Source organism: Viridibacillus sp. FSL R5-0888, from assembly GCF_038009105.1.
Taxonomy (GTDB): Bacteria; Bacillota; Bacilli; order Bacillales_A; family Planococcaceae; genus Viridibacillus; species Viridibacillus arenosi.
Genome location: NZ_JBBPAU010000001.1, coordinates 1,499,462 through 1,614,804, shown reverse-complemented (window position 1 = coordinate 1,614,804; position 115,343 = coordinate 1,499,462). Strand labels below are relative to the sequence as shown.

The window sequence follows — 115,343 nt, the reverse complement described above, 5'->3', positions numbered from 1 at the left end:
CTTATAAATAGAGTTTTTTCATATTAATATTTCTTAAAAGTGGTTTAAATAACCTGCAGACAAACGGAGCTAATTAAAATTTATATGTAAAATTAATAAGCTCCAGTTTTTGATAACCTTATTACCCAATTACCGAATTCTCAATAAAAAATAGGCGATTTCTCAGTTGTAACTAAACAAACTGGAAATTCACCTATTAATATTTATCTTTATTTAACTAATTGTAATTTCCACACTTTCTGTACCTGTGGATGTAGTTTTAAATTTGAAATGAATAATTTAAAATTAAAAATACATATTCTTTTTTACTAACCATCTTAATAATGTTAAATCTATAATTCCCCATTATTCCCCCTTGATTTTTAAATCTAAATCATCAATATTTGACACTGCAAATCAACTAATATAATATTAGTTAGAATTCTAATTAATTGGAGTGATTAATTATTAAAGACGTAACATTTCAACATCAATTCATTACAATTGGCCATAGAATGAAAACAATTGGGGATAAAAAACTAGAAACTTATAATTTAACGTTAGAGCAGGCTCGTTTCATCGGTTATCTATTCCAGCATGAAGATGAAGGTATCTCACAAAAGGATATGGAACGTGCTTTCCAACGAAAAGGATCAACCATTAGTAGTATTGTACACAATTTAGAAAAAAAGGGTTTTATCGAAAGAAAAGTAGATATGAAGGATGAACGTAGAAGAATCATTCATGTACTGCCTAAAGGTAAAAATCTGGTTGAAGATTTCAATGATTTTTTCAAAGAAATGGAAACTACTATGGTAAACGGTCTTGATGATAAGGAAAAAGATGCTTTATCCAACATGTTAGATAAAGTAATCAATAATCTTGATTATAAAAGCTGATTAATGTCAGTTTTTATAATTAATTAGTTAGATATCTAATTAATTAGAATTCAAACGATATACTAATTTAGAACGAGGTGATTATAGATGGACAACGAAAACATCTACTATTTTGAAAAGGCTTCGATCCATAAAGCAGTTGCTCACTTCTCCGTACCTATGATGCTGTGTATTCCATTCAAAACGCATATTTCATTGGCATGCTCAATAACTCATAAATGCTTGCAGCGATAACATTAACGTTACCTGTTTTCGCCATTCTTATGGCATTTGGTAGTCTAATTGGGGTTGGTGGAGCTACTTATATATCAAGACTTTTAGGGGAATAAGATTATAAGCAAATTAAACATGTATCTTCACTTTCTTTTTATGGTTGTTTATTATTAGGGGTATTTGTAATTATCTTGGGCTTCCCATTAGTTAACACAATCATTACTTGGCGCGGAGCAAGTAGTCTTTCATTTGACTATACGAAAGATTATGTCACGGTCACGCTTATTGGATCACCATTTATTATTTTGAATTTTGCTCTAGAACAATTAGTTAGAGCTGCAACCTATAAATATCTAGCAGTCTAAAGATAGGCATAATTTAACAATATGTATCAATGCCATTCATTCAAAGAAAAAACACTATTTTTCTCAAAATCACTAATGATTTCGGGTGCTAATAACAACCTCGCTTGCTCTTTTGTTGACCACTGATATGCAATATGTTCTTTGGACAAAACTATTTTTTTATCTATGGCTTTACATAAGTAAGCTAAAATAACGACTTGTCTTGTTGCAATGGTGTTAAAAGTAGTGGCATATAAAATATTCAAGACAGTGGCATTTATACCTACTTCTTCTTTAATTTCTCGTACTAATGCCGCTTCTAAATCTTCTTCGAACTCTACTTCTCCCCCAACGCATTCCCAAGTACCCCCACCAATTTCATCATTATGATCTCGTTGGACAATTAATAATTTTCCTTCATTTAAAATAATGCCTTTAACGGCTACAATAATTTCATTTTCGTTTATCATTTTTATCACCCTTCTTAACAAATAAATAAAAGGATTCCCTATTCGGAATATCCTTTTATATGCCCAGTATTATTTATAATGATAAAAAAACTTTGAACACAGTAGATTTATTAAACCACCGATTTCATAAAAGAAATAAGCTGATCTTCTTGAGTCGTATTTATTGCTACTTTATTTTTACCTACCTTGCCACATTGTAGACATTCATGAATCAGTTGGTACCCTTTCTTACTCGAGTATTCCATACCGATAGGGGCCATTAACCCCCTACATACACTTGCACGGTCACCTGGCTTTTCATCCATATGCTTTGAATATAAGCAGTAAGGACAATGATTGCGAAAGCTTCCATTTGTTAATGGTTCAATTTGCGCGCCACATTGCTCACATTGAAATGCTGTATTTTCTGTTTTTCTGCTCACGTGCCATTCCTCCAAGATGTTATTTTCATCTATGGAGAAAGGGTTCCGTTCGTTTTTACTACAAATTGTAGCTTCAGGCTTTTGAAAAAAATGGACCCATTCACCGCCTCGATTTACGAAGCGATTACTTCTAGTTCCTGCTTCACTTGAGCTTTTTTCATCTCAAGATCCGGACCTCGATTGACTTTATGTATTTGTATCAACCACTGTAGGACAGTCAACGCCACCCTCCACTAGTAGGTGTTCTTTTTCAATCACTGACAAAGGCATCGTCCCCTAGAACGCACGCTCACTTTTATACATGTATTTAATAAAACCACTCCAACTCTCACTATGTTCAAAGTATTCAATTTAATTATAACAGAACGATGTAAAATTTTTCCTAATATTTTCTTTAACCAACTAAAAAGGAACCTAATTTGTTTCCTTTGGTGCTCATATGTAAATTACATGATAATGAATCATCTATTATAATCTCTTGCTCATGAAAGGTCTATAAATTCTCTTCAATACATACAAAGTTATTGCTTCTCCAACCATTCACATATCCTTTTTTTCTGGAAAAAGATATGTCCATTCATTTCAATAAATGGTACCTCTGGATGCTCGTAAATAAAATTACTTGTCGCTTCTTTTGGTACATTTAAAAATACGTGTAATTCCTTTGCAGAGACTAATTCAATTTCTTCTTCATCATTCAGTATATCCAGTAAACTCTTTGCATTTGGATTGCCGAAGTTTTTCAAACCATTCCCTATTAAATAACTAGCTATTAAAATACAGAAGCCTAGCCAAATAAAGTCATAACTCAACTTAAAAACCCCTTTAAAACCGTTAGCAACTTCAGCTGCTAACGGTTTAATAGATTTATCTATTTTACTAATTTCATATCTTCAACCATTTTCAAGATTTCTTTCATTTTTAAATCCGGATTCGTTGGCATGATTGTGTAGTTAAAACCCTTTTCTGACCAAGAAACGCTTCGGAAAGTTTTCATTTCCATGATAGAACCTTTTTGTCCACGAACTTTCACTTGTTTTTCTCCAGGAATTGTTTCTGTTTTTTCTCCCATATCTTTTTGTGTTGGGAAAACTGAAAGCGAGAAGTAAACTACTCCATCCTTTTCATACTCAATAGCTAACTCCTTATGATCAACCACATCCATTACTTCAATTTTAGCTATCTTTAATTTACCTTTTTCCGGAAAATAGAGATATGCTTTTTTGAATACAGAAGGAAGTTCATCAGATGTTATTTGTTCTGATTTCATCGTACTATCAAGTTTTTGTATTTTTACATCCTTTGGCAATTCAAGTTTAAATTTACTGTCAGGTATTTTTGCATCAAAATCGATTTTTGTGTATTCCATTTGTGTATCTCCACCAACAGTTGAAATGTTGGTTTTTAACACCATCCAATTTTCTTTATCAACCCACATTTCTATATCACCGAAAAGCGTTTTTTCTCCTTTTCCTTTAGCAACTAAATGATATGTCTTGCGATCTAAGATTTTCTCTTCTCCTTTAAGTGCTATATCATGCGTATCCTTGACTGCTTTTAACAATAGTTCAGCTTGTTCCTTTGGTGAAGATTGAGAAATATCTTTTAATTCATCTGTTATCGACATTACAATAGCTGTATTTTGAGCTTGATCATAACTTGTCATGTTTTCACCGTCATTTACTGAAAGTGATTGTTGTTTACCTTTTTCATCACTAATTTCAATGCGTCGTTTGCTATCTTCGCCAATCCATTCTTTAACATGCATTTTTTCATTTGAAATTGTCATGTCATATTCTCCGTAGTAAGGACCTACTGGTTTGGAGTCCTTTAATGTGTTTTGAATTACTTGCTCCGGTGAATACTGACTTTCTTCTGTAGTGCAACCAACTAAACCAATTGTCATGACACCTATTAAACTAAACGTTTTTAATATCGTTTTCATTATTATCACCTTTTCCTTCTAATGTAGGGAACTTGCATATGACACAACTTCCTATTGTTTTATGGGACATCATTTGCACTCTGCCACCATGCTTTTCAATTATTTGTTTCGTGATACTAAGTCCAAGTCCTGTACCACTTACACCTTTTTTACTTCTCGCTACATCTGCTTGAAATAATGGTTCAAACACGTGATTAAGCGCTTCTTTGTCAATTCCTTCACCACTATTTTGAACGATTAGTAGTGGTCCATCTAACTTCAGCTCTTGTGTAACATAAGGGAAAACCCACTTAGGTAAGTTTTCTGAAGATACCGCTGCTAGCCAAATAGCTCCTTCTTTTGGTGTATGTTGAATCGCATTACTCATTAGATTATCTGTTACACGCATAAGCTGCTTTGGATTAACATTAAAAATGCCTTCTATTTCACTTTGCACTTCTAATGTAATGTTTTTGTCATAGCATAATGGTTCATAATCAGATAACAACATGTCAAAAAACTCACTGCCTTCTACTTGAACAAGATCCATTTCATATGTTGACGATTGTAATAAGGTATACATAAGTAAATCATCTAACATTTGCTGCATATAATTTGCTTTGTTTATGATGATTTCCCTGTATTCCTCACGCTCTTCATCTACTAAATTTCGTTCTGCTGACAATGATTCTGCATACGCTCGAATGGAAGTTAAAGGTGTTTTTAAATCGTGTGAAATAGTCGCAATCATATATTCTTTTTCCTGTTGCTCTTTAGCAATTCTCTCTCTCGCTTCTTCAATTTGCTTACGCATACTGTAAAAGCTCGACGTTAGCTCGCCTATTTCATCGTTTGTGGTTTGCATATCTTCAACCTTTTCACTACTAGCAAATGCCGTCATTTGTTTCATCAATAGCGTTAGTCTTTTGTTTAACTTGCGATTAACTAGGACTGAAACACTTATGAAAATGATAAAGAAAATACCGATAAAAATAGCAATGACAGTCCAAGTACGATTATTAACACCATCAATCCACTCATCTCTTGCTAAACTGACTTCAAAAAAACCGACTAATTCATTTCCTGAAAAAACAGGTTCCTTATACGAGTAATTACGATAATTATTTTCAAATTGAAATAAGTTTTTATACAGTGATTCTTTAGATTCTGACATGCTCACTGAGTTCACAAGAGGGTCTGAATTATACAATGGAAGTCCATCATTACGGTATAGAATAATAGCAGTTTGTGCATTCGCTATTTCCTCAACTTGTGGTCTTTCAATCCGTTGTTCATACAGTTTCGGATCTTTTAATACAGTCGATATTTGCTGAAGCTCTGTCCACTTTTCAAAATACTCTTCTACGTTGCGATCTTCATGATAAGCGTTAACCGATGCAAAAAGTGCGTAGGCTGCAGCTAAAGGGAGGATCATGACGATAAAATAAGACAGCAATAACCAAGTTTTCAGCTTCATAATGGTTCACCTATAAAACGATAGCCTTTCCCCCACACGGTTTGAATAAAATAGGGATTTTTGACAGGATCGTTTAACTTTTCACGCAAGCCTTTGACGTGAACGGTAACGGTTTGTAAACCGTCTGCATCTACTTGTTGCCATATATGCTGATACAACTCACTTTTCGAGAAAACTCGTTGTGGATTTTGTACCATTACAGTGAGTAACGCGAACTCTTTTTGTGTTAAATGGATTTCCTCGTTATGGCGGTAAATTTTCTCGTTTTTTAAATCGATTGTTAAACCATTCGAAAATGTTGTTATAACATTAGTTTCTGGAACTCCTTGATAGCGTCGCCAACGACGAAGTTGGGATTCAACTCTTGCCTTTAACTCTGCCAAACTAAAAGGTTTCGCTAAATAATCATCTGCTCCTAAATGTAGGCCCTCTACTTTATCCTCATCCTCTTTACGAGCGCTAATAATGATGATTGGAACATCGCTTTTCCAACGGATATTTTGACATAGTGTTAGTCCATCCATTTCTGGTAGCATTAGATCAACCAATACAAGGTCATACGTGTTGCTCTGAAAATCTTCCCAGCCTTCTAACCCCGTCGTTGCCCAAGCAATACCGTATCCTTCTCGCAAAAATGTATCACGTACAACACGTGCAATTTCAATGTCATCTTCCACAAGTAATAACTGCCATTTCATAATGATTCCTCCTGAAAACAATGTATCATAGCCAAATCTCTTTTTTTGAAACTTAATAAATTCTTTATAATTACAAAAACACAACTATTTCCATTTTAAAGTGAAACCTTCCATAATACAGTAGAAATCAAAAATTATTATATGAAAATTATATAACAAACAAAAAAATCCATTTTGACTATAACAACTGTCAACATGGATTTTTTACTTTTAACATTTTTTATGACTAATACCATAAGTTATTTAAACAGTTAAGTAATTCTCGTAAGCCAATTGTACGGAGGAGAGATATCCTTCTACAACATTTCAAGTTTGTACCATTGTTCTTGTAAAAAAACTAGTAGTCATCCCAACAACAAGTATCGTGATGATAGACAAGAAAAAAGTATCATAAGATAGTAAGAGGCCCCCCATTAAGATAACGAATGAATCAATGATGAATATTAGTATCCCAACATTGACTCCCGTTTTATCACTTAAAAACTGAGCTATTAAATCTGTACCACCTGTACTTGTCTTATACCTTAACATTAGACCAATACCAAGACCTATAAAAACTCCCCCTATTATCGAACTGTAAATGGGCTCAATATGTACAAGATAATCAAAGGGCTCTAAAATATCTATAAAAAAGGAGGAAACAAGCAGACCATGCAAACTATTATAAAAGTAATCTCTATAGTAAATCCATGCAATAATAAATATTGGAATACTTAAAAGTATTATGATGAATCCAGTTTGTAGTCCCCATAAATAATTAGATATTAAACCTATTCCAATAATTCCACCATCTAATACCTCATATGGAGCTAAGAATAGATTAATTCCTAAGGATACTAAAATACTCCCAACAACTATAACAATACTTTTTTTTATAAAATACATAGAATTCCCCCAAAAATTGAACATGTAAATACTTTATGCGAAAATCTAACTAAAAATGTAAATCTAGAGGAATAGATCATTTTTTGTAAATATGATTATGACAATGGTTAGGGCCCATTACACTACCAAAACTTTCAAAATTACAATAATATTACCTATACTTTTAACAGTGTTTTTTGCAGCAATTGATTATAAAATTTGGTTTTAAAACTTCATATTAAATAAAATGACTATCTTTAGATTTTTTTTCTTCTAATATTCGACTACAAATAAAAAGAATCCATTTTGGCATAAACTAGTGACCAAAATGGATTCTTTTTTCTTAATATTTGTATTTAGTTTTTCTAATGGTATTGATTGTTCTACTCTTCAATATAAAATTCTAAGAGCTAGTTTAACAACTACTGTTTATTATATTCATTAAGTAGTAACTTCACTTTGTAATTTTAAAGATACTTGCAATATCTGATGATTATCGCTTTTTGCGATTTTCCATTGCTGATTTTCTCGATGTATTGGTACTTGCTTACCGTCTGCTTGCAACATTTCTGCTTGTATCCATCCACCGATTGTATCAACATTAAACGTATTTTCAAATGTGATATTAAATCGATTCTCTAATTCATCCAACAGGACGCGGCCATTAATTAAATATTCATTTCTGCTATTTTCGATAATATCTGGAATTTCATCATCATCAAATTCATCGCGGATTTCACCAACGATTTCCTCTAGAATATCTTCCATTGAAATAATACCCGAAGTTCCGCCAAACTCATCAATAACTATTACTATATGAATTTGATCCTTCTTCATTTTCAATAGTACATCTTGTAATCGCGCGGTTTCAAGAATAAACGGTATTTTATGAATATGCTCTTGTAATGTTGTTTCCTTACCAAGTGCATATTTCGTTACCATTTCTTTTGTATTTACTACGCCAATAATTTTATCTTTATCCCCATTTTCTGTTATAGGGTATCTCGTAAAGTGATGCTCATCAATTATTTGTAGAATTTCTTCTTTTTCCATTACACTATCTAAAACAACCATCTGAGTACGAGGAATCATGATATCTTTTGCTACGCGCTCATCAAATGCAAAAATGTTCTGCAAGTATGTTAGTTCAGTTTGATTGATTTCTCCACTCTGGAAGCTCTGCGTCATAATAATCTGCAGTTCTTCTTCAGAATGGGCCTGTTCATGACTTGCAGGTTTAACACCGACTAAGCGAAGTAACGCACGAGATGTTCCATTCATGAACCAGATAAGTGGGAAGAATATTTTACCAAAAGCTACTAATGCTGGCGCTAGTAGTAACGTCAAACGTTCAGCATACTGAATCGCCAATGTTTTTGGAGCAAGCTCCCCTAATACAACATGAAGTAACGTCATAATCATTAGCGCAAGAGCGTAAGAAGCTACAGTTGACATAGCTGCTGGTATCCCGAAGTAATCAAAGACTGGATGCAGAAGTTTCTCTACTGTAGGCTCTCCGAGAGTACCTAACCCTAAAGCTGTTACAGTTATACCAAGCTGACAGGCCGATAAATAATAATCTAAATCTGAAACTATTTTTTTAGCAGCGATTGCTTTTTTATTTCCTTCTTCAATTAGCTGATCAATTCTTGACATTCGTACTTTAATAACAGCAAACTCTGAAGCTACAAAGAAAGCCGTTAGTATGATTAAGATGGTTATAAATATTAAATTCGTAATGATTGTTATGTCCAATTATTTCCCTTTAAAAAGGGATTCACCTCCGTGATGATATATGACTAAGATAATTTTGAACAATGGACACTAACTAATAGCCAATACTAAGTAAAACTACATTTCTGATTTTGAATTGTCGTTTCAAGTATTAAGGCTACTTTATGCTTTTTTTATATTACTTATTCTTTATATTATAGAGTATTGTTTTTTACCTAATAGTTTACATGTTTTTAAATGTATACTTAGAATATAGACAATATAAAGAAAGCGAGCGTTGTAATCCATCGTATTCAGGGACAGTTTTTTTAGTTTAGCAACGTGGATAATATTAAATATCGCCTTCCCAATAGTCTCACCTCTTTCAAAGTATGATTTATTCTATCACATTGGAGAATTGTCTAACTATTAATATGCCTTCAATTTTATAAAATACTATTTAATATTTTTCAAAATATTGTAACATTATCATGAACATTTTTAGTTTTGTATAAATCTACAGCATAAAAAAGATTGATTATTTTATATCTCCTTATTCCACTAATGCACCCCAAAATTATTAGCACAATAGACGTACAAATTACTATTGTTTAAATTTTATTTATAATAAACGTAACTCCTTACTATCCTGCTTCTTTAGTTGAAGAAGAAAAATGAGCCTTCTGAACAGCTTAACTATCTTCCAATTAAGCCCCCGCTAGTTGAAGAAGAAAAGAAAATCTTACTAAAGAATCGTATTTACTTATGATATAATTCTCCATCCTTGTTTTAAGTACATTTTTTTATAATTTGATCATAAGAATTATCTATATAGGGGCCCGTCAAAATGCAAAAATAAGATACCCCTCATTACGGTATAATTGTTAGAAGATTACATTTTATTATCTATATTCTATGTTAACGTGTTGGGTATGACAATTCATTCCCTTACTGACGACTGACGAAAACTATTTTTTGGGGGGAGGATGTTCTTATGAAAAAGATAATTGGATTAAGTTTTATTCTATTTGCTGGAATCATATTATCCGGATGTTCAGATATAATAGAAGATTCTTTAGATTCAAGTGATAGAGCCGCTATTGAAATTGCTACTAAACGAGAAACTGGAAACGGAAGTATTGAATTATTAACACCCACGATTACAACTAAAGATAATCAATTAGAATTTATGACTGAGGGAATTGATGAAAATAAAGTGACTTTTATTTTTGTTGCCAATAAAAAAGTATTTGAACAAAAAATAAAAAATGATGAATCCTACAAACTTGACATTAATGGTATCAAAGATGCTCATAGGACTGACTACAAGCCAAAAGTTCAACTTTTGCAAACTATAGATGATACTGAAGATGGGGACATAGTTACCTTTAAACAAGTTAGATATACAGTTAAAAAAGATTAGTTTTATAGTTATTTAATTCCCATCCTAATGAAAAATTATTGAAACATTATTTCTCCATTAGGATGGGAACACATTAATGGTCCTACTCCTTATTGTAGTAAAGCACCCGTTAGTTGAATAATAAAAAATTCCGTTTAATGCGTCAACAGTAGCATTAGCGGAATGTATTTAAGGAGTTGATACGTAAGATGATTTTTCAACACGTGATGTAACAAATTCCTTGTTCAACTAAACTGCCTCGTTAGTTTGAATAAAAAAAGAGCTGTCTAAATAGCTCCAAGATCTTCTACTAAAGCACCTGTTAGTTTTGAATTACTTATTTTTTTTAGGATAAATTTTATTGAGAATATGGTATATTATCCAAAATGGTAGAGGTAAAGATACTATGAAAACCCTTTGGTCAGCAGGTAATACATAAAGTAAAATAAACATTAAAATTATGAAAGGTATTAAGAGTGGCCAATAAATTTTTTTATTTACATTAAACAATTTTAATTCCACTTCCTTTATATACTATTAACTATTAATTATACGTGCTTTACCCATTCTAATTTTTTATTTGTTTGGCATTTATAAAAAAGGTTGTTCCCGTTAAAAATATGCCTAAACAAATGAACATAGCAATCCCTGAATATTCATCTTCAAATACTGTTGTGTTAACCAAAATAACTAACATCATTAGTACAAGTGATACATATAAGCCTTTAATGTATTTCATAAGTTATTCCTCCTCATTAAAACCTTAATAGCAGTCCTGTTCTTTGACTATTTGGATTATTGACGATACTTTACTTTAATATTAACACTAATTTACTTTGTTTGAAATTTAATACAAATAAACCAGAACTGAGCTTATTCAACTAAACTGCCCCGTTAGTTGAATAAAAAAAGAGCTGTCTGAACAGCTCCTGTAGCGAAGAAATAAAATTTGTTCAAAAATGTTCCTTGAATCCAATCCATTTTGATAAAAGATTGATCAAAATGGATTCTTCATTTGTAAATGCAGATTGTGTTTTTATAATAAGTTTGAGTAAAACTCATAGAAGTCCCTCAAAAAACGGTTTGAATAGTCGGCTGAATAAACATTCAACTTTTTTTTAAAACGGTATAATTGCTGTTTTGATAAAAAAGATTGGATGTTTTATTTGATTTCCTCAGCCAGCTCCAAAATAATTCCTTCTGGCCCACGAACGTAGCATAATTTATAAGCGTTTTCATAGTTTTGTATCTCACCAATAAGTTCTGCGCCTATCTTTGTCAATTTGGTAACAAGGGCTTCAATATCTTCAACAGCAAAGGCAATATGCCGGATACCCAGAGTATTTGCTAAAGGACGCTGTATGCCATTTTCATCTGATGGTGTGTGAAATTTTACTAGTTCTATATTTGCGTCACCTTCTGGCGTTCGCAACACTACTAGTTCTATATTTGCGTCACCTTCTGACGTTCGCAACGTTGTAACTTCCTCTTTAACGTCTTGAAGCCCTATTAATCGCTCCATCCGCTCCACCCACTCGCCTTCCACTTTTCCTTCACCCAGCATTTCAAGGCCAAAGTCAAGAAAAAACGCTTTCGCGGCAGGAAGATCATTGACGATTATACCTACATGATCTATTCTATGGATTTTCATATCTCATACCACCTTTTCCCTAATTTCATCACATATGTCTCCTAAAGATTTCTTCTCGATTGCTAAATAGCTTTTCCTCTTTATTCAACAAACTGTCCCTTTAACGGAACAATTTATTTTCAATTAACAATTCATTAATCCACCTTTTAATTCAGATGTTCTTTCCCTTCATTATAAAAATCCCCTTTAGATAACCATATCCAAAGGGGAAAAACATCGCAACTTTTTTACAAACGTCTCGACTTTATTTCAAACCTACAGCTCCAAGATATTCTACTAAAGCACCCATTAGTTGAAGTATATTTCTTCATAAATCTAGCATTAATACTTATTAATAACAATTGATAATTAAACCAGAAATCATCGTGGTAAATGCTGGAGATAATCAATTCTTTGAGGGCGGTTCTCTCATCATGGGGAAAGATGATGTCTATGAGGTAGTTAAGGTTGCTCCAGACGCAAAAATTATTGCTGTTCACATGGAAGCTGTAAACCATTGGGGATTATCCAGAGAAGAATTAAAAAGCTTTATTGAAGAAAAAGGAATCAGTTCTAATGTTTTAGTGCCAGATGACGGCGAATCTTACACATTTTAAAATAAAACAAACAACCAATGTAGTTATTAATAAATAAAAGGAGAAATAACCATGACAGTTGAAGCTCTTATTCAACTAATCTGCCCTGTTAGTTTAAGTACATCTTTTCACAATCTCTATAATAAAATTAACATAATTATCTAAATAAAATAATTCTACTTTATAATTCATTTTATTAAGAGGACTCAATTCCTATTTTTCTAGCTGTACAGTTATTTATAAGATAAAAGTAAAAGCCACTCCAAAAGTTTGGAATGGCTTATATATTTATTTATTTATTTATTTATTTATTTATTTCATGTTATCCTTTTGCCATGGTTTTTGAAAGCTTTGTCTTAATTCATCTGCAACACGAACTAATTTACCCCTCAATCCAACAAACCAAGATGGCGTTTCAGTTATTTCACCATAATCCAAAGACTTTAATATTTTGGAGAACTTATATAAGTTTGCATATCTTTGAAACTGCGGAAATTGAGCCACTGCATCATTTTCTAAATCCATTTTGGAACGATATCCGTTCAAAAAAGATTGAATCAGTAATTTTGAATGAGGATTGTCATCGTCAATAAAATCACCAAGTGCTGTTACAATATCAAGTGCATACCAGTGATATATTGTATCATCAAAGTCGATTATATTGAAACTATGGTCCTTATCCTCTTCAAAAAAGATATTATCCAATTGAAAATCATAGTGTATCAATCCGAACACATCTTTGTTAGTAGGTAACGATTTAAGCCAATTCGTCACCCTACTTAGCTCTTGAAGGGCTATTTGTTCTCCTGGATGCTTTTTAAATACACTTTCCATGAATTGTACTGTGTCCAGCCAACTCTTTCTTCTTTCAGACACTGGCTCAAAAGTTTTTGACAAAAAATGAAGTGAGGCAAGTGATCTACCCCATTCCTCCATCTGTTTTGCAGTAATTGTATCGGCATCCAAATTGATTCCGTTTGCTGCACTAAAGACAACGGCATTATACGTTCCTTCTGGTGTTTTTAGTGTTTCAATTAGTTCTCCACTTATTGATTGAATTGGTGTTACCGATGGAAATCCATTTAATTGTAAATAATGTATAAACTCTAACTCAGCTTTTATTTGTTCAATAGATTTATCCTGCTCAAAACTAAATCTCAAAAAATATTGAACTTGATTACGTTCAAAAGCATACACAAAGTTTGAACTTGCACGCCACAACTCCAAAGTTCCCTCGTCATATTCCCAGAATTGAACGAGACTCTGAGCGACTGCATCAGAAGCCACTCCTCTTACCATGTTTCCTAAATTCATCATCTTTTATTTTTCCTCCCATTACCTTTGAGAGGATTAAACCTTAGTTAAGAAGTAATCCCTCTCATTAGCATGCTATTTTGAAATTCTATCATTTTCAATATGTCACCCCTTCCTTAAGTTTCGGCTATAAAAACTAAATAGCCCTATATATATACTAATTATACATAAAATCGCAAATACCTCTTTTGTAATTTCTGCCCTGATAGGTCAATAAGACTTACTACAATAAGATAAAAAGCTTCCAAACCATGTTTGTTCAGCAACTCTTGCACCGGTTGTTTAAAAATTATTAAATATAAATCCTACATCGTTTCAATGTATATTTTATACGTCACAACTCTATTTTCTTATTCTACTAAAGGGGCAGGTTAGTCAAACAAAAGGGGTTATTTTTTATAAACTACGACTTATATATATTTTATATTAATTCATTATTAATATTATATTATCCATATTAAAATCTAGTCTTTATAATGAAGATATCACTTTTAAAGGAGGAACTAAAATGGAGTTTAATAAACTTGGCAATAGTGGATTAACAATAAGCAAGATTGCATACGGAAACTGGATAAATCATGGGGGTAAAGTAGATGAAGATACTGCAAATGAGTGTGTTAAAGCAGCACTAGATGTTGGTATAACAACATTCGATACTGCTGATGTTTATTCAGACACTATAGCTGAAGAAATACTCGGCCGGTCTTTACAAGGTATACGACGGGAGAGCATTGAACTATGTACAAAGGTGTGCCACCCGACTGGGAATGGGCAAAACGATAAAGGTTTATCACGAAAGCATATTCTAGAAAATTGTAATGCATCATTGCGTAGGTTACAGACCGACTATATTGATGTCTATTATGCACACAGGTTTGATCCAACTACTCCTCTTGAAGAGACGATGTTAGCTTTCGCAGATCTTGTAAGACAAGGTAAAGTGCTTTATATCGGTGTAAGTGAGTGGACAGCAGAACAAATCACCCGTGGTGCAGCACTTTCACGGGAATTGAATATTCCGCTCATCGCTAGCCAACCCCAGTATTCAATGTTGTGGAGAGTTATCGAAACCGATGTGATACCAACCTGTCAACGTGAGGGCCTCGGACAAGTAGTATGGTCGCCTGTAGCACAAGGTGTTCTCACTGGAAAATATCTACCCCAAAAACCCGTACCAACTCAATCTCGTGCTAATTCTCCTGCTGGCAAACCATTTTTTCATAAACTTGCACAACGTTGGATGAACGACAATGTTCTCACTGCTATACAGAAGCTAAAACCCCTCGCACAAGAGATTGATCTTACCCTCGCTCAACTCGCAGTAGCTTGGGTACTACAAAACCAGAATGTTTCCTCAGCAATTATCGGGGCCTCGAGCCCGGAACAGGTAAGAGAGAATGCGTTCGCTTCTGGTGTCAAAATAGAGCCTGAAATAATGCAGCAGATTGACAAAGTACTAGATGGTTTAGTTGAGTACGATCCGAGTAAAACAGGTTAAGTTTTTGCACGTGACTTAACCATAAATATATACAAAATCTTTGTAGTCTTACTTTAACGCTTAAGTTAATTAGAATTCTTCCTTTGTGATATTTTACTACCCATCCCATCAGGATGGGCTTTTATTCTTGATGATCAAGTTGTAAAATAGAATACACCTCTCTAACAACTGTTAAGAAATGATCTACTACTGAAGATTTTTCATCTTTCCTCCATCCAACATATAGATTTACTTTTGGTGTAGACTCTTGGATTTTTTTGTAGATAACTCCAGGACGTTTATACCTTTCCACCGACGATGGAACGACAGAAACTCCCATTCCTGCTGCAACTAAATTAACAATAGTATGCATTTGAATAGCTTCTTGAACAACATTTAAACTTACACCATGATCCCAAAAGTAGCTAATAATTAAATCATAAAAATTTGAACCCATATGACGCGGAAACAAAATAAATGGTTCATCAATTAACAATTGGAGTGGAATTTCGGACAATGAGGCGAAAGGGTGATCTTGATGTAAAACCAATCTTAAAGATTCTTCAGAACAAACTTCAGAAGATAGTATCTGGTTGTTCTGTTTAGAACGAATAAATCCAATATGAATTTGTTTCTCATAGAGTGCTTTTAGTTGCTGCTCCGTTGTCATTTCAAGTAATATAAGATGGATTTTAGGAAAGCGTTCTCGAAATTTATTAAGAACTTCTATAACGATTTCTGTGGAATCGACAAAACCGATTATTAAGTTCCCTATTTTGCCTTCAGCTGCAAGTTGTGTTTCTTTTATGGCTCTTTCTAATTGAAACAGTGTTTGTTGAGATCCTTCCAAAAATATCTTCCCAGCATCTGTAAGTTCAACCATTCTTTTTGTTCGATGAAAAAGTTGAACTCCCAATTCTTCTTCTAATTTACGAATTTCTTGGCTTAGAGGAGGTTGTGCCATCCTAAGACGTTCTGCTGCACGACTAAAATTCAATTCTTCTGCCACCATTATGAAATATCGAATTTTCCTAATATCTATTTTCATGCACCCCTTCTAAAAAACCAATAAGTAATTACACAAACTCGATTTAATATAAAATACCATTTTCCAAATCAAGAAAAAAGGTAGATTAATTGTCTTTCTTCTTAAACTAACCTGCCCCTTTAGTTCCCGTTAGTTCAAGAAGAACCATATCAATATAAATAGCTCATATTTTGGCAAAATTAAATTGATTCAAATGAAACCCACCTTTTAGTAATCTCAGAAAATTTCTTAGTCGCGGGTGAGGTTGGTTTTCTTATAGCTAATCCAATAGTTCGATAGCTATCACTTTCAAGTGGAATGGCTGTAAAAGAAATTTTTGATTTCGGTATAATCATTTCTGGCAATATACTAATTCCTAGATTATTCTCCACCATGGAGATCACCGAGTATTCATTCATATTTTCGAATCGAATATTGGGGCTAACTTTATTCTCCCTAAATATTTTTTGAATATCATCATAACACTGATATGTTGGCATAATAAAAGGTACATTTTCTATTTGTTGCATTGATACTTGGTTTTCCTTACATAATGGGGATTGGTTAGATACAACACACAAAAGTCGATCCCTCTTCAATCGTACAATTTCAAAGGATTTTTCAAATGATTCAAAGTAAGTATCATTATTAATAAACCCACAATCTAATCTCCCGTTTTGTAACCAATTCTCAACCTCAGCATAGTTTCCTTCCAGTAATTCGATTTCAATATTTGGAAACTTTTCCTCCATTTTTTTAAGAATACCAGGAATCCAGTTTTTAGAAATACTCGAAAAAACCCCCACTCTTACTATTCCTTTTTGGAACCCATTGATAGCCGCTACTTCCTGCTTCAGCATGTTGTTATAGTATAAAATTTTCCGAACGGTAATTAAAAGCTCCTCTGCATTTTTGGTCAATGTTAAAGTAGAGTGATTGCGAATAAATAAAGGAAAGGAAAACTCTTTTTCCAAACTGCTAATTGCATGACTTACAGCAGATTGGGTGAAACCTAACACTTCTGCAGCTTTTGTAAAACTATTGAGTTCTGCCACTTTGTTAAATATTTCATATTTTGTTAAAGTCACTATGGTCCTCCTTATGAATTTTATTCATGTTTCCATTATATTTCTTCGTTTTATTTAATGCCATAACCAACTTATAATAAGTCCATGCTCTATTATATGACCCTTGACAAAGGATGTATTTTTCATGGAAGGATGAAGTGAAATGCAAAAAATTTTAGTTACAGGTGCTGCAGGTAAGATTGGCCAAGATGTTACAAGGTTCCTAGATAAGCAAGGGAATTACCAGTTACGGCTAGCAGATATTAACTTATCTGCTTTAGAAACTTTTAAAGATACAAATCATGAAATCATATATTTAGATGTTTCTGATTTAGCTGCTTGTCAAGAATTTACGAAAGGTATAGATATAGTTATACACTTGGCAGGTAATCCTTCACCAAATGCTGATTTTTATGGCTCCTTATTAGAAAATCATATAAAGGGAACCTATAATATTTTTAGAGCTGCTAGTGATAATAATGTATCCAAAGTGATAGTTGCTTCAAGTGCTCAAACAATTGAAGGCTATCCTTTGGATTATCAACCACATGCTTATTCACCCACGAGACCCAAAAATATGTACGGGGTAAGTAAGTGTTTTGCAGAGGCTGTTGCTTCTTATTTTGCTTATGAAGAAGGGTTACAAAGTCTTGCTATTCGTATAGGTGCATATGATGATTATAATCCATATGGTAAACCACTAACAGCTAGAGATATGAGTGCATACTTAAGCCCAGAAGATTTTATGGACCTTCTCTTAAAGTCGATGACGGCAAAGAACTTACCTCCATTTTCAATTTTACATGGTGTATCTAACAACAGGTTTAAACGAATTGATATTGAAGGAACAAGAAAGTTAGTTGGTTATAGCCCAAGTTCTGATGCTTTTGTACTAAGTGGTATTAAGTTCTTTGATTCTTGAAAAAGGCATATCTAGAAAAGAGATTATATTATTGTTATTTAGCTTTTATTTGTTCCATTTTCAATAGCTACAGTTTCTATAATCAAAAAATATTCTGATTTTCCCAGATAAAGCACACTATTCATCTGTCTCATTTGTGGAACAACTCTATTGTCACCACTAGTTCCACAGATGTTCTTTTCCTTTTCAACATAATAAACACCCCTTTAGACAATCTTATCTAAAGGGTTAAAACCAAGCCCTGTTCTGCTAAAGCCCCCGTTAGATCAATAAGAGTAGGCTGCACGAATGACAGCCCTATCCTGCCCCATTAGTTCAATAAAAAAAGAGCTGTCTGAACAGCTCAACAATCTTCCACTAAATCACCCTTTTGCTTAATAAGATAACAGCTCTCTTGAAAGTGGCTTTCCGAATGAACCTCTTTCATAATTATCATCCTTTTAATTTCTTTTGATCTTCAATAAAATGGCCCGATATTGCAGATCAGGACGCTTCTTTCTTCCATTAAAGCTTCCTTTTACGGGAGATCCTTTATGTTGAACTATTGAAAATAACACTTCAGTAGTTGAAAAAAACAAGTTTCTATATAACTAGTTAGGATTAAAAACCAACGGTCTCTTTGATAGTTGACCATTGTATTTCGGGATTAGATTCATTGCTAGTCATCATCGTTCCAACAAATATATCATCGGTATTATTTATATTATTCAAATAGTGTTCAGTCCATATTTAGAGATAGCGTCTTTTATTAAAATGATGTATATAAAATTATTTTGAAACCATCTTGTCCAACACATTACCTTCTCTGAACATATCAATTGCAGGGGCTATAGACCTTCCTACAAGTGTTCTATGGCATTATTTCAATATTAAATTAACATTTTCAGTACATCATCTAGTTTTTTACTACTGGCTAGATGTCCATGGTTCATCCATGTCATAAAGTCGACTTCAAATGCACAGCAATTTCTAACAGCAGGGATTTCTTTCCAATACGGATGATTAATCTGAAGTCTTTCTGCCCCTATTTCTTCCTCATGCCATTTATCAAACACGAAGAAAATATAATCTGCATCTAGCGATTTTAACCATTCCCATGATACGCCTGCTCTACTCTCCTCAAGAGTTAGCTTCTGAGCCATCGGATGAAGAGTAATACCTAAATCCTCTGAAAGAAATGGCTTAGTATATTGTTGATCGATAACGATGCAATCGACCTTAAATCTTATGAAGGCATACGTTTGGTTTTTCTTTGAATGGATCAACAAATTCCTAGCACTGGTTAATTTATCTTCATATTGCTGAATGGCTTTCTCGGCCTGATCGACCCGTCCCAATCGCTCAGCTAGAGTTCGTAATGTTAAACGCCAGTCTGCGCCATCTTGTGTGATAATATCGGTATTTGCAAATTGCTTACATTGCTCATATTGGTTGGTACGGTACTCGTAATCACTTCCACGTGCAATAATTAAATCGGGCTCATATTTAGAAAGTGATTCGTAGCTTTCTTGCAAAACATTAAATGTCGGAACATGCATTAGTCCAAGATAATCTTGCTGCCCCCATGCTGGGTGAAACCACTGAACAACGGGCGTAATGCCTAATGTTACTAGTAAATCCTCCATAAATAAAGAAACAACACGAATCGTACTTCTGTTTTGTTTACGATACTGTCCCGGAGCTACACCTACCGCCTTACTAAAGCGCCTATTAAAATAAAACTCATTGTTGAAACCAACATGATGGGCTATCTCATGTATACGATCCTCTGTTTTTAGTAGTAAATGCTTCGCTTGATCGATTCTCAGATTATTTACAAAACTAAGTGGGATTTGTCCAGTAAGCTCTTTGAATATTTGCGAGTATTGCCATGGAAACATGTTCACTTCTTCTGCAAGCTTAGCCACTGTCACTTGCTCAGCAAAATTGTCTTTTAAATAATCAATCGAGCCTTTAACAGCACTCCGTAAATCTGGTGCGGGGGCAAAACTTACACTTTGCTGAAGCACTAAACTAAGTAATTCCTCGAATCGTACATGATTGTAAAATTGCATCAATTCGTCTTTCTCATGACTATGCCGTTCAATATCCGCTAACAAATCAATGCATTTTGAAAATGGAACACAATTCCACAGACCAGTGTCTGGGAAAATTGAAGATTTGCGCTTATGATTAGAAGTATTCGAATTTGGAATTAGAATCTCTTTGAATGTAATAACATAAAAAGAAATACTATTTTTAAAAGGATCGATGTGAACGGCTTGATTTGGTTTCACTATAGCTAGACTCCCTCTTCCAATTCTTTGAGCACCATATCCAATATCCATGTTTGCCTCGCCGTCCGTTATTGCAAATAGCATGTGTTCTTCAGCATCACTAAATTCTTCACTGCTCAACATATTCAAATTGATATACCTGATACCAACCATAATATAAAAGACTGACGGATAACAAGGAGGCACCACTCCACTATACATCATACATCGCCCTTTCGATTATGATAATCTTTATTATAATCTTAAAAAGAAAGCTCTTCAATGAAACCGAAAGAGCTTTCTCATTTGTTTCTCGATACCCTATTACTAAAGCTATTACTTCACTATCAAATTTAGCAAATCTTCCATTTTCATAGAATTCGCTGTAATCGCCCCTGATTGCCAATGAGATCGTTCCAGTTGATAAACATGTCCGTTTTTGACAGCGGGAATACCTTTCCATAACGGATCGTCAAGCAGGGCAACCGCCTTCTCATTGGACTCGGAGTCCCACGTACCATTAGATGGGAAGATGATAATATGATCGGCGCTAAACTCTGGGATTTTTTCTTGTGAGATAACATCATGTGCCTTAATGTTTTTCACCCACTTGAACGGCTCCAAACCAAGGTCTTTGTAAATCATGCCCGTATATGCATTATTCAGACCGAATAAACGCAACTCTGGCTTGTCCCCGACATCGAGACGTACGACAGCAACCGTCTCGCGGCCAATAACCTCTTCCAACTTCACTTTGGTGTCGGCAATCTTCTGTTTGTAATCTGTTAGTACACTAGTAGCCTTTTCTGGAATACCTAATAAATCAGCAACTATTTTGAGAGTTTCTTCTGCATCCCCAAGCACTTCATCAGGCACGCGATATGTAGGCGCGATTTTAGAATACAATTGATAAGATTCATCCATTGCCCCGGGCAATATTATTAAGTCAGGTTTTTTTTCTAGCATAGCTTCCAAACTTCCTGTTATATCGAATAATGGAACATCTGTCAGTCCTAAATACTCTTGTTTACCCCAGCTTGGATGATACCATTGCACAATCGGTTCCACTCCTAGCGCCAACATATAATCCTCTAAATAAATCCCTGCTACTCTCTTCGGCTTGACAGGAATTTCTACTTCGCCAAAAGCATCTTTAACCTTCCTTGTATCATTACCCTCTTCCTTAGTGCTTATTTGCTTATTGTCTTCATCATTCGTCAATGTTTCCTTTTCACCGTTACAGCCTGTTAAACTTACTATAATAACCAGTAGGACGATCAACCAACGAATGTTTCCTATTTTTCGCATCGCCATATTAAATGCTCACTCCTTTATTTAATATTAGTAGCCACTAAATGATAATCATTATCACTTTTCATTATATTCCTTACACAGAACCGCCTCAATGCACATATCTGAATCTATTTTGCACAAATACTAATCAAGAATATTTTCATACATTCTCCTCAATATAAGTTGTGAAGTGATATTTAATTATAAAATCTAAGTATTGTCTCTTATTAAACTAACCTGCCCCGTTAGTTCAATAAAGAAAAAAAGAGCTACATATGCAACTCAATGATCTTCAAGTAAAGCACCAAAAAGGCTCTACTCCTTATTGAAGTAAAGCACTCGTTAGTTTAAGTGTAACTCTTCACAATTACTTGATATTATATAGGTAAGTAGAAATATAAATATAAATTAGAATTTAGTTTATAGTTATAAAAATAAGTTTTTTATACTCTTATAATTCTTCAAAAAGGAGAGTTTATGAAAAAGACTATTGTTTTTGTATTAACGATACTTATATTATTCTCAGGATTCGCAACACAAAGTTATGCGTTGTCAGATTCGAAATCTGTGGCAATACAAGCGTTGCTAGATGATGCCTCTCGTACATCAGGTGTGCCTGGAATGTCAATCTCAATACTTGCTAATGATGAAGTGTTCTACTTTTCTTCTGGGTATGCAGATCTTGAAAAGGGGTTGTCTGCAAGTGAAAATACACTCTATGAGTTGGCCTCGGTGAGTAAAGCTTTTACTGGTATGGGGATTCTGCTATTGGAAGAGCAAGGGCTGCTATCAATGACTGACCCTATCCAAAAATATTTACCTTGGTTTACGTTAAAGTATCAAGGTAAACCTGTTGATATGCAAAGCCTTACACTAAATAACTTCCTTCACCATACCAGCGGCCTAACAAATATTAGACATACTCAAAATATTCCACAAGGCAATACGCCTGATATGTTGCAAAAGACTGTGGAAACGCTGGTAGATGCTGAATTGGCGTTCTCTCCCGGTGAACAATATAACTATGGAACCGTTAATTATGACGTATTGGGTTTGGTTATTGAGATTGTATCACGACAAAGCTATGAAGACTTTATGAGGGAACAGGTATTTCTACCCTTAGGTCTTCACCAGACGTATGTTTATAAAGAAGATGCTCAAGCCACTGGACAGTTCGCGCAGGGCTACCGTTCTTCCTTTTTCATAACAACTCCATTTAACGCTCCTGATTATGCTGGGAATAAACCTGCCGGCTATATCATTTCTAATACAAAAGATATGGCGCGTTGGATGGGCATACAGATGGGTATCGTGCAGGACATACCCGAAATATTTCACAGGGTTATCGAAAAATCACATAGGGGTGATATGTCTGTTTCGGCTGTCAACGATATGTATTATGCGGCAGGTTGGTCGGTAAACGCCGAACAAACGTTTATAGAACACACTGGGGGTAATCCGAATTTTAGAACCGAAGTAGCCATACTGCCAAATGAACGAACAGCCATCTGCTTACTGAGCAACGGCGCAAATACCAATATAAACCTGGTACTAAAAGTTAAAAATATATTAAACGGCAATCTAACTCAGTCATATGAGATAAGCAGCACACAGCTTTTGGACATCATTTTGTCGTCTACCACAATTATTCTTTGCCTATTGGCCGTTCTTTTACTTCTCTTAGGATTAAGAAAAAGGAAAACGAATGAGCAGCAGCCAATGACAAAAAAGAGAACAATCGTAACAATTATTTTCCTAATCGCTACGATTGCCCAGTGTATAATGTTTTTTGCCTTCGATTGGTCAACGATACTTATTTGGCAAACATATAGTGTTCTTACAGCTTTGATTTCGTCAACATTATTAACAGCAAGCATTACTTGGTATATACTCACCAATAAGATGCCTCGCTCCGAAAATAAGTATAATGTTAAGTAATTAAATTTCAATTTATCAATATTCTTAATTTAAAAAACAGAAGACACCTCGGTGTCTTCTTTAATGTCATCGACACTTCTCCTAGTTAAACCCACTTGCTATTTCTTCCATTAACCTGCCCGTTTAGTCGAACAAGAAAAAATGAGCTGTATGAACAGCTCAATAATCTTTTGCTAAAGCACCCCGTTAGTTGAATAAGAACAGAGATGCTTGTACAACAATCGCGCCCGATTGTTGAATAACGAATATTAAATCTTGGTACCATATAGACTCGACATTTAATTACATACAGTTCTCCATAACGAATATAAGCGCAGTTTTCATACTCAGTTTTATATTAAATTAATCTTCCCCTTTAATGAAAACAAGCGCTAATCCTAATTACAAAATATTACTAATAGGGGTAGCACCATGTGTATTTTTAGTCAATTCCAATTAAGTAATTCAACCTAAAATTCTATTCTATATTTTTTTTAGCTGCGTAATCACCATAAAAGTAAGTGTCCCAAAAATCACCATATTTAGGAGTGGCAATTATTGTATATACCCGATTTTCGTCAACTTCAAACAAAACTACACTATTATGTTCCCCTCCCACATAATGTTTTGAGTCATCTACGAGCATATAGATACTGTATATTCCCTTTGCTAATACTTCACTTTTTTGGAAGTCCTCAATTAATTCTTTGGCGTTTGGAATAGGGTGTTTATTTTCGTTTATGTCAAATTCAAAATAAAAATTCACCACTCCTAGTTCCGTTGCAAACCTGACATGCTCACCATCAGGAATATTATTTCTTGGGTCACTTGGTATCAGTGTAGGTAAAAGTTTAGCAGTATCTATCTTTTGTGTCGTTTTAAAATCGTCAAGTAGCTCTTGATAATTAGCTACACCTATCTCAATATTGTCGTAGGGAAATATTGAAACTGGGGCATTTCTTACTGGTGCATATTCATTAGGGTATTTCACTAAACCATATTTTGTTATTATCTGTTCAACTACTTGAACTACCTTTGGATGTTGCTCAATATATGCACCCTTGAATTGTGAAAGGTAAATATCGTCACGACTTTCTTTTTCTAAAATCTTCAAAGTATCTCTATTAATCATTAGGTACGGATAAGCACGATATGGCTTTTTCATTTCTATATAAGTTTGATGGTCAATCCCTTCAAACCAATTATTACTTGTCTGAATAACAGAAAACTCACCTTGTATTCCATAGTTTGTTTCTAAATATTCTTGTATTGGTTGATTCAGATCATCTTTAGAGAAACATCCACTAAGAATTAGGATTGATGTACTTGCTAAGATGACTTGAATCAATCTTTTAATACTCTTCATTTTCCAAACTCCATTTTTTGAATTTTAATAATATTATAACATTTTTCATTCAACTAAACTGCCACGTTGGCATAAGTACACTTCTTCACAATCTTAACGAAACAATTAATAAAGTCACTCCATAATCTGGCCCGATTGTTGAACAAAAGTTAAACAACGCTATTCAACTAATCTGCCCCGTTAGTTGAATAGCAACAATCTTTACGAAAACAGCCTTAAAAAAAGACGACTAATAGTTTTCGTCGTCTTAGCTATTACATCCCATTGATAAATTTTTCAACTTCGGAAACTTTTTCGCCGTTCAATAGATACGAAACACCATATATTTCGCCTTCTCCGTTATGGTTGACCGCAACGTCAATATCATTCACAATTTGCTTCATATATTCGAATGCTTGACGCATGTTTTCATCGGTCGGTTTCCATTTGTCAGCAAGTTCTGTTGATTCCTTGGCTTCACCATTAGGTCCAATATGTGCCGAGCGAACGAATTGAATATGTGAAATGTAACTTGATAGAAGGAACAAATTCGAATGTTCCTTTTCGATTTCATTGCCTTCTTTAATCAATTGTTTCGGAAATTTCCTAATGACTTCTTGTGCCTTCAAGTAATATTCGAATCCTTCATCGTTGTTGGCTTCCTTCAATTTTGGGTTGTCCATCGGTTCGGAAAGCATTGCGTTCATTTTCGAAGCCCATTCTCCAAATTCTGCGTCATAAAATTCGGGTTCGCTTGCTTCCCCAACGACTTCAGTAATGTTATCGTTTATTGATTTATCGCCGTAGCTTACATGTGTGAAATCAACGAATTCACGAACCCCGAAAATTGCAATGATAATAACAACAATTGTTGAGGCAAGTAAAAATTTCAATTTCATTTACATCCCTCCTTTTCCAATTAAAGTAAAGTATAAACAACAAATTGTAGACTTGCAAACAAAGAAAGTAGGTCGATTTCTTCGATACGGTGAAATCAAACAATTATTCGAGGGTGAACATTATGACGTATTTAAACGACTAACACCATTAAATTGCATTATGTATTATTTAAAGCGATTTATTTATAATTCTTTTGTAACTCTATATAACTTAAAGCTAAGCATTTCTATTAGAAACTGAGTTCACGTTCTCATTATTACGAATTCCGTATCTTCAACTAAACTGCCCCGTTAGTTTAAGTACATTTTTTCACAATCTTTATCGTGAATTACTTACATATCTAATTTTGCCAAGAGCAACCCCTGTAAATGTGATTGTAGTTTCGTTAATAACACGTTCAGTGTCATTACAAAAAAACAAAAAGCGTCTAAACCCTTGATATACATGAGTTTAAGCGCATTATCTTCAATTGAAAATATCAAGTTAATATTCTTCTTGTTGATCAACTCGGCCATAATGATATTAAAACAACTTCTCTTTATACCAACATGGCAAATACAGATAGTCAAAAAGTTTTGGACAAGATGGAACTAAAGCGTAAAAACATGCAATGATAATAGGAATGAAATCGTATATAAATAAGGTTTTCTCCATTCCTTAAGACAGATTTTTATATAAATAATCCATTCTTGTAAATAGATACCCAACTCCAGAAACGTTAGAAAAAGCTATAATTCCAGATTTTTCTGTAATTTTTTATTACATTTTAGAGATATATGTTAATTAATCACAAACAAAATAGTTTAATAGTTTACAATTTTCTATATATTGGATATAATAGTAATTGGTAATTATAACTATATTTAGCAATAATTGGATTACCAAAAACATTAGGGAGGTATATTTTATGAAAATGAAGAAACTATTAGTAAGTGCACTTGCAAGTACCTTTATATTAGGGGTTGGTTACACAAGTACTTCAGCTGAAACAGCTGAGAGCTCTGAAGGAATTACACCTTTTGCTGTTCCCGTTGATGCAAGCATTAGTCCGCTTCGCGACAATTTTAAAGGTGTTTCTTCTAAATCCGTTACTAAAAACCTATCTTGGGGGGGCGGAACTACTCCATATTATAACGCTTATTATGAAGACGGAATCACGTCACGTAGTTTCACTGCAAACTACTACAGTACTTCAGCAACAGCACAATATGATTTAGGACCTTACAGTACGTATACATGGAATAACTATCTAAGAGTTACCAATGGCTCTTCTGCTACGGCATCTGCTAGCGTCATTTTAACTAGATAATATAAATTAAGAATACACAATACCCAGTCTCTATTAATTATATAGACTGGGTATTGTTGTTTTTTTAGGTAATTTACAGTTATAGATAATAGAATAAGAAATGATGATTCTCCTTAGCCATCTTTAAAATTATGGGATATTTCTAACAAGATATTCAACAATATAAATACTGAGATCAAAAACTAATTAAAGCTAAATTAATAGGCCCGAGTATGGAAAAACGGACTCGGGCCCACAGCACTGTCTAAATATAATTTTAAATTTCCGCTTCAGTTGTCGATAATTGTAAAGAAAAAATATCTAATAATATACTTATTCAAGGTCAAAAAACTTAGGCAATCGTCAATATGTTAGACGTTAATATTTTTTTCACCCTTAGGAATAATAATGAAATTTTTAGAAATTAGAACAATGAAAATTACAAAAATCAATATTACTGAAGAGGATAATATCCCTACTACAATCCAGCCTATCGTAGCCTCAGTGTTAAATAAGATAATACAGCTAGTGATTAAGCCTAAACATATAGAGAAGCTCGTCCACACTAAGGTTTCTTTTGATAAATGAAGTAGTATTCTCCTCTCAGACCACCCAATAATATGATACATGTTAAATTCTGATTTTCGTGTATAAAATAAAGTATTTAAGCATTCACTTAATCCTAAAATAGATAGAATAAAGGCAGAAATTAAAACTAATAGTTGGAATCCAAAAATACCATCAACAGTAAATTGCCCTAATGTAGATTCTTGCGATTTATTTATTGTACTTCCAAAACTCGCTATTTGAACTACTATTAACATTGTAGAAATAAATAGAATTACCATAGTAGGCATAATAATATCCCTATAATAGAAAAGAGATGGTGAATGTTTATAAGCTTCCAAACGTTTCATTCTGTTTTTCTTAATTGTAAATATAATATTTATCAGCAGAAAAGCTATAATTAAGATACCTGAAGAAATGAAATATGCACTTACTTCTAACTTTATTATTGCCATAAATGAAACACTTAACATATATGCTATGAAAAGTAAAAAATATTGTTCAAGGTAATTTCTTCGGATAATTTTTTCACGTGGCCAACCTATTATAGTTAATAATTCATCTTCTTTTTCCAAAGAATTCTTTTCAAATAGAAGACGGGATACAAACCATACAAGAACAAAAGTAACAAATAATATTGTAGTTAATAGTATTAAACCATTCCAATTCTCTTCTAATTCTTGGGCAACTCCTAAAGTAGTCCACGGAGCTACTACCTTTCCTATTCCTTCAACATCTAATGTCGCATTTTTAAAAGAAGAGCCCGCAACAATATCTACTTCATAACCATCTTGGAGTAGTTCAGTTGCTATCTTTTCTATTTTTTGCTGTGCTTGTTTATTATATTTAGAAATACCTGCGACTCGTACTCTTATTGCGTCTATAGGCTTTGACCCTTTAAGAATCTCCGCCGATTTAAGCGTAATCAAACCACCAGCAGGTTGAGGAATGAAGCTTCCAGGTACAGTAGTAGGTTTTAGTACTTGTCCTTTCTCCGTCTTTATTTCAGAAGTTGCATAAATTCCCATAGGGCTTGATGAGAGTTTACTTTCTTTATCAACTTTTGGTGAAAATGTCCCTACTTGCTCAATAAGGAATTTAGGTTTCACCCCATTGTATAAACTTTCTCCTTTTTTCACTATCTTTTTATAGGATGGAGGTTGCCCATTTTCAATTATTTTTATGTTTAAAATATCATTTTCACTATTATAATCCAGTTTTTCAGCCGTATAATAAACAGTAGTTTCTCCTCTATCTGAAGCAAAGTCAGAAGCCAAATCTACTTTAAATTGATTATTTATTTTAACAGCAGTTCCATCAAATGGTTTTTGAAAAGAAGTAAGATCTATTTCATGTTCAGAAGTAGAGGCGGTTTTTTTCTTATTTAATTCTCCAATTACCTGTTTAATTTTATTTCTCTCAGCTGACATAAGCCAATCTTCTTCTGTTAATGAAAGCTTTTTACGGTAGTCAGAAATATCAAGCTCGATTGTATCTGCTTTTAATTTCATCTTAATTGGAATATTAATATCTTCCCTTTGAATGACTTTAATAACAGGAATATTTCCAAAGGTTTTAATTATTACATCAAGTGAAAATGAATCAAACTCATTTTTCAATTCTGAGTAGTCAACATTCGTTAGATTCTGCTCACTTTCAATATCTATGGCTGCTAATAAATGATAAGTTTGTGGAAGCATAACATCCAGCGTAGCGCCAGACGCAGTTTCATTATGAAGAACCTTTAAATACTGAGTATTCCCAGGTTCCGATTCTTTGAAGTATACTAAGCTTTGAGGTTCGCTAAGTGAATATTCTTTTTGTCCATCTGAAGTATAGAATTCCCATGTAAATCTAGTGGATTCATCTAATTGTGGTAGTTCGACTGATGTTTTTTTACCGCTAAAATATCCGATTGATGCGACAGGTGCTGCAACTTCAATGGCGGGGTTCTGTTTGATTTTTTCCCATTCCTGAATGGATATACCACCTTGGCTATCCCCTATGTAATTTTCTTCTACCATACCAACTTCTTTTTCTACTTTTGTTCTTGAATGATTTGGTCTTACTAAAATATCATAAGTGCCTCTACCTTGTTCTGCAATTGAATTATCAACAGCTAATTTTGTTTCATTAGTATTTTGAAAACCTATTGGTATCAGTAGAAAAATTCCAAAAAGAGCTAAAATGATTGTAAAGGAAACCAACTTTCTACTAATTATTCGATTCCAAACTAAACGCATCATTTTTTTTCATCCTCTCTTCCAATATCCCATTAGATAACTTGTAGATTATATCTCCTCGATTTGCCACCTCTTCATCATGCGTCACCATTATGATTGTCTTTCCAGAATTTTTAAATTCACTTAATAAGTCTAGAATTATATTACGATTATTAATATCTAAATTCCCTGTTGGTTCATCACAAATGAGCACTTTAGGATTGGCAATTAGCGCCCGTGCTATCGCAATTCTTTGCTTTTCACCTCCAGATAAGGCTTCGGGTAATCTATTAAACATTTGTTCTTTAATTCCTACCATTTCTAATTGACTCTTTGCTTTAGTGTATAGGGATTTTTTTGGCTCATCATAAATTAACGGTAATGCTACATTATCCAATACTGAGTAATGTGGTAATAGTTTAAAATCTTGAAATATAAACCCAATATTAAGTCTCCTATACTCACTTTTCACTTTATCCTTTAGACTATAAATATTTACTCCTTCGTAAATAATTTCACCTTCATCGGGTTGTAAGAGCCCCGCGACACAATTTAAAAATGTCGATTTTCCGGTGCCGGAAGGACCAATTATCGTATACCACTGACCTTTATCAATACTTAATGATATGTTATTAAGTATTTTCACTTTATCCGAAAGGTGGGTATATGTTTTGCTTAAGTCTCTGATTTCTATCATGGTAGTTCCCCTCCAATTTCTTTTTGTTTCTTAAATTATTAAATCCCAATCAGTATTTAATACATTTTTCTAATAGGTACCCTTAAATAAAATATTGTATAATTTTACAATATTTTCATATTGTTAATTATAAATGAATATTCAGTTTTTTGGTAGCCTCTATTATTCCAAAAACATATCTTGATACTTTAAAGAACAGACAATAATTTTAGAAGCAACACTATGAACAACTTTCCGTGCGGTAAACGTTTATGCACTATATAATAAAATAAACTCATATTAAATTGGATGTGATGAAATGGAAACAATTCATATTCCTATCGACGCTGAACGTATTATTAGTACTTCTAGTAAGGGCGATCGATCAATCGAAATGGCGTATCGGAAACAAGTGGGTCAAACAAAATGCGCGAGGTTATGAGGGACAAGCAGAAGTATTGACTTCACTCGTACTTGAATGCTCAACTCTTACCCCCTCTAAATTTGTCGTCTATTACCCATGTATCATTCAATTAGCTGACGGTGAACAATTTGACGGCTGCTATTCACTCGATTTTCGTGGTACAAAACAGGAAGTTACAATTGAGCGCTTATTTGAAGCAAATTTCAGCTCTACTGATTCTATTACAAGTAACAAAACATGCTTTCGATGCACTTATTCTAAATGAAGATCGGCACACGAATAACATTTTATTCTTATATGACCCAAAATAAAAAACATGGGAGCTGGCACCGATTTTTGATAACGGACTTAGCCTATTGATGATTTTAACAAACAATTTTCACCGAATATGGAAGGGCATATTAGCTTAGAAGAAATAGAACATTGGCTAAAATGGCGTACCTTCCCTCCTACTCGGGTCAACGCAAAAGAATTACTGGCTTCACTGGATATGCAATCTAATATTCGCTGGGGCATTGTACGAAAAACACATGGAGTCATGGCAGATGATGAAATTTGGATTCGTTTTAAAGGTGAAACACTCACCCATAGAGATGTCTGCTTACGCAAAGATTTATACTATCCTGAAGAACCGATTCGTTCTGAACTTCAATAAGTATAAACAGATTCAACTAAAGAAATAGGTTATTTAGTAAAACAAAAAGAAGAGGGGGATAAATTTTATAAAGACCTAATTTTTTAAAAAATAGAAAAATTAAAGGGTTCTACATATTAGATATGACTAATATGTAGAACCCTTTCTTCTTTTACTAAAGCACCCGTTAGTTTAAGTACATTTATTCACAAACTTTTAGTTTATATTTTATTTGTATTAACAGTTAGTTTTTTCTTGTAATTCCTTAACCAAACTATAACTGAAACTGTCATACTTATAATTCCACTTATTGCAGTCATCCAGAAAAAGATCCTTCCTCCAATCGTTGGCGAATTAAAAATTCTACCACTAAGTAATATACATATACAACCTGTTAATCCCCAAAAGCCTATAGCCCATTTAGAATGCTGTTTTATTAGATAATAGCCAATTACACTCAAAATATAGAGTAAACTAATTATCATAATAGCAGGAAATAATGGTTGAAATTTAGCTGCATAAACAAAATAATCGAGTTGGCTAATATCACGCCCATTCGTGATCTCAATGTTAAATAATTCGGTAAACGGTGATGAATACTTCCATTCCAACGAATTTTCTATAATCGTACTCCCCTCATACCAAGCTATAATTGTTGATACCGCTAAAATGAAAATTCCAATGATGAGTTGTAACATATACTTAAACAATTTTATCCTCCCAGTAATTTTATTAAGACGTCGTAAATTATTTTTCATTTCAATATAGCTTACGGTGTTTCTAATGAAATTAGTTAATGTGGCTATCTTTCATAAACCTAACCTACTACGCTAGCTCAATAATTTAATAAAAAGAACATCACTCATTCTTACCTACTAGTCATTAAGATGACTAGTAGGTAAGAATGTTACAACCTTTATTCGACTAAACTTAAAATTTCCACCTCTTGTTCTTTGCTCTTAATAAGGCATGATAACTCCTACGCTCACATAATTTACTGAATCTTGTTCAATTAGTGGTAATAAATCTTTTACCTTCCCTGTTATAATGATTCCGCTCACCTGAACGATACCATCTTGTTGGATTGTTTTTATAAGTGGCTCTACATAAGTATCTTTCTCTTCTTGTCGAGATAAATTTGATAATCCCGTTTCAAAATTTTTCACGTCTTTTGCTAAACTTACAGCACCTTCTTCAGGAGATGTAATTGTAAAACCATATGCATATTCTCCGATTACATATCCAGGAATGATTGATATATCTGCATCAGGGTTTTGCACCCAGGCCCATTGTGCAGTTGGAAAATGTTTTAGTATTTGATTTGCATTCATTTCTTCCTTAAATGAAATAGCTATTTCTACCATATTAGATGGAGTTAAGGATTGAAGTAACTTACTGTCATCTTCTACATTTTTTCCACCAGGAATATAAAAATTAACCACCCTTTGTCCATTTCGATAAAACTGCTGACTATCTGTAGATATTGAACGTGTGATCGAACTATCATAAATACTTGTGGGGGAATCATAAATTTTAAACCAAGTTTGTTCGTTGTACCATGTGTATGGAATTCCTCCAATATCTTTTACATATTGGTCCTGATTAATAGCGGAATCAATACTGTCACTTTTTGTAGATTTATCGTAATGGATATTCGCACCATAAACTTCGCTTTGTTCCATCTTCACTGAAAAATACTCTGACATTGAATGTTGCATTTGAAGATACATTATGATGAAAATAATTCCTAAAACTATTAGGGTACTTATCGTCACAATGGTGGATACAATAATTGTCTTCATTAATGATTTCTTTTTCGCTTTTTTAACAAGTGGTTGAAACCCATCCTTGGTATTAAAAATTGAATCTTTATCCAAACGGTTGTACCTCCTCAATTATCTTTTTCATTTTTTTCTTTGCTCTGGCTAACTGTGTTTTAATTGATTTATCGGTTGTACAATAAATAATAGCTATATCCTTTAAGGACAAATCTCCGCTATATTTGAGGAGCAGTAGTTCTGCATCTTTTTGTGGTATTTTAGTTAAACACTCTGACAGTAAAGTATGTAATTCATTTCCTATAATAATTTGCTCTGGGGTTATCCAATCCATTAAATCTTCGATATTAAACGTCTTTACATAATTGTTTTTATACTTAAGTTTTCTTAAACTATCATAATGTTTATTAATCGCAACTCTGTAAAGCCACGCATCGACATACTCTTCCTGAAGCGTATCTAAATGTTGCACAAATTGAAAAGCAGTTTCCTGGACGATGTCTTCCGCGTCTTCTTTGATTGCCCCCATTTTTAGCAAAAGAAAATACACAGCCTTCAATTTATTATTTAAGTACAATCCTAATTCTTCATCCATAATCACCCTCCTACACAAATAACGATTAAGTATTTAAAAAGTAAACAACAAATAATATTTTTCGCAAAAATAGATAGCCTTCTACAGAAGACTACCCGATGAAGCGAAATATATTTCATTAAAAAATATGTGAACTTGCCATATTATTTAAATAACTCTATATATCAACTAATTCGATGTTCTTTCAAATATATCTGCTTATTCCACTAAACTGCCTCGTTAGTTCAATAATGAAAAAAGAGCTGCATATGCAACTCAATGATCTTCAAGTAAAGCACCCGTTAGTTAAATTTCTTAAGGAGTTTATAAACACAAAAACAAAAAAATACAAGTCCTACTAAAAACATAATCCCACCTAATATGATGTTAGATAAAATATATCCTTCCGTAATAATTCGGAAATCGTCTGCATCCATACTTCCACCCATTGATATACGTAGATACTTGTTTGCCGAGTCTGTACCATTATCGACACTATTGATTAGTTTTGAAAATCCTATTACGGTAAGGACTATTGTAAACATGAAAAACCCGTACCTAATTATATTCTTCATAATTCCCCTCCTTTTATTTGCTTCTTAAACTATCCTGCCCCGTTAGTTCAATAAGAAAAAAGAGCTGCATATGCGACTCAATGATCTTCAAGTAAAGCCCTCCGTTAGTAAAAATATTACATACAAAATAATAATCTCTATTTCAAAAATTCCTCTAAAACTTCCAAGTCCTCGGGATATGCGTGTTGTATATTTCGTATATCTCTCAGTGACTTCCAATCAGCATCTACAATAATGTTATCGGGGTCGTTAATCCCTTCACTTTCTCCAGTATTTTTCACTTTGAAGTAATAAGTTTTTACTTTATAACCTTTAATTTCAGTTTCTTTAATAAACAGGCTATCCTCAATGACAATATCATATCCTGTTTCTTCTTTAACTTCTCTAATACAACATTCTTCTGGTGTTTCTCCTTGTTCAATACCACCCGAAGGAATAGCCCAAGAATCAGAGTTACTACCTTTTACCATCAAAACTTCTTTGTTCTCATTAATACAAATTGCTGCAGAACCAAACCATTCTTTCATACTATCCCCCCAACTTCTTTTTCAACTAAACTAGCCCGTTAGTAAAATATCAATATGTCTATATTTCAATAGAGTTGGCAATAATCCCTTTATTAATAACTTTTTAGGAGGTAGAAACAATGTTACTTTCAAAAGCATGGGAAGCATTTGAATCAGACAAACGAATTGAAGGTTTTTCCCCACAGACATTGAAAGCTTATCGACTCCAAGCATCATTACTAATTAAATATTTTAAGGATATAGAAATAACAAATATAGAAACAAATCTACTGAAAGAATATCTTTCGGTTTCAGGGAAGCATTTAAAACCATCTAGCCTTTCACATAGAATTCGCTTTATGAAGTCTTTGTTTCGTTGGTCTCATGAAGAAGGTTACCTACAGATGAATCCCGCCTCCAAAATTAAAGAACCTAAAGTGGGAAAACGAATACCAAAGTATTTATCTGAAAAGGAAATTGAACTTCTCCGTGAAGCTTGTCATACAGAAATGGAGAAAGCGATGTTTGAGTTTATGTTCTCTACAGGTTGCCGAATTGGAGAAATTGTTTCGTTGGAAAAGAACGACATTAATTGGTCCAATCGATCTGCGATAGTAAGAGGAAAAGGTGATAAGGAGAGGGAAGTTTATTTTAATATAAGGAGCGAAATATGGCTTAAACGCTATATTGATAATCGAACTGACACTGATCCAGCCATCTTCGTGACTGAAAGACATCCTCATAGAATGAGCGTCGCTCAAATGAGATATATCATCAAGCGAATCTCAAATCGTGCAAGAATTAATAAAGAGATACACCCACATCAACTCAGGCATAGTTACGCCACTCATTTATTAAACAATGGTGCACCTATTGAAGTTATTCAAAGTCTGATGGGACATGAGAAAAGCGAAACCACCCGGATTTATGCACAATTAAGTGGGAGACATAGAAAAGAGTTTTATCAAAGGTACTTTTAATTAATAAAGGGCAACGTATATATGACGTTGCCCTTTTTACTAATGCACCCGTTACTTAAAGTACAATACTTCACAAACTAATTACACACTTCATCAAAATCATTCCTTGTCATCCCAGTCCGTTTCGTTATCAATATAAATGTCGATTATAGCACCGATACTATGTGCAAAAGCGATTATGCTTGGATCTAAACGCATTCCCGGTGTTTGAGCGTTATAAAAATTATAATGGACGAAAAAAATACAAGTCAGTTGATATTTTTCTTTGTATTCATTAATTAATTTGATATGTGGTCTTAACGGAGCAATCAGAGATTCAAATTCACTATCCATATTTACTTCATAATGTAACTTCATTTCTCCAGATTCCAAGCTCCATACTGTTTCAAATCGCTTACTTTGTCTTGTCCCACGAATATAACTATCTCCAATTTTATAGGCTTCTGTTGGATTGATTCCAATTTCATTTGTAAATGCCTCAATTGGCCATACATCAGCTACTATACTGAATCTTATAAACACACAGTCCCTTTCCAAATATTTCACCTCCTTGTCAACATAAAAAACAATTCATCTACTGACGTAAATTCTTGAAAAACAAGTAATGCTTTTTCTTCCAAGTCATCATAGGCATCCAAGCCTTTATATTTGCCAAAGTATAGTGAGATATCGTAGGTAATAAAAGGGGTTGGTACTTTAAAAGATGGGAAATTGGCTATGCTTGGTTCAAACTTCAATTCGTCATATATTTTATTCCACACTTTTTCATCCTCTGCATTGGATAGTTCAAGCCAGTTTTTCATTTGAATGTCCACCTTCTTTAGTAGCGTCTATTATAACATTTCTTATTGAACTAACCTGCCCCGTTAGTTCAATAAAAAAAAGAGCTGCATATGCAACTCAATGATCTTCAAGTAAAGCACCCGTTAGCTGAAGAAGGAGTTTATCTCAATTTTTGCAATTCACATTTTTCTTCCCAGAATTCCATCAAGTTTTTGTGAAATTTTTTTGGCTTTTCTATTAGAAACCATTCAATTGAAGTGCAGGTGTTGGCATCTTTTTCTTCCTTCGGAAAATTGAAAAAATAGATAAATTTTTCAAAAAATAGTACGCTTACATATAATTAAATTTATTATATATAGAGGTGATACTATGAAGTCAGTAGATAAAAAGAAAATCCAAAACCTTTACCGAAAACAAATAACGGAAAAACGAGAAAAAGAAAAGAATTTCATTGAAACACTTTTAATTATAATTGTAGTTGGTGTACTTATCTCAATAGGCGCATTTATCGGAGATAGATAAAAGATTGATTATATTCTGCCTGCTCTTTAATTAGTGCTTCAATTTCTCTTTTTGAGATTGAGATACATTACCTGTTGAAACAGCTAAGAAATAAAAGAGCTGCCTGTGCAATTCAATGAACTTCAAGTAAAGCACCCGTTAGTCGAATAAGCGAAATTTTTAATTCGATTCAATAGTCAATAGAATTAGCTATCTGAACTAAAATTTCAGGAGTAATCTTATCGGATATTCTTTTATCTATACTAAACCTATATTGCAAATTATCTTTTTCAAAAACCAATAAGTTTGAACCTCTTACACTGTCTGGACCTCTTATACTCAAGAAGTATGCAGTGTTTCCATCCTTGAGCCTAAATTCCTTTATCAATTCTTTTTCCGTTATCTTGAATTTATCCTTTTCTCCTACAATCATCAGGAAACTGTTCTCTGATGATTGCTCATTGATGTACTCCATTTCAAAAAGGTCACTACCACTGTCTCCATTATAAGATCGTGCAAATACGTGAGTAAAGACAACAGGAGGGACTCTTAATGGTAGCTGTAAATCCTGTTTATAATGGTGTTCAAAATCTCTTAAAGCTGCATCGACAGATTTATATCCAATTTCAAGATAACTTTCTTCAATAGTTCGAGGTTGGCAGTTAGAGCTTGCATATACTTTTCCGTTAAATACTCCACAAATCACGGTATACATAAGTACAAGTAGAATAAACCTGTTCATTTAAATCTCCCTTAATTAATTTTTTGTATTATTTTACCCATGTCTATTCGTACTATCCTTATTCAAGTAAATTGCCCCTTCAATTGAATAAAAAAAGAGCTGTCTGAACAGCTCAACGACCTTCTATCAAAGCGACCGTTAGTTGATTTTACGATTCGGATTGCGATCAATAAAATCCTCCACTTCATCAGCTAACCTATAGACAATGTCGAAATAATGTTTTTCTAAAAGAACGCCTTTAGTTCTCCATTTTTGCAACTCTCTATAGTGAAGGCTTACAAAGTAGCCCTCTATATCCCTTCTTGAAATCCCCTGCGTCTTTCCCATATCTGCAATAGAAAGCCCTTCTTTCCAATGTTGTTCATATTCATCACGACTCATTCCCAAAAAATTAGATATTGCATCATAATCGTATTTTATATGGTAAACTACGGTTCCATTGTCTTTTTCCCCTTGTTCTTGTTTTTCCGCATTGACAACTATTGAACACGATAAAGCTATAGTAAAGAAAAGTAGTACTCCTTTAAAAACAGATTTCAACATATAAATAGAACCTCCTTTTTTCATTCTTTATTGTGTGAGTTTTTGGATATACTATGTCCAACATTTAAAAAGCTTCGATAGTACGGTTGCCGTTAGTACAATAAGTTCAACAAAAAAAGCGTTAATCCATCTTGGATCAACGCTCCCCGTTAGTTTAATAAGCTAATTCAAGGATATGTTTTCAAATGTTTAAAACTTATTAATTCACCATGTGTATTTATCACAACTTTATCTTCCCCATATCCATTATGAGCACCATAGTAAGGATACACTTTCAACGTTATCTCATATAATCCACCAATTCCATATACCTGCTTTACCTTTAGGATATTAGTTTGCCAAGAAGCCCAGGTAAGACCTTCTGGTGCATTTTTGTCATTCTTATAAATTTGAGAAATTGCTTTATCTACTGGTCCTCTATTGCTACTTATGAGTGCCATTTTAACCGTTTCGCATGATTCCGTATCAGCCTCATTTATAGTTTTTGCGTATAATACCTCATTACTGCTAAACAAAAATAGTAATAAAATTAACGGAAACACTTTTTTTTCAAACTAATCACCTCTTTATAAGTATTCCCAAAGAGCTTGTTTTATTCAATTAAACTGCCCCGATAGTTCAATAAGAAAAAGGCTCTACTCCTTAATGAAGTAAAGCACCCGTTAGTACAATAAGGATTTACTCTTTAAACATTCTTTCAATATCATTAAGTTCTATTTTTTCTTCTTCTTTTCGATAATCGCTATAATCACTTTTCTCAATTATCTTTATTAGTCCTTTTTGAAAAAAAGACAATAACCGCAAAGCTTCATTTATAATCTTAGGTTTAATACTATTTAGTATTTCTCTTTTACTATCAAATTCGCTTTTATCCCATTCATCTTTTTGTTGTAGTTTAGGAAGTGCATCAATTCCAGTAATATAGGTAAGCCCTAAATATCGTAGAAATGAGTATCCATTGCAATAATCGTCGTATAATTGTTCTAATATCTCTACTATGTCACCTTTTTCATACTTTATGTTTTCCAAAAGTGAAATAATTCGTGTCTGTTCAAATTCATTAAATGGTATTTTCGTCTCAATAAGTTTCTGTAATTCATTTTTTATATGTTTCTTTCTATAATCCAAATCAAGTAAGTTGAAGTAAAAATCATTGCCATAAACACTTTCAATTTCTTGTGTTTTATAAAGCCATTCTTCAAATTCTGAAATACTAATCTGTCCTTTATAAATGTTATAAAACTGTTTTTGAATGTTAGTTTTACTACTCATTCTCTAACTTCAACTCCCTTAATTTGCAATTACCTCATCTTCAACTAAACTGCCCCGTTAGTTTAAGTGCATTTTTTCACAATCTTTATCGTGATTTACTTACATATCCAAATAAAAAATCATCTCACTCCTAAGAAATATATATATGCTAGATGATTTTTATCAAACTTTATTACAAATTATTAATCAATATTACAATCGAAATAACTTTATAATAAATAATCTATCTTTTTTACAAATCTACAGCTGTACCACCACTAATTGTCCATGATGGTCCTGTCCCTCTTGCAGCTTCTTTTTTAGTCCATTATTTAAAGCATATAAGAGACATGGGGAAAAATATGCAATTAGATTTGCTTAACTCAAACGTAACATGAAATATTGATTCTTCATTTAATCCTGGCATCCATCTATTTTCGAACAATTAGTTTCTCAAAACTATCATATGATTAGTATTAATAAAGACAAAAATAGTCCTGGTTCTTATAATTTACATAAGACCAGGACTTATTTTGTTAGAACATAAAACTACATGTTATATTTTTAAATTACTCATGAAAACTTGTTATTCTATTTATTTAGAATGAAAAAAGCGGTTCATAAGGGAAAAAGAAGACATATAAGATGAATGTAGCAACACCACCGATAATTGTAGCTATTAATAATAGTACAGAAACAAATCTACTACTCTTCTTCTTCCCACCATATATTAAAAATACATTATATAACCCTATTAGTGATAGTGTTCCTAAAACAAGAAAAAGTATTCGTATTATCATTTTTTATTTATCCTCACCATAATTTCATATACTCGTAGAACGGCAAATGTATTGACCATAGCAGCTAAAATTGCATTACGAGCTTTCTTATCAACTCCCATACACTTGCACTGAATTTGGCGAACTATTAAAAATAAAAAATAAAGTATATTCCTAATATCAGTGAACCTAAGACTATTGCTACATATAATCCAAATGTTCCTAATAATAAATCTAAAAATATATATAATATAGATTTTAGAATGGACATATCTCTTTTCTGGGATTCTTTAGAAATATAAATAAATGCCCCAATCATATTAGCAATGAAAAATAATATAAGTATTAAACCAATTAATTTAATCATTTTGTGTTTCACCTCTTTATTTTCCGAATAGAAATACTCCTATTTGATATCTAGCATACGCTGGAAATGCCGATGTAATTGCACCCATATGAGCTCCAACAAGAAATCCTGAATATAAACCTATAGTTCCGTAGGCTTTAGCCTTTTTTACTCTACCAAACATAGAAATACTTACAATAACTTCACCTGTAAAACCACCAACAACCCCCCACTTCACAGCATTAAATGAGATATTTTGATATACAAAACCTGTTTTATTAGGGAAAGCTTTTTTTAGTGTATCTTTCACCCATTTTGGAGCTTTATTAATTTGGCTTCTCACTTTTTTCTTAAAGGATTTTTGTCCATTATAGTCAATAAAAATCACTGGATTATTATTCGCATACGTATACCCATTTTGCGTAAGGGGATCATTATCATCACCAGGATGTGGATCTAACGCCATGAAAGCACCATTTTCCGGATTATAATAACGTGCTTGTAAGTAATAGTGACTTGTTTCCTCATCGTAATAATATCCTGCATAACGAATTGGATTTTCTTTCGCGACCTTACTATTTACTTCAAGAATATTACCATAAGCATCATATTCGTATGAGCCAATTTCTTCCCCAACATCATTTCGAATCGAAAGGACATCACCTCGTTGATTTGTCCAATAATGATAAGTAATTTCTTTCCAATCTCCATTTGACTCTCTTGTGTTGATACTGCTACCTAACGGAGTAGTTCCATCCCATTGATAGTATCTGTATTCCGAGATTGTACCATTGTTTTTTACAACTTCCATTGCTAGATTTTCATTTTCATAATGGTATTCATATGTTTTAGAGCCTACTATCTTTTTCGTGCGAAGTCCATTTTCATCATAATTATACCTAGCAACCTCTTTATCAGCTAAGTCTGTCACAAGGACCTGTTGCCCCAATCCATTGTATTCATACTTAAAGTTTTCATCTTGTGTGAGATTTCCATCTGCATCATAAGAGTAGGCTTGTCCGTTTTTTGTTTTAACTTGATTGGCTTCGTTGTATTCGAAGCTATCCGTTTGTTTACCAGATTTCCGCTCTTTACGATTTCCAACTACATCATAGTCATATATATTCGTCGAACCGTCAGGTAAGGTTTCATTTGTTAATTGGTTATTAGCATCATATTCATATATAGATTTTCCTTGATTACTTTCTTCTTTTGTAATGTTGCCGGATTGATCATACATATAGTTAAATTGATTTGTAACTTGATCTCCTTGTTTATACTGAATCGTTGTTAAAAGATTCGCTTTGTTGAACTGGTTGATACGTTCAAATAAGTTTGTATTGACCATGATAGAGATTTTATTATCCGCAACATCTTCATCAAATTTGTAACTTTGTAATATTTTCTCACCACTAAGTACTTTTATTACATGAATTTTATCTTCATTAACTTTGTATTCGGTTGATTGAGAAATGTCCCATGTATTTTCATCTTGCTTAAACTCTGTTTTTATTTTATTAATACGTTCCTTCTCATCGTATCCATAACTCGAATCAAATGAACCTTCTGTATACTTTCTTAATTTCCCATTATCATCATATTTAAATTCTTTGTTGACAATATCTGTGTTGGTTTGTTCGTTAAAGAATTTACTTGATTTTATTAAACCATTTTCATATTCTGGATCCCAGTATAATAAGTTAGCACCATTATTTGATTTAACTGTTATCTTATCGACTTCATCGACTTCGTTATACTCATATTTTGTATTTATACCTGATGGTTTCTTTTCTGTATCGAGATTGCCATTCAAATTATATACATAATCGAAAATCATGTCTGGTAAACCTGAAAGACCTGGAAAAATGATTTTTTCTAATTGATCATTATCATTAAATTGATATTGTTTCACATGTTTGAAAGCATCCGTTAGTTTTTTTAAATTTCCATTGCCATCATACTCATAAGAGGTTTTATTCCCTTTTCCATCTATTACAGATGAGATTCTATTTAAATGTAAAGGGTGATACTCGTAAGATTTGCTTCTACCTGTGCCATCTGTTAATTTCTTCGTCTGTCCAAATTCATTGTATTGTGTAGTATTAACGTTGTTTTTCGCATCTGTTTTAGTTTCTGAATCATCCGTATCATTATAGGCGGTTTCTTCAAATGTTCCATTTGCGTATGTCGTTTTTACTATACGTCCATAATCATCGTAAAGATAACTAGTTAATTCTTCACCAACTTTTGACGCTTCTAGGTTTACTCCTTTGTACGTATTTGTCGTTTCTACACCTTTTGCATCTGCACTATGAATCAATTGGTTTTTGCTATTATATTCGTAAATGGATGTCCCTTCTGTGCTTGTTTCCTTAGTTAGTTTACCACTAGTTGGGTCGTATACTGCACTCGTCGTATTGCCATCCGCATCTGTTGACTTCTTTATGTTAAATTGATCATCATACTCTATAGTAGACGTCGTATCGTCACTATTCACTATTTTTGTAACTAAATATTTGTCCTTCGATGTACCGATACTATAAAACGTTTCGTTACCATCTGTGTCGGTAACCTTAAATACGTTATTATCGGCATCGTAATGATAAGTTGTAGATACAGAAATTTCAGCATCCGTATCTTGTTTATCAAACACTGTCAACTCTTGATCATCAAATAAAAACTTCGTTTCTGCTTTTTTGCCGTCAATATAGAGTTTCATTTGACCGTTTTTGTAATAGGCGAAACCTTCTATTATCTTTTCTTCTGTATCTTTACTTTTTATAGTAGTAGACTTTAAATAGCCATTCTCATCATAATGATACTCAGTCCAATGACTACTATATGAAATTTTCTCAATACGATTATCAGTATTATAGTCGATGTCAATCGTGTTACGTATTATTTCACCTTTTTGATTGACCTCAGCAATTTTTTTCAATTGGTTATCTATATAGGAGAATTGTATTTTATTATTATTACCATCTGTATAAGATAAGATGTGGTATCGATTATCATCTTTCGAATCTTTTTCGTAAATTTCTACAAAATCATCGGGATCTTTTATTTCAAATGTATCTGCGTCTTGTTGTTCTAACTTCAAGTATTTCCCTTTTGGAGATATATACGTTTGAGTATCTGTGTCATATTTGAACAAATGTAATGTACCATCTTCATCAAAATACTGAACATCCTTATTATCAGTTACTGTCAGGTATTGCCCACCTGTATAAGACCATCCTTTTCCAAGTGGGGAATCTTTTTGAGAGCGGGAGTTATAGGTACGTGTAAAGCCAAAACCTAATGTACCACGAGTAAATAATGATTCGTCATTAAATTGTAATGCCATATTCCCTGTTGTTACATTTACGGAAGCTTCTGCATTCCCAAAAGAGTGACTGCCGTAAGTAAAGTAATCTTCTATCCCATTTAGTTCTTCATGTAATGGAATATGACCATATGCACTAGCTGAAGGATCACTTAAGCCACGTAAGCCTAAATCTTCTCTATCTTCCTCTGTTGCAGGAGCTCCTTCGTCACCAAAGCGATAAGCACTAACTCGTACTTCGTAGGCATCTTTATTCTTTTCTAAAGGTGCACTTTTATAATAATTAGATGGATATGCAGGGAGATTTATTTCTTTGTCTTTTTCTTCTCCCTCTGTTGTTTCCATTTTGTCAAACAAAGTGATACCAGTCGTATCAAAATTTGTTTTTCCCTTAACTTGGTACTTTTCGAATTTACTACCATTATTTATTTCTACTTGATAATACTTAGCGCCTGTTACAGCGTCCCAGTTTATCTTTAGGTTTCCTTTATTATTAAAGGTATCTATTAAAGCACCTTCAACTTTAATATTTTTAGGAGCCATTAAAGGAATGTACCCATAATTTACATCAGAAGATGGTGAATTCCCTGTAGCTGATAGTGCTATTACTCGGATACTATATCTAGTAGACGAGTTTCCATAGGTATTACTTGGATCTATCGGTAATTCTGCTCCCTTGCCAACACTATTTGGAGAGCTCAAATCTGTTATGTGTAAATCTTTATTCCCAGCCTCTATTTCTTTATCAGTAGGCCAGATTTTTTTCCCTTTCGTACTTACAGAAGTAATTTTACCGACTTCAAAATCTTCGTATTTCGTACCGTTCCATATCCGTACTTTATAACCTGTTGCATTAGGAACTGCTTTCCAAGAAATATCTAGCCAACCTCTGTCTTTATTAGCTGTATCTGATTCTGGATAAGCATGAGCTGTAACCTTAGGCAAATCAGGAGTTCCAACTTGAATGGAAGGTATTGCTTTTGAGACAGTGTTCGAGACCGGACTATCTCCTTTAGGGAATTTTGTAAGTACCCGGAAACTATACTTTTTATCTGTAATAGTTGTCCCGCTTCGTTTACTATAGTACTCGCTTGGATCTATTGGTAACTCTACACCTTTACCTTCTTTATAAGTGTTACTAGCTGCATACGGTTTTTTAGGGAATAATTTTTTGCCTTTAGCTGTCCAGGTTGTAGCTGTTCCAGAATATACAGACTGAAAATCTTTTCCATCATACATTTGTAATTCGTATGAATCTGCCCCATATACACTTGGCCATTTCACATTTACATAACCAGCAGTTAAATCGTCTTCATAAGCAGTAGCTGTAATTGTTGGATTTGCCATCTTTTCATAATGATAGCTTATAACCATTTTAGCTTTATTCGTACTTTCCCCTGCGGTGATTTTTTTCCAGTAAGTTTTTCCATTACCATTTGTATGAAATTTAAATCCATAATTATTACGCGTTCCATTTGTCCACGCTTGCACAGTATCCGTAACATCGAAATATGCCCATTGATCTCTGGCAACCGTTGTACTTGTTATTTTCTTAGATGTTGGTTTGTTGTTCCATGTTAAATCATCTGCTAACCATTTACTTTTAACTTCATCAACCCAAAGGCCAGTTTTTTCAGTTGCATAATAAGAGTGTGTAACATACGCAGCTAATTGTGCAGAATCAATCACAGCACCTTTAAAATCACCTTGAATGCTGAACTTCATGAAAGGATAATTAGTGCCCGATGTACTGTCATAATATCCGGTTTGAAGGACGTATTCACCTTGACTCGGATCCCATTGCTTGTTGAAATTTGCATTTGGATAAGCACTTGCGACATAAGTATCACCAAGGACATTTATTGAAACTGATGGATCAATATAAATTGGGAACACTCGTTTTGATGAAGCTAACCATTCTTTATCTGCAGTTAACTTCAGTTCGTATAATCCCTTTTCAATTAATTTTAAGTCATAATGTATTTTTGTAGAACGAGTACCATCCCCTAAAGTTTCATTATAATTAGAATCAACCATCACAGGTTTCGGTAAGGAGAAGACTAGTGAAGACTTAGTTGTATCTTCATAGAAACCAACTGAGCCATCTGCTTTTACTTCACCATACAAGTCTGTCTTTATTGAATAATTAAATTCATTAATTCCTGTAAATTCATTTACGATCCAATCTTCTTTCACCTCATTATTTAATGCTATGTGACGCAAATCAATATTTGGATAAATTTCTTTGTAATATAAATTGTTATTTTCTTTTTCTAGATTTGGATTCTCTAATGGTTCAATGGAATTATCACCATCTGATGCATTAGTTATGTTAATTGCTAATTCATTATTACCAAATCGATAGATTAATGGTTCATCATCAGAAAGTTTATCTGGGAACATTGATTCCAAATTGGTTTCTTCAGGAGTCATATAACCATCTTGGCCATATACCAATTCCTCAGAAATTTCTTGGTATTGTCCATTTACTTTATTATGAACTTCTTCTGGGTACACTTCCTTAAGAAAGTCTCCTGTTCCGTTTGTAAACGTCTTTGAATTAGCTGAACGTTCCTTAATTACTTCATCAAATTCTTTTGTCACTTCTAATTGTTCTGATGATTGAGCTTCCTTTGAATTTTGTTGGTTTTCATTTAATGCAGCACCAACATATTCAGGAACCAAGCTAACAATCATAGAAAAAATAAGCAATTGTGCTATATACTTCTTAATATTCAAAAATACTCCTCCTTTTTTACAAAAAGAAGTATATAATATTACATTTTTATTACAAATAGAATATACGTATCATTATATTACCACAATACTCCATACAAAGTGTAATTTTTCCCATTTTTCATCAAAAAAGATGTTTTTTAAAACATTTCAATAATAGTGAATATATAGTTAATATGCAGAAAGTAATTGAAACGTAAAATTTTGATAGAGCAACACCTAGGGAAAATAAAAGAACACAAGTTATGAACGTCAGATGTTCAAAGCTTGTGTTCTTTTTTGTTCTTACTCATTAATTGTCTTTTCTAACAGAATAAGTGCTTCAGTAATTTTGTCTTTTCTTTTCACTTCTATAAAAGATAACGCCATAAGAAGAACAACTTTCCGTGCGGTAATCGATGCTGCACTATATAATAAACTAAACTCAAATAAAATTGGATGTGATGAAATAGAAACAATTCATATTCCTATCGACGCTGAACGTATTATTAGTACTTCTAGTAAGGGCAATCAATCGAAATGGTGTATCGGTAACAAGTGGGTCAAACAAAATGCGCGAGGTTATGAGGGACAAGCAGAAGTATTGGCTTCACTCGTTCTTGAATGCTCAACTCTTGACCGCTCTAAATATGTCGTCTATCAGCCATGTAACATTCAATTAACTGACGGTGAACAATTTGAAGGCTGCTATTCACTCGATTTTCGTGGTACAAAACAAGAAGTGACACTAGAACGCTTATTTGAAGCAAATTTCAGCTTTACTGATTCGATTACAAGTGACAAAACACTTTCTACCATAGAAAAGTTCGAGCTATTGATGAAGCAGGTGGAGCAGTATACAGGGCTCGTTTTAAATCATCAAATCGAACAGTTATACGCTTTCGATGCACTTATTCTAAATGAAGATCGGCACACGAATAACATTTTCTTCTTATATGACCCAAAAGAAAAAACATGGGAGCTGGCACCGGTTTTTGATAACGGACTTATCTTATTATCTGATGAAAAAGACTATCCAACTAGCAAACCATTAACGATTTTAAAGCGAAGAGTAAAGGCAAAACCACTGAATTCAACCTTCACAAAGCAACTTAGCCTTTACGAAGGACCAGCATTTATTGATAAAGAGAAATTAGAAACTGCAATCGAAAAATCTTAATACGATTTTGGACGTGCTAAGGACGTACTACTTTCACAATTGTGAGATCCAGCATTGAAACACTTATTCATTGAAGAGAGAAGGAAGTGAATCCATTGATTGATTACATGACTTTTGACGTAATGTGGATGGATGACATTATTGCCCATGTCGATTTAAAACCAGCTAATGGTGGCACCCCATATGTAATTAACAATATTGATGATTTTAACAAACAATTTTCACCGAATATGGAAGGGCATATTTGCTTAGATGAAATAGAACGTTGGCTAAAATGGCGTGCCTTCCCTCCTACTCGGGTCAACGCAAAAGAATTACTGGCTTCGCTGGGACATTGTACGAAAAACACATGGAGTCATGGCAGATGATGAGATTTGGATTCGTTTTAAAGGTGAAACACTTACACATCATGTCTGCCTACGTATAGATCTATACTATCCTGAGGAACCGATTCGTTCTAAACTTCAATGAAGTGATTTCCTTCTTTTTGTTGATTTAGAATAAAGTTTGATTATAAATCACTCTAACTCCTTGATTTTACTGTATATAAAAAAGCTTGATTATTTTAATCTCCTTATTCCACTAAAGCACTCGTTAGCTTAAAAAACTTTTTGATTTTAAATCTATAATATCTACTAACTCATCTATTGTTCCAAAGCACTTTTCGATTTTTGGTAAATGATAAAATGTACTGGTTGTTTCAATGTTATCTACTTCTTTGTTCGGTGAGTAAAGATAAATATTTTTGTCATTTCCCATAGCAATACCTAATTCAATATGGCTTCCTTTTCCTGCTGGTAATAAAACAACAACAAAATCCGATTCTATTACAGCATTTTTCTCCTTTTGACCTATTACCTTTAGTTCTTCCAATGTTGTTACGTTCTCATTTACAGTCCAGTCATATGTATGGATAAATCCTTTATTTTTTAACCTTTTACTAACATATCTAACCTGATCTATATTTTTTAAGCTTGATGCAATATAAAATTTCATAATTTCTCTCCTCTTTATTATCATATATGTTACTAACCCTTATTCAACTAAACTGCCCCGTTAGTTGAATAAAAAAAAAGCCGCATAAGCAGCTCAACGAACTTTCACTAAAGCACCCCGTTAGTTGAACACGTTTTTGTGGTTTCCGCCTAAAAATCCAATTATTTAGCGAAGTTCCTCTACCTTTACCTTTAGTTTTATATCCACAGGAAGCCCTTCTTCTTCTACTAGGTAAGATATGACATAAGCGCCTTCAGGGAATCCGTCAAATACCTTCTCATAACTTTCATTACTTTTTAAAACACCATTTGCTACAGTTGTTTCTTTATCTAGATTTTGAATTTTGTATAAAAAGCTTTCAGTACCAGTATTTAATAAGGTTATTTTAAATGGACTATCACCAGAATGAGTAAAATAAGATTTACTTTCACCTATAGGAGACGCTATCTCTTCATCAATCGCAAGAGGATAAAAACCTCTTATTGGTTCTTCTTTCTCCATATCCGTAACATCTAAAATAACAGGTTCCTTTTTTACAACTTTTGTTATTTCTTCTGACGCTACTTTTAAAGATGGTTCTTCTGTTTGAGAGGAAAATGCATTACACCCTGATAAAAGTATAATACAAGTACTTATACAAGCTATTTTATAATTTCTCATAACTTCTCCTATTCGAATGGTTAATTGTTATAATAATACCATAAATTACAGGTTGTTAAGTGTAAATTCGACATATCCCACTTAATTTGACTACGGATAATTATTGTTGTAAATTACATTTCCTTCTTCAACTATCCTGCTTCGTTAGTTGAAGAAGAAAAAAGAGCTTTCTGAACAGCTCATAGAGCTTCTACTAAAGCACCCGTTAGTACAATAAGAAATTTACTTTATTAGCCGTTTATTTGAATTCTTTATAATTATCTATATAGAACGCAACATAACCGCAATTCGGACAAACAGACGCTTTTGGTTTTTCAGACACTTTGTTGAACAGTCCTTTACCCTTTTTAAATATTTTTATTCCATACATAACACCTTCAACATTAACGCCACAATCTTTAACCATTTCACTTTGACATTGATTGCATTTCAACTTGAAAACCACCTTTAATTTTTTAAATGCTTATATATAGAGATATAGACAACATTATTAAACTCCCATAACATACTTGTTCAACTAACCTGCCCCGTTAGTTCAAGAAGAACTTTTGTTTCTAAATAAAGCGATATTTACGTGAAGATTGCGTGATAACCAAAAGAATCGTTAACCCAACAATGAGATACCAAATTATATTAGAAGGAAAAATGAACATTAATACACCAAATAAAATAGCTGTTAAAGAGCTAACTGTAATTGATTGTACACTCGTAATTTTATCTTGAATTAAATAATATAAAGTAAGTGGTAGTGCTAACGTAAATATAGGAATATAAATTGTTACTATAGATGTTTTAAATAAGCATATTGAAAGTACTGCTATTATAAAACCTATTGACGTAGAAAGTGTTCTTCCTACAAATGCTTTACCCGAAAAGTAGCCATATAGTAGTACAAACATAATTGATAAAATACCACAAATTCCCGTTATTGAAACAAATGAATATCCCATGATGAAAGCCGATATGGAAAGACAAACTAACGAAATACAAGGAAACAGCAATATTAAAGGATTTTGCTCTTTTCCCATATTCATTACATTTGTAAAACCTACAAGAAATAATAAGGAAAATGGGATAGTCAAATACCCTAATTCTATATAATTACCATAAATTAGATTAAAATAACTAATCTCAAGTTTACCGACTATTATTATTACAAGTGCCGCACCAATTTGACCAAGCAACATCCAAATGCTTGATAATTTTAATGCTTGAGTGAGCTTAGTTGTAATTACAATTAATACCAGACCCATAATTAAAGCTAAATATAACAAACTTTTCCCTCCTTAATATTTTTAAACTGCCCCAGAGTTGAAGATTCAGATAACGGCATTATCCAAATTGAATTATACAGTATATGGGAGAAGTAATGCAGATTCTATCGTTTTACTTGTTCAACTAACCTGCCCCTTTAGTTGAATAACTAAGTTTTATTTTACCATTATTATCCACCTAACAGTTTGGAAAATATGAATATTTTATCTGTGGTAAATGAAAATAACCCCGCTAAATGCGGAGCTATTTGAGTATTTGATTGCGTGATTCAAACGGAACAGCTTAACTGAAACGGTTTTTTCTTTTTGAAAATTTCACCTAAAGCTCCCTTTGCTTTAAGTGAACATACTAAAAACATTATAATTGTTTTTCAGCGCACTGTTTCAATGCCTTCATTTGTTTCTCTAAACCTTTTTTCATAAATACACGAAAAAGGATACTTAATATCTTTCCTGAAACAGTCTTAGCTGTTAATTCTTCTGAAATATAAAGAATACTGGAATTAGGACTAATTTTTTGAAGGTTATATGAAACATTGATTAAGAAAGTAGGATGATTCATTTGAATACTTATTCTATTATTTTTATTGTATTCAGTAACTTGTCCTTCATACTCTTGAATACGGTTTCCTTCTCTTAACTTTTGTTTAAACTTCACACCAACCGGATTACTAATATCAAACTTCGTTAAATACTCAGTTCCTTCTAATCCTGTCATCCATTCTTTTTGTTTATCATTATCTTCTAAGTAAGAGAATACTACCTCAATAGGGGCTTGAATCTCCGTTTGACTTTTTATTAACAATGTTTTGTACCTCCAATTATCAGCAGTGGTCATTATCGAATGCTACCATCTTCATGATTTGTAATAGTCCCTTCGACATCGAAAAAAACAATTTTACAACTTTTATAACCCCTAAAAATCTCCCTATAAAGTTCTATAATAGTAGTTGCTTATCTAATATTCGCTCTCCCTACAAAGAATCCTTCTTCAGCTAACCTGCCCCGTTAGTTGAATAAAAAAAGAGCTGTCTAAACAACTCAAAGATCTTCTACTAAAGTACCGTTTAGTACAATAAGAATAAATGGAACTATTTTATTAATTCTTCTCCTATCAAAATTCGAAATAGGTTAATCGAATCTATCTTTGTTAATTTCACAAATCTTGTTTCACTCAAAAGAAAACCCTCCCATACAATTGTTTACAGCAGAATAGCCTAATTCAGGGAGGGAAATCTATTCAATTTATTATTTTTGCACTTCTGGCTTTGGATAATCGAAGCCTTTCGTATCCACTTCAACCTTTTTCATTTTTTGTTCTTTCAATGGTTTATCGGATTCATTGCGCTCCGCATTAACGATTTCATCAACAACGTCCATACCTTCTGTTACCTTACCAAATGCCGCATACTCGCCATCCAATTGTTCAGAAGTATCTACCATGATGAAGAATTGTGAGCCTGCAGAGTTTGGATCCTGTGAACGTGCCATTGATACGACACCACGATCGTGCTTTAAATTATTTTCAAAGCCATTTGATAAGAATTCGCCTTTAATCGCATAATCAGGCCCTCCCGTACCATTTCCAGTTGGGTCGCCACCTTGCACCATAAATCCAGGGATAACTCGATGGAAAATCAAGCCATCATAGAAACCTTCTTTTACTAATGATACAAAATTCGCAACCGTATTTGGTGCTACTTCTGGATATAATTCCATGACGATTTTTTTATCATTTTCCATCGTAATTGTCACAATAGGTTTTTCCTTTACCTCAGAAGCATAGTTCGGTGTATCCTTCTTCTTTTCAACATCTTTTGATGCACCACAGCCTGTTAAAGCAACTACAGCTAATACGCTAAGCACTATATACGCTAATTTCGACTTTGCAACCATCTCTCTATATCCCCCAGTCACATGATTCTTTTCTTAAAAACTATATCATAGAAGACTAGAAAAAGAATACATGAACTAGAATTCATAAAGAACTGGGGTAAACGTAGCACATGAGAATTTATCGCATATCAATAAGCATCCGAAGTAAAAAAACCACACGTACTTATGATACAGTTCACCTAAACTAATATTAAACTGTAGTACTGCTTTTTCCTTGACCATCTATCTCTATTGTTAAATGATAGAACATACACTTTCTTCATATATCATGCCCCTTTAGTTGAAGAAGAAAAAGAGTTGCCTAAGCAACTCCTTTAGCTTTAACGTATATTCACTTAAATACTGGGCGCATAAAACTTCTCTCATAACTTAAAATACATTTAGTATCTTCTACAAATTTAAATGCTACTTGACATTCTTCATCCAATGCCATTTTCACCCGGTACTCTTCGTATGCTGTTAAACTTGGGAAAGTGAAGAAGGCATAAGCAATATTATTAGCACCCTCATGCGGAAGAAAATAGCCATGATGTGTACCACCTAATTTATTTACAAGTGGAATCCACATCTTACCGTATTCTTCAAATTCATTTACTTTATAAGGGTCAATAACATACTTCAAATAACATGTAACCATTTTTTCCCTCCTTAAATCTTTTTTTCATCATAACATATACTTCAACTAAACTGCCCCGTTAGTTCAATAAGAAAAAAGCTTCACTCCTTCTTGAAGTAAAGCCCCCGTTAGTTGAATAATCACCTTTTCTTTTATTGCAAATTTGGGTCGTAATATTCACCACTTATAAAAATTTCATCTTTACCACTAAAAGTCTACTTGCCGTTTTCATATGTTATCTATCCAATTTGTTACGCAAAATGTCCGAATTGACTATCAATTCCTATCCTCAATCGACTAGATATAGATTGCTTTTAATTTATCCTTACTAACCGTATAATTAAGAAACTATTTGAAAAGGAGGTTAAAAAAATGAAACATAATCCTTTGCATCAATGGCAAAAAGACCATAATAAACGGGTAATAGATTTCCATAAAAATCACGCGTTAGAATTAGAACATAGTGAAAATGGGAACGGGTTGTTAGCTAAATGGGAAAGATTTGTCTACAACAAAGGAAAAGCTCTTTTTAAAGCTGTCAAATAAACTTTTATAAATTAACTGTTCCTTTTTAGGACAGTTCTTTTTTGATTTTTGACGTATGAATTGATATGTGATTTGTTTCAATGCGCCATAAAAAGAATGGAGTTCTCATATCTTTTGTTCAACTAACCTACCCCGTTAGTTCAATAAAAAATCACTCAAAAAGGAAATAATACCCTATATAATTAAATACATTTCTGAATCCTATATTTTCTGCAACTGCAATAGACGGCTTATTCACTTCCATACAATCCCAATACGGAACCAGATTACTCTCCAAGCAATCTTTTACAACACTATGGGCTAATTTTTGAGCTAATTTTTTTCCTTGATGCTCCTCTAAGGTTTCAATACCTATACAGTGTACATTTCCAACAACAAAACCTGAAAAACAAACACTTACAATTTCATTTTTGTAAACAATACAATAACCAATACCATCACCAAAGAAACTCTCAGGTGAAGCCCAAAACTCTAAAATTTTGGAGTGTAAAAATTCAATGTTTATTATTGGACCATCATTATTATCAAAGAAAGTATCGGAGATTTTTACAACTTCATATCCTTGTTCAATAGCAGGTTCATTGCTAGCTTTATAATCAACTTTATGTACCTCATAAACCCTCTGATTCCAGCTTCCTAACTTACGATGTTCAAACACTTTTTCGATAGTCTTATTCCATTTTATGTGGTTACCAATTCCTTCAAAGCAATTTAATCGGACTTTCTTTGCTTCTGGTATGATTACTCTATCAATAAAATTGTTTAATTCATTATTAAACGCTTCATTTTCTGCATTTCCAATAAAGAGAAATCCATCATTATTCCCTAACCAAACGAATCCAGAGGTAGGGGAAACGCTATCATCTACAAATACACGACCAGGATTAACTCCTTCGATTACCGCTATTATTTCCAATTGCCCCTTCTCATTAACTATACCTCTACACTTATAAAAATCACTTTTATTTAATTCAGAAATCATACGATATTTCTCCTCCCTAAACATTTCTAATCTAACTCTACCATAATTAACAATATATTCCTTATTAAACTAAACTGCCCCGTTTGTTGAATAAAAAAAGAGTTCTCTGAACAGCTCAACTATATTGTACTAAAGCACTCGTTAGTTGATGTTAGGAAACGAATAGTACATTGCACAACTTCACTATAAGATATTACTCAACTAATTCAACAGTAAGAGTAGAAATACCAATTGGTGCTGTTTCTCGTATAGTACCATCGTAACCGACTTTCACCTTATCACCAACCTGAAATGTTTCGTCAGGATTCTTTGCAAAATTTACAGCAATTATTCCATAAACTGCATACTCTTCATCTTCAGATACATAGACTACGGCACTCTGTCCATTAATCTCTTCAATCACTCCTGTAAAAGTTGCTTTTATTTCACTCTCCGACCATACAAATAATAAACTGCCGCATAGTAGAAATGTAAAAATCAAAAGAAATTTCTTTTTCAAAATACAGTCATCCTTCAAAACAATATTTTTTTCATTCTTCACTGATTAAATCTACAAATAGAATAAAAAATCTTTCGTACATTGATATATATTCATTTTTATCTGTTTCATCACAATCTCCATAGTGATATTATCATAAATTCCCAACAAAAAACCCACCTCTAAAAATCTATAGAGGTGAGATGTTTATAATCAAACTTTATTACAAATTATCAAACTTTTTTACAAAGATACAGCTACCTCTCATTTTTTGTGGGAAATGAATATATCTACTTACAATAAACCCGCTTTTTTTAAAAATTCATGTGCTACTTCTGATGCCTTTCTACCTTCTACATTTACTTGATAATTCATTTGACGCATTTCATCCTCAGTTATTTGATCGGCCAGTTTATTTAATGCTCTTTCAATTTCAGGATGTTTTTTTATTGTTTCTTGTTTTAATAATGGTGCACCTTGATAAGGAGGAAACAAATGCTTGTCGTCTTCTAAAACAATTAAATTGTATTGTCTAATATCACTATCGGTTGAATAGGCATCTAGTAAATCTATATCTCCAGATTTTACAGCCTGATATCTCAGCTTTGGTTCCATTGTAGTAATATTGGAAAGAGAGAGATTATATAGCTTTTGAATACCTCGATAACCATCTTCCCGATCATTAAACTCCATTGTAAACCCTGCTTTTATATTTTCTTCAGCTACCTTTACATCTGAAATGTTCTTCAAATCGTATGTTTTTGCTGCCTCTTCCGAAACAGCCAATGCATAAGTATTGTTGTACTTCATAGGACTAAGCATTACCATGTCAAATTTTTTCAGCATACCTTCTTGTGCTTGCCTATAAACATCATCTTGGTTGTTATTTATCGCTTTCTCTTTCAAAAATTCTGAAATGGCTGTACCAGTAAATTCGGGATAAATGTCGACACTTCCCGATTTCAATGCATTAAACACAAATGAAGTCTTACCTAAACCAGGCTTTAATTGAACATTCAAATCGGTCTCGTCTTCAATAAGTAATTTATACATATTGATAAGAATTTCAGGCTCTGATCCAAGTTTACCCGCAATGACTATCTCTTCTTTTTCATTGATATTCATTAGAGGAAGGAAAATCATTAATAATGCCGTAATACTAATAGCGCTCAATGCTATTACTGTTTTTTTAAATGAAAGTGATTCAAGTTTTTTTAGTAAAAAGTCAAATGCTAACGCTAATAGTGCAGCTGGTGCAGCTCCTAAGACGATTAATGCTGTATTATTTCGGTCAATACCTAGTAAAATAATATCTCCTAGACCCCCTGCACCAATTAATGCCGCCAATGTAGCTGTCCCTACTATTAAGACCATGGCGGTCCTGATCCCTGCCATCATAACAGGCATGGCGAGAGGAAGTTCTACTTTCATTAACCTCTTTCGAGTGTTCATACCCATTGCCATTGCTGCTTCTTTTAGTGACGCATCTACCTCATTTATCCCTGTGTATGTATTACGTAGGATTGGTAAAAGTGCATAAACAACTAATGCTATTATTGCTGGTATCTTACCTATACCAAACAGCGGAATTAACAAGCCTAGCAATGCTAAGGAAGGGATTGTTTGCAGAACCGCACTTATGCCAATTATACTTTCTGCTATTTTTTTCTTATTTGTTAAGTAAATGCCTAAAGGTATCGCAATAACAACCGCAAAAAAGAGAGCAATAAAAGATATTTGAATATGTTCAAGTAAAGAGGCAAAGAGCTGTCCTTTACGTTCATTAAAAACATCTACTAAATTCGTCATATGCTTAACCTCTTCCTGAAGAATCTATAGCTAAATACCTTATAATCGATTCTCTCGTTATAATACCTATAATTTCACCGTTCTGATTTACCGATATTGCTTCATGATCTACCAAATTATTAAGTATTTCTTGTAGTGAATCATTTACGGAAACTTTGTGTAATACTTGCAAATAGACATTTTCTTTTGATATGGGTTGGATAATACTTTCTATATTGAATGTATCTTTAAAATCTTGATTAAGGCCAATAAATTCTCTAACAAAATCATTGGCCGGACTTTGCATAATTTCTTGGGGTGTACCGAGCTGTACAATTTCTCCATCCTTCATCACACATATTCTATCTCCTAGTTTTAGTGCTTCTTGCATATCGTGTGATACAAAGACAATTGTTTTTTTAATTGTTTGTTGTAGATCGAGCAAGTCATCTTGTAACTTAGTACGACTAATCGGATCCAATGCACTAAATGGTTCATCCATAAGAATGATTTCAGGATCTGCTGCTAATGCACGAACAACTCCCACTCTTTGTTGTTCTCCACCTGAAAGCTCTGCAGGTTTTCGCTGACTATATTTATCTGCTTCAAGACCGACCATATTTAATAACTCGTGAACTCGCTGCTGAATTTGTTCTCTACGCCATTTCTTCAGTTCTGGAACAATGGCAATATTCTCTTCTATCGTCATATGTGGAAAAAGTGCAATTTGTTGGAGAACATATCCGATATTCCAACGTAACTCATTTATGTTATAATCACTTATTCTTTTTCCTTCAATTTTAATAGTTCCTTCTGTCAAACGAATTAATCGATTGATCATTTTTAGTAATGTCGTTTTCCCACAGCCACTTGGACCTATAATGACAAAGAATTCACCTTTCTTTATTTCCAAATTGAGATAGTTAACTGCTGGTTGATTGTCATCATACCTTTTAGATACATTCTCAAATACAATCATTTCATTACCTCCTTCTAGTACCGTAGTGGTTTCTAACTCGGTCTCATCGATTCAAGTTGTTTTGCACATTCCTACCGACAATCCATATTATTCAGATTACTTGTATTTCACATTTTATATACTCGTATTGAATAAATAAAATACAAAAGGTGAATACGGAGTTATATGCATATATGAATACCTCGTTTATATCTTCTTTAAACCTATATTAAAACTTCTAAATAACCATTTCTATATCAAATATTGATAAGCTCTTATTTTATTTGATATTTTCCTTGCATTTCTGATTTAATAGCGTATAATATATATTTAGGTGCCAAACCTACGTAATGATTGTTTTCGAACTTTCGTTACAAACTAAGATTCCATAACGACTCGGATTGTCGGGAATCTTTTTCTTTTTTCTAGCAGGCAGATGAGCGCCTGCTTTTTTTATGCCGTTTTTCAAATGAATATCCACTTCTTATTCATATTACTAAGTAATGTACAGTAATAAAAACCCTTTAAAATACTAAAGTCCATACTACTTAATCGTAGTGTGGACTTTTTATGTTCTTTATATCCTCCTTAACCTCTCTACTCATCTACTCAATACTAGAATGTCTATTAAATAATTTATACTGTTCACAAGCAATCTGTATGAAATCTTCTAAATAAGAGAAGATATATTTATCCTTATGCCACGCAAGCTCAGTAAATACGGATTCCATTGTAATAGTTGTCTCTAGATTTTTTAGTACTCCATTTTCTAACTCTTTTTCAACTGTCATTTTCGGTAACAATGTCATTCCTAATCCAGCAATCACACACTTCTTGATTGCTTCAATACTAGAAAACTCTATTATTTGATCCGGATAAATACCTTTTAAATGACATTGATATTCGAATTGATTTCGATATGAGCAGCCTTCCTCCGTTAATAATATCGTTTCTTGGGCTACGTTCTGTATGGCTAAAATATTATTTTGAGTTATATGATGTGTTGGTGCTACTACAAATACCAAATCTTCCTCGATTAATTCCTTTTTACAAAGCATTGGTGTGTCTTTACGTGTATCCGTAATAAAAGCCAAATCGAGATTACCTGATTGCAATAAATCCTTGGCAACATCAATTGTATGGACTGGCTTAAAAACTATTTTCACTTTCGGATGTCGGCTTCTGAACAATTGCAAAATTTTAGGTAATCGATAAGTGCATTGACTTTCCTGTGCCCCAATTGTTAAAGTCACATTCGTTTCATCTTGATTAGTTATTGCTTCTCTCATGTTTTCATCTAGATCTACCATCTTTTGTGCATATTGTTTTAATTGGATACCAGCATCTGTTAAATAAATTCGTTTTCCTAGACGCTCAAATAAAGGAACCCCTAATTCACCTTCTAAAGACTTGATTTGAGCGGTAATACTAGATTGTGCATAATCCAATATTTCCGCTGTTTGTGTAAAATTCAATGTTTTAGCAGCAGTTAAAAATGTATGTAAGTGCTTAATATCCATATCTCACACTCCTAAATCGTTTTTACCGATTAATTTAATCGAATTATTCATCTTTATTAATAATGAATTTAAGTTTAAGCTTTTTATAGAAGAAAGTATAGAGAGGATTGACATATATGAAGATTACAACATTTATTGGTAGTTCTAGAGAAGAAAGTAACAGCGAGATACTGGCAGATTTGGTGACGAAGGATATAAATCATACTAAAATTGATTTGAAAAACTTATCTATACAACCTATTCATGATTTACGTCATGCGGATGGCGGTTTTCAATTAGTAGACGATGATTATGACACAATCATAAATGCTTTCTTAGAAAGTGATCTGATTATCTTTTCTACTCCAATTTATTGGTATACGATGTCGGGTATTATGAAAAACATGATTGACCGATTAAGCCACGCTATACGAGATGAACGATTCCCACAATTTAAAGAAAAAATAAAATCCGTAGATGCCATTGTAGTAGCTGTCGGTGGTGATGACCCGAAAATAAAAGGGCTGCCTCTTATTCAGCAATTTAAATACACTTTTGATTTCTTAAATATGCGGTTCTCATCTTATATTATAGGTGAAGGAAATAAACCAGGTGACATTTTACAAGATCAACAAGCTGTAGAGCAAGCTAACCTATTAAACAAACAGTTAAAAAAATTATAAAAACCATCAAGAAGATCGTTCATTTTTGAGCGGTCTTTTTTTATCTAATGACTCATTGTATGTGCTATTGTTATCCCTTCTTTCCTTTAAAAGACGTATTTAATGATTTAGTTATTCTTCTTCAAGTAATTCAATAAAGCATTCAAAATCACATATTTAACTAATAAATTATTTCCTGGAAAATAAAAACGTTTATTAGGATATCCTAATAAACGTTTTATCATTACATTTTATTTAGAGAATACTTCTTCAATTTGATCTAGCATTAAGTTAGCTGCTAATACGCCACCTGCAGTATTCCAAATGACATCATCTACTTTATGAACATTTCCTGCTTTAACTGCAGATAGTTTTTGCCATAGTGGATCTTCTGTCCACTCTTTTTCAGTTGCTAATGCAGAATCATCACCTGTTGGCATATATGTGAAGTAGAATAACACGTCTCCGTCCATTTCAGGAATGGCTTCTTTACCTACTTCAATTGCTAAGTTACCTAGTTTATTATCAGCTGTAAATAGTTTTTCTTGGGCTGATACACGTTTAAAACCTAATTCGTTAAAAATGACACCAGAAAATGAATCTGTATAGTAAATACGTGTTATACCAGTCATAAAGCGTACGAATGATACTTGTTGATCTGTTTTATCACCTAATGTTGTTTTTAATGCTGCTACTTTTTCGTCATATTGTTTTAAAATGTCTTTACCTTCAGCATCTTTATTCACTGCTTTTGCGTATAAAGCAAAGTTTTCTTTCCAATCCCCACGTAATGTTTCAGAGAAAACAGTTGGGGCAATTTTAGTTAACTTGTCATAGACTTTTTCTTGTCTTATCTTACTACCAATGATTAAATCTGGTTTAAGTGCAGCGATTTTCTCGATATTCACTTCATGTTCAACACCGACAACTTCTGCATCTCCCATATCGTCTTTAATATGATCATACCAAGGATTTCCTACCCATGATTGTACTGCGCCTACTGGTTGAATACCTAAAGCAAGTAATGCTTCTGTTCCTTCATTCGTTAATACAACAATACGTTTTGGTGTGCCTTTAATTTCAGTAGTACCCATTGCATGCTCAACAGAATATGTTGTTTCCTTTTCTTTTGATGCATCTTTTTGTTTATCATCTTCTTTTGTATTACCGCAAGCTGCTAATGCAAATACAGCGATAACTGCAAATAATGCGACGATTTTACGTAAAGTATTTTTCATCTCTTTAAATCCTCCTATGTATATGATAAAATATGAAAGCAATAATGATAATCATTTTCATTTAATGCAAGATTAATATTATTCCACGGTAAAAGAGAAGTCAATATATTTTTTAATTTACATTAAAAACGTAATTTTATTCTATTTTAGAAAAGAGTTTTGAATACCACATGTTATTTAATAATAATCTTACAAAAATTCTTGCACTAATAAGCAGTATCATTCTATTACTCGTATGTATGGTCATTAGTATCGTTTACGGTTATGCAGATACATCCTTTCAGACGGCTTATCAAGCATTTACACAGTTTAATGACTCGAATGAACATTTAATCATTCAAAACGTACGACTTCCTCGTGCATTAATCGCAGCAAGCGTCGGAGCTTCATTAGCAATTGCTGGCGTTTTAATGCAAACGTTAACAAAAAACCCATTAGCTTCACCAGGTATTTTAGGGATTAATGCTGGCGCTGGATTTGCGGTTGTGTTTGCCATGGTTTTCTTCCAATCTGCTAGCTTGCAATCATTCGCATGGATTGCATTTTTAGGTGCAACAGTTGCAACTGCGGCAGTTTATGGGATTAGTTCTACAGGTCGAGATGCTATGTCTCCTATTAAAATTACATTAGCTGGAGCAGCCATGAGCGCCCTCTTCTCTTCTTTTACTCAAGGATTATTGGCCACTAATGAGGCTGAATTAGATCAAGTGCTATTTTGGTTAGCAGGTTCTGTAGAAGGTCGTAAATTGGAATTATTAATTGCTGTTCTTCCTTATCTTATTATAGGTTGGATTGGCGCATTGCTAATTGCACCGAAGATGAATGTTCTAGCACTAGGTGATGATGTCGCAAAAGGGTTAGGTTTACCTGTCGGCTTGATTCAATTAGCTGTTGGATTTATCGTTATTATGTTAGCAGGTGGATCTGTAGCTGTGGCTGGTCCAATCGGTTTTATCGGTATAGTCATTCCCCATCTAGCTCGCAAATGTGTTGGGAATGACCATAGGTGGTTAATTCCTATGTCAGCATTACTAGGTGGTATTCTACTACTATTAGCAGACGTGAGTGCTCGTTATATTATCATGCCTCAGGAAGTTCCTGTTGGTGTCATGACAGCGTTTATCGGAACACCATTCTTTGTTTATATTGCTAGAAAGGGGTTCAGAAAAGCGTGAAGCAGTACAGAACTATTAGACTATTACAACAAAAAATTTCGTTTTTACTTGATATAAAAGCAACTAGGAAAATCTCATTCTTATTCTGCTTAGTAATGGCAACATTTATACTAAGTGCATCTGTAGGCGATTCTTTTATCAATCCGTTAAACGTTTTCCAAATTCTATTTGGTGGTGGTAATGATTTTGATCGCCTTGTAGTAGTTGATTTTAGATTACCTCGTATTCTAATCGCAGCATTTGCTGGTATGGCATTAGCGGTTGCTGGTGCTATTTTACAAGGGATGATTAAAAACCCCCTTGCTTCCCCTGATATTATAGGGATTTCGGCTGGTGGCGGTGCCGCAGTTGTAGCTTTCTTAGCCATCTTTAGTGATCAAAACCACTCCTTAACAGTTAGTATTCAGTGGCTTCCTATTGCTGGTTTTATTGGAGCTACGGTTATTGGATTTGTCGTATACTTTTTAGCTTGGAAAGATGGTATTACACCGATTCGCCTTGTCCTTATTGGGATTGGAGTTTCAGCATTTATGCAGGCAATGACAACGATGCTCATGTTACTAGGTCCGATATATAGAGCAAGTGAAGCGAATATTTGGATTACAGGTAGCGTTAGCGGTGCAAGTTGGGAACAAGTGAAAATGGTCGTACCTTGGACTATTCTTTTGCTTGTGATTTCCTTCTTCATCACACGACATTTAAATGTACAAGAATTAGGTGATGATACGGCTTCAAATTTAGGACAACCTGTTCAAAAGATGCGTTTTCTTTTATTATTGCTTAGTACGTGCCTAGTTGCTGGCGCTATTGCTTTTGCTGGTGCTATTGGTTTTGTCGGTTTAATGGCACCACATATCGCACGTCGCTTAGTTGGTTCGTCTTTTGGCGTGTTAATCCCAACTGCTGCAAGTATAGGCGCATTACTAGTTATGGCTGCTGACGTCATAGGTAGAACGGCATTTAGTCCACTAGAAGTACCTGCTGGTGTTTTTACAGCAGCAATTGGTGCCCCTTATTTTATTTATTTACTATTTAGAAATCCGAAGAACTAAAGGAGTCGAAACCTTTGACAGAAACGATTGAAACGAAATCACTTACTTTAGGTTATGGAGATTCCGTTATTATAAAAGATTTAAATATTACAATTCCAAAGGGTGAAATCACCGTGTTAATCGGTGGAAATGGTTGTGGTAAATCTACTCTTTTGCGCTCTATTGCAAGATTATTAAAACCAACGAATGGCACTGTATTATTAGAAGCAGAAGATGTCTTTAAACTATCAACTAAGCAAGTGGCTAAAAAGCTCTCTATTTTACCACAATCCCCTACCGCACCAGAGGGGTTAACTGTACTGCAACTTGTGAAGCAAGGACGTTATCCTTACCAAAGTTGGCGTAAGCAATGGACTAAAGAAGATGAAGAAATCGTCATGAATGCACTTAATGCTACAGGTGTTGCAGAATTGAAAGACAAACCTGTTGACGAACTATCAGGTGGGCAACGACAACGCGCCTGGATTGCTATGACATTGGCGCAAGATACAGATATAATTTTATTAGATGAACCGACTACTTATTTAGATTTAACGCATCAAATCGAAATTCTCGATTTACTATATGAGTTGAATATTCAAGAAAACCGGACAATCATCATGGTCTTACATGACATTAATTTAGCTTGCCGTTATGCTCATCATATTATTACAGTAGCTAACCAAACTGTTTATAAAAAAGGCAAGCCTGAGGACATCATAAACGAAACCCTTATTAAAGATGTCTTTGATCTCGATTGTGAAATTACAGCTGACCCGATTTTCGGTACACCAATGTGTATTCCTTTTGGGAAAGGGCGAAAAGTAAGTCAATTTTAAAATATAAAAAGGACGACAGCATACTTTCTGCTCCCGTCCTTTTTATTTGTTTTATCTCTAACGTGCTCTAAACTCCACTAACCAGCAATCTCTTAATTCACCTTCATGCATCTCTTGCTTTGGTAAATATCGTACTTTCTTAAAACCACATTTTTCATAGCAATGAATGGCTCTTTCATTCCAAGCTTGCGGATCCATAACAAGGATATCAGCCTTTTTCTCGTTGACTAAGTATTCCTTCATCGCTAAAATAAGCTTGGTGCCAATACCTTTATCCCAATAACTCGATTCACCGATAAATTGATCTAACCCATAAATAACTTCAGCGTCGTTATTGTATTCATAAGCGACCCTACTCTCATGCTCTATAGGATAAAACTGAATATAACCAATACTCGCGCCATCGTATTCAATAATACATCTAGTTTCTTCTTCGTTAACATCGTAAAATTTTTCATGTACTTTTTCAATGTCAAATGGATTATCTTTTCCTTCGTAATATGTTAAAATATTTGCGTCTGAAAGCCATTTCGCAAGATAAATATCATCTTTTCTTTCTAACTTCCGAACTACTAATTGTTCATTTTGTAATATCATATACATTCTCCATTCTTTGTTAAGGTAATTTGCACACGATTTTTAAAGAAAATAATAGAATAGGTTCACCCTCAACCCATATTCTTCATATGTATTTGTTATATTAGTATGAATTTGGTCAATATAGGCATAAAAATACCATTTCCACAACCAATTAAGTATCATTTAGGTTACAATTATATATAAGTTTCGTAACACTTGTAACAGTTTTATAACAAATTCATTGATTTGTCCCATTACCAATGATTTTCATGATTTAATTGATAGAGTTAATGTAATTTGACACGGGAAATGAGCACTAGTTTCCTATTCCTTACTCAGAATTGATTTAAAAAAGCTTAAACTGTACTAGCTTTGAAACTTAAAAAGGAGATTATCATGTTTATATCTACTCAAAATGAAAATAAGGATGCTATCACTCAAATTGCCGAAAACATTTTAGCGCAAAATGAAGCTGTCCCAAGCAAATCTATCTATATTGATTTTGCCAAACAACTGAAACGTGATAATAAGGTTGCCCAAGCGAAAAAGTTGTTAGAAGAAGGTTCAAAAATATATCCACTGAATCTATCTGTTCATACTGAATTGATGAAAATTTATGCTCGCCAAAAAAATTGGAGCGATGTGGCGAAGCATTTACCAAGAATTTTAGTTAATATTTCACGAAAAACAGACTCGACCCTAACTTATAAACTATATAAATATTTGATTAATAACAGACACTATTCAGAAGCAGGTGAAATACTTGAACTGCTTGTGAAAGAGAACCCTGCGGATGAAACACTTCATTATAAATACGTCGAATTGGCATTTGCCTCAAAAAACTGGCCAATAGCAATTCAAAGAGTTGAAGAACTCGTGCAATTTTTAGGTGAAAAGGTACCAGCTTCGGTGCTCGTTGACTTAAGTATTGCCTATCAAATTGTAGGCGAGCATGAAAAAGCTAGATCATTATTCGCTGAATGTTTGACAAAGTATGTTGATGAGTTGCCTGAAATTTTTGTAGATGGGTATCGAAAAGTCACGTTATTTGATAATGGCGAGAGTAGAATTGAATTCTATAAATTCATAGAACCGACGAATACTGTATTTGCAACCTTTGATTCCATTGATAAAACATGGGAAAGAACACCATTTGCCTTCAACTTATTGAAGAAAAAAAGAGTCGATCTTATCTCTTTAAGACGAAGAACAACTAAAAACTATCATCAAGACATCTCAAGAGAAGAATATTACGAGACCGTTGCAAAATTAGCAGCTGGTTATGATAAAAAATTCGCTTATGGTACTAGCCTAGGTGGCTATAGTGCATTGTACTTTGGTTCAACAATTGATTGTAATATTCTAGCACTCAGTCCAAGAAACTCTGCGCATCCTAACCATGGTACTAAAATGAGAGTTGAAACGGTTTTCCAACACGAACTACAGCATCCTTATAATCCTAGGATTACTCCGACGATTATTTACGACCCTAAGGATGCTATTGATAGTAAATACATGAAAAAGGTAATTAAGAAAGCTTATCCAAATGCTAAGTACATTTACTACCCATATGCTGGACACCGTATTTCAATTTATTTATCTCAAATAGGTGTATTAAAGGATATAGTAAAAAGATTCATGGCAGAGCAGCCTATCCCTAATTATGAACGAACACTACGTTCAAAATCAACTGAGTATCATCGTATTTTAGCAATACATTGCTCTAAGACAAACAAAAAGAATTGGGCACTTCAGTTAGCAGAAGAATCCATCAGATTATCACCAACTTATGACAGACCACGCTTATTGAAGGGTGAACTTTTACGTGATTTAGGCCGAATGGACGAAGCTTTCGAAGCTGCATATGAGGGACTTGAACTGTTCCCTAAATACACAAGATTACATTTACTGTTAATCAGTCTATTCGAACAACAAAATCAGTGGAAAGAAGCACTTGAAGCAGTCAATAAAGCACTCGAAGTAAGCAAATCTCCAAAGCTGAAAGAAAAAAGAGAAGAATTGTTAGCAAAAGTTGAAATGCTTGCTACTGAATAAACCTATAAACAAAAAAACATCGTAGTGCATTTGACTACGATGTTTTTTTGTTTTTTGATAAGTCAAATATCGATAAATAAATTACATATGAGTTGTTAATATCAAACACTATCCAACACTAACAGTCTGTACTATACTGATAGAATATGTTAGGAGAGTGTAAGAATGAAGTATGGATTTATCGGCCTTGGTAGTATGGCTTCTGCCATTATTAAAGGCATGCACAATAGTAAACAATTTTCAGCCATAGACATTTATGGTTATAACCGAACAGTTGCTAAAACAAATCATCTTGTGGGCAACTATGGGCTAATTGCAAGTGACTCTATTAAAGATATTATGATAAATGCTGATGTCATTGTATTAGCAGTACAACCCCAAGTATTACCTGAAATATTATCAGAGGTGCAAAAATATATCCAAGAAAATCATCTTATTATTTCAGTCGCAGCAGGAAAATCAATTGAATATTTACAACAAAATATACAAACAGACACACCCATAGTCCGCGTTATGCCCAATATAAATGCCATCGTTGGTGCTTCCACAACATGCTACTCCATTTCTTCAACTGTTAATGAACAGCACAAAGAAGTCGTAGAATCTCTATTTGGAACTATTGGCTCTATTATAGAATTACCAGAAAATCTATTTACAATTTTCTCGGCTATTGGTGGTGCATCCCCTGCCTTTACTTATTTATATATTGACTCATTAGCTAGAGCTGCTGTGCGTGAGGGTATGGATAAGAAAATGGCATTAGAAATTGCCGCCAGCTCCGTACTAGGCAGTGCTAAAATGATATTAGAGTCTGACGAACACCCATGGGAACTTGTCGATCAAGTTTGTTCACCTGGGGGTACTACCATCCAAGGTGTCACCTCCTTGCAAAATGACCATTTCGCTAGTACCATTTACGATGCCGTAACGGCTGTTATCAAAAAAGATGAAACTTTATCATAAAATCTTCTCGGACAGAACTTTTCGCTACATAGCGTTAAATTCTGTCTTTTTTATTAGCTAAAAACAAATACCTACCTTTCTTATAGGAATAGTGTATAATCAAATTAATCTAACTTTGAACTTGAAAGGATGATTTGATGAATAATTTAATGTTTAACCTAACAAATACATCTAAACAATATATCGCAGACGCTAATAAATCACCCAAATACTATACTCATCAACCAGCGGAGGTTCGAGCAGCAAGAGCTCAATGTCCAAAACCATTGATAGATTTACCTTTACTAAAACAAATAATAAATCGTAAAATACCTGTTCGAGATGGTAGTGAAATTAATGTTCGTATATACACGCCAAACGGTAAAGGTCCTTTCCCTATCATTGTTTATTATCATGGAGGAGGATGGGTTTTCGGTAATTTAGAAACGGCGGATGCAGGTTGTCACTTATTAGCAGCTGAAGTAAATGCCATAGTTGTTTCTGTCGACTACCGCCTTGCACCAGAATTTAAATTCCCAATTCCTTTAAATGACGCCTTCGATGCACTTTTATGGGTCTATGAGTTTGCTGCTGATTTAAATGGAGATTCTACGAATATTATCGTTGCAGGAGATAGTGCCGGTGGCAACCTAGCAACAGTTGTTACACATATGGCAAAAGAGCAAAATGGTCCACTCATCACTGCACAAGCACTAATCTATCCAGTGACGAATATGGATATGACCACTACTTCTTATGAAAACTATGCTAATGATCTAGGATTAGATCGTGACGGTATGAAATGGTTTGGAGAGCATTATGTTTATAATGAAGAAGATTATCGAAACAGTGCCGTTTCTCCTCTCCTACAAGATGATTTAAGCTATTTACCAAGGGCTATTGTTATTGCAGCTGAATATGATGTTCTTTTTGACGAAGGCGTTTCCTATGCAAACCGTTTAAACGAAGCAGGTGTTCCAACACACCATGTGGTTATGCCTGGATTAATTCATAGCTACTTTAGTAAGATGGAATTTTTTGAAGATGAGACTAGACAGACCGTTCAGCTAATTGCTGATTTTATAAAAAAATAAAAAAAACGCTTGGATCATTTATCTTCCAAGCGTTTTCTCTATTAAATATTATGCTTCATTTTGATGTAAACGACCCTTATAAACATAAGTTATAGTAATAAAAATATAGATTGCTAGTGTAATACTAGTAACGATAATTGATGTTGTGAAAATAATACCAATCAGAATCGCACTTAAAGCAATGATGGCAAACCAAGTTGTATATGGGAACCATTTTACGGCATAAGCACTCGTTTGCCCAGGCTGTTTTTTTCGAGACTTCACATGAGCAATTGCAATGATTAACCAAATACATAATACCGTATATCCTAGGGAACCCATTAGAAAATCAAAAGTCTTGCTCCCAGCAAATAATGAAATTAACACGCCAATATATAAGACAGATGTACATAATAGTATTGAATATACTGGCACTTTCTTTTTCGATAATTTTGAAAATACTTTAGGAATACGCCCGTCCATAGCTTGAGTATATAGAACGCGTGATGAACCATATAATCCAGAATTCATCGATGAAATAATCGCAAGTAACACAACCGCATTCATAATATGGTCTGCCCCTGGGATACCGATCATTTTGAATACCATCACAAACGGACTTTCTGGTACTCCGTTAACTTCATTCCAAGGAATCAAGCTGACGATAATTAAAAATGGTACTAAATAGAAAGAAATGATTCGTACTAATGTACTGCGAACTGCTTTTGGTACCACTTTTTCAGGATTTTTCGTTTCAGCTAATGTGACACCAATAATTTCTGTTCCTCCGTAAGAATAAATAACTACAAGCATTGCCGTAATTAAACCTTTCGGGCCATTCGGGAAGAAACCACCGTGACTCGTTAGATTAGAAAATCCAACAGCTGTATGATCACCAAAAGTAACGAGCAGTAAGATAAACCCTGCTATGATAAACACAATGATTACAGTGATTTTAATTAACGCAAGCCAGTACTCCGTTTCAGCGAAAGCTTTTACTGATAGTAAGTTGATAACTGTAACTAACACTGACACTGACAAAGCAAGTATCCAAATTGGGTAATCTGGTAGCCAATATTGAATGAAGATTGCAGCAACAATAGACTCTGCGGTAATGTTTAATACCCACATTTTCCAGTAAATCCAGTCTAAAAAATATGCTGGGTACTTTCCTAAAATAGATTGAACTAGATCTCTAAATGTCCTTGCATCGCTATTTCGGACTGCCATTTCAGCTAATCCTTGCATAACAAATAATAGAATGATACCACCAATTAGGTAAGCAAGTAGTACGCTTGGTCCTGCCATATCAATGGCTGCACTACTCCCTTTAAATAATCCTGCGCCAATTGCTCCACCTAATGCCATCATCGTAATATGTCGTGAAGTCATTGTTCTTTGTAATTTTTGTTTGTCACTTTCCATATCCTTACCTCCAATAATCAAAAAAAGCATATCGTCTCTTCCTTCATCATCAAATGAAAGAAGAGACGATATGCCTTATGCAAACCGCGGTACCACTCTTATTGGTTCTAATTCATGAACCCAACTTTAAAAACCTGGTAACGAAGGTTAAACGTTAAAGTAAAAAGAATAGTCTGTCTATTCATTTCACTTTACCACTCATAGGCAAGTTCAAAGTATTATTGGACTGCGTTGCACCACCCCGCAGCTCTCTAGACCAAATAATGAGCTTTTACTACTCCTAATCAATGCGTTTTGAAACATTATTTCAGAAAATTTTAAATCAATATCCCATACTATACGGTCTTGTTTCATTTTTGTCAACATTTTATTTTAGAATAATTATTAAGTTATAATGGGCGTATACAATTTGGCCTAGAATGATCAAAACGGTTGCCTAGAATACGATACAAAAGTCCATATGTTAAGTATGTCTAATATTTTATACTATAAAGGATCTTCGCACGAACACGGTCTACTACTGTATCCTTAGGAATTTCTAAGAAATATTTTAGTTGCCATTCTTGTGTTTTTTTAGCTTGTTTGCTTTTGGGGTTATCCCAAGGTGGATAAACGCGAAATGCACGTTTACCCCCTTGTCCTTTATTGGATATTATATCTTGCTTATATAAAACAGCTTTCGGAAAGACAAACTGGCCAAATTGATCATCTTTTTTGACACTAATGACAAAGAATTCGATTGAATCTGATAGGTCATAAGGTTGAATTGATCCATCCCCAACCCTCTCCCATAGCGTCACAAATTGACCGATTTTTGTAGGTGTTATTTTAGCGACGCGAAATCTAATCGAGAGATCATTTAACTTAAATACATATGCTCCATATGCCGCGTTTTGTGGTTCAATTTTGGGGTGAGAAAATACAAATCCACATGGGTTATAGACTAGTTCCCTCGTTGCAATAAGGTTATCATGAATTGTGACAGAATCAGTCCAAGAATGTTGACAGCTAGGTTCAGTAACTGATAATTGTCGGTTTTTTTTATTTATATGTTCATTCTCCTGGTAGTGATCAAACTTACTAGTCATGAATTGACCGATAGATAGATCTTAATGCTACCGTCTTCACAGTAATGCTCAAAATCCGTTTTATAAGCTCTGTTGATATCACTTTTCCAGATTTTCTCCCAAGCTTTGAAAACACCTTTTGGATCCTTGTGATCTACTTCTATGGCAAGGTAGTTATCTTCTGGAATTATGGTACTAACATCATTTGTATTTGGCTCTTCAGTACCAATATGTAGATCGTAATCGTCTGTAAAATCACTTGCATAATTACTATAAACTGCATAGATTTCACCCGTTAAATTTAAACGTAGAAACTCCTCCCACAGTCTAACTATTGCGTCTGTATTTTGATTATTTGTTCTAACACTTTTCCCAAAAATCTGTTTTTTACTAATTGCTGTATGCATTGCAATTCCTCCTACTCGTTTATACTAGAAGAATATCATTCATAATATGACAACTGTCTGTCATCTTTTATAAATAAATTCTATTTCATTCATATATTCATCTTTCAGCCATTGTGGAGAAAGAATTTTTACATGTCTACCAAACATCATTATAAATGGCAGTATATTTTTGTTAACGTCGTAATTAAAGGTTACCTTAAGACGTCTATCTTCAAGTATTGATATTTCATCATCAGTAAAAAAATCATATAATTTTCCTAGTTCACTTTTTGAAAACAATAATATAATCTGCTCCATATTCGAATCGCTATTCGCTAAATAACAATTGCTATGACTATAAACGGATCTAGCTTTGTCCTTTATGAGTTCCATATTTCTTATTCTAGTTAACTTGAATAATCTTAAAGCCTCTTTATCTTCACAATAAGCCTCTAAATACCAGCTACCATTCATAAAATTTAGTTTTAATGGCTGAATAATACGATTAGATAAATTCGCAGTTTGTGATACATATGAGATGCAAATTTTATGTCCGTCTTCAATTACAGAAAGTATGTTTTTTACCTTTACTTTTGTTTCTTCTTCTATTGTTTCTCGATGTAATGTGGATGATAGTACCGTAATTGGCGGATGATAGTCTTCATTATTTTCTTGCAATAGCTCTATTTTCCTTTGTAAGATTGATAATTGATGACTATTAAATAATTCGTTTTTCAATGATAATCCTTCCAATAAGAACTTTTTTTCAACATCATTAAAGGTGAATTTATCTAATTGGTAAGTATCGATTAAGGTAAAACCACCATTCTTCCCTAAATATGAAATAATAGGAATACCGATTGATGATAATGCATCCATATCCCGATATATCGTTCTTTTACTTACTTCAAATTTAATTGCTAATTCTTCAGCAGAAACTTTCTTTTTCTGTAATAAATAAATCAAAATCGAGAGCATTCTCTCTGTTTTCATGGTCTATGTCTCCTCCAAACAGGTATTAATCTAACTTTAATAGTATTAAAGGAGAATTCCAAATACATTCATTAATTTCACACTAGATTATTCGAATTAATTTTTAGTTTAATCTAGCAAAAACAAGTTATTCACTATTATACGAAAAATTACGAATTATATCGTTTCAATATTCTAATAAAAATGATACAACTTCTAACAATGAATAATGTGAAGAATTTATTACTATTTTTGTGTCTAAAAAGTACTATCTGCGTAGAATTATGCTCTGATTTACTGGAACTTTTGCAGTTTTTAAGAGATACTATAATATAGAGCTTAAAAAGTATTATTATTTATGATTAATAGGAAAGAGGTTTACAATGCAAAGTGATGTAAAAGTTGATCAGAGTGTAGAATCATCGTCCGAAACGATGCCGAAACAACCTCTATCAAAAATATTAGCCCAAACGGTTAAGACTGGAATTATCAAATCAAATTTGATCCCTATGATTGCAGGATTAACATTAGCTTTATATAAAAATCAAATAAGCCCTTTTGACAAAACTCTAGAGATTATTTGCGCGTTATTTGGTTCTGCTCTAGTAATTGGTGCAGCTGGTGCATTTAATAATTTATATGACCGTGATATCGATGCTGTCATGCAAAGAACAAAAAGTAGACCAACTGTAACTGGTACGATCAGTGCTAAAACTGTCCTTGTTTTAGCTATTGCGATGACGATTATTGGCTTAGGTGCTCTTGCGTATGCAACACCGATGGCTGCACTTATGGGATTCATAGGTTTATTTGTTTATGTGGTTCCTTATACAATGTGGAGCAAACGTAGAACTATATATAATACAGAAATCGGTAGTATTTCAGGAGCAATGCCCCCTCTAATTGGTTGGGCAGCAATTTCTCAAGATATAACACACCCTGCTATTATAGGGCTATTTGTATTAACTGTGTTATGGCAAATGCCTCACTTCTATGCGATTGCCATTCGCAAGCATGACGATTATAAAGCAGCAAACGTACCAATGCTTCCTGTAGTAAAAGGGATGCGCCGTACGTATATTCAAACAAATATCTATTTAGTTTTATTAATAGGAGTTAGCCTTTTACTTGGTACTTTAAGTATTGGTCTTATGTTAGTTGCGCTTATTCTAAGTATTTGGTGGCTGCTAATTAGTATTTCAGGGACTAAAAAAGAGAACCCAGAGAAATGGGCAAAATCAATGTTTATTTTTTCTCTATACCATATGACTATTTTGTTCTCTACTATTATCATATACTCTCTAATCGGGATTTTCTTTAATTTTTAAAGCCTCCACAACAAAACCAGCTAACGAGAAATTATTCTCGGAGCTGGTTTTTGTGTATTATTCTTCTTCTTTTTCAATTACTTTAAATTCCCCATCCGCATTCATGACGCTATATTCTATCAAACCTTTAACCTCACGTACTTTTCCATTCTCTTTTAATGTAAGCACCTCTCCGTCTTTAAATTGAAATTCATAATATGAAGCTTCTGGATCCATTTCGCTCATTCTATAATAAGTGACCTTACTTACTTCATTCCATTCATATTTACTTTCCTCTGTTGCAAAAACTCCTCGATAAGTAATAGTATCGTCAGTTATCGTGACAAAAGACTTTGCTGCACCGTAAAAAAGAACACCGCTACCAATCAAACAAACGAAGGCAACCACGATTGAAGTTTTATTTATTTTTAATAAAAATAATATGGAAAATCCCAAAATGATTAAAAACAATCCCGCTCCATACACCCAATAATTGATAGACGGTGCATACACAAGATGAACACCATATTGATAATAGATTGTTTCTGCAACCCCAAATGGTACCAGCAATACAAATAAAGGAGAAATTAATAAAGTACAACTGGCTAGTACCATGTAAATATGACGTGTTTCATACATTTGATAGTGCATTTAAGATACCCCTCTCACTTCTATTTAATTAAATAATCATCGATAGTAGGATACACACCCTCTTCCCATTTCCTTACTATTTCAAGTGTTTCATACTCGAAAGAGTCTATAAGTGTTACAACTTTGAAATGCAATGTGACTCTATTATTAACTTCTATTCGGCTACGTACATCTCCTTTAAATACCAGCAAAGTATAAGCATTTTGATGCGTATTAAATTTCACTGTAGATAAATTCTGGTCACCGTCATAGATGATATCTTTTACTACATCACGAATTGTAATGGTATCGCCTATTTTATAGCCTGCGAAATCTTCCACTCCATATTGATTTTTTTCATCATAAAGTGTTTGGAAGTCATTGGTCTATGTTTTACGATTTTATTTTTATGTTGCACATAGTAGTAATACTCATCATATAGCTCTTCTATATTAAGTTGTAAGTTGCTCAACACATCACCTCTTTTCGTTACTTACTGATAAGTCATTAAAATTTGTATTTATTTCAAATTATTTGTAATTGTTTTTAAAGTAATCGTTTATTAAATAATTCTCACCTCCCTACAAATCAGGTACTAACAATGTTAAAGTGGTAAATGGAGGTTTTTATATGAAAAAAACAAGTATATTTATAGTTTTATTAATTGCTATTGGATTAATTTTTGAACTTACTGACTCAAATGATTCAAACAAATCAACAGACCAGACTTTTACAGGTAAAGCATCCGATGTATTAGTACATATAATCGACATTGGCCAAGGGGATTCTATTTTAATACAGTCCAAAAAAGAAAATATTTTAATTGATGCGGGTAATAAAGGGGCTGGCGATGAAGTCATTGCTTACTTACAAAAGAACAATGTGACAACATTAGATGCTGTCGTCTCTACTCACCCGGATGCTGACCACGTTGGTGGCCTTGCTGAAGTCATAAATTCTATAGAAGTAAAGAAAGTGTACGCACCAAAAGTTAGTCATACTACAATTGCTTACAAAAATTTCTTAACTGCTGTGAAGAACCAGGGTTTGAAAATTACACAAGCAAAAACAGGAGTGGAAATACCGACGACGGAAGAAAATTTATCACTAAAATTTATCGCACCCGTTACTACATATAGTCAAAGTGATTTAAATGACTGGAGTGCTGTTTTACTTTTACAGAATGGTAATAATAAATTCCTATTCACTGGTGATGCTGAATTCCCTGCTGAAGATGACATGTTAGCAAAAAATTTGATACCACAAGTAGACGTTCTAAAAGTAAGTCATCACGGAGCTGAGGAAGCGACATCTGACGCATTTTTAGCAAAAGCGAAACCAACATATGCTGCCATTAGTGTAAGTGCTACAAATGGCTATGGTCACCCTACTGCTGTTACATTAAATCGACTAAAAAAAGTTGGCGCAAAAGTATATAGAACTGATAAACAGGGCAATATAGTATTCAAATCAACAGGTTCAGAAATATCTGTAAAGGAAAATCAATGATGAAAACTGGGATAATTGATCGTTTTGAAAACCAAATAGCCGTCATAGAGTTTGAAGAAGGAATGCAGGATATCGCCATCACTGAATTACCAAATGGTGCACAACCTGGTGATGTATTAATCTTTCACCAAGGAAAAGTCACAATTGACCCTGCAGCTAGACATACACGAGATAAGGAAATCCATGAATTAATGGATGATTTATTTGAAGATTAATACCGGTTTACCAGGCGCTCTTTATACGCCTGGTTTTTTTATTAGTAATTTACATTAATCCCTAAGATATTTAGCTAATAATCAATTATAATGTACATTAATGTCAAAAGAATCCGAGGTCGTATATGCATTTATATGAACATTTACAAAAGATTGAATATCAATACACGTTAGATAAAATCGAATCCTTTGAACAAATACATCAAGGTCAAACCTCCCTGACTTTTAAAATTAACACGCTTTCTGATTGTTTTATTTTGCGTTCTCTAAAGAGCATTTCAGATGCAGAATTTGAATTTTTATTACATCAGCATTTGAATACAAATTGTTCTAGAGAAATAGTACCCACAATTCATCCTACTTATGAAGGTAATTCATTTATTCAAATTGATGGTCAGGTTTTCCATTTGCAATCATTCATTGCTTCCATTAAAAGTGATGTACCAATGGAAAAATGGATTAACGTGTTCTTTGAACTTAGAAATACTATGGGCTCTTTTAAAAGCAATAAAGTGAAAAATGATCGCTTTAATACTTTAACTACTTGGGAAGCTATTAAAGAAAATTGGAGTCAAGATAAACGCTTCCCTCCAGTGTTAGAAATGGAAAAGAAAATAACAAAATTAGTGATTAGAACTTCGATTGAAAAACAATGGATTCACGCCGATTTGGGTATTTGGAATACTCTTTTTAACAAAGAAGTATTTATTATCGATTTTGGTGAGGCTAGAATCGGGCACCCTTATTTTGATTTAGCTGCAATCCTCACATCAAATGTACCAGCAAACTTAAATGCTAATGAGATTAGACACTATATCAATCGTTTTATCTCATATTATTCTAAAGTTGAATCTATTAATATCTCTTTATTAAAAGACTTTATATCATTGTGGTTTATTCGAGGCGCGCTTACTGCCTATAAGCAAAAAGCTTTTGATACAGCACTTTACTTCCTTAATATGTTTAATAAGTATAATCTCTCTTTTGCTGAAATATAGAAAGCTGCTGCTGGAGAAAGTCAATTCTAAACTCCAGCAGCAGCTTTCTTATAAATCTAAAGTGTAGCCTTAACAAATTCAGCAAACTTCTCCTCTTCCTCAACGAATGGATAATGGTTGCTTTCATCGAACGTAAACAGCTTCGCATTTGGTATTAGCTCCGCCATTTCTCGTGAAAAATCATAAGGGCATTGTGTATCATATAATCCGCAGTATATGTATGTCGGAACAGTGATTTCTGGTAGCTGTGTTCTCAAATCATAGTTCTTTAATTCAACATACGAATAGTAGTTTAGACGATCACTTACTACTTTCCCGCTATTTGGACGGTTAAAGTATTCATCATAGCGATCTTTATAAAAGATAGACATCTCAGTCCACTCACGATTTAACTTTCGACGCTCTTCCAGAGGCATTTGAGAATCATTTAACTGTTGCATAATTTCTCTGATGCGTTCATTATTTTCATTGTCTTTACAGTATATGCTACCTTTATGTCGCATATATTCGTTAGACGCTGCCGCTCCTCCTGAGATGACTTTCGTTAAAGATTGCTCTGCTAAAATAGCATATACTAGCGCTAACATGCCTCCTGTTGAATGCCCTGCAAAAGCCCATTTTTCATGATGTAGCGCTTCTCGAATGGCCTCTAAGTCCTTTACTGATTCTCTCATGTTTAAATCATGCTCTGTGAGAGATGGTGCAGATTGTCCTGCCCCTCTTAGATTCACTAAATATACAGTATGATACTCAGTAAAAGGGTTCGCTACTGTGTTGCCATTACTGTTAAATTCGCTATATAAATGTGTTACACAAAGCGGCGAGCCACTTCCCTTTACAAAAATTTCAAACATTCCACGAGATGTTTCAATTAATCGTTGTTCCCACATAGTGATGCCCCCTGTTATTTAAAAATTCACTTCATAAATACAAGTTCATGTACAATGTCGAAGCCGGCTGATTCGTATAAATGAATTGCGCCACTTTCATTTCGTTGAACAGTTAAAGAAATTTCAGCAATCGAATCGTATGTAAATAAAAAATCTAATCCATGCAATAGCAATTTTCTTCCGATACCTTGCTTCCGAAACCGAACATCCACGGCAATATACTCAATCGTACCTTCTCCATTTTCGGCATCTGCTTCTACATAGACATATCCCTTTATTTCTTCATGATCAACATAACAAAACACAACTCGATTCTCATTCAGACGAGACAATATCGTTTGTGCATTATAATACGTTTTCGGAAATGCTAAGTCATGTAAGTTTTGAAAGCCTTCTACATTGGTTGAGTCTAATTTATGAATATGTTTCGAGCTTTCAAATTTATGGTTTAGACGTTCTATATGTAATATATAATGATGCCCTGACATTTTTGCTCCGATGTTTTTTGTAAAAGCTATCGCGACTTCATTTTCAATATTGATAAAAAATTGAGGGTGTTCCAAGGCTATTGGCAGCTGTTGACATAACTTCATCCACATTTCAGGTAACAGTACTTCTGTTTCATCATTTTGAACAAACGGTCCCCATACTTCAGCAGATTGGTCATCCTTATCGAAATCAAGCCCTATTGCTGCAACAATCTGTTCATTTTCAACTGCAATAATCATAGAATTTTCAAAGGGTAAGTCTGAAAATTCTTGTCGTAATGTAGACCTTATTTCTTGCTCACCTTGACCACAGTAACCAATATGTCGTCTTGAATTTGCATTGCAGCTGGACAAAAAGTAAGCAAGCTCCTCAAAGTCTAGTGTTGTAGCCATTCTAATCATTATTCCTTCTCCTAATAATAAATATTTTTTTACATTAATATCGAATTAAAAAAATATAGTATTCCATACTTAAACAGTAATTTATTTGAATTGGAAAAGTCAATATAATATTACAATATAAAACAATTAACTATCTTTTGAAAGCGCTTTCGCTTATACTGAAATTAGGAGGGGATCGTTATGAATATGGTTTCTGTTACTTCATCAAAATTAGTAAATGTGGGCTTCGACCCTAGTGCAATGATTTTAAGAATTGAGTTTAAAGATGGTGTGTTTGAATATTTCGGCGTTCCTGAACGAATTTATAACGAATTAATGGAAGCAGATTCAAAAGGTATCTACTTTAAACGGTATATAAAAGATCGATATAGATTTGTCCGTGTGTAATATAAAACTAAGTTTATTCTTTAAAACATAAAAACGCATCTAAGGTGATGATGATCCCTTTGGATGTGCTTTTTCATGATACTTTGCTAAATCATTAACAGATAGAAGTTGATGATCTATTGCCATTTTTAATTGTATGATATTATCAAAAAGAAAATAAAGAGTACAATATTCACACGGTATTATTCACCTTTCTATATTTACCCTCATTCCAAAAACGAAAAAACCTGATGAGTGCTGTTCTACTCATCAGGTTTACCAACTATTAATAACTCCCTAAACGTTCGAGATGCTTTTTAGCTAACTCATCTCCCGCACTGATGGCACGTTCATACCAAACAATTGCACGATTAATATCCATCGGGACGCCCAATGCAAATTCGTACATTTCTCCAATGCGCACATTCGCACTTGCATCATCTTGCATTGCTGCACACTTATACCATATTAGTGCTAAATCGTAATCTACGGTTGTTCCAATTCCATTTTGAAACATATAGCCAACATTATATTCAGCATCTACGTTGCCTTCTTCCGCGGCTTTTTTATACCACTGAAAAGCTAGCTCCTTATTCTCTTTTACCCCAATGCCTTGATCATACATATTTCCTAGTCGATATTGCGCTTCTGTATAGCCATTTTCTGCTGAAGTTTTATATAATAACAATGCTTGCCCCATATTCTCTTTTACACTAAGACCTTGTTCATACATAATGCCTAGAGTAAATTGAGCTTCTTTTACACCAGCATTCGATGCTATTGTAAACCATTTAAAGGCTTCATCCATGTTTTCTTTAACATATTCACCATTAAAGTACATATCCGCTAAATTATTGGCTGCGTCTGCATGACCTTGTAATGCTGCTCGTTCATAGAGTTGAAAGGCTTTTTCTATATCTTCCTGAACGCCAAGCCCTTCATAATAGTAATTAGCTAAACAGAACTGTCCTTCTGCGACATTTAATTCAGTAGCTAATTTATACCATTGGACCGCTTTGTCATATTCTTTTATATTATTGTAAAAATAGCCAATCCCGGTCGTAGCTGTTGCAAAGTCACCCAACAACCCTTCCTGCATATACGCTGCTATTTGAGTAGATACATTAAAATCAATATTTTGTATATCTTCATTTAATACTGCCATTAATGCGATCATCCTCTTTGCCAATTGCTTTTCTATATAAAACACCTCATCTATATTGAAAATCGTTTATATCCTTTACACACATATTTGCCAAATAACGTAATATGTATAACTAAAAACCAATTTCTATTCATTTTTGATAATAGATAGCTTTACCTATTATATATTTTATTTTTTCGTTAACATAGTGTGATGACTTTATAATCAAAATCACTACTTTTCTATACTTCATACATCAAGTTAAATAATTAGTTTACATCAGTAATTCAAACGTACCTCTATCTTATTATACTTGATTAACCCCTTGCTATCATAAGGTTTTATATAGGAGAATATGTCGTTTATATATTCAAATTCTCCTACTAATTTTAAATGTCATTACAAAATTACCTAAATTCATAAAAAGCCACTAGCGTTTCTCACTTCGCTAGTGGCTTTACTTATTAATAGTTCACTTTTAATACGATGCTTTCAGAAATACTAGGTTTTTTAACGGTAATATATAATTTACCGCCTTTGCTACTTAATGTTTTTAGACTCATTGAAGCTTTATCAGTAGTACTTACTGTTGAAGCTAATAGTTTTTTCTTGCTAGCATCAGCATAAACTTTTACTGTTGATCCAGCTTTTAAGTTTGAAACTTGTACTTTATCGTTTTTAGTACCTTTTTTATTAATCACTTTTACAGCTGAACTTTTAAGCTTAGTTGATTTTACTGAAGTTTTTAACGTGTATGATACACTGTCATACATTGAATCCATCATATCTGAACTTACTTTCACATAATAAGTACCCTTTGGTAAATATACAGAACCAGTATATTTTCGTTTATCTTTTGTTACTTTGAAACCTTTAACCGTTTTCTTTTTATCATCTAAAACTTTCATTCTAAACTTCGTACTATGTTTTTGGTCCGCATAAACTTTCAAGAAACCTGCTTGTGGAACAGTTACTTTGTAATAATCATCTTCATCAAAAAGATTAAATGATGCATTATATGATTTGTTTAAATTGATTGGTGTTGCTTTTGAAGCTGTATTATTTGATTCTTTTTCATAGTTGCTACCTGCTTTAAAAGTTAATTTAGTACTGTAGCTTTTATTTTTTCCAAAGTCTAACTTATATGCTACAAGATAATATGTACCTTTCTTCAAACCAACAGAAATGGAATGCATTGATGGATCATACCAAGTAAGTTCTGAATTTATAGCATAACCGAATAATTCTACATCATTAAATGTACCTTCCAATTTTTCTAATGCGGATAGATCAAAATCTTCGATATCTTCTAATTGACTAGTATCAAATTCATTTAGTAGTAGAAGAGCTATTTCACGTTCTTTAGGATTATTTAGTTTCATCGTAAGTAAGCCATCAGCTGGTACTGTTACTTTTATAACATCCGTGCCCATACTGCTAAATTTTCTATCAAGCGTTTTTGATTTGTCTTTTGTTAAAGTAATCGTATCTACCTGAGTAGTTGTTGCGGCTTCCGTTTTATTTGTTGATGCGCCAAATGCAAACGCGAAAGCAACTACTAGTGCTAACATCATTTTAAAGAAATTTAATTGATTTTTTTTCATAATTATCCTCCAAATTTATAAATATACTAAAATTATATACATAATTTTTTGACAGGTATATGGTTATTTAGGTGGATAATTAACATTTTAGACGGACATTCATACTGAATCATATGAAATATGTATTTTCTTAAAATATCCAATTGATAAAAAAGCCAGATATCTATTAACTAAATAGTTGCCTTACTTCAACTCCCCTCACGTTAAATCATGAATAGCTATATATCAACGATGGGTGATACTTTCTGAATAACCACCTCTTTCATTCCCCATCTTTACCAGTGGGAAACTTGGGTGACTTTTTGGGGGACTCCTAAAATTATAAGAGTTGGTAACTGGCAGGCGCGTATACACAGGCAAATAAGATGTGATGAGCACGAGAATATAAATAAAGAAGAAACAAAAGAGTGTAAATGTTGTCGGCAGTTTAAATGCAGCTGTAACATCGACCAAGAAAAAGAATCGAAAAAAACAGTGATGCGCTCTTGCTCTTTTGCCTGTTTAGTTTCGATATAGCTGCTTTTGTAAACACCACCAGGATACTCTCCAAAAACTTCTAGTGTATTTAATATTCCTTCACGTTCATCTACTGTTAGTTCCCTGTTCAATCCTCCAATTTTACAAGCACCAAACAGTTTCGGACATTCTTCGATTTTCTATGAAATGTTGGTGTTTGATAAAACCTTATTGTTTCGGGTTTAACACCACGTCGTTCCTATATCTCATTTATCGTTCCGTCCATAATACAGTTTCTCTTTTGTACATGAATAGATGGTCATGCTAATCTCCCGGTTTTGATAGTGCTCATAATGTGTATTATCAAAATGTTACTTTTTCAGTTTAAGAACAAGATAATTTGAAAACGAAAGAATGTGATGGATTTAAGAGCTTAAAATTAAATTTTTTTTATTTGGACAAATTGCACAACCTCTTTTCATTTTAAGCCATATGTTATCTATGAAAGTCATTCGAATCGGGAAGGAGGTCTTGAAAATGAGTATTATGAAAGATGGTTGTAAGTGTCAGAAGTGTCAGAAGCAACATCACCATGAAAAAGATGAACATCGTTGTATGTGTTGTATGTGTCATAAGCAACATCACCATGAGAAAGATGAACATCGTTGTAAGTGTTGTAAGTGTCAGAAACAACATCACCACGAGAAAGATGAACATCGTTGTAAGTGTTGTAAATGTCAGAAACAGCATCACCATGAGAAAGATGAACATTGTTGTAAGTGTCAGAAACAACATCACCATGAGAAAGATGAACATTGTTGTAAGTGTCAGAAACAACATCACCATGAGAAAGATGAACATCGTTGTATGTGTTGTATGTGTTGTAATTGTTGTATGTGTTGTAAGTGTCATTAGCAATCTCACCAAGAGAAAGAAGCACATCGGTGTAATTGTTGCGCATATGATCAATTAAGACGATTACAAACGCAGACTGAAGTAGATGTTTTCTTAAAAGGTGGTCAAGTGATAGAAGTTGTCGTTTTTATTAACTTAGACCAGAAAAATTGTTGCGCATTCTTTAGTGATCCAGAAACTGAACCTGGTTCAACACTTATCGGAGACTGCCAAGCAATTCAAGCTATTCGTATTGAAGCAGATTACTAAGTAATAAGAGGGTCTCTTTCTTGATGGAAGTGGCCTTTCTAATCCGCAAGAGAATCATCGAAATTTCTTTAAGCTTAGGCTATCGACCCTACATAAAAAATTTTCGCCATTCGTGCATACTGTCTCCAGGACAATAAAACTAATTCGCGTTCACGTTCCATAATGATTTCCATCACGCCACTCACCCCTTTCCCTGCACATTCAACCGTCCATCAACTTCAATGGCATAATCTGCCGCTTTACCTCTGCAAAGCCCTGTAAGGCTCATGATTGTACTTAAATGTGATTCGAATTGTTTTTCGAGTGCTGTCGTATAACCAAATCTTTTAATCGTACCCACGATGATTGTTCTGTGATTTACTGCCTGTTCAATCTCGCTCATTCTCCAATCCCTCCAATGTGTTTAAAATGTCATTCTGCAACTGCTTTTTCACAACTGGAACTTAACTCTTCAAAATTAGCTTCAACGCCTGTAGACGTATCTACATGTGTCACAGTGACAGCTTAGCTTTGTAGCCACCTTTTGCTATTTGTTCATCTTATTCAACCACTTTTGTATTTACATAACCTTGTAAAATGACATATCCAATCTCCAAAATTGGAAATAATATTTCTGCAATGCCAATGAAAGCACCTATCAATATAACCATTTCCATTCCTAAATTATAATAACCTACTAATTTAACCAATTTTTCTTGACCTTTAACATTTCAACCTGATATCCTTCACTATTTTTAACTGGATTTTCACTCCCTATAGTGTAACTAAAATAGGTTTAACAACTAAAAAAGGATAAGAAATCATACGAGATTCCTTACCCTCTTGTAATACTATTTAATGTTGTTATTTAAAACTGAACCCATTATCTTTTTTTGTCGAATAGTTTTTTAAAAAAATATTATGACTGAGCTAATCTTCTCATTTCAAATTCCGTATATTTTTTCAAATTTTGATCAGAGTAATCATAAAAGTCTTGTAAATGATCGCTCCATTGTTCATTTTCAATAGAGATTATTTTCTCTTTCAAAACTTGATCATTCCATATTGTCACTCGCAATGTCTCAGCTAACTCCATTGCATCCTTCGTTATAGATGAAGTGGTTACTAAGATAGATGATTCGCAATCATAATATACCTTCTCAACTGCAATTTTATGTACATCTTCCATTTTGACTAAATTGACATTATTTATGCAACGGAACGCCACTTTGCCGTTTGGCCCATCAGCAAATATATCCACTTTAAAGTCACTATCGTCCCTAGCTAAACGAACATTTTCAAAATCAAGTTTTTGCAATTGTTTCGCCATATACAATTTGAAATCGTATGGACTCATTTGATACATTTTTCGTTGACTAAAAAAATTACTATCGTATTTCTTTTTAACATTTCTCACAAATTCATTCACTTGATTGATCTTAGTTGGCGTTTGGAATTTCTCATGGACTTCATTTTCATTTGCAAAAGGTTTCAATAAAATAGCTTCCTCTTTTTTTAACTCTTTCAGACTTTTAATAGCAGCAATCCAGAAATACCCTCCAAGTGCAATAAAACCAATGGCAATGAGTTGAATAATAGGTTGGAATAGGAACTGACTATACAGTTCTTTTACTCCAGAGATATATTCGGATAAACTTTTGGGCGAATGCGTAAACAAAGTGATGAATATAGGTAAACATTCTAAGTAAAATGCAAACACCAGGCTCTTCCACAGCTCTTTCATTGCAACATGGCGTCTCTTTCTTATGTCCGATAATTCTTCAGATTTTGATATCTTCTCTTCTTGTAAAACAATTTTATGTATATTAGCTTCAGCACATTTTGGACAGTACACAACAATTTTCTCGTCTACTAACACCTCGGCAGCTTTCACTTTATGTATGTAACAACGATTTTCAGACATGCTAAAACATCTCACCAACCTAAATAAATAAATATATAGTCCTATTATTTTATTAATAATCGCAACCATTACTTATTATATAATAAGTAAATGATTATTCAATGATATGAAAATACTACATTATTGGGATATGTTATACAAAAAGACTATACGAAAAGCATATCCAATGCGATTCCCATACTTTTTTTAAAACTTCTCTAGTCGCATCTTTCAATTCAAAATGTATAAAAGCGTTCGGCATTTGCTAACAGCATCGCCAAACGCTTTTGTAATATTTGCATTGTTAATTTTAGAAAGAGTAGGATTTCACTTTTTGATTAATCAATTTTCGTTTGGCGTTTTTCCATATCAATTATAAGCTATCGAAACCCATTATTTACTCACTTTTCCATTTACACTAGCAATAAGCTCAGAAACTGTAACAAATTTATACCCTTGCTTTTGAAGCTCAGGTATTATTTTCTCAAGTGCCTTTAACGTTTGAGTCCGATTTCCTCCACCATCGTGAAACAGTATCACATTACCTGGTTTCGAACCTTGAAGTACTTTATTTATTATCTTTTGGGACCAAATCCCTTTCCAATCTTCCGTATCTTGGTGCCAGGACCATATTACAACTTTATACCCATTTTCAGTCGCAATATTGATCATTTTTTCATCAAATTGTCCACCAACAGGACGAAATAACACTGGAGAAAAGCCAGTAATACTGTATATTATTTCATTTGTCTTTTTTAATTCTTCTTCAAAATCCTTTGGTGACGTCTTATAAGGATGAGAATATGTGTGATTAGCTAATTCATGTCCTTCATTATATTCCCTTAAAACCAATTCAGGATGTTTTTCTGCCATTTCTCCAATGACAAAGAAAGTAGCTTTAGCTTTGTACTTAGCAAGTATATCTAAAACTTGTCCTGTATATTTTGGATGTGGTCCATCGTCAAATGTAATAGCGATAATCTTCTCCTCAGTTTTTATATCCCAAAGCATTTGTCCAGATTCTTCGTAGTATCTACGTCCCTTTTCTTCAGCAATACTAAAACCAGCATAAAATACTGAGATGATTAAAGCACAAACAGTCAGAAATAATATATTCTTACGAGTCAATACATCACCTACCAAGCTTAATAATTATTACAAAAACGCCGTTGTCTTAATATTTACCGAATGCGATAAATTATACTTTGTGAAAGGTTCAACTTCCGTCCATAAAATGTATTAACTACTAGCTCGGACACTTAATTTTTGCAGCGTAATTTCTTTACTCCTGTAATGTAAGCTCTAGGATTTTTTCGGGTATAATTATGCTGTACTAAGGAAAAATTAATACTAATATTTATATACAAAACAACGTTATAAAGGCGATTTCAGAATTATACTTCAAAGAAGTCTTTGCTTATATTTTTCAATTTGTTTCGATTCACCTTCAAATACTGGTCAAATAAAAATAATATTACACTCACCACTAAAATCTTAAAATCTCATAATTCAAATAAGACTAACCACAATAAGCTATTGTTAATATGCCTTAATTAATGGTGTGTTTTTAATCTTAGATTATTAAATCAAAGGCATAGGAGGAATGACGATGAACATCTCAATCGAATGGATTTACAAAACACCAAGAGGAGCGGAAACTACATTCCGCTCCGAGGGGATGCCTGCAGCTAAAGGACTGTTAATAGCAGAGGATCTTGAGCGGACAGGACGCGCCAAAAGTATAATCTTTACTGACTCGTTTGACAGCACTTGGACAATCAAGGAATTGAAACGTTACATTAAAGAAATTGAAACTGAACCTCATAATATTACAGTGTATTTCGATGGTGGCTTTGATCGTACGACTAGCACTGCTGGTTTAGGCTGCGTTATTTATTTTGAACAGAGTGGAAAATCGTACAGGGTGAGGAAGAATGCTCCTTCCGAATTGCTGAAATCAAATAACGAGGCTGAATATGCCGCACTTCATTTGAGTCTTGTGGAGCTCGAGCGATTAAATGTTCACCATCTACCTGTCGTTTTCATTGGAGACTCACAAGTTGTCATCAACCAGATGAGCGGAGAATGGGCTTTACTAGAAAAAGATTTATCGAGCTGGGCAGATCGAATTGACGAGAAATTAAAAAAGCTTAGTATTCGTCCTAAATACGAGCTCGTTCCAAGAAAATCGAATGCTGAGGCGGACCGTCTTGCCACACAAGCGCTAAATGGTATCGACATCACTGCACAACTTGAACTGAATGTTGATAATGATTGATACGGATAGATTTTTCAGATAAATAAACAAATATTAGTTTTATGATGGCAATTCAATTTTTTTTATAATAGACGTGTATTTCGTCAACTACTAAATCCAATAGCTTTTCTAACACAATTATGGTAGCATTAACTACTATATGATAATGAGGACGTGAATTTTTTTGATCAAAATTGAAATGCCAAAACCAGATGTAGTAATTCGTCAACGCGAACAAAAAATTAAAGAAGGTGACGCGATTATCCCTTCAATCTATGGATTTATTGATTTTCATGAAATCCCTCGTGATAAAGGTGGCTTTTTCATGTTCTTTAACAAAGAAAATGAGCTTTTATTCGTAGGTAAAGCACGTAAAATCCGCCAACGTGTGAAAAAGCACTTTGAAGATAACGTTTCACCTATTAAAGATCACCGTAACGAAGTTCATAAAATTGAAGTATTCGTTGTTGAAGATCAAATGGAACGTGAAATTTATGAAACATTTGCTATCAACCATTTCCGTGCGAAATACAATACTGAAAAAGTATTTTTCTAAAAACAAAAAGCGTTCAGCCTGTGCAATAGCACTTGTTGAACGCTTTTTTTATGCTCTTAAAATATGTGCCCATAAATAATAGGAAACTAGTGTGCCATATGTGCAGAATTTAATAACTTAAAAATATAATTAATAAAACTCCATTTCATACGTTTTTCTAATAATTTATAAAAAACATTACCAACCATTAGTACCAGGTGTTAATATAAAGAGGTATCAATTTATGATCTTGGAGGAAAACATATTGTTAGACACACAAAAGATAAAAGAAATCATTAAACATCGCTACCCTTTTCTATTAGTAGACAGAGTCCTGGAATTAGAAGAAGGCAAAAAAGCAGTAGCCATAAAAAACGTAAGTGCAAATGAAGAATTTTTTAATGGGCACTTCCCTGGCTATCCCATTATGCCAGGTGTATTAATTGTAGAAGCATTAGCTCAAGTAAGTGCTATCGTTATGCTTACAAAAGAAGGCAATGCAGGACGTTTAGGGCTTTTAGCTGGAATAGATAAATGCCGTTTTAAACGCCAAGTAATACCTGGAGACCAGCTACGCCTTGAAGTTGAAATCACTCGAGTAATAGGTGCTATTGGGAAAGGCAAAGGAATCGCTACTGTAGATGGGGAAATTGTTTGCGAGACAGAATTAATATTCGCATTTGGTGACTAATTTGATTTTCAATTGACTATTAGAAATAAAGATAGAAAGCAGCCGATCATTACAATCGGCTGCTTTCATTTTTACAAAACACTAAATTTCTTGCCAACCATACGTAAGTATTGCTAATTGTTCACCACCAATTTGAATTGGATTTGAGTCGATAAATTTTGCACCCATCGCTTCATAAAAGCGACAAGATGAATTGTCTTCTAATACTTTCACAATTGATGATTTGTAATTGAGTTTTTTAAACTCTGCAAATAATTGTTTTAACATAGCTTTGCCTATTCCTTTTCCTTGCTCATGCTCAAATAAGTAGATAGCTGTAAGATCCGCATCATATGTTGGATATTCACCTTCTTGTGTTTTAGAGCCACTTATAAAACCTACAATTTGTTCTTCTTCATTCACTGCAACAAGAATAAGATTCTGTTCGCTTTCAATATTACGCTTCCATGATGCTTCTCTACTGCTATATGTTAGTTTGTCTAAGTAATCTTGCTTTACAATTCCTTTGTACGTTGTGCGCCAACTGTCTACATGTACTTTCGCTATACCTGCTATATCTTCGTTTGTTGCAGGACGGATAAAATACGTCATAGTCTAGACCTCACTTTTTCCGTAGAATTACTGTATATATCATTGCTTCTTCAATTGGTACTTGCTTATGAAAAATCCAACTATCATAGTCCATTTTGCCACCTGGAATAATCTCTTCAATAGCTAATGAAGTATTTACTAACATTTTTTCGAAATCAGCTACTTCATAACAGCGCAACGATTGTTGCCTTTTTTCATCCGGGTTATCTGTCAACCACCAATTATCTAACATTCTATTAGTTTCTATATCAAAATCATATTGTCGACAAACTGTCTGAGAAAGCTCCATAAATTGCCCTGCTGTTTTGGCCCAATACGCGGGTGCGTAAACATCTATGAATACTGTACCATCAGGTTTTAGCCAATAATCAATATTGTGAAGTAATAATTGTTGATCCGCATCTGTCCCAACCCCAAAACCATCCCAATAACATATAGCATCGAATTTATCAGCAAGCGAAATGGTATAAAAGCTGCCTTGATGAGCCTTAATTCTTCTCGTTACGTTATTCTCCTCGGCAAGCTCAAACATTTTACTAATGGCATGTGGAATGATTTCAACTGTTGAAACGTGATGTTCATGCATCGCTGCTGCTACTGCGAATTCTCCGTTGCTACTCCCCAGCTCTAGAATGTTTAAATTTCTCTTTAAGCCTTTTTTCTCAACTAACTCGACTAGTTCTTGATGGTAATCATCTACTTTTGCATCAAATATTTGAGTCATCCATTCGTATTGTTTGTCATAAAATTGTTCATTCTTGTTCATTAAATAACACTCCTTTTTTAGTATCTGAAAGGTGTGTTAATGAATTAAATTCCTAATCCCCATGTGAAATCAGTCCTTCTTTTTTAATCCCTTTATTGTAACATATTGGAATTATCGTTACTACAAAAAAAGATACTTACACCCTGTTACCGGGGTAAGTATCCTTACTTAATCGCTAATACCGCTATAAATAGGCGGTTTTTCAATTTCTGATTTCATATCATCTATTGTCAATCGAAGTGGCAGTAAATGATATTTTTCATATAATCTTTTTTGCATTTTTGAGATTTCGTCATCTTGTTCATCGATATGTGTACTTGCAATTAACGTTTCATGTGATAATTTAATACTTTTAATCTTTACTAATGTTTCACTCAGTGACAATTTTTCCTTTTTTGTCACAACGAGATCCTTTTGATCAATAAGCTGCTCCACAAATGTTTCGACAAAGTCTTTTGCCTCCAAAATATTATTAAATCCATTCAGCTGTCTAATTGCGTTGATTAACTGTTGTTTCTTTTTCATTCGCTCAGTGCTAATCAGACTAACTCGATTAATAATTCGCTCTATTTGATCGTGAGCGATATCATTTAAATTCTTCAATACCGCTGGATATTCGTTAAATAATTGCATTTCTAACGCGAGAACTTTCTTGTATTGTTGCTCAAGTGTTGCTTGTAAAACTTCCGAAGGTTCGTTTGATTTACTCTGCTTTATACTTTGTTGCTCGTTAACAAACATTGTTTTTAACAGGCCCTTCCCTGTTGAATGACGCTGTTTTCCATCGTTTCTATTAGACTCGTTTTTGTACGATTGAAGCATTGTACGGTATTCCCTTACAGCCTTCAAATAATCTTTTGAATACTCAACAAAGACCATGACGTCATAGGTTTTAAAATGCTTATTATTCGATATTACTTGTAGCAATTGATACAACGTTTGCACATCTTTAAAAACCACGCTTGCCTTATGATATTCCTTTTCATATGTGATGAGCTTTTGATTTTCAATTTCTGTTCTTTCAGATGCTTTTTGTTTCCCTATTTGATACTGGATTAATAGATTATAAGCTGTTATATAAGGCTCTCTTTGTGGTATTAGTTCCATCTCAGTTTGGAACCTCTTAAGCCATTTAATAAAGCGTTCCATGATGAGGTATACACGGTCTGATTGGTTAGCATGGGAATTCTCAATTTCCTCTAATAACAATTCAAACTTACTTTGATTCCACTTATCATCATCTCCGGTTGCCACAGCTACCTCGGCATTTCTAACAGAGATCCCCATTATTTTACGGAAATAAGGCGATAGCAATTTATTTTGTTCAGCTATGAATTGTTCATAAGCTGTTTCATGAATATCAATTGCATTAATAATTGCTAATGGTTTTACATTACGTTCATGAAATTTTCCGAGTAGCTTCAATTCACCTTGTGTTGGTTTTGAATTACAGTTAAAAATCCAATACAAATCATCCGCGCGGTTTAATATCGATTCCTTTACATACACTGACTCATCACCACTCGGCTCTAGCGGTGTTGTATCGATAAATGTAACTTTCTTTAGTAGTTCATTATTAACATAGACTTCAATATAGTCCAAGTTTTCACGTAAGATTTCAGCACTAAAAGTGTCCGATGTTGTAAATAGTTCCACTTTATCAAGATCAAAACTAGCTACTTGTCCATCAAGAAAATAAGCCTTCACTTCTTCTGTTTGACCGTATCGAATAATGGTATTTATCGCTGTTGCTTTCGCCAATTTCGTTGATAGAACGGTTCTTTTAAGCAGTGCATTTACTAAACTTGTTTTCCCTGCGCCAGTCATGCCTATAAGTAAAATCATAGTCTGATTTTGAGCATCTTCAATAATTCGTGTCAGTACTTTATTTGTACCTTTAACATATGTATTTGTTGAAAGAATCATATTCAAACTTTTTAGCTTAGTAACGAATTGTTGTAAAAACTCATTAGGTTCATTTTTGTTCCAACGAATAAGCGGTGTATCTTCTAGATGATGTATTTTTCTTAGGTCCTTATCCATATTAACCAAACCCCATTTCTAATAGTTCTAATTATACAGTAAAACAATATTTTAATAATTAAAGAAAGTAAAACCAATGAAAAAATAGGGCAAAACATCGTCCACACACCGCTATAACCAAGACTATTGAACAAAGAAATAAAACCTATAATAGTATATATTTTATTTAAATATTATTTTCAGATATATTTTTACCAAAAAACTCAAATCTCTTTAAATGATATATCAAATGAATAAGATGATAGGTAATAATAACTATCACCTTTTTCAATTTAAGATGATATTGGTAGAATATCTAATTTCCTTTGTAATTCAGAATAAAATCCTTGTTGCTCTATGAGTTCTTTATGATTGCCACGCTCTATTATTTCTCCGTCTCTAATAACAAGTATTTTATCGGCATTTTCTATCGTTTTTAAACGGTGTGCTATGACAAAACTCGTTCGACCAGTCATTAAATGTTTCAGGCCTTTTTGAATCTGCACCTCCGTACGTGTATCTACACTAGAAGTGGCCTCATCAAGAATAAGAATATCCGCATCTTCTAAAATGGCTCTTGCAATTGCCAGCAGTTGGCGCTGTCCTTGACTTAAATTCACTCCACCTGACTTAATCTCCGTTTGATATTGATCTGGTAAATATTTTATAAACGAATGAGCATATGCCACCTTCGCAGCTTGAATGACTTCATCGTCTGATGCATCAAGTCGACCATAGCGGATATTATCCATAATTGTTCCAGAAAACAAATACGTATCTTGCAATACAACGCCAACCTTTTCACGGACATTGGCTATTTTATAAGAACGAATATCTTCGTTATCTAGTAATATTTCACCTTGATCAATATCATAAAATCTTGTTAGTAAATTAATAATCGTTGTCTTCCCTGACCCTGTAGGACCCACAAGCGCAATTGTTTCACCTGCTTTTGCTTGAAATGAAATATTCTTTAAGACTGGTTTACCTGTATCATACGAAAAAGTAACATCGCGGAATGAAACATCCCCTTTAAGCTGTTCCTTTACAATTGCATTTTGTCCATCAGTTCGTTCTGGTTTTTCATCCATTATCTCAAACACACGCTCTGCTCCTGCAATGGCAGATTGAAAAGTATTCAACAAATTAGATAGCTGATTAATTGGTCGGAAAAATTGACGTGTATACGTTACAAATGCCGCAATGACGCCGATTGATGTATGACCACTTACCGCCATCAGTGCCCCTGTCCCAATCACTAACCCTAAACCAAAATTGTTCATAAAGTTATTAATGGGGCCAAGGAAGCCCGAAGTAATTTCAGCTTTCATAGCGGATGTTCTCAAACTTTCATTGACCTTTGCAAAATGTGTAGTCGTCATTTTTTCTTGACCAAACAGAGTAATTACTTCAGAGCCAGTTATAGTCTCTTCTATATACCCGTTTAATGCCCCTAAATCACGCTGTCTTTCAGAATAGTTCACACTACTCTTTTTAATAATTTGTTTCGATACAAATACAATTAGCGGAATAATGGTTAAAGTGACAATCGCTAACTGCCAGCTTAGTATGAACATTGCAATGCTCGTGCCAATCAACGTTAGTATTGATGAAACAATTTGAACGACACTTTGGCTCAACGCAACATTTAAGTTATCAATATCATTTGTTACACGACTCATTAATTCCCCTTGTGAACTTTTGTCAAAGAAACGTAGTGAAAGTGAATGCAACTTTTCAAATAGATCTAATCTTAACTTTTGAATCGTTTTTAACGCTGCATTGATCATGACATATGTTTGAAGCCAAGTGAAAATTGACGTTAATACATATACACCCGCCAAAATAAATAACATTTTGGTCGTGCCACTTAAATCTTTTGTAATAATATAATCATCTACGATTACACCAATTAGAAGCGGTCCCGCTAAACTTAAAACCGTTGTTAATATAACGAGGAAAATGGCTCCTATGAGTTGCAATCTTTGCTGTTTTACATAATCCCAAATTCGCTTTAACGTTTGTTTTTGGTTTTTCGGTTTCACAACTGGCCCACGAAAATGTGGTCCACGTTCTAATCCATTACGGGGTTGATTAGTCTGTTCTTTATTCACTTAATACCCCTCCTTTTTCCACTTGGGTATCATAGATTTCTTGATAGACTTTATTATTTTCAAGCAATTCTTCATGAGTTCCCATACCAACAATTGCTCCGTCTTCCATTACTAAAATTTTATTGGCATTGATAATGGAGGATATTTTGGAAGCCACGATAAAGGTTGTCGTGTTTTGATAATCTGTTGCAATTGCCTGTTGTATATTTTTTTCTGAAATACTATCTACTGCAGAAGTAGTATCATCTAGGATAAGGATGGATGGCTTTCTGATAAAAGCTCTTGCTAAAGCTAGACGCTGTCTTTGTCCACCTGATAAGTTTGTTGCACCTTGTGTTAAATTGTGCTGTAAATCATCTTTTAATTTCTCAACAAATTCCGTAGCACTAGCAGCATCAAGTGCTTTATACATATCTTTTTCTAAACTTTTTTGATTTCCATATTGTAAATTTTCTTTTATTGACCCCGAAAACAGCGTTGCCTTTTGTGGTGTAAATCCGATGTTTTCTCTAAGCATTTCTAAATCATAATGCTTAAGCGGTATATCATCTATGAAGATTTGTCCTTGATCCACATCAAAAAGTCTAGGAATCATTTTAACAAGCGTTGACTTCCCGCTGCCCGTTGTTCCAATAATGCCTATGAAATCTCCTGGATGCGCAGTAAATGAAATGTTTTTCAACACTTGCTCGCCATTTTTACTATAGCTAAAGCTGACATTTCGAAAAGTAACAGCACCTCTTACTTCTTCTAGTTGGATAGGTTTTTCTGTATTTTGAATGTCAATTGATGTTGCAAGTATTTTATGCACTCGATTTGCAGAGGGAAAAGCGCGGGCAATTTGCATTAACACCATACTACTAGAAATTAGACCATTCATAATAATCGTTAAATAATTTATAAATGCTAAAATAACACCTACTTGCAGCGTGCCATTATCCACCTTAATTGCTCCAAACCAAAGTGCAGCAATAATCCCCATATTAATGACAAACATTGTTAAAGGCATCAAAACCGCTACGACTTGGTCCGCAGTGATTGTTCGTTTTGTTAATTGATCATTAACATCCGTAAACTGTTCAATTTGATGGCGTTTTCGATTAAATGCTTTAATCACTCGAATTCCAGCTAAATTTTCCTGCAATTTTGTATTCACTGCATCTATCGCTAGCTGTACTTTACCAAACATAGTACCTGATAATTTCGTGAAAAAGTAGATACAGATGATCAAGACTGGAACTACTATGAGTAGTACTGGAAATAGCTGTCTAGCAGTCATAAATACTATGACAATACTCCCGACAAATAATAAAGGACCACGTACAAAAATTTTCAAAGTCATCATTAACGCACGTTGTAAAGCCTCTACATCGCTCGTCATTATTGTAATGAGCTTACCGGTTCCAAACTCGTCTCTATTACTACTCGAAAAATAAGAAATTGTATCAAATAAATCCTTCCGAATATCCGTTGCAAAATGGACAGCCGTCTTAGCACTAAAGATGGAACACCCTACTCCACCAATAAGTCCGACTAATGCACTGACAATCATTAGAATGCCCATTTTCACTACATATGTATGATCCTGATTAGCAATACCTGTATCAATAATATGTTGCATAATAGTTGGTTGGATTAAGTCCATCGTTACTTCGACTACCATCAATAACGGCCCTAAAATGGCCAACCATTTATACGGTTTTAAAAACTGTAGAATTCTTTTAACAGCTTGCATCGTCTTCCTCCAATTTTGTAAATTAGATAATTATAACATAGTATTTAATGCAAACTCATTCAACCGCTGATTTTTTATTCGAAATATACTTGCTTTTCCATTAATAGTGTTTTATACTTCTTTTCAACATATAGAAACACGCGTTGATGAGGAAAAGTAAAATAACTTAAGTTGTCAAGAGAGCTTCTGTCGGTGGAAATGAAGTGAACTTAACTATTTGAAAATGACCTCTGAGCTTCGTACCGAACGATTTTTTTAGTAGGCTACGACGAGAAAGGCACTCGTTATAACAGCAACAGTATCCCTAATTGGCGTACTGATGAAGGCAAATGGTGTAAGCTATTTGCAAACGAAGGTGGTAACACGGGTATATAATCTCGTCCTGATCAATTTAATTTGATTGGGGCGAGTTTTTTTATTTTAGGAGGGATTTTTTTAAAATGAGTATTGTTATTGGCGGAGCTTGGCCTTATGCAAACGGATCATTACATTTGGGACATATTGCTGCATTATTACCAGGAGATATTTCAGCTAGATATTATCGATTAAAGAAAGAGAGCGTTCTTTATGTATCAGGTAGCGACTGTAACGGTACGCCTATTTCTATCAGAGCAAATCAAGAAGGTGTTACTGTAAAGGAAATTGCAGATCGATATCATGAAGAATTTACAGCCTGTTTTAAAAAGCTGGGTTTTACTTACGATTTATATACGCGTACAGATGCTGAACACCACCATCAAAGCGTTAAGAATATCTTCTTGAAGCTACTAGATAATGGTTTTTTATATAAAAAAACAATTGAACAAACGTATTGTGAACATGACAAACAGTTTTTGCCGGACCGTTTTGTCGAAGGAATCTGTCCAGTATGCGGTAGCAAGGCACGAGGGGATCAATGTGATTATTGCTCAACAATATTAGATCCACTGGATTTAATTGATCGAAGATGTAAAATTTGTGGCAATCAACCCATCGTGAAAGAAACGGAGCATTTTTACTTTGCATTCAGTAAGATGCAAAATTCTTTAGAACAATATGTGCAAAATGCAAAGGAACAAAAAGCATGGCGCCAAAATGCAATCGACTTATCCGAACGATACTTAGCAGAGGGCGTACCCGATAGAGCCGTTACGAGAGATTTACCAAACGGAATTGATGTACCAATAGACGGTTTTGACGGAAAGAAAATATATGTTTGGATTGAAGCTGTATCAGGGTATTACACCGCTACTTTAGAATGGGCAAAACAACATCAGAAAAACGTTCAAGATTTCTGGAGTAACGACACAATTTCTTATTACATTCACGGGAAAGATAATATCCCTTTTCATACAATCATTTGGCCAGCTATTTTAATGGGATTAAATAGCCCTGCCCTCCCTACACATATTGTTTCAAATGAATACTTAACACTTGAGAAACGGAAACTCTCTACTAGTTTAAACTGGGCAGTATGGGTACCCTATATTATTGAAAAATACGATGTAGATACAATTCGATATTTCTTGACGATCAATGCACCAGAAAATCGCGACACAGATTTTTCTTGGCGCGAATTTATTTATAGTCATAATAGCGAGCTTCTAGGTGCATACGGAAATTTCGTTAACAGGACATTAAAATTTATCGAAAAATCATTCAATAAACAAATTCCTAAAGGCATACTGAATGCTTCAATTAAACTTCAAACGCAAAAACTCTATGATGAAGTAGCTATCGCGATTGAACAAGGGCATTTCAAAGCACCACTTGAAGAAATTTTCTCTTACATCCGATCGGCTAATAAATACTTTGACGAACAACAACCCTGGTTACAAGTAAAAGATGATGAAGTTGGTTGTGCAAATACACTTGCTACATGCATCTACATCATTGCGAATTTATCACAATTACTAGAACCCTTTATTCCGTTCTCAACAAAGAAAATACGCGACATGCTTGGAATTACTGATATCTCATGGCATGAATTAGTAGAATTACCGACATTCATTCAATATGTAGAGCCCTTGTTTGAGCGTTTGGACATTGCACTAATTGATGAAGAATATCAATATCTCATCAGTCAAAGTAACATTAATAAATAAACAAAAAAGCTTTCTGCAAATGACTGATCCATTCGCCGAAAGCTTTTCACACTGAAAACTATTAAGACTCTTCTTTTTGTACCTTGCCATACTTACCTCCACCACCAACTTCTATTAATAACTCACCTTTTCGGGATTGATCAATATAACGAACTAATTTTTCTGGTACTACTGCCGTTAACTCTTGATAAGTTGCTTTATGCAAAATATTCATTTCTGTCCCAACTGCAAGAAGTAAACGATCTAGTGATTTTGGTCCGAGTCCTGGTATGAAATCTAGTGGAATTTGATGAATATATGGCGGTCTAGGTCGCTTGCTCTCTTCACTTTCAGATAGCTCCTTAACTCTAGTGGCAACACCTTTAATGATATTATGTTTGTGACATACAGGGCATTCAGATAAACCCTTATCTACTTTTGCAGAACAGCCACCACAAACCGTTTGATGGTATTTTCCAAGCAAAGGGTTTAAACCATAATTAGCGACAATAGCTCGCCCGTCTTTTTCTTGAAGGGCTTTTTGTAATTCAGTAAAGCTTGCATGATCAAGTCTCATTTTTTGATATTCTCTTGCAATTTTACCGACAGAATGGGCGTCTGAATTCGTTAAAAAGGTATATTGCTCTAACTCTTTTATACCTCTCACCATATACGTATCTGAGCTTAAACCAAGCTCAATTCCGTCTATCATAGATGGATCAAACACCTCACTTAAACTAAATAATACACCTTTACCGTATAGGCTTTTAAAAGGAGTAAACACATGAGCAGGAATAAATAAACCTCCAAGTGAACGCACTTTCTTTTGAAGTGTAATACCATCACAATAAACACGTTGAGAACTTAAATTGATATTCTTCACATAGCCACTCATCCACATCGAAAAAATTTTCATGATTTCAATAGTTGGAAAATAAGCAAGGACATGAATTGGTCCGTGGCAGTGCTCATCGTATATTTCAATTTCTGAACCAAGTATCAAGGTAGAGTTTCCGAACAATAACCCTCCATCAGCAATTTCCACCATCTCTCCATCTTGTATCATCTCTTCAATTTCTTCAATGACCTCTGGCGAATGACAATCTATAATACCTATTAGATCAATACCCTTTCGTTCACTCGCCGCTTCTAAAATACGTCTTAAAGTTAACCTTTTGCTTCCTGTAATTTTTACAGGTCTACCACTTTTGGTACGACCAATATGAATATGTAAATCTGCGTAAAATTCCTTCACTTTTTTTCAACACCTTCATAATTAAGTTTTCTTCAATTTGAAGTTGAAATAGTTCAATTGCAGAAGTTAAAGAATATGAAGCTTCACTATATTGCGCTAATCATATGTTTCACTTTTCCCCACAGTATTATACGTAAACGTGTTGAAGCAATTTGACATACTCTCATCATCGCAATATGAGTTTATGTGCTATCTAGTAAATGCACCATTGTTCGCCACACTATGGAAAATAAAAAAGACAATAAAAAAACCGACTCTCAAAAGAGAATCGGTTTTTTCTACAGCTAGTTCAAATTAAGCTTTTTGAACGTTAGCAGCTTGAGCGCCACGTGCGCCTTGCTCAACGTCAAAAGTAACTTTTTGACCTTCGTCTAAAGATTTGAATCCTTCACTTTGGATTGCTGAGAAGTGTACGAATACGTCATCTCCGTTTTCGCGTTCGATAAATCCAAATCCTTTTTCTGCGTTAAACCATTTTACTGTACCTTGTTCCATTATTGTTGCCTCCTAGTGTGATATCCACACATTGTATTACTATCCTTGTCCAAAGTGATGGTCCAGACGACAAGTCAAACTTATACTGCCCTTTGCACCGAACAAAAATAACTAACTTCATAATACCATGCATTTCCGAGATATGCAAGTGTTGTAACGAATAAAAAACAAAAGAACTGAATTCCACAATACATTTTTCCTCTCAAATAGCTCACAAACATTGTCAAATAGGGCTTTTCATTCAATTTCAATATTTTAAATTATTTTGAAAATATTTTAAATAATGACTATTTTATAAATTATTTCCTAATATTTAAATTTGTTCAAAATGACGATCTTGCCCTTCTATTTTATGACGCCTAATTTGAAAACTTCTTGGAATATTTTTAAATCATCTTAAGTTCTTTCAATATTAGTATGTCCAGTTTTTATTTATTTAACCTCTTTTAACAATTTTTCTATATTCATAATGCGCTCATTCATCTCTGTTAGCATTTTTTGTTGAACTTATAGATTTTCAAGTTCCAAAATCAACCTTAAATAGAAAGTATAAATAAAACCTCAAAAAAGAAGTCTTTCACCCTTTTTGAGGTTTTACTATTATAATTTACGTTTTTCTTCTATTAATCGTTGAAATTCACTTTCAAGTTCCTTTGTAGGTTCTATACTAAGTCGTCCTAACACTTCAGATATCTTTAAATTTAAAATTAATAACTCATTTTCCTTGTTATCAGGTGCTTTCTTTTTCTTTGTTTGCACTCTTTCTTTTAACGTTCCTTCAAATAATTGAAGTTTTCCCTTTTCAATTTTTAACTGCCGAGTAGCAATATTTTCTACAAAACGTCGATCATGAGATACGAAGATGATTGTTCCTTCGTATTCTTTTAGGAGCGATTCAAATGCTTCGACTGCATCTATATCAAGAAAATTCGTCGGTTCATCTAATATCAACGTATTTACATCGCTAACGAAAATTTTAGCAAGCGCTACTTTCACACGCTCACCGCCACTGAGTACTCCGACTTTTTTATATACATCATCTCGATAAAAATGGAGTCTTGCAAGTACGGTTCTAATAAATGTCTCATCTTGTATCGATAGTTCTCTAACATTTTCTAAAATAGTTTTTTCAACATTTAACACGTTCAAGTTTTGACTAAAATAACCGACTTTCACTGCTGGTGAAATGGTAATACCTTTTTCATATTCAACGATCTTTTTTAGCAAAGTCGTTTTTCCACTACCGTTATTCCCAGTAATAGCGATTTTATCTCCTCCGCGTATTTGAAAACTGCTTTTTTGCCAAAGAAAACGCTCTCCTACACGACCTTCAACATCTTCTATGCGTATAATAATTTTGCCTTTCACTGTTTCAGCGTTTGGTAAATCCATTTTAATCGCTACTGGATTTTTTACTTTCTCCACTTTTTCTAATTGCTCTAATCTCGTTTCAATTGCTTTCGCTGTTTTTTGTAATTTCTTTTGTTTTTTTGCAAAATAAGGTTTTGTTTTGGATGCTTCCAATTTACTCACTGATTTCGGTACTTTTGCTGCTCTCGCTGCTTTCTTTTCTTTCAAAACTAAGGCTTCCTCTAACTGATTTTTCCTAGTTGTATATTTTTCGTAGGATGCTTCTTGCTGTTTTTTTTCAATTTTCTTTTGCTCAGTATAGTCGGAATAATTCCCTCTATATTCTTTTAATCCGCCGTCTTCGAGCTCCCAAATTTTCGTACATACTGCATCTAGAAATGCACGGTCATGGGATACGATTAGTAACGCGCCACCTCTTTTTAATAATTCTCCTTCAAGCCATTCCACATGATGCGTGTCTAAATGAGTTGTCGGTTCATCAGTTATTAATAGACGGGCACTCTTTGCTAATGCACCTTGTATATACGCCTTTGTGACTTCCCCACCACTCTTGTAGGATGTCGATTCCTTTAACTGCGGTACAAGTTCTAGCGGACTGTAAGTTTTCACATGTCCACTCTCTGGTTCTTTCAATGCCGCTAAAACTTCAAGCAATGTCGTTTTTCCAGAGCCATTTTTCCCGATTAAACCAATGCGGTCATGGTCATTGATTTGCAACTTCTCTATATTAAAAACTTCTCTATTTCTAATTGAATACTGCAGTCCATTTGCTTCTAATAACATCATAAAAAATCTCTCCCCTCATGTATCGGGGCAAAAAAATGCCCCCTATCTACAATCAGAATAGGAGGCATGGGTGCACAGCAAAAAGAGACGTCTCTTTTTTGTCCAACACATGAATGACAATCCTATTCTGAAAACACTGGAATGAAGGCATCTTGAAAAAACAGAGTATTTCATCTGATTTAAAATACGATTCATTCTTAGCTTTCGAAAAAATAGGATTAGTACTTCATGTAATTGGGTCACCCTTTCGTTTTTAGTTATATTTAATATACAGAATTCCGCTCATATTGTCTATTCTAATTCACTAGAAATAATCGATAAAACTTGGTACCTCATTTGGCAAGATCGCTTCAAGTAAAGCAACAGATGCAGTATCACCTTTTAACCTTTCTATACTATGCAAATACGTTGGACGCTTATATCCTAGGAACATTGTGACAAACGTTTGAATCGTCATTTGTACAGTATTTGACTCAATTTCATTACTTACCTTTTCAACTGTTACTTCTCCTGATTGAACAGTAATTTCAAAGGTTCCATGATTCCATTCTAGGAGAGTGTCCGTTAAAGCTAACCGAATGTGGAAGTTCGTTCTTGCAAAAGGGAACCGCTCAAGAAACTTTTGGACATCAATAATTCTTGCCATGAAGTACGGGGAAACATTTTGTTTGATTTCACTATCCTCCATTAAGAAAGCTATCGCATCATTGCCAGAAGTTTTACCATACACATGGTAAATCATCGAACGATGGGCATGTACAAAGTTCCATAATGCTTTACGAGCAACTTCCTTCAAATATACAAGCTCATCAATATAAAAATCCTCTTCCATAATGCGGTAGAACATATAGCCAAGCGCTAAACCGTCATCATCATAATACACGGCAGCTTGCAATTTCGTATCGCTACCTTCAAATTTCTCTTCCCAATACGATTCTTGGAATTTCTCATTCCAAGCTATTGCATTTCGTTTCATCGCACCATGCGTATTATGAGCATACCTGTTGTATACATCACGAAGATCTGAAAAGTCATCCTTCATACGTCTTACTTGTCCGGGAATATTTCTATAAAAGGGTAGTTGTGTATCTTTCACTTGATACTCTAGGATGTCGCTCATAATTTCAAATCCCTTTTTGCGATAATAAGGAATTGAATACGGGAATAGATAGGCTATATAGCGCCCTTCTTGACGCATCCTTTTCATACTCTCAACCATAAGTGTATGCATCAAACCATGGCTTGAATATTCAGGATAAGTACCCACCGCTGTCATGCCACTCATATCATAAATGGTCCCATGAATATTCACTTGAAACGGTAAATTTAATATTTGGGCGACAAGTTGCTCTCGATCAAACCAACCAAGAGCTAATCCCTCATCGAACTGTTTACTTTTGGCATTTACGAATAATCGATCCTTATTAATAGATAAGGAAATTTGAAACACATAGTTTAATAATTCAATCGACTGACCAATTTCAGATTGTGGAATTTCCCGCATTACTAATTCTTTGGATCTTCCCATTTTAAAGCCCCTTTTCTCTTTTATTCTTATTTAAAATATAACCAAGTTTTCTTCATTTTGCTCTAATTTTCATATTATATTATGTTAAACTACGAAAAACCCTTGGAGGAGGAATTTTTTTGACATTAAAACAGATTATTGCTCTCTTGATTTTCATTTGTTTTATGACCTTACCTAATCATTCCTCTGCTACTGATTGGGTGTATTCACTCGTTACTTGGGATGGCTACGTTTATGAAGTAATTGATGAACTTGTCACTGAAATAGACAAAGAAATTGGTCAAGTTACAAGTTATTCAGATATGGAGCAACTTGGCGGAAACTTTTCGAATACTTATAAAAATGGAACTAAGTACTTCTCTATTAAAGGTATTAGTACGGAGCAAGCAATTGCTGTCCAAATAAAGGATGACCAGTTCTTGAAGGCAGTTATGAAGCATGAGCAGCAGTCCACTGCAATCAACACGTTAGCGAACAAGCTATTTTCTCCAATCTCAGCTGTCATTATTTTTTTGATATTGATGACCATCGTTATTATAAATCGCTTCAAATAAAAAGCCAAGAGCTACAAATTGTAGTCTTGGCTTTTTAGTTATTTGGATAAATATCCTAAAGAGAATGAAGACTATGTTTTTCCTTGTTCTTTACTCGTTTCCACAGGAAAATTGAATATACTAATAATACGAAAAAGATGATATATGCTGATGTGATCGAGCTTTCGATATTTCCCATAAAGTTGAAAAAGTTATTCAAGCCGTGGAACAATATCGTAATGATAATCGACTGCCCATCCATTACAAGCAATGCTAGCACTAATCCTACAACAAGTGCATATAAAATTTGAATAATCGTATCTTCAACTGATTGTCCACCTATTAACTGCAATGAGTGTGTCACTCCGAACAGTATGCTCGAAATCCAAACAGCTGTAAAAGTACCCTTTGCAGATATTATTCGCAGCATCATTCCTCTAAAGACCGTTTCCTCGATAAAAGCGACGATTAGTAACTGCATGATAAACATAGCAAATAAGTTAGGTACAGATACAAAATTTAAGCCGTTGGTGCTAAATAGAATGATACATAATACGAGAATAAGTGGTGCGTATAGCAACAGACTTTCTTTATTAAGATGAACCTTCACAAAGAAGTATTGACGCCATTTCTTTTTGAAAGCAATATATAGGAAGAGAATGATTGCTAATGGAACCAGCATAACAAATTGTAAATATGGACTAGTAGGTTCTTTAATTGTTACAAAGGCGCCATTTACCGTATAGAAGAATATTAAAAGCAATTCCAAACCAACAATTTTAAAGACAATTTTTTTATACATATCGCTATCTCCCTTCTCGGCTAAATTTCCTAAATCCTTTTATTTTATGAAAATAGATTATCAGAGTATGCGTTAATAGCTACATTTCAACTTACTAGATTTAAAGTTATTCTACATATTTTCACCGAAGTATCATTACTTAAATATAAAAAATGAGGTTATGCATAAGGTAAAGTTGACTATAAATAAAACAAAGTCCGATGAGAAACTACCTGTTCTCTCCGGACTTTTAATTTGTCTTATTCAAATTGATCAAACCAACCACATCTCTCATATGCATGCTTTGAAATTTATATTTTCCCTTTAAATATTCTACATGCTGTAATATTTCCTCAAGAAACTGAAGATTTTTTTCCGTGTTCTTGCCGAAATTATGTGGATGCCACCATAAATGATAATACTCATTATTTTTAGCAGCTTCCGTTAAGCTGTGTTTAATGCGTTGTAAACGAAGTCTCTCTAATATTCTCAATTTACTGCTATATGGTCTTAAAAACCGGCTAGATGGTACATTGATAATCGGGTGAGTGCTTACTTTCTCTAACTTGTAGCTATTATGACCTGTAATATTTATATAATGATCAGCTAATCGGAGCATTCGCTTTATAGTGGTATTCATTTCTTTAATGTACGGGCCGTAAATCCAGCTATTTTCATTTCCTCGATAAGCAGTTATGCCATATTCATCACATAGCTGTAAATAATCTAAATTAACTTGATTTCTCGGAAATACTAACGATGTAACTCCTTCATTCAATTCAACCATTGCCTGCAAATCCTTTTCAAAATGTTCGATTCGCTGCCCCTTTTCAAGACAATAATAATGACTGAAAGTATGCGTTCCAATCTCTTGGTTTGGAATTTTTTTAATCATATTAATTAGTGAATCTCCATAATGATATAAATCCTCTTGTTCATTTGCACCTACATTCGAAAGGTTATATTTAGCTGATAAAGTTTCATTTTCATATGGAATTTCTATACTTTCCAAGAAACTTAAGAGTTCCTGTTTATCTTTACAATAAAGCATTCCAACAATAGCCCAAGTAGCATGAATATCATACTTCTGAAATAACTGAAGAATTTTAGGTATTGCTAATCGTGCACCTAAAATATTTTCCCCGTAATTTTCAATAGTAAAAACATCATGTACTCCCCAATTCAGCTCAAAATCTAATGAAATTATAAGTGCCCCCAGCTCTTCATCCTTTCTTGATTTTTTTTGCACGTAACCAAAGTATGAATTGACCGATTTTTGAATTTGCTTCATAGCCAGAATAAACATGAGCTATTTCTCCACCGAATTCCATTTTGAAACTACGAATATTTGGATTCTTTGTAAGTCCACCCATATCAAAAATTGTGTGGTTTCTTGATTTAAAATATAATATATTTCTCCAAATCAAATATCTATTTGCTTCACTTAATAATCTTTTTTCTTCAGTTTTTTCTTTCATCCGAAAATGAGAGGCAGAATATAAACAAAAAGCTATATTATCATCCGAAATATATACTCGATAACAAAGCACTTCATTTGCTTCATTCAAAACTTTCGTGATTACAAGTGCATTCTTGTCTTTTAGCTTATTCATCGTATTTACATGAAAGGAATTACATGAGTATGTGTTTACAAATGCTGAAAAAAGATTATAAAACTTCTGAAATGCTTTAATATCCATTATTGACGGTTCTTCTAGCACTTCTATTTGAAAATGGTAACCCTCTGCTTTTTTTATCTGCTTTCTATTTGTTCGATGCAAGTTCTCAAATAATTCTTGTTCACTTTTAGTTAAATCGATATAAAGTGTTTCAAACTGCTGTAGTTGCTTTTTAGGGACTAAAGAATGTGTAAACCCTTCTATATCTGTTAACTTTCCAGTTGAAACGATCTCATTCAAAAAATAATAACTATGCATTTTTATATTAAAAAACTTTCTCTCTAATAGAATAATAAAAGGCACCTTCTCTTTTAAATTTCTACTTCTTTTTTCACTTTTCTCTTCCCTAAAACTCTTGAGTAAGAAAGCCTTTCAGTGATATCAAATTCATTTGATTGGAGTAATTGAATACTTTTTTTATCACGCTTATTTACATGTACAAAAATGTACTTTGGACGATATTTAGCCTGAACAAATGAAAGAATTTGCTTTAAGTTTTCATTCTCCCAATCTCTAATATAAATGCTTTTTTTCTTTAAGTTTTCAACGACTTCAATATCGTCTAGTCTAATGACATTTTCATTTACCCAAAATACTTTATTGACGTCAGTTGAGTAATAACCTTTATATCCATTATATATTTTTTGAAGTATTTCTTTTCTATCATCCTTCATTGAAAGTGCCATTTCAGGCGTTATTTGTTCAAAATGACTGTTTAATCTCATTTCGTTAACTGTCAACTTTGCTATTAAATATTGTTTTTGCTCATATACAAAAGGTTGCAGTCTATTCTTCCAAATATCTTTCCAGAAACGAAATTTCTCTTTATTTCGAAGGTAATATTTCAACTTACCAATTGTGTTTCGTCGAAAAATAACAACAGAATAGTGTTTTCTAATCTTAGAAAACGCTTTTTCTTTTAGCCAAAGAAAATTCCGAAACATACTAGCCCTAAACGTATTTGTAGAGAAAACTGTTTTTCTCGTATAATCAAAATTTGTATTCCATTCCAGCTTATATGGTTCATATCCGATGCTCATATCGAGTTTATGAAATCCATCGTCCATGTTTCGTTTAATCTTCTCTTTTACTAAAATTCTACCAGGACCGTATACATCAAAATCTGAATCATGTCCTAATACATATCCCAAATACCTTCCTCTACATGCAAAACCATACGTAAAAGCAACCATTTCATTTTGTAATGTTAATGTAGATAAGCGTACACTCAACTTCCCATCATTCTGTTCAGCTAAGTATTTAAAGAAAGCTTGTTTTCGATTACTAGAAAACCCACTCGTATCATTTTTCTTTTCCCATCGCTTTTGATGCACCTTAAATACTTGATTGATCTCCGTCGCAGGTGAAATTTGTAGTTGAACATCACCAAGTGCCCTCAACCTTTTTTCCCTTCGATCTAATCCATGCAACTTATGACGAGGTTTCATGTACTCTTCATACGAAATATTATCCAAATCAATATAAGGAGTGACAATACGAGAATATCGTTCCTTCATATTTCTAGCTTTCAAATAATTCGAAAGTTTACTATGTGTTTCTACACTTTCTAATAATCCGTGTAGATAAAAAACTACGCTCTTTTTCTTCTTTATTAAAGCATCAAATACAAACATGATGACTCGGTCTATATCTCTTTCCCTTGCAATAATATCCATATAATTCGCATCTCCAAGTGCTAAAAAACGAAGAATATATCCATACCAAGTTTTTTCTGATTGAAATGGAAAAAATGCAATCGTGCGATTATTTTCTTTTACTGCATATATTTCTACTTTTTCTTCCTTCCCTAAAAATCTCCACCAATTATAAACAAATTCAAATTCGATAAATGGATTCGTATTATCATTTTCTTCTAAAATAGCAGACCATTCTTTCTCATATCTTCCCAAGTCCATATACGTAGTAATCTGAATGAGCTCCAAATTATCCTCCATTCGGGTTAGGTTTGTTTTGGACGAATTTTATCCACAAGGAAATTTACAAGTAGTTTTGACTCTTTCACCTTTAATAGTGTAATTAATAGGAAATAGATACTGCTACCTATCAGGATGACTACACTCATTTTCAAAAAAACATTCCAATCTGTTAGTATATAGTTGTTAAAAATATATACTCCCCCACCCATTACACTGGAAGCAAATGTTACTTTCATAAAGGTGATGAAATTCCCTTTCAAACCGAACGCTCCAATTTTTTTTCGAAGCTTGATAACTAACAATGTTGAGCAGAAAAGTGCAGAAATACTCGTAGCTAAAGCGATCCCACTGATTCCCATAAAGTAAGATAAAATAATACTTAATATAATGTTCAATATAACGGCCATAGAAGCATTGTACATAGGGGTTTTTGTATCCTGTAGAGAATAAAAAGTGCGATTTAAAATTTCGCGGATACCATACCCTATCATACCTATTGAATAGAAGAAGAGTGCATGAGTTGTCATTTCTATTGCACGTTCGTCAAAATGTCCATGTCCAAAAAGTAACCTTATAATAGGCTCTGCCAAAATCATTATTCCGACACTAGCAGGAACTACGATCAAAATGACAACCGAAATAACCTCACTAATTGATTGTTTGAAGTCTTCTTTATTTTTTTGTACAGCCATTTTTGAGATGAGTGGAAACATGACAGTCACGAATGACAGAACAAATATACCTTGTACAAAATCATTTAATCGACTAGCATATGTCAAAGCAGAAACTCCCCCCTCCACTAAAGTAGAAGCAAGAGTTTTATCAACCATCAAGTTGATTTGGTCAATAGATATTCCTATCATAATAGGGAAAACAATAACTGCCATTTTCTTTATTTTCTCGTCGTTGAACTGCACAATTGGAACGTATCTATAATTTGTCTTCTTTAATGAGGGGAATAAGAATATTAGTTGAATAAACGCAGCTAGAACACTGCCAATCGCTAATGCAATAATATTCGTTTGAGTACTTACTATAATTGAAATGATAATAATAAAATTAAAAGGCAGCCCAACCATAGCTGGTACTGTGAATTTTCCATACAACTGTAGATAACCACTGAAAATCTGAGTTACACTAGTAAAATATATGCCTACTAAACCTATTCGAGTAAAAAGAACAGCAATTCTTAATGTTTCTCCATCAAATCCTAAAGCAAATAATTTCACCAACACGTCAGAAAAAAGAAGACCAATTACTATGACCGCAGTTGTAACTATCAATACAATGTTGATGAGGTTATTTGTAAAGTATGTCGCAGATCGCTGCCCTTTACTATGTTCGATTTGTTTAAACATAGGAATATATGCAGTGGATATCCCTGAAATAATAAGACTAAATAATACAGATGTAATCGTAATGGAAATAATATATGCATCACTCGTTGAAGTAGCACCATAAAAGTAGGATAGTGTGATATCCCGTAGAAATCCGGTAACTTTTGATAGAATTGTAATGACCATCAAAAGAACAGCTGTTTTTTTTATAGTTTCTATGATTTGTCCTTCTTTTCTTTTTATTTATGTTGCCATGCTATATTTATTATTATCCATACTCGTTCATCATCAAATCGTGCTCCAGTGAATCAAATTCCTGAAGGTTTTTTATAGCGAAAAGTAGTAACAGGAAAAAACTTTCGTTAGACATTGCATTTAGAGACAAATAACTGATCCCCATACAAATAATAGGTAGCCAACTAATAAAATCGTTTTTCACATTAAATCTGCTAACATTGCTAAATTTCAAAAATGTTGCTATAAACAAGATAAAAACTAAAAATCCTACTAATCCCCATACTACAAGAAGTTCTAAAATGATATTATGCGCTTGAAGTTGAATGCCTGATCTGAGGTGATAATCTTGAATTCCCATTCCGAAAATCATGTCTTTTGTATCCGACATTAATAATTCAATATATTGTTCAGCTAGTACATTTCTATTACTAGTAAGAGCAGATGGATCATCAATAAAATCTGTAAATCTTGAAAGTAGTAAATTTAAGATGGATGTAAATTCCGAAATAAAGAAAATAGAAAACAAAACAAGAAAACCAATTACCGACATAATAAAAAACAATATCTTTTTATTTTTTTTCAATCTAAAAATAATCTTAATAAGTAGTAACACTAATAACAGTGAAATAACTAATAAAAACATTCTCGATAAGCTGAGTACACCGAACGCAACTAAAAAGACAAATAACAATGGATAAAGGAATTTATAAAACTTATTTGTCTCACGTTTTACGAGATATAAAAGTAGAAACAACGAAATCATTACATACATTGAAAAATAATTTGGATCTCCAGCTCCTCCTTTAAATCTAATAGTCGCATTATTCGACATCAGAGTTCCGTAATTCTCAAAAAAATCTAACGTCCCATAGAATATAGAAATCAATACACCCGCGATAGAATATATAATTACAACTTTATGATTATATGACTTCAGAGAATAAAAGAAATATAAAGAAACATATAAAATTGCAAAACTCCAACTAAATAGCAAAATAATCGATTTGATATCATAATAAAAAATATGACTCCATTCATAAGCAATAAACAATCCAATAATAAAAAGATAACTCTTATTAATGGGCTTCTTAAAATTTGAAATCAATACTTTAAAAAGAGCAATACCAATTAAGACATTTATTATTGGCACAGATAAACCTGGAATTGGGATAAACATTACCGCTAAGTTTGGTACTAACGAGATTAATACTGCAAATGCATGGTCTGGTGATATGAATAATATACGGAAAGCCAAATAAATACCTAAGCAATAAACCAGTAAATTAATATTTAATAACTTATCACTTAGAATACAAAATCCGATGATATATAAGTCTAAATACCCTAAACTTCGACGGAAGAATGGACCAGTTTTTTTAAAGGTATGGGTAGCATTTTCTTTTTGATGTTCAAAGGACACTACTATACACCTGCTGCAACTGATTCTTATAGTCTGCCATATTAAACATTTCTTCCGCTTTTTTAGAAGCACTTAAAGACATCTCTTCATATTCTTTCTCTGATAGTAAAAGTTTCAATATCGCAGTAATAAATTCTTGATCTTCATTGCAAATAACTCCACAATTACTATTAACAATGCTCTCTATTCCTTCAAGGTTAGGAACTACTATAGGCTTGCCCATAGACAACGCTTCAATCGCGACCATTGGTAATCCTTCAGATTTAGATGTCATTACTAGAATTTTAGAGTTTTGTAATACAGGATATGGATTATTCATAAATCCTATTAGATCAATATTCTTCTCTAAATCTAATTTTTTTATTAAATCTCTACATTGTCCTTCTAGCCTTCCTTCCCCCATAATAACTACAGAAACGATCGGGAACTCTTTAACTAATTCTGAGATAATATTAATAAATCGAATTGGATCCTTCACATCTTCCAATCTTCCTACAAATGCTACGTCATAACTTTTCTCAGTAGGTAGAGAAGCTTTTTCTGCTATCCAATTTACATCTACAATATTTTTTATGACAATTGATTTTTCATTATATATTCGAGACAAAAATGTAGATTCTTTAATTGCAGGTGTAACTACTATTATTTTTTTGATTTTTATACATGCTAAGAAAAATAGAATTGATAATTTATTTACGCTTTTCAACCATTCTGGAAATTGATGAATATGTGATACTACAGGCGTATTAAAGGTTGCTACTAAACTTAAAAGCGTCGCAGTGAAATCATGTGCATGGATTATATCAGGCTTCCATTTTTTCATTACTTTTCTTATTTGCATAATTGATAACTTATTCATAGGTAAATAAGTTATCCCTCTACTATCCAGTATTTTTTCAATACTCCCCATTGGTGAAGAGTAAACAGATTCGGAGAATTCAGATAAATTATTTATAATACAGATGGCTACATTTTCAGCACCAGCAAGTCCATCAGAGCTTAGAATATGTAAAACTCTTCGTTTCATCATCTTCTCCTTCCATTACTCAATTTGAAAATCCGCACTAAGTTATCTACTCTATTCCCTAATAATACTGGTAATAATAATGATTCTTTTCAAGTTTAAAATTGTTAAGAACTGTTCCAACCATGTTTGCTTTGGATGCTTGAAGAACTTCCTTAGCTTTTATAGCAAATCTTTTCTCTGTTGTCCCCGAACTGATCACTAGAATCGTACCATCACACTTTTCAGATAAAATTTGTGCGTCTGCTACTGAAAGAACTGGTGGGGCATCGAAGATTACAATGTCATATTTATCTTTCGCCTCTCTAATAAAACCGTCCATCGAATTAGATCCAAGGAGTTCAGCAGGATTCGAGGGAATTGGTCCGCAAGTGATTATATCTAACCCCTTAATGCCAGATTCTTTAACCACATCTTGAATCTTCCATTGAATCATTAGCAAGTTGGTAAATCCCGGAGAGAGTAGCTTATTAAACGTATGATGTATAGTAGGTTTTCTCAAATCTGCATCTACAAGAAGTACCTTCTTACCCTCTTGTGCAAATGCAATAGCAGTATTTGCTGCGATTGTTGACTTACCCTCACCTTTTGCAGCTGAAGTGAAAAGCAATGTATTTAGTTGCTTGTCCTTCATGGAAAATTTGATATTCTCTCGGATCATTCTAAATTGCTCTGAAACGATTGATCTTGGGTCAGTACTAGTTACAAGTTTTCTTCGAAGTTCCTTCCGCTTCTTTTTAAACATCCAACTCCCCTCTTTTCTTGTTATTTTTTTTTGATTTTTTGAATTTCTTTTGGGAAATTGGGCTAATGAGACCAAGTATCTGTAACTCTAATAATTCACTAACATCCTGCTCTGTTTTGATAGTTTTATCTAAGTATTCAATAAGAAATGCTATTCCTACTCCAATCATTAATCCAATAAGAGCTGCAATAGCCATATTAAGAATTGGGTTAGGTCGAATCGGTTTAACATTTTTTTCATCAACTGCAGGTGAGAGTATTTTAACGTTATCTACATTCATAAGTGTAGGGATGTCTTTCTGAAATACTTCTGCAGTCATATTTGCTATTTCGACTGCTTTTTGCAAATCAGGATCTTGAACACTGATATTAATAACTTGCGAGTCTTGCTCACTACTAACGTTAATATTGTTATTGAGTACCTCTAACCTTGTATTCAGGTTAAGATTATCAACTACTTTTGAAAGAATAACAGGACTTTTTATAATGACACTATAAGTATTAATTAATTGAAGGTTCGTCTGGACGTCCTGTGCGATAAATTGGTTATTCTCAATCTCCTTTTGACTAATCAGAATTTGTGTAGACGCTTCGTACACCGGTGTTAACAAGAAGTAACTAACTCCCCCTGCAATCGAAATTGCTAATACGAATGTAGTGATAATGAGTAAAAGTCTTTTCTTTAAAGTTTTGAATATATCGTGCAGACTAAT

General features: G+C 33.6%; 112 protein-coding genes, 1 pseudogene and 2 other annotated features (1 of these 115 cut by a window edge). Of the genes and pseudogenes, 34 read left to right on the top strand and 79 right to left on the bottom strand.

What is annotated here, in order from left to right; all coding sequences use genetic code 11:
• Nucleotides 1-494 precede the first annotated feature (494 nt).
• Together MKY02_RS07985 and MKY02_RS07980 are read left to right on the top strand one after the other, a co-directional pair.
• Entirely contained in the window at nucleotides 495-878 is a 384-nt protein-coding gene (locus tag MKY02_RS07985) for a MarR family winged helix-turn-helix transcriptional regulator (protein ID WP_051448729.1), read from the top strand.
• Between the two features lie 341 nt (nucleotides 879-1,219).
• Nucleotides 1,220-1,456: a hypothetical protein gene (locus tag MKY02_RS07980; protein WP_340711684.1), complete on the top strand. Its 237-nt coding sequence runs from the start codon at nucleotides 1,220-1,222 to the stop codon at nucleotides 1,454-1,456.
• 26 nt (nucleotides 1,457-1,482) lie between these two features.
• Here MKY02_RS07980 and MKY02_RS07975 read toward each other — a convergent pair whose 3' ends face one another.
• The 8 genes from MKY02_RS07975 to MKY02_RS07940 form a co-directional block, all read right to left on the bottom strand.
• Nucleotides 1,483-1,905, bottom strand: coding sequence for an NUDIX hydrolase (locus MKY02_RS07975; protein WP_340710934.1), 423 nt, complete (start codon nucleotides 1,903-1,905; stop codon nucleotides 1,483-1,485).
• Between the two features lie 110 nt (nucleotides 1,906-2,015).
• Nucleotides 2,016-2,327 carry an RNHCP domain-containing protein gene (locus tag MKY02_RS07970; RefSeq protein ID WP_053416095.1) on the bottom strand — a complete coding sequence of 104 codons (312 nt, stop codon included), beginning with the start codon at nucleotides 2,325-2,327 and terminating at the stop codon, nucleotides 2,016-2,018.
• Nucleotides 2,328-2,848: 521 nt separating this feature from the next.
• Nucleotides 2,849-3,139 carry a hypothetical protein gene (locus tag MKY02_RS07965; RefSeq protein WP_076034629.1) on the bottom strand — a complete coding sequence of 97 codons (291 nt, stop codon included), beginning with the start codon at nucleotides 3,137-3,139 and terminating at the stop codon, nucleotides 2,849-2,851.
• Between the two features lie 59 nt (nucleotides 3,140-3,198).
• Complete coding sequence (locus MKY02_RS07960; RefSeq protein ID WP_038185647.1) at nucleotides 3,199-4,272, bottom strand: LolA family protein; 1,074 nt, start codon at nucleotides 4,270-4,272, stop codon at nucleotides 3,199-3,201.
• Entirely contained in the window at nucleotides 4,247-5,728 is a 1,482-nt protein-coding gene (locus tag MKY02_RS07955) for a HAMP domain-containing sensor histidine kinase (protein WP_038185650.1), read from the bottom strand. The genes MKY02_RS07960 and MKY02_RS07955 overlap by 26 nt, the downstream gene beginning before the upstream one ends.
• A complete protein-coding gene (locus tag MKY02_RS07950; RefSeq protein WP_038185651.1) occupies nucleotides 5,725-6,426 on the bottom strand; it encodes a response regulator transcription factor in 702 nt (233 codons plus the stop codon). Before MKY02_RS07950 ends, MKY02_RS07955 begins: the two co-directional genes overlap by 4 nt.
• A gap of 306 nt (nucleotides 6,427-6,732) precedes the next feature.
• Complete coding sequence (locus MKY02_RS07945) at nucleotides 6,733-7,311, bottom strand: YitT family protein (protein WP_076034630.1); 579 nt, start codon at nucleotides 7,309-7,311, stop codon at nucleotides 6,733-6,735.
• Between the two features lie 420 nt (nucleotides 7,312-7,731).
• Nucleotides 7,732-9,045, bottom strand: coding sequence for a hemolysin family protein (locus MKY02_RS07940; protein WP_038185670.1), 1,314 nt, complete (start codon nucleotides 9,043-9,045; stop codon nucleotides 7,732-7,734).
• Nucleotides 9,046-9,997: 952 nt separating this feature from the next.
• Between MKY02_RS07940 and MKY02_RS07935 the strand changes: the two genes are divergently transcribed.
• Complete coding sequence (locus MKY02_RS07935; RefSeq protein ID WP_076065875.1) at nucleotides 9,998-10,426, top strand: hypothetical protein; 429 nt, start codon at nucleotides 9,998-10,000, stop codon at nucleotides 10,424-10,426.
• A gap of 547 nt (nucleotides 10,427-10,973) precedes the next feature.
• Here MKY02_RS07935 and MKY02_RS07930 read toward each other — a convergent pair.
• On the bottom strand, nucleotides 10,974-11,144 hold the full coding sequence (locus MKY02_RS07930; protein WP_168170732.1) for a hypothetical protein: 171 nt from the start codon (nucleotides 11,142-11,144) through the stop codon (nucleotides 10,974-10,976).
• Nucleotides 11,145-11,567: 423 nt separating this feature from the next.
• Nucleotides 11,568-12,056 (bottom strand): VOC family protein, encoded by a 489-nt coding sequence (locus MKY02_RS07925; protein ID WP_038185684.1) that lies wholly within the window; start codon nucleotides 12,054-12,056, stop codon nucleotides 11,568-11,570.
• 350 nt (nucleotides 12,057-12,406) lie between these two features.
• Between MKY02_RS07925 and MKY02_RS07920 the strand changes: the two are divergent.
• Nucleotides 12,407-12,652, top strand: a pseudogene (locus MKY02_RS07920) (MBL fold metallo-hydrolase); the annotation flags it as partial.
• Between the two features lie 291 nt (nucleotides 12,653-12,943).
• Here the strand turns inward: MKY02_RS07920 and MKY02_RS07915 are convergent.
• A complete protein-coding gene (locus MKY02_RS07915) occupies nucleotides 12,944-13,948 on the bottom strand; it encodes a phosphotransferase enzyme family protein (protein WP_038185688.1) in 1,005 nt (334 codons plus the stop codon).
• Nucleotides 13,949-14,453: 505 nt separating this feature from the next.
• Here MKY02_RS07915 and MKY02_RS07910 point away from each other — a divergent pair.
• A complete protein-coding gene (locus MKY02_RS07910; RefSeq protein WP_038185691.1) occupies nucleotides 14,454-15,443 on the top strand; it encodes an aldo/keto reductase family protein in 990 nt (329 codons plus the stop codon).
• Nucleotides 15,444-15,564: 121 nt separating this feature from the next.
• Here the strand turns inward: MKY02_RS07910 and MKY02_RS07905 are convergent, their stop codons facing one another.
• Complete coding sequence (locus MKY02_RS07905) at nucleotides 15,565-16,464, bottom strand: LysR family transcriptional regulator (RefSeq protein ID WP_038185818.1); 900 nt, start codon at nucleotides 16,462-16,464, stop codon at nucleotides 15,565-15,567.
• A gap of 185 nt (nucleotides 16,465-16,649) precedes the next feature.
• On the bottom strand, nucleotides 16,650-17,537 hold the full coding sequence (locus MKY02_RS07900; RefSeq protein WP_038185693.1) for a LysR family transcriptional regulator: 888 nt from the start codon (nucleotides 17,535-17,537) through the stop codon (nucleotides 16,650-16,652).
• Between the two features lie 142 nt (nucleotides 17,538-17,679).
• Here MKY02_RS07900 and MKY02_RS07895 point away from each other — a divergent pair, with 142 nt between their 5' ends.
• The gene (locus MKY02_RS07895) at nucleotides 17,680-18,438 is read left to right on the top strand and encodes an NAD-dependent epimerase/dehydratase family protein (RefSeq protein ID WP_002014092.1); all 759 of its coding nucleotides are present in this window, start codon (nucleotides 17,680-17,682) and stop codon (nucleotides 18,436-18,438) included.
• 869 nt (nucleotides 18,439-19,307) lie between these two features.
• Here MKY02_RS07895 and MKY02_RS07890 read toward each other — a convergent pair.
• Nucleotides 19,308-20,915 (bottom strand): AraC family transcriptional regulator, encoded by a 1,608-nt coding sequence (locus tag MKY02_RS07890; RefSeq protein WP_340710932.1) that lies wholly within the window; start codon nucleotides 20,913-20,915, stop codon nucleotides 19,308-19,310.
• Between the two features lie 114 nt (nucleotides 20,916-21,029).
• A complete protein-coding gene (locus MKY02_RS07885; RefSeq protein WP_340710931.1) occupies nucleotides 21,030-22,007 on the bottom strand; it encodes an ABC transporter substrate-binding protein in 978 nt (325 codons plus the stop codon).
• 456 nt (nucleotides 22,008-22,463) lie between these two features.
• Between MKY02_RS07885 and MKY02_RS07880 the strand changes: the two genes are divergently transcribed.
• Nucleotides 22,464-23,924, top strand: coding sequence for a serine hydrolase domain-containing protein (locus MKY02_RS07880; RefSeq protein WP_340710929.1), 1,461 nt, complete (start codon nucleotides 22,464-22,466; stop codon nucleotides 23,922-23,924).
• Nucleotides 23,925-24,381: 457 nt separating this feature from the next.
• On the opposite strand, the gene MKY02_RS07875 is transcribed toward MKY02_RS07880, so the two are convergent.
• Nucleotides 24,382-25,269: a hypothetical protein gene (locus tag MKY02_RS07875; RefSeq protein ID WP_340710928.1), complete on the bottom strand. Its 888-nt coding sequence runs from the start codon at nucleotides 25,267-25,269 to the stop codon at nucleotides 24,382-24,384.
• 254 nt (nucleotides 25,270-25,523) lie between these two features.
• Nucleotides 25,524-26,147 (bottom strand): hypothetical protein, encoded by a 624-nt coding sequence (locus tag MKY02_RS07870; RefSeq protein ID WP_076065870.1) that lies wholly within the window; start codon nucleotides 26,145-26,147, stop codon nucleotides 25,524-25,526.
• A 908-nt stretch (nucleotides 26,148-27,055) separates the two neighbouring features.
• Here MKY02_RS07870 and MKY02_RS07865 point away from each other — a divergent pair.
• On the top strand, nucleotides 27,056-27,457 hold the full coding sequence (locus MKY02_RS07865) for a hypothetical protein (protein WP_340710926.1): 402 nt from the start codon (nucleotides 27,056-27,058) through the stop codon (nucleotides 27,455-27,457).
• A 350-nt stretch (nucleotides 27,458-27,807) separates the two neighbouring features.
• Here MKY02_RS07865 and MKY02_RS07860 read toward each other — a convergent pair whose 3' ends face one another.
• Nucleotides 27,808-30,249 (bottom strand): ABC transporter permease, encoded by a 2,442-nt coding sequence (locus MKY02_RS07860; protein ID WP_038185719.1) that lies wholly within the window; start codon nucleotides 30,247-30,249, stop codon nucleotides 27,808-27,810.
• Nucleotides 30,218-30,922 carry an ABC transporter ATP-binding protein gene (locus tag MKY02_RS07855; RefSeq protein ID WP_038185721.1) on the bottom strand — a complete coding sequence of 235 codons (705 nt, stop codon included), beginning with the start codon at nucleotides 30,920-30,922 and terminating at the stop codon, nucleotides 30,218-30,220. The genes MKY02_RS07860 and MKY02_RS07855 overlap by 32 nt, the downstream gene beginning before the upstream one ends.
• Before the next feature lie 293 nt (nucleotides 30,923-31,215).
• Between MKY02_RS07855 and MKY02_RS07850 the strand changes: the two genes are divergently transcribed.
• Nucleotides 31,216-31,590, top strand: coding sequence for a hypothetical protein (locus MKY02_RS07850; protein ID WP_076035528.1), 375 nt, complete (start codon nucleotides 31,216-31,218; stop codon nucleotides 31,588-31,590).
• Between the two features lie 123 nt (nucleotides 31,591-31,713).
• A complete protein-coding gene (locus tag MKY02_RS07845; RefSeq protein WP_246832445.1) occupies nucleotides 31,714-31,980 on the top strand; it encodes a hypothetical protein in 267 nt (88 codons plus the stop codon).
• Between the two features lie 200 nt (nucleotides 31,981-32,180).
• Here the strand turns inward: MKY02_RS07845 and MKY02_RS07840 are convergent, their stop codons facing one another.
• The 5 genes from MKY02_RS07840 to MKY02_RS07820 all read right to left on the bottom strand — a co-directional run bounded on the left by MKY02_RS07840 (nucleotide 32,181) and on the right by MKY02_RS07820 (nucleotide 35,413).
• A complete protein-coding gene (locus MKY02_RS07840; protein WP_340710925.1) occupies nucleotides 32,181-32,669 on the bottom strand; it encodes a YjdJ family protein in 489 nt (162 codons plus the stop codon).
• Nucleotides 32,670-32,918: 249 nt separating this feature from the next.
• Nucleotides 32,919-33,836: an anti sigma factor C-terminal domain-containing protein gene (locus tag MKY02_RS07835; RefSeq protein WP_340710924.1), complete on the bottom strand. Its 918-nt coding sequence runs from the start codon at nucleotides 33,834-33,836 to the stop codon at nucleotides 32,919-32,921.
• Nucleotides 33,829-34,332 (bottom strand): RNA polymerase sigma factor, encoded by a 504-nt coding sequence (locus MKY02_RS07830; RefSeq protein WP_340710923.1) that lies wholly within the window; start codon nucleotides 34,330-34,332, stop codon nucleotides 33,829-33,831. The genes MKY02_RS07835 and MKY02_RS07830 overlap by 8 nt, the downstream gene beginning before the upstream one ends.
• 281 nt (nucleotides 34,333-34,613) lie before the next feature.
• The gene (locus MKY02_RS07825; protein WP_038185079.1) at nucleotides 34,614-34,886 is read right to left on the bottom strand and encodes a hypothetical protein; all 273 of its coding nucleotides are present in this window, start codon (nucleotides 34,884-34,886) and stop codon (nucleotides 34,614-34,616) included.
• A gap of 137 nt (nucleotides 34,887-35,023) precedes the next feature.
• Nucleotides 35,024-35,413, bottom strand: coding sequence for an NUDIX hydrolase (locus MKY02_RS07820; RefSeq protein ID WP_340710921.1), 390 nt, complete (start codon nucleotides 35,411-35,413; stop codon nucleotides 35,024-35,026).
• A 119-nt stretch (nucleotides 35,414-35,532) separates the two neighbouring features.
• Here MKY02_RS07820 and MKY02_RS07815 point away from each other — a divergent pair, with 119 nt between their 5' ends.
• Nucleotides 35,533-36,372 carry a tyrosine-type recombinase/integrase gene (locus MKY02_RS07815; RefSeq protein WP_340710920.1) on the top strand — a complete coding sequence of 280 codons (840 nt, stop codon included), beginning with the start codon at nucleotides 35,533-35,535 and terminating at the stop codon, nucleotides 36,370-36,372.
• Between the two features lie 99 nt (nucleotides 36,373-36,471).
• On the opposite strand, the gene MKY02_RS07810 is transcribed toward MKY02_RS07815, so the two are convergent.
• Nucleotides 36,472-36,909: a DUF4279 domain-containing protein gene (locus tag MKY02_RS07810; RefSeq protein WP_340710918.1), complete on the bottom strand. Its 438-nt coding sequence runs from the start codon at nucleotides 36,907-36,909 to the stop codon at nucleotides 36,472-36,474.
• 5 nt (nucleotides 36,910-36,914) lie between these two features.
• A complete protein-coding gene (locus MKY02_RS07805; protein WP_340710917.1) occupies nucleotides 36,915-37,175 on the bottom strand; it encodes a DUF2716 domain-containing protein in 261 nt (86 codons plus the stop codon).
• Between the two features lie 349 nt (nucleotides 37,176-37,524).
• On the opposite strand from MKY02_RS07805, the gene MKY02_RS07800 reads away from it, so the two are divergent.
• Nucleotides 37,525-37,677 carry a hypothetical protein gene (locus MKY02_RS07800; RefSeq protein ID WP_155981192.1) on the top strand — a complete coding sequence of 51 codons (153 nt, stop codon included), beginning with the start codon at nucleotides 37,525-37,527 and terminating at the stop codon, nucleotides 37,675-37,677.
• 169 nt (nucleotides 37,678-37,846) lie between these two features.
• Here MKY02_RS07800 and MKY02_RS07795 read toward each other — a convergent pair whose 3' ends face one another.
• From MKY02_RS07795 to MKY02_RS07780, 4 genes are all read right to left on the bottom strand, one after another.
• Nucleotides 37,847-38,398, bottom strand: a complete 552-nt coding sequence (locus MKY02_RS07795; protein ID WP_076065867.1) for a hypothetical protein — start codon at nucleotides 38,396-38,398, stop codon at nucleotides 37,847-37,849.
• A 138-nt stretch (nucleotides 38,399-38,536) separates the two neighbouring features.
• Entirely contained in the window at nucleotides 38,537-38,941 is a 405-nt protein-coding gene (locus MKY02_RS07790; protein ID WP_038185853.1) for a hypothetical protein, read from the bottom strand.
• 167 nt (nucleotides 38,942-39,108) lie between these two features.
• Nucleotides 39,109-39,483 carry a DUF3888 domain-containing protein gene (locus MKY02_RS07785; protein WP_340710915.1) on the bottom strand — a complete coding sequence of 125 codons (375 nt, stop codon included), beginning with the start codon at nucleotides 39,481-39,483 and terminating at the stop codon, nucleotides 39,109-39,111.
• A 136-nt stretch (nucleotides 39,484-39,619) separates the two neighbouring features.
• On the bottom strand, nucleotides 39,620-40,213 hold the full coding sequence (locus MKY02_RS07780) for a hypothetical protein (RefSeq protein WP_340710914.1): 594 nt from the start codon (nucleotides 40,211-40,213) through the stop codon (nucleotides 39,620-39,622).
• 624 nt (nucleotides 40,214-40,837) lie between these two features.
• Here MKY02_RS07780 and MKY02_RS07775 point away from each other — a divergent pair.
• On the top strand, nucleotides 40,838-41,014 hold the full coding sequence (locus MKY02_RS07775; protein ID WP_155981182.1) for a hypothetical protein: 177 nt from the start codon (nucleotides 40,838-40,840) through the stop codon (nucleotides 41,012-41,014).
• 105 nt (nucleotides 41,015-41,119) lie between these two features.
• Here MKY02_RS07775 and MKY02_RS07770 read toward each other — a convergent pair whose 3' ends face one another.
• Nucleotides 41,120-41,338 carry a hypothetical protein gene (locus MKY02_RS07770; protein ID WP_038184530.1) on the bottom strand — a complete coding sequence of 73 codons (219 nt, stop codon included), beginning with the start codon at nucleotides 41,336-41,338 and terminating at the stop codon, nucleotides 41,120-41,122.
• Between the two features lie 16 nt (nucleotides 41,339-41,354).
• Nucleotides 41,355-47,381 (bottom strand): DNRLRE domain-containing protein, encoded by a 6,027-nt coding sequence (locus tag MKY02_RS07765; protein ID WP_340710912.1) that lies wholly within the window; start codon nucleotides 47,379-47,381, stop codon nucleotides 41,355-41,357.
• Between the two features lie 328 nt (nucleotides 47,382-47,709).
• Here MKY02_RS07765 and MKY02_RS07760 point away from each other — a divergent pair, with 328 nt between their 5' ends.
• The gene (locus tag MKY02_RS07760; RefSeq protein ID WP_235175725.1) at nucleotides 47,710-48,537 is read left to right on the top strand and encodes a hypothetical protein; all 828 of its coding nucleotides are present in this window, start codon (nucleotides 47,710-47,712) and stop codon (nucleotides 48,535-48,537) included.
• 95 nt (nucleotides 48,538-48,632) lie between these two features.
• Entirely contained in the window at nucleotides 48,633-48,905 is a 273-nt protein-coding gene (locus MKY02_RS07755; protein ID WP_076066908.1) for a hypothetical protein, read from the top strand.
• Nucleotides 48,906-49,131: 226 nt separating this feature from the next.
• Here the strand turns inward: MKY02_RS07755 and MKY02_RS07750 are convergent, their stop codons facing one another.
• From MKY02_RS07750 to MKY02_RS07720, 7 genes are all read right to left on the bottom strand, one after another.
• On the bottom strand, nucleotides 49,132-49,533 hold the full coding sequence (locus tag MKY02_RS07750; protein ID WP_038184543.1) for a group-specific protein: 402 nt from the start codon (nucleotides 49,531-49,533) through the stop codon (nucleotides 49,132-49,134).
• A gap of 165 nt (nucleotides 49,534-49,698) precedes the next feature.
• Nucleotides 49,699-50,193: a hypothetical protein gene (locus MKY02_RS07745; protein WP_038184546.1), complete on the bottom strand. Its 495-nt coding sequence runs from the start codon at nucleotides 50,191-50,193 to the stop codon at nucleotides 49,699-49,701.
• 238 nt (nucleotides 50,194-50,431) lie between these two features.
• On the bottom strand, nucleotides 50,432-50,626 hold the full coding sequence (locus MKY02_RS07740; protein WP_038184549.1) for a hypothetical protein: 195 nt from the start codon (nucleotides 50,624-50,626) through the stop codon (nucleotides 50,432-50,434).
• A 121-nt stretch (nucleotides 50,627-50,747) separates the two neighbouring features.
• Nucleotides 50,748-51,467: a UDP-N-acetylmuramyl pentapeptide phosphotransferase gene (locus MKY02_RS07735; protein WP_038184552.1), complete on the bottom strand. Its 720-nt coding sequence runs from the start codon at nucleotides 51,465-51,467 to the stop codon at nucleotides 50,748-50,750.
• Nucleotides 51,468-51,825: 358 nt separating this feature from the next.
• Nucleotides 51,826-52,272, bottom strand: a complete 447-nt coding sequence (locus tag MKY02_RS07730; protein ID WP_076065789.1) for an SRPBCC family protein — start codon at nucleotides 52,270-52,272, stop codon at nucleotides 51,826-51,828.
• A gap of 443 nt (nucleotides 52,273-52,715) precedes the next feature.
• Nucleotides 52,716-53,363 (bottom strand): peptidylprolyl isomerase, encoded by a 648-nt coding sequence (locus MKY02_RS07725; protein ID WP_076065788.1) that lies wholly within the window; start codon nucleotides 53,361-53,363, stop codon nucleotides 52,716-52,718.
• Between the two features lie 331 nt (nucleotides 53,364-53,694).
• On the bottom strand, nucleotides 53,695-54,000 hold the full coding sequence (locus MKY02_RS07720) for an NIPSNAP family protein (protein WP_340710908.1): 306 nt from the start codon (nucleotides 53,998-54,000) through the stop codon (nucleotides 53,695-53,697).
• 351 nt (nucleotides 54,001-54,351) lie between these two features.
• Here MKY02_RS07720 and MKY02_RS07715 point away from each other — a divergent pair, with 351 nt between their 5' ends.
• Entirely contained in the window at nucleotides 54,352-54,525 is a 174-nt protein-coding gene (locus tag MKY02_RS07715) for a hypothetical protein (protein WP_164491925.1), read from the top strand.
• A gap of 151 nt (nucleotides 54,526-54,676) precedes the next feature.
• On the opposite strand, the gene MKY02_RS07710 is transcribed toward MKY02_RS07715, so the two are convergent.
• The 5 genes from MKY02_RS07710 to MKY02_RS07690 all read right to left on the bottom strand — a co-directional run bounded on the left by MKY02_RS07710 (nucleotide 54,677) and on the right by MKY02_RS07690 (nucleotide 60,251).
• On the bottom strand, nucleotides 54,677-55,507 hold the full coding sequence (locus MKY02_RS07710; protein WP_038184574.1) for a GNAT family N-acetyltransferase: 831 nt from the start codon (nucleotides 55,505-55,507) through the stop codon (nucleotides 54,677-54,679).
• A gap of 193 nt (nucleotides 55,508-55,700) precedes the next feature.
• Nucleotides 55,701-55,988 (bottom strand): hypothetical protein, encoded by a 288-nt coding sequence (locus MKY02_RS07705; RefSeq protein ID WP_340710907.1) that lies wholly within the window; start codon nucleotides 55,986-55,988, stop codon nucleotides 55,701-55,703.
• 291 nt (nucleotides 55,989-56,279) lie between these two features.
• Nucleotides 56,280-57,794 carry an osmoprotectant update ABC transporter permease/substrate-binding subunit OpuFB gene (gene opuFB, locus MKY02_RS07700; RefSeq protein WP_340710906.1) on the bottom strand — a complete coding sequence of 505 codons (1,515 nt, stop codon included), beginning with the start codon at nucleotides 57,792-57,794 and terminating at the stop codon, nucleotides 56,280-56,282.
• A 4-nt stretch (nucleotides 57,795-57,798) separates the two neighbouring features.
• The gene (locus MKY02_RS07695) at nucleotides 57,799-58,752 is read right to left on the bottom strand and encodes an ABC transporter ATP-binding protein (protein WP_038184584.1); all 954 of its coding nucleotides are present in this window, start codon (nucleotides 58,750-58,752) and stop codon (nucleotides 57,799-57,801) included.
• 584 nt (nucleotides 58,753-59,336) lie between these two features.
• Nucleotides 59,337-60,251: a LysR family transcriptional regulator gene (locus tag MKY02_RS07690; RefSeq protein WP_038184597.1), complete on the bottom strand. Its 915-nt coding sequence runs from the start codon at nucleotides 60,249-60,251 to the stop codon at nucleotides 59,337-59,339.
• Nucleotides 60,252-60,367: 116 nt separating this feature from the next.
• On the opposite strand from MKY02_RS07690, the gene MKY02_RS07685 reads away from it, so the two are divergent.
• Nucleotides 60,368-60,913 carry a flavodoxin family protein gene (locus MKY02_RS07685; protein ID WP_038184600.1) on the top strand — a complete coding sequence of 182 codons (546 nt, stop codon included), beginning with the start codon at nucleotides 60,368-60,370 and terminating at the stop codon, nucleotides 60,911-60,913.
• A gap of 230 nt (nucleotides 60,914-61,143) precedes the next feature.
• Here the strand turns inward: MKY02_RS07685 and MKY02_RS07680 are convergent, their stop codons facing one another.
• The gene (locus MKY02_RS07680) at nucleotides 61,144-62,130 is read right to left on the bottom strand and encodes an ABC transporter substrate-binding protein (RefSeq protein ID WP_038184602.1); all 987 of its coding nucleotides are present in this window, start codon (nucleotides 62,128-62,130) and stop codon (nucleotides 61,144-61,146) included.
• A 170-nt stretch (nucleotides 62,131-62,300) separates the two neighbouring features.
• Here MKY02_RS07680 and MKY02_RS07675 point away from each other — a divergent pair, with 170 nt between their 5' ends.
• The 3 genes from MKY02_RS07675 to MKY02_RS07665 are packed head-to-tail and all read left to right on the top strand — an operon-like array spanning nucleotide 62,301 to nucleotide 65,175.
• Complete coding sequence (locus MKY02_RS07675) at nucleotides 62,301-63,305, top strand: FecCD family ABC transporter permease (RefSeq protein WP_076034650.1); 1,005 nt, start codon at nucleotides 62,301-62,303, stop codon at nucleotides 63,303-63,305.
• Nucleotides 63,302-64,357, top strand: a complete 1,056-nt coding sequence (locus MKY02_RS07670; RefSeq protein WP_076065784.1) for a FecCD family ABC transporter permease — start codon at nucleotides 63,302-63,304, stop codon at nucleotides 64,355-64,357. Before MKY02_RS07675 ends, MKY02_RS07670 begins: the two co-directional genes overlap by 4 nt.
• A 14-nt stretch (nucleotides 64,358-64,371) precedes the next feature.
• A complete protein-coding gene (locus MKY02_RS07665) occupies nucleotides 64,372-65,175 on the top strand; it encodes an ABC transporter ATP-binding protein (protein ID WP_038184610.1) in 804 nt (267 codons plus the stop codon).
• 57 nt (nucleotides 65,176-65,232) lie between these two features.
• On the opposite strand, the gene MKY02_RS07660 is transcribed toward MKY02_RS07665, so the two are convergent.
• On the bottom strand, nucleotides 65,233-65,772 hold the full coding sequence (locus MKY02_RS07660; protein WP_038184613.1) for a GNAT family N-acetyltransferase: 540 nt from the start codon (nucleotides 65,770-65,772) through the stop codon (nucleotides 65,233-65,235).
• Nucleotides 65,773-66,150: 378 nt separating this feature from the next.
• On the opposite strand from MKY02_RS07660, the gene MKY02_RS07655 reads away from it, so the two are divergent.
• From MKY02_RS07655 to MKY02_RS07645, 3 genes are all read left to right on the top strand, one after another.
• Nucleotides 66,151-67,809, top strand: coding sequence for a tetratricopeptide repeat protein (locus tag MKY02_RS07655; protein WP_038184617.1), 1,659 nt, complete (start codon nucleotides 66,151-66,153; stop codon nucleotides 67,807-67,809).
• A gap of 165 nt (nucleotides 67,810-67,974) precedes the next feature.
• Nucleotides 67,975-68,772 carry a pyrroline-5-carboxylate reductase gene (proC, locus tag MKY02_RS07650; RefSeq protein ID WP_038184619.1) on the top strand — a complete coding sequence of 266 codons (798 nt, stop codon included), beginning with the start codon at nucleotides 67,975-67,977 and terminating at the stop codon, nucleotides 68,770-68,772.
• A gap of 137 nt (nucleotides 68,773-68,909) precedes the next feature.
• Nucleotides 68,910-69,845, top strand: coding sequence for an alpha/beta hydrolase (locus MKY02_RS07645; RefSeq protein WP_246832441.1), 936 nt, complete (start codon nucleotides 68,910-68,912; stop codon nucleotides 69,843-69,845).
• 48 nt (nucleotides 69,846-69,893) lie between these two features.
• Here the strand turns inward: MKY02_RS07645 and MKY02_RS07640 are convergent, their stop codons facing one another.
• The 4 genes from MKY02_RS07640 to MKY02_RS07625 form a co-directional block, all read right to left on the bottom strand.
• Complete coding sequence (locus tag MKY02_RS07640; RefSeq protein ID WP_340710904.1) at nucleotides 69,894-71,249, bottom strand: amino acid permease; 1,356 nt, start codon at nucleotides 71,247-71,249, stop codon at nucleotides 69,894-69,896.
• 58 nt (nucleotides 71,250-71,307) lie between these two features.
• Nucleotides 71,308-71,546 (bottom strand) — a binding site (T-box leader).
• A 176-nt stretch (nucleotides 71,547-71,722) separates the two neighbouring features.
• Nucleotides 71,723-72,337, bottom strand: coding sequence for a MepB family protein (locus tag MKY02_RS07635; RefSeq protein ID WP_164491926.1), 615 nt, complete (start codon nucleotides 72,335-72,337; stop codon nucleotides 71,723-71,725).
• Nucleotides 72,334-72,723: a GyrI-like domain-containing protein gene (locus MKY02_RS07630; RefSeq protein ID WP_038184621.1), complete on the bottom strand. Its 390-nt coding sequence runs from the start codon at nucleotides 72,721-72,723 to the stop codon at nucleotides 72,334-72,336. Before MKY02_RS07630 ends, MKY02_RS07635 begins: the two co-directional genes overlap by 4 nt.
• A gap of 60 nt (nucleotides 72,724-72,783) precedes the next feature.
• Nucleotides 72,784-73,695 carry a helix-turn-helix transcriptional regulator gene (locus MKY02_RS07625; RefSeq protein ID WP_076034653.1) on the bottom strand — a complete coding sequence of 304 codons (912 nt, stop codon included), beginning with the start codon at nucleotides 73,693-73,695 and terminating at the stop codon, nucleotides 72,784-72,786.
• 362 nt (nucleotides 73,696-74,057) lie between these two features.
• On the opposite strand from MKY02_RS07625, the gene cyoE reads away from it, so the two are divergent.
• Nucleotides 74,058-75,002: a heme o synthase gene (gene cyoE, locus MKY02_RS07620; RefSeq protein WP_051448700.1), complete on the top strand. Its 945-nt coding sequence runs from the start codon at nucleotides 74,058-74,060 to the stop codon at nucleotides 75,000-75,002.
• Nucleotides 75,003-75,059: 57 nt separating this feature from the next.
• On the opposite strand, the gene MKY02_RS07615 is transcribed toward cyoE, so the two are convergent.
• Nucleotides 75,060-75,632: a hypothetical protein gene (locus tag MKY02_RS07615; RefSeq protein WP_076034654.1), complete on the bottom strand. Its 573-nt coding sequence runs from the start codon at nucleotides 75,630-75,632 to the stop codon at nucleotides 75,060-75,062.
• A gap of 20 nt (nucleotides 75,633-75,652) precedes the next feature.
• Nucleotides 75,653-75,952 carry a hypothetical protein gene (locus tag MKY02_RS07610; RefSeq protein ID WP_038184630.1) on the bottom strand — a complete coding sequence of 100 codons (300 nt, stop codon included), beginning with the start codon at nucleotides 75,950-75,952 and terminating at the stop codon, nucleotides 75,653-75,655.
• A gap of 289 nt (nucleotides 75,953-76,241) precedes the next feature.
• On the opposite strand from MKY02_RS07610, the gene MKY02_RS07605 reads away from it, so the two are divergent.
• The 3 genes from MKY02_RS07605 to MKY02_RS07595 all read left to right on the top strand — a co-directional run bounded on the left by MKY02_RS07605 (nucleotide 76,242) and on the right by MKY02_RS07595 (nucleotide 78,333).
• Complete coding sequence (locus tag MKY02_RS07605) at nucleotides 76,242-77,120, top strand: ComEC/Rec2 family competence protein (protein WP_340708855.1); 879 nt, start codon at nucleotides 76,242-76,244, stop codon at nucleotides 77,118-77,120.
• A complete protein-coding gene (locus MKY02_RS07600) occupies nucleotides 77,120-77,335 on the top strand; it encodes a DUF3006 domain-containing protein (RefSeq protein ID WP_038184634.1) in 216 nt (71 codons plus the stop codon). The genes MKY02_RS07605 and MKY02_RS07600 overlap by 1 nt, the downstream gene beginning before the upstream one ends.
• A 125-nt stretch (nucleotides 77,336-77,460) precedes the next feature.
• Nucleotides 77,461-78,333 carry a phosphotransferase gene (locus MKY02_RS07595; RefSeq protein WP_076034656.1) on the top strand — a complete coding sequence of 291 codons (873 nt, stop codon included), beginning with the start codon at nucleotides 77,461-77,463 and terminating at the stop codon, nucleotides 78,331-78,333.
• 56 nt (nucleotides 78,334-78,389) lie between these two features.
• Here MKY02_RS07595 and MKY02_RS07590 read toward each other — a convergent pair whose 3' ends face one another.
• Nucleotides 78,390-79,223 (bottom strand): alpha/beta fold hydrolase, encoded by an 834-nt coding sequence (locus MKY02_RS07590; RefSeq protein WP_076034657.1) that lies wholly within the window; start codon nucleotides 79,221-79,223, stop codon nucleotides 78,390-78,392.
• 26 nt (nucleotides 79,224-79,249) lie between these two features.
• A complete protein-coding gene (locus MKY02_RS07585) occupies nucleotides 79,250-80,113 on the bottom strand; it encodes a GNAT family N-acetyltransferase (protein ID WP_076034658.1) in 864 nt (287 codons plus the stop codon).
• A gap of 180 nt (nucleotides 80,114-80,293) precedes the next feature.
• On the opposite strand from MKY02_RS07585, the gene MKY02_RS07580 reads away from it, so the two are divergent.
• Nucleotides 80,294-80,500, top strand: a complete 207-nt coding sequence (locus MKY02_RS07580; protein ID WP_038184655.1) for a KTSC domain-containing protein — start codon at nucleotides 80,294-80,296, stop codon at nucleotides 80,498-80,500.
• A gap of 265 nt (nucleotides 80,501-80,765) precedes the next feature.
• On the opposite strand, the gene MKY02_RS07575 is transcribed toward MKY02_RS07580, so the two are convergent.
• The 3 genes from MKY02_RS07575 to MKY02_RS07565 all read right to left on the bottom strand — a co-directional run bounded on the left by MKY02_RS07575 (nucleotide 80,766) and on the right by MKY02_RS07565 (nucleotide 84,644).
• Complete coding sequence (locus MKY02_RS07575; RefSeq protein WP_051448701.1) at nucleotides 80,766-81,644, bottom strand: SEL1-like repeat protein; 879 nt, start codon at nucleotides 81,642-81,644, stop codon at nucleotides 80,766-80,768.
• 443 nt (nucleotides 81,645-82,087) lie between these two features.
• The gene (locus MKY02_RS07570; RefSeq protein ID WP_038184658.1) at nucleotides 82,088-83,227 is read right to left on the bottom strand and encodes a hypothetical protein; all 1,140 of its coding nucleotides are present in this window, start codon (nucleotides 83,225-83,227) and stop codon (nucleotides 82,088-82,090) included.
• 1,000 nt (nucleotides 83,228-84,227) lie between these two features.
• Complete coding sequence (locus MKY02_RS07565) at nucleotides 84,228-84,644, bottom strand: hypothetical protein (RefSeq protein WP_143691320.1); 417 nt, start codon at nucleotides 84,642-84,644, stop codon at nucleotides 84,228-84,230.
• A gap of 62 nt (nucleotides 84,645-84,706) precedes the next feature.
• On the opposite strand from MKY02_RS07565, the gene MKY02_RS07560 reads away from it, so the two are divergent.
• Nucleotides 84,707-84,847 carry a hypothetical protein gene (locus tag MKY02_RS07560; protein ID WP_235175727.1) on the top strand — a complete coding sequence of 47 codons (141 nt, stop codon included), beginning with the start codon at nucleotides 84,707-84,709 and terminating at the stop codon, nucleotides 84,845-84,847.
• Between the two features lie 181 nt (nucleotides 84,848-85,028).
• Here MKY02_RS07560 and MKY02_RS07555 read toward each other — a convergent pair whose 3' ends face one another.
• The 4 genes from MKY02_RS07555 to MKY02_RS07540 all read right to left on the bottom strand — a co-directional run bounded on the left by MKY02_RS07555 (nucleotide 85,029) and on the right by MKY02_RS07540 (nucleotide 87,857).
• Complete coding sequence (locus tag MKY02_RS07555) at nucleotides 85,029-85,229, bottom strand: hypothetical protein (protein ID WP_038184671.1); 201 nt, start codon at nucleotides 85,227-85,229, stop codon at nucleotides 85,029-85,031.
• A gap of 157 nt (nucleotides 85,230-85,386) precedes the next feature.
• Nucleotides 85,387-85,536 (bottom strand): hypothetical protein, encoded by a 150-nt coding sequence (locus MKY02_RS07550; RefSeq protein WP_155981184.1) that lies wholly within the window; start codon nucleotides 85,534-85,536, stop codon nucleotides 85,387-85,389.
• 209 nt (nucleotides 85,537-85,745) lie between these two features.
• Nucleotides 85,746-86,750 carry a restriction endonuclease gene (locus MKY02_RS07545; protein WP_038184673.1) on the bottom strand — a complete coding sequence of 335 codons (1,005 nt, stop codon included), beginning with the start codon at nucleotides 86,748-86,750 and terminating at the stop codon, nucleotides 85,746-85,748.
• A gap of 372 nt (nucleotides 86,751-87,122) precedes the next feature.
• Nucleotides 87,123-87,857 (bottom strand): polysaccharide deacetylase family protein, encoded by a 735-nt coding sequence (locus tag MKY02_RS07540; protein WP_076034659.1) that lies wholly within the window; start codon nucleotides 87,855-87,857, stop codon nucleotides 87,123-87,125.
• A gap of 481 nt (nucleotides 87,858-88,338) precedes the next feature.
• Between MKY02_RS07540 and MKY02_RS07535 the strand changes: the two genes are divergently transcribed.
• The 3 genes from MKY02_RS07535 (at nucleotide 88,339) to fabZ (ending at nucleotide 90,212) form a co-directional block, all read left to right on the top strand.
• The gene (locus MKY02_RS07535) at nucleotides 88,339-89,007 is read left to right on the top strand and encodes a ribonuclease H family protein (RefSeq protein ID WP_038184678.1); all 669 of its coding nucleotides are present in this window, start codon (nucleotides 88,339-88,341) and stop codon (nucleotides 89,005-89,007) included.
• Between the two features lie 163 nt (nucleotides 89,008-89,170).
• Nucleotides 89,171-89,542 (top strand): nucleotide excision repair endonuclease, encoded by a 372-nt coding sequence (locus tag MKY02_RS07530; RefSeq protein ID WP_053416132.1) that lies wholly within the window; start codon nucleotides 89,171-89,173, stop codon nucleotides 89,540-89,542.
• 244 nt (nucleotides 89,543-89,786) lie between these two features.
• Nucleotides 89,787-90,212, top strand: coding sequence for a 3-hydroxyacyl-ACP dehydratase FabZ (gene fabZ, locus MKY02_RS07525; protein WP_038185006.1), 426 nt, complete (start codon nucleotides 89,787-89,789; stop codon nucleotides 90,210-90,212).
• Between the two features lie 81 nt (nucleotides 90,213-90,293).
• On the opposite strand, the gene MKY02_RS07520 is transcribed toward fabZ, so the two are convergent.
• The 5 genes from MKY02_RS07520 to MKY02_RS07500 form a co-directional block, all read right to left on the bottom strand.
• Nucleotides 90,294-90,803 (bottom strand): GNAT family N-acetyltransferase, encoded by a 510-nt coding sequence (locus MKY02_RS07520; RefSeq protein ID WP_038184684.1) that lies wholly within the window; start codon nucleotides 90,801-90,803, stop codon nucleotides 90,294-90,296.
• Between the two features lie 10 nt (nucleotides 90,804-90,813).
• On the bottom strand, nucleotides 90,814-91,569 hold the full coding sequence (locus MKY02_RS07515; protein WP_340708854.1) for a class I SAM-dependent methyltransferase: 756 nt from the start codon (nucleotides 91,567-91,569) through the stop codon (nucleotides 90,814-90,816).
• A 168-nt stretch (nucleotides 91,570-91,737) separates the two neighbouring features.
• A complete protein-coding gene (locus MKY02_RS07510; RefSeq protein WP_038184688.1) occupies nucleotides 91,738-93,612 on the bottom strand; it encodes a dynamin family protein in 1,875 nt (624 codons plus the stop codon).
• A 272-nt stretch (nucleotides 93,613-93,884) separates the two neighbouring features.
• Nucleotides 93,885-95,636, bottom strand: a complete 1,752-nt coding sequence (locus MKY02_RS07505) for an ABC transporter ATP-binding protein (RefSeq protein ID WP_340711683.1) — start codon at nucleotides 95,634-95,636, stop codon at nucleotides 93,885-93,887.
• Nucleotides 95,637-95,697: 61 nt separating this feature from the next.
• Nucleotides 95,698-97,440 (bottom strand): ABC transporter ATP-binding protein, encoded by a 1,743-nt coding sequence (locus MKY02_RS07500; RefSeq protein ID WP_076065781.1) that lies wholly within the window; start codon nucleotides 97,438-97,440, stop codon nucleotides 95,698-95,700.
• A 134-nt stretch (nucleotides 97,441-97,574) separates the two neighbouring features.
• Nucleotides 97,575-97,828: a binding site (T-box leader), on the top strand.
• Between the two features lie 52 nt (nucleotides 97,829-97,880).
• Here MKY02_RS07500 and metG point away from each other — a divergent pair.
• Entirely contained in the window at nucleotides 97,881-99,524 is a 1,644-nt protein-coding gene (gene metG, locus MKY02_RS07495) for a methionine--tRNA ligase (RefSeq protein ID WP_038184696.1), read from the top strand.
• A 61-nt stretch (nucleotides 99,525-99,585) separates the two neighbouring features.
• On the opposite strand, the gene MKY02_RS07490 is transcribed toward metG, so the two are convergent.
• From MKY02_RS07490 to MKY02_RS07475, 4 genes are all read right to left on the bottom strand, one after another.
• Nucleotides 99,586-100,758, bottom strand: a complete 1,173-nt coding sequence (locus tag MKY02_RS07490; protein ID WP_340710901.1) for an endonuclease Q family protein — start codon at nucleotides 100,756-100,758, stop codon at nucleotides 99,586-99,588.
• A gap of 294 nt (nucleotides 100,759-101,052) precedes the next feature.
• On the bottom strand, nucleotides 101,053-101,253 hold the full coding sequence (gene cspC, locus MKY02_RS07485) for a cold shock protein CspC (RefSeq protein ID WP_010331195.1): 201 nt from the start codon (nucleotides 101,251-101,253) through the stop codon (nucleotides 101,053-101,055).
• Nucleotides 101,254-101,853: 600 nt separating this feature from the next.
• Entirely contained in the window at nucleotides 101,854-103,410 is a 1,557-nt protein-coding gene (locus MKY02_RS07480) for a Vga family ABC-F type ribosomal protection protein (protein ID WP_340710899.1), read from the bottom strand.
• A gap of 304 nt (nucleotides 103,411-103,714) precedes the next feature.
• Nucleotides 103,715-104,938: a GNAT family N-acetyltransferase gene (locus tag MKY02_RS07475; protein ID WP_340710897.1), complete on the bottom strand. Its 1,224-nt coding sequence runs from the start codon at nucleotides 104,936-104,938 to the stop codon at nucleotides 103,715-103,717.
• Between the two features lie 119 nt (nucleotides 104,939-105,057).
• Here MKY02_RS07475 and MKY02_RS07470 point away from each other — a divergent pair, with 119 nt between their 5' ends.
• A complete protein-coding gene (locus tag MKY02_RS07470) occupies nucleotides 105,058-105,492 on the top strand; it encodes a hypothetical protein (protein ID WP_340710895.1) in 435 nt (144 codons plus the stop codon).
• Between the two features lie 55 nt (nucleotides 105,493-105,547).
• On the opposite strand, the gene MKY02_RS07465 is transcribed toward MKY02_RS07470, so the two are convergent.
• The 9 genes from MKY02_RS07465 to MKY02_RS07425 all read right to left on the bottom strand — a co-directional run.
• On the bottom strand, nucleotides 105,548-106,273 hold the full coding sequence (locus MKY02_RS07465) for a CPBP family intramembrane glutamic endopeptidase (protein WP_340710893.1): 726 nt from the start codon (nucleotides 106,271-106,273) through the stop codon (nucleotides 105,548-105,550).
• A 229-nt stretch (nucleotides 106,274-106,502) separates the two neighbouring features.
• Complete coding sequence (locus tag MKY02_RS07460) at nucleotides 106,503-107,558, bottom strand: polysaccharide deacetylase family protein (RefSeq protein ID WP_235175728.1); 1,056 nt, start codon at nucleotides 107,556-107,558, stop codon at nucleotides 106,503-106,505.
• A complete protein-coding gene (locus tag MKY02_RS07455; protein WP_143691084.1) occupies nucleotides 107,476-108,171 on the bottom strand; it encodes a hypothetical protein in 696 nt (231 codons plus the stop codon). Before MKY02_RS07455 ends, MKY02_RS07460 begins: the two co-directional genes overlap by 83 nt.
• 71 nt (nucleotides 108,172-108,242) lie before the next feature.
• Nucleotides 108,243-109,874: a GNAT family N-acetyltransferase gene (locus MKY02_RS07450; protein ID WP_038184716.1), complete on the bottom strand. Its 1,632-nt coding sequence runs from the start codon at nucleotides 109,872-109,874 to the stop codon at nucleotides 108,243-108,245.
• Between the two features lie 17 nt (nucleotides 109,875-109,891).
• Entirely contained in the window at nucleotides 109,892-111,415 is a 1,524-nt protein-coding gene (gene murJ, locus MKY02_RS07445) for a murein biosynthesis integral membrane protein MurJ (RefSeq protein ID WP_340711682.1), read from the bottom strand.
• Nucleotides 111,416-111,473: 58 nt separating this feature from the next.
• The gene (locus MKY02_RS07440; RefSeq protein ID WP_340710890.1) at nucleotides 111,474-112,862 is read right to left on the bottom strand and encodes an O-antigen ligase family protein; all 1,389 of its coding nucleotides are present in this window, start codon (nucleotides 112,860-112,862) and stop codon (nucleotides 111,474-111,476) included.
• Complete coding sequence (locus MKY02_RS07435; RefSeq protein WP_038184726.1) at nucleotides 112,852-113,889, bottom strand: glycosyltransferase; 1,038 nt, start codon at nucleotides 113,887-113,889, stop codon at nucleotides 112,852-112,854. The genes MKY02_RS07440 and MKY02_RS07435 overlap by 11 nt, the downstream gene beginning before the upstream one ends.
• A 58-nt stretch (nucleotides 113,890-113,947) precedes the next feature.
• Nucleotides 113,948-114,631 (bottom strand): CpsD/CapB family tyrosine-protein kinase, encoded by a 684-nt coding sequence (locus tag MKY02_RS07430; RefSeq protein ID WP_038184728.1) that lies wholly within the window; start codon nucleotides 114,629-114,631, stop codon nucleotides 113,948-113,950.
• Nucleotides 114,624-115,343: the 3' portion of a YveK family protein gene (locus MKY02_RS07425; RefSeq protein WP_340710887.1), read on the bottom strand. The gene runs 12 nt beyond the window's last position; only the last 720 of its 732 coding nucleotides appear in the window; its start codon lies beyond the right edge, outside the window — the gene reads right to left on this strand; the stop codon is at nucleotides 114,624-114,626. The genes MKY02_RS07430 and MKY02_RS07425 overlap by 8 nt, the downstream gene beginning before the upstream one ends.

Bases quoted from the DNA above. Each gene is read 5' to 3' on its own strand.
- MKY02_RS07435 (WP_038184726.1), bottom strand. From the start codon at position 113,889: ATGAAACGAAGAGTTTTACATATTCTAAGCTCTGATGGACTTGCTGGT.
- opuFB (WP_340710906.1), bottom strand. From the start codon at position 57,794: ATGACGAATTTAGTAGATGTTTTTAATGAACGTAAAGGACAGCTCTTT.
- MKY02_RS07630 (WP_038184621.1), bottom strand. From the start codon at position 72,723: ATGCATACAGCAATTAGTAAAAAACAGATTTTTGGGAAAAGTGTTAGA.
- MKY02_RS07510 (WP_038184688.1), bottom strand. From the start codon at position 93,612: ATGGATAAGGACCTAAGAAAAATACATCATCTAGAAGATACACCGCTT.
- MKY02_RS07950 (WP_038185651.1), bottom strand. From the start codon at position 6,426: ATGAAATGGCAGTTATTACTTGTGGAAGATGACATTGAAATTGCACGT.
- MKY02_RS07695 (WP_038184584.1), bottom strand. From the start codon at position 58,752: ATGATTGTATTTGAGAATGTATCTAAAAGGTATGATGACAATCAACCA.
- MKY02_RS07845 (WP_246832445.1), top strand. From the start codon at position 31,714: ATGGAAGGGCATATTAGCTTAGAAGAAATAGAACATTGGCTAAAATGG.
- MKY02_RS07955 (WP_038185650.1), bottom strand. From the start codon at position 5,728: ATGAAGCTGAAAACTTGGTTATTGCTGTCTTATTTTATCGTCATGATC.
- MKY02_RS07860 (WP_038185719.1), bottom strand. From the start codon at position 30,249: ATGATGCGTTTAGTTTGGAATCGAATAATTAGTAGAAAGTTGGTTTCC.
- MKY02_RS07660 (WP_038184613.1), bottom strand. From the start codon at position 65,772: ATGATATTACAAAATGAACAATTAGTAGTTCGGAAGTTAGAAAGAAAA.
- MKY02_RS07585 (WP_076034658.1), bottom strand. From the start codon at position 80,113: ATGATTAGAATGGCTACAACACTAGACTTTGAGGAGCTTGCTTACTTT.
- MKY02_RS07865 (WP_340710926.1), top strand. From the start codon at position 27,056: ATGAAAATGAAGAAACTATTAGTAAGTGCACTTGCAAGTACCTTTATA.
- MKY02_RS07875 (WP_340710928.1), bottom strand. From the start codon at position 25,269: ATGAAGAGTATTAAAAGATTGATTCAAGTCATCTTAGCAAGTACATCA.
- MKY02_RS07645 (WP_246832441.1), top strand. From the start codon at position 68,910: ATGAATAATTTAATGTTTAACCTAACAAATACATCTAAACAATATATC.
- MKY02_RS07910 (WP_038185691.1), top strand. From the start codon at position 14,454: ATGGAGTTTAATAAACTTGGCAATAGTGGATTAACAATAAGCAAGATT.
- MKY02_RS07655 (WP_038184617.1), top strand. From the start codon at position 66,151: ATGTTTATATCTACTCAAAATGAAAATAAGGATGCTATCACTCAAATT.
- MKY02_RS07935 (WP_076065875.1), top strand. From the start codon at position 9,998: ATGAAAAAGATAATTGGATTAAGTTTTATTCTATTTGCTGGAATCATA.
- MKY02_RS07625 (WP_076034653.1), bottom strand. From the start codon at position 73,695: ATGAAAACAGAGAGAATGCTCTCGATTTTGATTTATTTATTACAGAAA.
- MKY02_RS07830 (WP_340710923.1), bottom strand. From the start codon at position 34,332: ATGGATGAAGAATTAGGATTGTACTTAAATAATAAATTGAAGGCTGTG.
- MKY02_RS07725 (WP_076065788.1), bottom strand. From the start codon at position 53,363: ATGGTTGCAAAGTCGAAATTAGCGTATATAGTGCTTAGCGTATTAGCT.
- MKY02_RS07815 (WP_340710920.1), top strand. From the start codon at position 35,533: ATGTTACTTTCAAAAGCATGGGAAGCATTTGAATCAGACAAACGAATT.
- MKY02_RS07565 (WP_143691320.1), bottom strand. From the start codon at position 84,644: ATGCGCAACAATTACACCGATGTGCTTCTTTCTCTTGGTGAGATTGCT.
- MKY02_RS07555 (WP_038184671.1), bottom strand. From the start codon at position 85,229: ATGAGCGAGATTGAACAGGCAGTAAATCACAGAACAATCATCGTGGGT.
- MKY02_RS07605 (WP_340708855.1), top strand. From the start codon at position 76,242: ATGAAAAAAACAAGTATATTTATAGTTTTATTAATTGCTATTGGATTA.
- MKY02_RS07870 (WP_076065870.1), bottom strand. From the start codon at position 26,147: ATGAAATTGAAATTTTTACTTGCCTCAACAATTGTTGTTATTATCATT.
- MKY02_RS07575 (WP_051448701.1), bottom strand. From the start codon at position 81,644: ATGGCAGTATTAAATGAAGATATACAAAATATTGATTTTAATGTATCT.
- MKY02_RS07480 (WP_340710899.1), bottom strand. From the start codon at position 103,410: ATGATGTTATTAGAAGCAAATGGACTGCAGTATTCAATTAGAAATAGA.
- MKY02_RS07805 (WP_340710917.1), bottom strand. From the start codon at position 37,175: ATGAAAAACTGGCTTGAACTATCCAATGCAGAGGATGAAAAAGTGTGG.
- MKY02_RS07500 (WP_076065781.1), bottom strand. From the start codon at position 97,440: ATGCAAGCTGTTAAAAGAATTCTACAGTTTTTAAAACCGTATAAATGG.
- MKY02_RS07475 (WP_340710897.1), bottom strand. From the start codon at position 104,938: ATGGGAAGATCCAAAGAATTAGTAATGCGGGAAATTCCACAATCTGAA.
- MKY02_RS07535 (WP_038184678.1), top strand. From the start codon at position 88,339: ATGAACATCTCAATCGAATGGATTTACAAAACACCAAGAGGAGCGGAA.
- MKY02_RS07985 (WP_051448729.1), top strand. From the start codon at position 495: ATGAAAACAATTGGGGATAAAAAACTAGAAACTTATAATTTAACGTTA.
- MKY02_RS07595 (WP_076034656.1), top strand. From the start codon at position 77,461: ATGCATTTATATGAACATTTACAAAAGATTGAATATCAATACACGTTA.
- MKY02_RS07855 (WP_038185721.1), bottom strand. From the start codon at position 30,922: ATGATAGAAATCAGAGACTTAAGCAAAACATATACCCACCTTTCGGAT.
- MKY02_RS07430 (WP_038184728.1), bottom strand. From the start codon at position 114,631: ATGTTTAAAAAGAAGCGGAAGGAACTTCGAAGAAAACTTGTAACTAGT.
- MKY02_RS07710 (WP_038184574.1), bottom strand. From the start codon at position 55,507: ATGATTTCTGAATTAAATAAAAGTGATTTTTATAAGTGTAGAGGTATA.
- MKY02_RS07580 (WP_038184655.1), top strand. From the start codon at position 80,294: ATGAATATGGTTTCTGTTACTTCATCAAAATTAGTAAATGTGGGCTTC.
- MKY02_RS07930 (WP_168170732.1), bottom strand. From the start codon at position 11,144: ATGAAATACATTAAAGGCTTATATGTATCACTTGTACTAATGATGTTA.
- cspC (WP_010331195.1), bottom strand. From the start codon at position 101,253: ATGGAACAAGGTACAGTAAAATGGTTTAACGCAGAAAAAGGATTTGGA.
- MKY02_RS07635 (WP_164491926.1), bottom strand. From the start codon at position 72,337: ATGACTAGTAAGTTTGATCACTACCAGGAGAATGAACATATAAATAAA.
- proC (WP_038184619.1), top strand. From the start codon at position 67,975: ATGAAGTATGGATTTATCGGCCTTGGTAGTATGGCTTCTGCCATTATT.
- MKY02_RS07615 (WP_076034654.1), bottom strand. From the start codon at position 75,632: ATGCACTATCAAATGTATGAAACACGTCATATTTACATGGTACTAGCC.
- MKY02_RS07975 (WP_340710934.1), bottom strand. From the start codon at position 1,905: ATGATAAACGAAAATGAAATTATTGTAGCCGTTAAAGGCATTATTTTA.
- MKY02_RS07515 (WP_340708854.1), bottom strand. From the start codon at position 91,569: ATGAACAAGAATGAACAATTTTATGACAAACAATACGAATGGATGACT.
- MKY02_RS07775 (WP_155981182.1), top strand. From the start codon at position 40,838: ATGAATGTAGCAACACCACCGATAATTGTAGCTATTAATAATAGTACA.
- MKY02_RS07960 (WP_038185647.1), bottom strand. From the start codon at position 4,272: ATGAAAACGATATTAAAAACGTTTAGTTTAATAGGTGTCATGACAATT.
- MKY02_RS07570 (WP_038184658.1), bottom strand. From the start codon at position 83,227: ATGAAAAAAAATCAATTAAATTTCTTTAAAATGATGTTAGCACTAGTA.
- MKY02_RS07770 (WP_038184530.1), bottom strand. From the start codon at position 41,338: ATGATTAAATTAATTGGTTTAATACTTATATTATTTTTCATTGCTAAT.
- MKY02_RS07850 (WP_076035528.1), top strand. From the start codon at position 31,216: ATGAAATGGAAACAATTCATATTCCTATCGACGCTGAACGTATTATTA.
- MKY02_RS07600 (WP_038184634.1), top strand. From the start codon at position 77,120: ATGAAAACTGGGATAATTGATCGTTTTGAAAACCAAATAGCCGTCATA.
- MKY02_RS07885 (WP_340710931.1), bottom strand. From the start codon at position 22,007: ATGGCGATGCGAAAAATAGGAAACATTCGTTGGTTGATCGTCCTACTG.
- MKY02_RS07890 (WP_340710932.1), bottom strand. From the start codon at position 20,915: ATGTATAGTGGAGTGGTGCCTCCTTGTTATCCGTCAGTCTTTTATATT.
- MKY02_RS07925 (WP_038185684.1), bottom strand. From the start codon at position 12,056: ATGAAAATCCATAGAATAGATCATGTAGGTATAATCGTCAATGATCTT.
- MKY02_RS07460 (WP_235175728.1), bottom strand. From the start codon at position 107,558: ATGTTTATTCTGGCTATGAAGCAAATTCAAAAATCGGTCAATTCATAC.
- MKY02_RS07545 (WP_038184673.1), bottom strand. From the start codon at position 86,750: ATGTCTGAAAATCGTTGTTACATACATAAAGTGAAAGCTGCCGAGGTG.
- MKY02_RS07720 (WP_340710908.1), bottom strand. From the start codon at position 54,000: ATGGTTACATGTTATTTGAAGTATGTTATTGACCCTTATAAAGTAAAT.
- MKY02_RS07465 (WP_340710893.1), bottom strand. From the start codon at position 106,273: ATGTATAAAAAAATTGTCTTTAAAATTGTTGGTTTGGAATTGCTTTTA.
- MKY02_RS07820 (WP_340710921.1), bottom strand. From the start codon at position 35,413: ATGAAAGAATGGTTTGGTTCTGCAGCAATTTGTATTAATGAGAACAAA.
- MKY02_RS07745 (WP_038184546.1), bottom strand. From the start codon at position 50,193: ATGAGAAATTATAAAATAGCTTGTATAAGTACTTGTATTATACTTTTA.
- MKY02_RS07880 (WP_340710929.1), top strand. From the start codon at position 22,464: ATGAAAAAGACTATTGTTTTTGTATTAACGATACTTATATTATTCTCA.
- MKY02_RS07680 (WP_038184602.1), bottom strand. From the start codon at position 62,130: ATGAAAAATACTTTACGTAAAATCGTCGCATTATTTGCAGTTATCGCT.
- MKY02_RS07945 (WP_076034630.1), bottom strand. From the start codon at position 7,311: ATGTATTTTATAAAAAAAAGTATTGTTATAGTTGTTGGGAGTATTTTA.
- MKY02_RS07520 (WP_038184684.1), bottom strand. From the start codon at position 90,803: ATGACGTATTTTATCCGTCCTGCAACAAACGAAGATATAGCAGGTATA.
- cyoE (WP_051448700.1), top strand. From the start codon at position 74,058: ATGCAAAGTGATGTAAAAGTTGATCAGAGTGTAGAATCATCGTCCGAA.
- metG (WP_038184696.1), top strand. From the start codon at position 97,881: ATGAGTATTGTTATTGGCGGAGCTTGGCCTTATGCAAACGGATCATTA.
- MKY02_RS07795 (WP_076065867.1), bottom strand. From the start codon at position 38,398: ATGAACAGGTTTATTCTACTTGTACTTATGTATACCGTGATTTGTGGA.
- MKY02_RS07915 (WP_038185688.1), bottom strand. From the start codon at position 13,948: ATGATGAATTTAGGAAACATGGTAAGAGGAGTGGCTTCTGATGCAGTC.
- MKY02_RS07790 (WP_038185853.1), bottom strand. From the start codon at position 38,941: ATGTTGAAATCTGTTTTTAAAGGAGTACTACTTTTCTTTACTATAGCT.
- MKY02_RS07685 (WP_038184600.1), top strand. From the start codon at position 60,368: ATGAAGATTACAACATTTATTGGTAGTTCTAGAGAAGAAAGTAACAGC.
- MKY02_RS07675 (WP_076034650.1), top strand. From the start codon at position 62,301: ATGTTATTTAATAATAATCTTACAAAAATTCTTGCACTAATAAGCAGT.
- MKY02_RS07640 (WP_340710904.1), bottom strand. From the start codon at position 71,249: ATGGAAAGTGACAAACAAAAATTACAAAGAACAATGACTTCACGACAT.
- MKY02_RS07800 (WP_155981192.1), top strand. From the start codon at position 37,525: ATGAAGTCAGTAGATAAAAAGAAAATCCAAAACCTTTACCGAAAACAA.
- MKY02_RS07780 (WP_340710914.1), bottom strand. From the start codon at position 40,213: ATGAGTAGTAAAACTAACATTCAAAAACAGTTTTATAACATTTATAAA.
- MKY02_RS07690 (WP_038184597.1), bottom strand. From the start codon at position 60,251: ATGGATATTAAGCACTTACATACATTTTTAACTGCTGCTAAAACATTG.
- MKY02_RS07590 (WP_076034657.1), bottom strand. From the start codon at position 79,223: ATGTGGGAACAACGATTAATTGAAACATCTCGTGGAATGTTTGAAATT.
- MKY02_RS07715 (WP_164491925.1), top strand. From the start codon at position 54,352: ATGAAACATAATCCTTTGCATCAATGGCAAAAAGACCATAATAAACGG.
- MKY02_RS07895 (WP_002014092.1), top strand. From the start codon at position 17,680: ATGCAAAAAATTTTAGTTACAGGTGCTGCAGGTAAGATTGGCCAAGAT.
- MKY02_RS07750 (WP_038184543.1), bottom strand. From the start codon at position 49,533: ATGAAATTTTATATTGCATCAAGCTTAAAAAATATAGATCAGGTTAGA.
- MKY02_RS07825 (WP_038185079.1), bottom strand. From the start codon at position 34,886: ATGAAGAATATAATTAGGTACGGGTTTTTCATGTTTACAATAGTCCTT.